At 72.1% G+C, this 113,981-nt stretch carries 102 protein-coding genes, 3 tRNA genes and 4 pseudogenes (2 of these 109 cut by a window edge); 39 read left to right on the top strand and 70 right to left on the bottom strand.

The features are described from left to right. Both metG and P3H78_RS20950 read left to right on the top strand, forming a co-directional pair. A protein-coding gene (gene metG, locus P3H78_RS20955; protein ID WP_276110602.1) for a methionine--tRNA ligase crosses the window boundary here: on the top strand, positions 1-1,213 show its 3' portion. The gene continues 503 nt to the left of window position 1, outside the view; 1,213 of the gene's 1,716 nt are visible here — the last part of the coding sequence; the start codon falls outside the window, past its left edge; the stop codon is at positions 1,211-1,213. A gap of 435 nt (positions 1,214-1,648) precedes the next feature. Further along, the gene (locus P3H78_RS20950; RefSeq protein WP_438828001.1) at positions 1,649-2,104 is read left to right on the top strand and encodes a hypothetical protein; all 456 of its coding nucleotides are present in this window, start codon (positions 1,649-1,651) and stop codon (positions 2,102-2,104) included. Positions 2,105-2,182: 78 nt separating this feature from the next. Here P3H78_RS20950 and P3H78_RS20945 read toward each other — a convergent pair whose 3' ends face one another. Then, the gene (locus tag P3H78_RS20945; protein ID WP_276110601.1) at positions 2,183-2,779 is read right to left on the bottom strand and encodes a TetR/AcrR family transcriptional regulator; all 597 of its coding nucleotides are present in this window, start codon (positions 2,777-2,779) and stop codon (positions 2,183-2,185) included. Between the two features lie 108 nt (positions 2,780-2,887). On the opposite strand from P3H78_RS20945, the gene P3H78_RS20940 reads away from it, so the two are divergent. The 3 genes from P3H78_RS20940 (at position 2,888) to P3H78_RS20930 (ending at position 4,904) form a co-directional block, all read left to right on the top strand. Next, positions 2,888-3,586, top strand: coding sequence for an NADPH-dependent F420 reductase (locus P3H78_RS20940; RefSeq protein ID WP_276110600.1), 699 nt, complete (start codon positions 2,888-2,890; stop codon positions 3,584-3,586). Between the two features lie 100 nt (positions 3,587-3,686). Continuing rightward, positions 3,687-4,214, top strand: a complete 528-nt coding sequence (locus tag P3H78_RS20935) for an NAD(P)H-dependent oxidoreductase (protein ID WP_276110599.1) — start codon at positions 3,687-3,689, stop codon at positions 4,212-4,214. A gap of 96 nt (positions 4,215-4,310) precedes the next feature. Continuing rightward, positions 4,311-4,904, top strand: coding sequence for a TetR/AcrR family transcriptional regulator (locus P3H78_RS20930; protein WP_276110598.1), 594 nt, complete (start codon positions 4,311-4,313; stop codon positions 4,902-4,904). Here the strand turns inward: P3H78_RS20930 and P3H78_RS20925 are convergent. Genes P3H78_RS20925 through P3H78_RS20915 form a run of 3 tightly spaced genes read right to left on the bottom strand, consistent with a single transcriptional unit; the run spans position 4,876 to position 6,231 of the window. Continuing rightward, on the bottom strand, positions 4,876-5,091 hold the full coding sequence (locus P3H78_RS20925; RefSeq protein WP_438828005.1) for a DUF397 domain-containing protein: 216 nt from the start codon (positions 5,089-5,091) through the stop codon (positions 4,876-4,878). The genes P3H78_RS20930 and P3H78_RS20925 overlap by 29 nt on opposite strands. A 52-nt stretch (positions 5,092-5,143) precedes the next feature. Next, positions 5,144-5,353 carry a DUF397 domain-containing protein gene (locus tag P3H78_RS20920; RefSeq protein WP_276110596.1) on the bottom strand — a complete coding sequence of 70 codons (210 nt, stop codon included), beginning with the start codon at positions 5,351-5,353 and terminating at the stop codon, positions 5,144-5,146. Next, positions 5,350-6,231 (bottom strand): helix-turn-helix domain-containing protein, encoded by an 882-nt coding sequence (locus P3H78_RS20915; protein ID WP_276110594.1) that lies wholly within the window; start codon positions 6,229-6,231, stop codon positions 5,350-5,352. The genes P3H78_RS20920 and P3H78_RS20915 overlap by 4 nt, the downstream gene beginning before the upstream one ends. Positions 6,232-6,385: 154 nt before the next feature. Here P3H78_RS20915 and P3H78_RS20910 point away from each other — a divergent pair, with 154 nt between their 5' ends. After that, positions 6,386-6,823, top strand: a complete 438-nt coding sequence (locus P3H78_RS20910) for an ATP-binding protein (protein ID WP_276110592.1) — start codon at positions 6,386-6,388, stop codon at positions 6,821-6,823. A gap of 144 nt (positions 6,824-6,967) precedes the next feature. Continuing rightward, positions 6,968-7,852 carry a hypothetical protein gene (locus P3H78_RS20905; protein ID WP_276110591.1) on the top strand — a complete coding sequence of 295 codons (885 nt, stop codon included), beginning with the start codon at positions 6,968-6,970 and terminating at the stop codon, positions 7,850-7,852. A gap of 23 nt (positions 7,853-7,875) precedes the next feature. On the opposite strand, the gene P3H78_RS20900 is transcribed toward P3H78_RS20905, so the two are convergent. Together P3H78_RS20900 and aspS are read right to left on the bottom strand one after the other, a co-directional pair. Further along, a complete protein-coding gene (locus tag P3H78_RS20900; protein WP_276110590.1) occupies positions 7,876-8,223 on the bottom strand; it encodes a DoxX family protein in 348 nt (115 codons plus the stop codon). A gap of 154 nt (positions 8,224-8,377) precedes the next feature. Then, complete coding sequence (gene aspS, locus P3H78_RS20895) at positions 8,378-10,141, bottom strand: aspartate--tRNA ligase (RefSeq protein WP_276110589.1); 1,764 nt, start codon at positions 10,139-10,141, stop codon at positions 8,378-8,380. Positions 10,142-10,339: 198 nt separating this feature from the next. Here aspS and P3H78_RS20890 point away from each other — a divergent pair, with 198 nt between their 5' ends. Further along, positions 10,340-12,478, top strand: a complete 2,139-nt coding sequence (locus P3H78_RS20890; protein ID WP_276110588.1) for a SpoIIE family protein phosphatase — start codon at positions 10,340-10,342, stop codon at positions 12,476-12,478. 30 nt (positions 12,479-12,508) lie between these two features. On the opposite strand, the gene P3H78_RS20885 is transcribed toward P3H78_RS20890, so the two are convergent. Together P3H78_RS20885 and P3H78_RS20880 are read right to left on the bottom strand one after the other, a co-directional pair. Continuing rightward, positions 12,509-13,555, bottom strand: a complete 1,047-nt coding sequence (locus tag P3H78_RS20885) for an AI-2E family transporter (protein ID WP_276110587.1) — start codon at positions 13,553-13,555, stop codon at positions 12,509-12,511. Between the two features lie 66 nt (positions 13,556-13,621). Further along, entirely contained in the window at positions 13,622-14,350 is a 729-nt protein-coding gene (locus tag P3H78_RS20880) for a hypothetical protein (protein WP_276110586.1), read from the bottom strand. Positions 14,351-14,790: 440 nt separating this feature from the next. On the opposite strand from P3H78_RS20880, the gene P3H78_RS20875 reads away from it, so the two are divergent. Next, positions 14,791-15,099 carry a response regulator transcription factor gene (locus tag P3H78_RS20875; RefSeq protein ID WP_276110585.1) on the top strand — a complete coding sequence of 103 codons (309 nt, stop codon included), beginning with the start codon at positions 14,791-14,793 and terminating at the stop codon, positions 15,097-15,099. An 80-nt stretch (positions 15,100-15,179) separates the two neighbouring features. Here P3H78_RS20875 and P3H78_RS20870 read toward each other — a convergent pair whose 3' ends face one another. The 9 genes from P3H78_RS20870 to P3H78_RS20830 form a co-directional block, all read right to left on the bottom strand. After that, positions 15,180-15,596 (bottom strand): hypothetical protein, encoded by a 417-nt coding sequence (locus P3H78_RS20870; protein ID WP_276110584.1) that lies wholly within the window; start codon positions 15,594-15,596, stop codon positions 15,180-15,182. 341 nt (positions 15,597-15,937) lie between these two features. Continuing rightward, positions 15,938-16,993 carry a hypothetical protein gene (locus P3H78_RS20865; protein WP_276110583.1) on the bottom strand — a complete coding sequence of 352 codons (1,056 nt, stop codon included), beginning with the start codon at positions 16,991-16,993 and terminating at the stop codon, positions 15,938-15,940. 5 nt (positions 16,994-16,998) lie between these two features. Continuing rightward, positions 16,999-18,216, bottom strand: a complete 1,218-nt coding sequence (locus tag P3H78_RS20860) for an FtsX-like permease family protein (protein WP_276110582.1) — start codon at positions 18,214-18,216, stop codon at positions 16,999-17,001. Next, positions 18,213-18,923, bottom strand: coding sequence for an ABC transporter ATP-binding protein (locus P3H78_RS20855; RefSeq protein WP_276110621.1), 711 nt, complete (start codon positions 18,921-18,923; stop codon positions 18,213-18,215). Before P3H78_RS20855 ends, P3H78_RS20860 begins: the two co-directional genes overlap by 4 nt. A 41-nt stretch (positions 18,924-18,964) precedes the next feature. Then, positions 18,965-20,614 (bottom strand): hypothetical protein, encoded by a 1,650-nt coding sequence (locus P3H78_RS20850; RefSeq protein ID WP_276110581.1) that lies wholly within the window; start codon positions 20,612-20,614, stop codon positions 18,965-18,967. 84 nt (positions 20,615-20,698) lie between these two features. Then, complete coding sequence (locus tag P3H78_RS20845) at positions 20,699-21,202, bottom strand: hypothetical protein (RefSeq protein WP_276110580.1); 504 nt, start codon at positions 21,200-21,202, stop codon at positions 20,699-20,701. Between the two features lie 400 nt (positions 21,203-21,602). Then, positions 21,603-22,076 (bottom strand): DUF3515 family protein, encoded by a 474-nt coding sequence (locus tag P3H78_RS20840; RefSeq protein ID WP_276110579.1) that lies wholly within the window; start codon positions 22,074-22,076, stop codon positions 21,603-21,605. Positions 22,077-22,284: 208 nt separating this feature from the next. Beyond that, the gene (locus P3H78_RS20835) at positions 22,285-23,259 is read right to left on the bottom strand and encodes a pirin family protein (RefSeq protein ID WP_276110577.1); all 975 of its coding nucleotides are present in this window, start codon (positions 23,257-23,259) and stop codon (positions 22,285-22,287) included. Between the two features lie 154 nt (positions 23,260-23,413). Next, on the bottom strand, positions 23,414-23,887 hold the full coding sequence (locus P3H78_RS20830) for an SseB family protein (RefSeq protein WP_276110576.1): 474 nt from the start codon (positions 23,885-23,887) through the stop codon (positions 23,414-23,416). A 142-nt stretch (positions 23,888-24,029) separates the two neighbouring features. Here P3H78_RS20830 and P3H78_RS20825 point away from each other — a divergent pair, with 142 nt between their 5' ends. The 3 genes from P3H78_RS20825 (at position 24,030) to P3H78_RS20815 (ending at position 27,687) form a co-directional block, all read left to right on the top strand. After that, positions 24,030-25,856: an acyl-CoA dehydrogenase gene (locus P3H78_RS20825; RefSeq protein WP_276110575.1), complete on the top strand. Its 1,827-nt coding sequence runs from the start codon at positions 24,030-24,032 to the stop codon at positions 25,854-25,856. Positions 25,857-26,010: 154 nt separating this feature from the next. After that, positions 26,011-27,309, top strand: coding sequence for a M18 family aminopeptidase (locus P3H78_RS20820; RefSeq protein ID WP_276110574.1), 1,299 nt, complete (start codon positions 26,011-26,013; stop codon positions 27,307-27,309). A gap of 132 nt (positions 27,310-27,441) precedes the next feature. Beyond that, a complete protein-coding gene (locus P3H78_RS20815; protein ID WP_276110573.1) occupies positions 27,442-27,687 on the top strand; it encodes a DUF6458 family protein in 246 nt (81 codons plus the stop codon). A gap of 96 nt (positions 27,688-27,783) precedes the next feature. Here P3H78_RS20815 and P3H78_RS20810 read toward each other — a convergent pair whose 3' ends face one another. Continuing rightward, positions 27,784-29,613 carry an NHL domain-containing thioredoxin family protein gene (locus P3H78_RS20810; protein WP_276110572.1) on the bottom strand — a complete coding sequence of 610 codons (1,830 nt, stop codon included), beginning with the start codon at positions 29,611-29,613 and terminating at the stop codon, positions 27,784-27,786. Positions 29,614-29,731: 118 nt separating this feature from the next. Between P3H78_RS20810 and P3H78_RS20805 the strand changes: the two genes are divergently transcribed. Next, positions 29,732-30,226, top strand: a complete 495-nt coding sequence (locus tag P3H78_RS20805) for an LURP-one-related/scramblase family protein (RefSeq protein WP_276110571.1) — start codon at positions 29,732-29,734, stop codon at positions 30,224-30,226. 160 nt (positions 30,227-30,386) lie between these two features. Further along, on the top strand, positions 30,387-31,202 hold the full coding sequence (locus P3H78_RS20800; protein ID WP_276110570.1) for an SDR family NAD(P)-dependent oxidoreductase: 816 nt from the start codon (positions 30,387-30,389) through the stop codon (positions 31,200-31,202). A gap of 31 nt (positions 31,203-31,233) precedes the next feature. Here P3H78_RS20800 and P3H78_RS20795 read toward each other — a convergent pair whose 3' ends face one another. After that, positions 31,234-32,028, bottom strand: coding sequence for a carbon-nitrogen family hydrolase (locus P3H78_RS20795; protein WP_276110569.1), 795 nt, complete (start codon positions 32,026-32,028; stop codon positions 31,234-31,236). Between the two features lie 182 nt (positions 32,029-32,210). On the opposite strand from P3H78_RS20795, the gene P3H78_RS20790 reads away from it, so the two are divergent. Next, entirely contained in the window at positions 32,211-33,035 is an 825-nt protein-coding gene (locus P3H78_RS20790) for a maleylpyruvate isomerase family mycothiol-dependent enzyme (RefSeq protein ID WP_276110568.1), read from the top strand. Positions 33,036-33,198: 163 nt separating this feature from the next. Here P3H78_RS20790 and P3H78_RS20785 read toward each other — a convergent pair whose 3' ends face one another. Together P3H78_RS20785 and P3H78_RS20780 are read right to left on the bottom strand one after the other, a co-directional pair. Continuing rightward, complete coding sequence (locus P3H78_RS20785; RefSeq protein ID WP_276110567.1) at positions 33,199-34,512, bottom strand: MFS transporter; 1,314 nt, start codon at positions 34,510-34,512, stop codon at positions 33,199-33,201. Then, positions 34,509-35,159, bottom strand: a complete 651-nt coding sequence (locus P3H78_RS20780) for a GntR family transcriptional regulator (RefSeq protein ID WP_276110566.1) — start codon at positions 35,157-35,159, stop codon at positions 34,509-34,511. Before P3H78_RS20780 ends, P3H78_RS20785 begins: the two co-directional genes overlap by 4 nt. 198 nt (positions 35,160-35,357) lie before the next feature. On the opposite strand from P3H78_RS20780, the gene P3H78_RS20775 reads away from it, so the two are divergent. Further along, positions 35,358-36,260: a D-alanyl-D-alanine carboxypeptidase family protein gene (locus P3H78_RS20775; RefSeq protein WP_276110565.1), complete on the top strand. Its 903-nt coding sequence runs from the start codon at positions 35,358-35,360 to the stop codon at positions 36,258-36,260. A gap of 172 nt (positions 36,261-36,432) precedes the next feature. Here P3H78_RS20775 and P3H78_RS20770 read toward each other — a convergent pair whose 3' ends face one another. Genes P3H78_RS20770 through pdhA (P3H78_RS20760) form a run of 3 tightly spaced genes read right to left on the bottom strand, consistent with a single transcriptional unit; the run spans position 36,433 to position 40,029 of the window. Next, positions 36,433-37,827, bottom strand: a complete 1,395-nt coding sequence (locus P3H78_RS20770; RefSeq protein ID WP_276110564.1) for a dihydrolipoamide acetyltransferase family protein — start codon at positions 37,825-37,827, stop codon at positions 36,433-36,435. A 10-nt stretch (positions 37,828-37,837) separates the two neighbouring features. Then, positions 37,838-38,818, bottom strand: a complete 981-nt coding sequence (locus P3H78_RS20765) for an alpha-ketoacid dehydrogenase subunit beta (RefSeq protein WP_276110563.1) — start codon at positions 38,816-38,818, stop codon at positions 37,838-37,840. A gap of 2 nt (positions 38,819-38,820) precedes the next feature. After that, on the bottom strand, positions 38,821-40,029 hold the full coding sequence (gene pdhA, locus P3H78_RS20760) for a pyruvate dehydrogenase (acetyl-transferring) E1 component subunit alpha (RefSeq protein ID WP_276110562.1): 1,209 nt from the start codon (positions 40,027-40,029) through the stop codon (positions 38,821-38,823). Positions 40,030-40,604: 575 nt separating this feature from the next. Here pdhA (P3H78_RS20760) and P3H78_RS20755 point away from each other — a divergent pair. Beyond that, entirely contained in the window at positions 40,605-41,603 is a 999-nt protein-coding gene (locus tag P3H78_RS20755) for a phosphotransferase (RefSeq protein WP_276110620.1), read from the top strand. Positions 41,604-41,732: 129 nt separating this feature from the next. Here the strand turns inward: P3H78_RS20755 and P3H78_RS20750 are convergent, their stop codons facing one another. Further along, positions 41,733-43,337 (bottom strand): protein kinase domain-containing protein, encoded by a 1,605-nt coding sequence (locus tag P3H78_RS20750; protein WP_276110561.1) that lies wholly within the window; start codon positions 43,335-43,337, stop codon positions 41,733-41,735. A 369-nt stretch (positions 43,338-43,706) separates the two neighbouring features. Between P3H78_RS20750 and P3H78_RS20745 the strand changes: the two genes are divergently transcribed. After that, positions 43,707-45,329 (top strand): protein kinase domain-containing protein, encoded by a 1,623-nt coding sequence (locus P3H78_RS20745; protein WP_276110560.1) that lies wholly within the window; start codon positions 43,707-43,709, stop codon positions 45,327-45,329. 114 nt (positions 45,330-45,443) lie between these two features. Here P3H78_RS20745 and P3H78_RS20740 read toward each other — a convergent pair whose 3' ends face one another. After that, the gene (locus P3H78_RS20740) at positions 45,444-45,983 is read right to left on the bottom strand and encodes a bacterial proteasome activator family protein (RefSeq protein ID WP_276110559.1); all 540 of its coding nucleotides are present in this window, start codon (positions 45,981-45,983) and stop codon (positions 45,444-45,446) included. Positions 45,984-46,215: 232 nt separating this feature from the next. Between P3H78_RS20740 and P3H78_RS20735 the strand changes: the two genes are divergently transcribed. Then, on the top strand, positions 46,216-46,830 hold the full coding sequence (locus P3H78_RS20735; protein ID WP_276110558.1) for a hypothetical protein: 615 nt from the start codon (positions 46,216-46,218) through the stop codon (positions 46,828-46,830). An 11-nt stretch (positions 46,831-46,841) separates the two neighbouring features. Here the strand turns inward: P3H78_RS20735 and P3H78_RS20730 are convergent, their stop codons facing one another. Beyond that, positions 46,842-47,822 carry an NAD(P)H-quinone oxidoreductase gene (locus P3H78_RS20730; RefSeq protein WP_276110557.1) on the bottom strand — a complete coding sequence of 327 codons (981 nt, stop codon included), beginning with the start codon at positions 47,820-47,822 and terminating at the stop codon, positions 46,842-46,844. A 10-nt stretch (positions 47,823-47,832) separates the two neighbouring features. Beyond that, a pseudogene (locus tag P3H78_RS20725) lies at positions 47,833-48,153 on the bottom strand (Ion channel protein); the annotation flags it as partial. 216 nt (positions 48,154-48,369) lie between these two features. On the opposite strand from P3H78_RS20725, the gene P3H78_RS20720 reads away from it, so the two are divergent. Both P3H78_RS20720 and P3H78_RS20715 read left to right on the top strand, forming a co-directional pair. Further along, complete coding sequence (locus tag P3H78_RS20720) at positions 48,370-49,101, top strand: SDR family oxidoreductase (protein WP_276110556.1); 732 nt, start codon at positions 48,370-48,372, stop codon at positions 49,099-49,101. Between the two features lie 310 nt (positions 49,102-49,411). Continuing rightward, entirely contained in the window at positions 49,412-50,380 is a 969-nt protein-coding gene (locus tag P3H78_RS20715) for an alpha/beta hydrolase (protein WP_276110555.1), read from the top strand. Between the two features lie 107 nt (positions 50,381-50,487). Here P3H78_RS20715 and P3H78_RS20710 read toward each other — a convergent pair. The 6 genes and pseudogenes from P3H78_RS20710 to pdhA (P3H78_RS20685) form a co-directional block, all read right to left on the bottom strand. Beyond that, a pseudogene (locus tag P3H78_RS20710) lies at positions 50,488-50,616 on the bottom strand (Ion channel protein); the annotation flags it as partial. Next, positions 50,613-52,103, bottom strand: coding sequence for a molybdopterin molybdotransferase MoeA (locus P3H78_RS20705; RefSeq protein ID WP_438828004.1), 1,491 nt, complete (start codon positions 52,101-52,103; stop codon positions 50,613-50,615). The pseudogene P3H78_RS20710 and the gene P3H78_RS20705, both read right to left, overlap by 4 nt. Positions 52,104-52,468: 365 nt before the next feature. Beyond that, on the bottom strand, positions 52,469-53,518 hold the full coding sequence (locus tag P3H78_RS20700; RefSeq protein WP_276110553.1) for an NTP transferase domain-containing protein: 1,050 nt from the start codon (positions 53,516-53,518) through the stop codon (positions 52,469-52,471). Between the two features lie 54 nt (positions 53,519-53,572). Further along, positions 53,573-54,955, bottom strand: a complete 1,383-nt coding sequence (locus tag P3H78_RS20695; protein WP_276110552.1) for a dihydrolipoamide acetyltransferase family protein — start codon at positions 54,953-54,955, stop codon at positions 53,573-53,575. Beyond that, a complete protein-coding gene (locus P3H78_RS20690) occupies positions 54,955-55,959 on the bottom strand; it encodes an alpha-ketoacid dehydrogenase subunit beta (RefSeq protein ID WP_276110551.1) in 1,005 nt (334 codons plus the stop codon). The genes P3H78_RS20695 and P3H78_RS20690 overlap by 1 nt, the downstream gene beginning before the upstream one ends. Further along, the gene (gene pdhA / locus P3H78_RS20685; RefSeq protein WP_276110550.1) at positions 55,956-57,095 is read right to left on the bottom strand and encodes a pyruvate dehydrogenase (acetyl-transferring) E1 component subunit alpha; all 1,140 of its coding nucleotides are present in this window, start codon (positions 57,093-57,095) and stop codon (positions 55,956-55,958) included. The genes P3H78_RS20690 and pdhA (P3H78_RS20685) overlap by 4 nt, the downstream gene beginning before the upstream one ends. A gap of 190 nt (positions 57,096-57,285) precedes the next feature. Here pdhA (P3H78_RS20685) and P3H78_RS20680 point away from each other — a divergent pair, with 190 nt between their 5' ends. Further along, positions 57,286-57,768: an Lrp/AsnC family transcriptional regulator gene (locus P3H78_RS20680; RefSeq protein WP_276110619.1), complete on the top strand. Its 483-nt coding sequence runs from the start codon at positions 57,286-57,288 to the stop codon at positions 57,766-57,768. A 108-nt stretch (positions 57,769-57,876) separates the two neighbouring features. On the opposite strand, the gene P3H78_RS20675 is transcribed toward P3H78_RS20680, so the two are convergent. Both P3H78_RS20675 and P3H78_RS20670 read right to left on the bottom strand, forming a co-directional pair. Next, a complete protein-coding gene (locus P3H78_RS20675) occupies positions 57,877-58,467 on the bottom strand; it encodes a TetR/AcrR family transcriptional regulator (protein ID WP_276110549.1) in 591 nt (196 codons plus the stop codon). Continuing rightward, positions 58,464-59,978, bottom strand: a complete 1,515-nt coding sequence (locus P3H78_RS20670; protein WP_276110548.1) for a 3-hydroxyacyl-CoA dehydrogenase — start codon at positions 59,976-59,978, stop codon at positions 58,464-58,466. The genes P3H78_RS20675 and P3H78_RS20670 overlap by 4 nt, the downstream gene beginning before the upstream one ends. A gap of 160 nt (positions 59,979-60,138) precedes the next feature. Between P3H78_RS20670 and paaN the strand changes: the two genes are divergently transcribed. Next, positions 60,139-61,830 (top strand): phenylacetic acid degradation protein PaaN, encoded by a 1,692-nt coding sequence (gene paaN / locus P3H78_RS20665; RefSeq protein WP_276110547.1) that lies wholly within the window; start codon positions 60,139-60,141, stop codon positions 61,828-61,830. A gap of 179 nt (positions 61,831-62,009) precedes the next feature. Here paaN and P3H78_RS20660 read toward each other — a convergent pair whose 3' ends face one another. From P3H78_RS20660 to P3H78_RS33325, 3 genes are read right to left on the bottom strand one after another with little or no spacing between them, the layout of a single operon-like run. Next, positions 62,010-62,774, bottom strand: a complete 765-nt coding sequence (locus P3H78_RS20660; RefSeq protein WP_276110546.1) for a TrmH family RNA methyltransferase — start codon at positions 62,772-62,774, stop codon at positions 62,010-62,012. Continuing rightward, the gene (locus tag P3H78_RS20655; protein ID WP_276110544.1) at positions 62,771-63,982 is read right to left on the bottom strand and encodes an HTTM domain-containing protein; all 1,212 of its coding nucleotides are present in this window, start codon (positions 63,980-63,982) and stop codon (positions 62,771-62,773) included. Before P3H78_RS20655 ends, P3H78_RS20660 begins: the two co-directional genes overlap by 4 nt. Further along, positions 63,979-64,602: a DUF5819 family protein gene (locus P3H78_RS33325; protein WP_313884416.1), complete on the bottom strand. Its 624-nt coding sequence runs from the start codon at positions 64,600-64,602 to the stop codon at positions 63,979-63,981. The genes P3H78_RS20655 and P3H78_RS33325 overlap by 4 nt, the downstream gene beginning before the upstream one ends. Positions 64,603-65,718: 1,116 nt before the next feature. Between P3H78_RS33325 and paaA the strand changes: the two genes are divergently transcribed. Genes paaA through P3H78_RS20625 form a run of 5 tightly spaced genes read left to right on the top strand, consistent with a single transcriptional unit; the run spans position 65,719 to position 69,329 of the window. Continuing rightward, on the top strand, positions 65,719-66,723 hold the full coding sequence (gene paaA / locus P3H78_RS20645; RefSeq protein WP_276110542.1) for a 1,2-phenylacetyl-CoA epoxidase subunit PaaA: 1,005 nt from the start codon (positions 65,719-65,721) through the stop codon (positions 66,721-66,723). Then, positions 66,720-67,007 (top strand): 1,2-phenylacetyl-CoA epoxidase subunit PaaB, encoded by a 288-nt coding sequence (gene paaB, locus P3H78_RS20640; protein WP_276110541.1) that lies wholly within the window; start codon positions 66,720-66,722, stop codon positions 67,005-67,007. The genes paaA and paaB overlap by 4 nt, the downstream gene beginning before the upstream one ends. Next, positions 67,004-67,723, top strand: a complete 720-nt coding sequence (paaC, locus tag P3H78_RS20635; protein ID WP_276110540.1) for a 1,2-phenylacetyl-CoA epoxidase subunit PaaC — start codon at positions 67,004-67,006, stop codon at positions 67,721-67,723. The genes paaB and paaC overlap by 4 nt, the downstream gene beginning before the upstream one ends. Further along, positions 67,720-68,265 carry a 1,2-phenylacetyl-CoA epoxidase subunit PaaD gene (paaD, locus tag P3H78_RS20630; protein WP_438828003.1) on the top strand — a complete coding sequence of 182 codons (546 nt, stop codon included), beginning with the start codon at positions 67,720-67,722 and terminating at the stop codon, positions 68,263-68,265. Before paaC ends, paaD begins: the two co-directional genes overlap by 4 nt. Then, on the top strand, positions 68,265-69,329 hold the full coding sequence (locus P3H78_RS20625) for a 2Fe-2S iron-sulfur cluster-binding protein (RefSeq protein ID WP_276110538.1): 1,065 nt from the start codon (positions 68,265-68,267) through the stop codon (positions 69,327-69,329). The genes paaD and P3H78_RS20625 overlap by 1 nt, the downstream gene beginning before the upstream one ends. 94 nt (positions 69,330-69,423) lie before the next feature. Here the strand turns inward: P3H78_RS20625 and P3H78_RS20620 are convergent, their stop codons facing one another. The 4 genes from P3H78_RS20620 to P3H78_RS20605 form a co-directional block, all read right to left on the bottom strand. Beyond that, entirely contained in the window at positions 69,424-69,753 is a 330-nt protein-coding gene (locus P3H78_RS20620) for a rhodanese-like domain-containing protein (protein ID WP_276110618.1), read from the bottom strand. Between the two features lie 239 nt (positions 69,754-69,992). After that, positions 69,993-70,850: a J domain-containing protein gene (locus P3H78_RS20615; RefSeq protein WP_276110537.1), complete on the bottom strand. Its 858-nt coding sequence runs from the start codon at positions 70,848-70,850 to the stop codon at positions 69,993-69,995. A gap of 126 nt (positions 70,851-70,976) precedes the next feature. After that, on the bottom strand, positions 70,977-72,629 hold the full coding sequence (locus P3H78_RS20610) for a DUF2252 domain-containing protein (protein ID WP_438828000.1): 1,653 nt from the start codon (positions 72,627-72,629) through the stop codon (positions 70,977-70,979). A gap of 330 nt (positions 72,630-72,959) precedes the next feature. Further along, positions 72,960-73,043: transfer RNA gene (locus P3H78_RS20605), tRNA-Leu, on the bottom strand. Between the two features lie 645 nt (positions 73,044-73,688). On the opposite strand from P3H78_RS20605, the gene P3H78_RS20600 reads away from it, so the two are divergent. The 6 genes from P3H78_RS20600 (at position 73,689) to pknB (ending at position 81,876) form a co-directional block, all read left to right on the top strand. Next, a complete protein-coding gene (locus P3H78_RS20600) occupies positions 73,689-74,549 on the top strand; it encodes an FHA domain-containing protein (RefSeq protein WP_276110536.1) in 861 nt (286 codons plus the stop codon). Between the two features lie 10 nt (positions 74,550-74,559). Further along, positions 74,560-75,087, top strand: a complete 528-nt coding sequence (locus tag P3H78_RS20595) for an FHA domain-containing protein FhaB/FipA (RefSeq protein WP_276110535.1) — start codon at positions 74,560-74,562, stop codon at positions 75,085-75,087. A gap of 120 nt (positions 75,088-75,207) precedes the next feature. Then, a complete protein-coding gene (locus P3H78_RS20590) occupies positions 75,208-76,746 on the top strand; it encodes a Stp1/IreP family PP2C-type Ser/Thr phosphatase (RefSeq protein ID WP_276110534.1) in 1,539 nt (512 codons plus the stop codon). Between the two features lie 27 nt (positions 76,747-76,773). After that, positions 76,774-78,210, top strand: coding sequence for an FtsW/RodA/SpoVE family cell cycle protein (locus tag P3H78_RS20585; protein WP_276110533.1), 1,437 nt, complete (start codon positions 76,774-76,776; stop codon positions 78,208-78,210). Next, positions 78,207-79,691 carry a peptidoglycan D,D-transpeptidase FtsI family protein gene (locus tag P3H78_RS20580; RefSeq protein ID WP_276110532.1) on the top strand — a complete coding sequence of 495 codons (1,485 nt, stop codon included), beginning with the start codon at positions 78,207-78,209 and terminating at the stop codon, positions 79,689-79,691. The genes P3H78_RS20585 and P3H78_RS20580 overlap by 4 nt, the downstream gene beginning before the upstream one ends. Before the next feature lie 169 nt (positions 79,692-79,860). Then, positions 79,861-81,876, top strand: coding sequence for a Stk1 family PASTA domain-containing Ser/Thr kinase (gene pknB, locus P3H78_RS20575; protein WP_276110531.1), 2,016 nt, complete (start codon positions 79,861-79,863; stop codon positions 81,874-81,876). Between the two features lie 91 nt (positions 81,877-81,967). Here pknB and P3H78_RS20570 read toward each other — a convergent pair whose 3' ends face one another. The 5 genes and pseudogenes from P3H78_RS20570 to P3H78_RS20545 all read right to left on the bottom strand — a co-directional run bounded on the left by P3H78_RS20570 (position 81,968) and on the right by P3H78_RS20545 (position 85,974). After that, positions 81,968-82,741: a class E sortase gene (locus tag P3H78_RS20570; protein WP_438827999.1), complete on the bottom strand. Its 774-nt coding sequence runs from the start codon at positions 82,739-82,741 to the stop codon at positions 81,968-81,970. Positions 82,742-82,755: 14 nt separating this feature from the next. Continuing rightward, positions 82,756-84,063 (bottom strand): class E sortase, encoded by a 1,308-nt coding sequence (locus P3H78_RS20565; RefSeq protein ID WP_276110530.1) that lies wholly within the window; start codon positions 84,061-84,063, stop codon positions 82,756-82,758. Then, positions 84,060-84,698, bottom strand: a complete 639-nt coding sequence (locus P3H78_RS20560) for an aminodeoxychorismate/anthranilate synthase component II (RefSeq protein WP_276110529.1) — start codon at positions 84,696-84,698, stop codon at positions 84,060-84,062. Before P3H78_RS20560 ends, P3H78_RS20565 begins: the two co-directional genes overlap by 4 nt. Further along, positions 84,695-84,903, bottom strand: a pseudogene (locus tag P3H78_RS20555) (hypothetical protein). The gene P3H78_RS20560 and the pseudogene P3H78_RS20555 overlap by 4 nt, the downstream one beginning before the upstream one ends. 288 nt (positions 84,904-85,191) lie before the next feature. After that, entirely contained in the window at positions 85,192-85,974 is a 783-nt protein-coding gene (locus tag P3H78_RS20545; protein ID WP_276110528.1) for a DUF881 domain-containing protein, read from the bottom strand. Positions 85,975-86,115: 141 nt separating this feature from the next. On the opposite strand from P3H78_RS20545, the gene crgA reads away from it, so the two are divergent. Beyond that, on the top strand, positions 86,116-86,370 hold the full coding sequence (gene crgA / locus P3H78_RS20540; RefSeq protein WP_276110527.1) for a cell division protein CrgA: 255 nt from the start codon (positions 86,116-86,118) through the stop codon (positions 86,368-86,370). Between the two features lie 270 nt (positions 86,371-86,640). Here the strand turns inward: crgA and P3H78_RS20535 are convergent, their stop codons facing one another. Both P3H78_RS20535 and P3H78_RS20530 read right to left on the bottom strand, forming a co-directional pair. Then, positions 86,641-87,549: a rhomboid family intramembrane serine protease gene (locus tag P3H78_RS20535; RefSeq protein ID WP_276110526.1), complete on the bottom strand. Its 909-nt coding sequence runs from the start codon at positions 87,547-87,549 to the stop codon at positions 86,641-86,643. A 214-nt stretch (positions 87,550-87,763) separates the two neighbouring features. Next, positions 87,764-88,297 carry a peptidylprolyl isomerase gene (locus P3H78_RS20530; RefSeq protein WP_276110525.1) on the bottom strand — a complete coding sequence of 178 codons (534 nt, stop codon included), beginning with the start codon at positions 88,295-88,297 and terminating at the stop codon, positions 87,764-87,766. Positions 88,298-88,689: 392 nt separating this feature from the next. Here P3H78_RS20530 and P3H78_RS20525 point away from each other — a divergent pair, with 392 nt between their 5' ends. Continuing rightward, positions 88,690-89,412 carry a DUF5324 family protein gene (locus P3H78_RS20525; protein ID WP_276110524.1) on the top strand — a complete coding sequence of 241 codons (723 nt, stop codon included), beginning with the start codon at positions 88,690-88,692 and terminating at the stop codon, positions 89,410-89,412. Positions 89,413-89,620: 208 nt separating this feature from the next. On the opposite strand, the gene P3H78_RS20520 is transcribed toward P3H78_RS20525, so the two are convergent. Continuing rightward, positions 89,621-89,693: transfer RNA gene (locus tag P3H78_RS20520), tRNA-Ala, on the bottom strand. A gap of 180 nt (positions 89,694-89,873) precedes the next feature. On the opposite strand from P3H78_RS20520, the gene P3H78_RS20515 reads away from it, so the two are divergent. Both P3H78_RS20515 and P3H78_RS20510 read left to right on the top strand, forming a co-directional pair. Beyond that, complete coding sequence (locus P3H78_RS20515) at positions 89,874-90,422, top strand: helix-turn-helix domain-containing protein (protein WP_276110523.1); 549 nt, start codon at positions 89,874-89,876, stop codon at positions 90,420-90,422. Positions 90,423-90,548: 126 nt separating this feature from the next. After that, positions 90,549-92,705, top strand: coding sequence for a serine/threonine-protein kinase (locus P3H78_RS20510; RefSeq protein ID WP_276110522.1), 2,157 nt, complete (start codon positions 90,549-90,551; stop codon positions 92,703-92,705). Positions 92,706-92,730: 25 nt separating this feature from the next. On the opposite strand, the gene P3H78_RS20505 is transcribed toward P3H78_RS20510, so the two are convergent. Beyond that, positions 92,731-93,975 (bottom strand): hypothetical protein, encoded by a 1,245-nt coding sequence (locus P3H78_RS20505; RefSeq protein WP_313884415.1) that lies wholly within the window; start codon positions 93,973-93,975, stop codon positions 92,731-92,733. 313 nt (positions 93,976-94,288) lie between these two features. After that, entirely contained in the window at positions 94,289-94,417 is a 129-nt protein-coding gene (locus P3H78_RS20500; protein ID WP_003999697.1) for a DLW-39 family protein, read from the bottom strand. Between the two features lie 338 nt (positions 94,418-94,755). On the opposite strand from P3H78_RS20500, the gene P3H78_RS20495 reads away from it, so the two are divergent. Next, a complete protein-coding gene (locus P3H78_RS20495; RefSeq protein WP_276110520.1) occupies positions 94,756-95,121 on the top strand; it encodes a DUF6344 domain-containing protein in 366 nt (121 codons plus the stop codon). A 251-nt stretch (positions 95,122-95,372) separates the two neighbouring features. On the opposite strand, the gene P3H78_RS20490 is transcribed toward P3H78_RS20495, so the two are convergent. The 17 genes and pseudogenes from P3H78_RS20490 to dnaA form a co-directional block, all read right to left on the bottom strand. After that, positions 95,373-95,579, bottom strand: a complete 207-nt coding sequence (locus P3H78_RS20490; protein WP_276110519.1) for a hypothetical protein — start codon at positions 95,577-95,579, stop codon at positions 95,373-95,375. 852 nt (positions 95,580-96,431) lie between these two features. After that, positions 96,432-96,944 carry a hypothetical protein gene (locus P3H78_RS20485; protein ID WP_276110518.1) on the bottom strand — a complete coding sequence of 171 codons (513 nt, stop codon included), beginning with the start codon at positions 96,942-96,944 and terminating at the stop codon, positions 96,432-96,434. A 62-nt stretch (positions 96,945-97,006) separates the two neighbouring features. Then, a pseudogene (locus tag P3H78_RS20480) lies at positions 97,007-97,999 on the bottom strand (IS481 family transposase); the annotation flags it as partial. Between the two features lie 101 nt (positions 98,000-98,100). After that, the gene (locus P3H78_RS20475) at positions 98,101-98,598 is read right to left on the bottom strand and encodes a hypothetical protein (RefSeq protein WP_276110517.1); all 498 of its coding nucleotides are present in this window, start codon (positions 98,596-98,598) and stop codon (positions 98,101-98,103) included. A gap of 80 nt (positions 98,599-98,678) precedes the next feature. After that, complete coding sequence (locus tag P3H78_RS20470; protein ID WP_276110516.1) at positions 98,679-100,004, bottom strand: hypothetical protein; 1,326 nt, start codon at positions 100,002-100,004, stop codon at positions 98,679-98,681. A 75-nt stretch (positions 100,005-100,079) separates the two neighbouring features. Continuing rightward, on the bottom strand, positions 100,080-100,508 hold the full coding sequence (locus P3H78_RS20465; protein WP_276110515.1) for a hypothetical protein: 429 nt from the start codon (positions 100,506-100,508) through the stop codon (positions 100,080-100,082). 127 nt (positions 100,509-100,635) lie between these two features. Continuing rightward, positions 100,636-100,965 (bottom strand): DUF4333 domain-containing protein, encoded by a 330-nt coding sequence (locus tag P3H78_RS20460; RefSeq protein WP_276110514.1) that lies wholly within the window; start codon positions 100,963-100,965, stop codon positions 100,636-100,638. A gap of 672 nt (positions 100,966-101,637) precedes the next feature. Next, the gene (locus P3H78_RS20455; protein WP_276110513.1) at positions 101,638-102,099 is read right to left on the bottom strand and encodes a LacI family DNA-binding transcriptional regulator; all 462 of its coding nucleotides are present in this window, start codon (positions 102,097-102,099) and stop codon (positions 101,638-101,640) included. Between the two features lie 73 nt (positions 102,100-102,172). Further along, positions 102,173-102,246, bottom strand: a tRNA-Ile gene (locus tag P3H78_RS20450). A gap of 101 nt (positions 102,247-102,347) precedes the next feature. Next, positions 102,348-103,112 carry a DUF3566 domain-containing protein gene (locus P3H78_RS20445; RefSeq protein ID WP_276110512.1) on the bottom strand — a complete coding sequence of 255 codons (765 nt, stop codon included), beginning with the start codon at positions 103,110-103,112 and terminating at the stop codon, positions 102,348-102,350. 18 nt (positions 103,113-103,130) lie between these two features. Next, positions 103,131-105,725, bottom strand: a complete 2,595-nt coding sequence (gyrA, locus tag P3H78_RS20440) for a DNA gyrase subunit A (RefSeq protein WP_276110511.1) — start codon at positions 105,723-105,725, stop codon at positions 103,131-103,133. A 42-nt stretch (positions 105,726-105,767) separates the two neighbouring features. Beyond that, on the bottom strand, positions 105,768-107,849 hold the full coding sequence (gene gyrB, locus P3H78_RS20435) for a DNA topoisomerase (ATP-hydrolyzing) subunit B (protein WP_276110510.1): 2,082 nt from the start codon (positions 107,847-107,849) through the stop codon (positions 105,768-105,770). Between the two features lie 391 nt (positions 107,850-108,240). After that, positions 108,241-108,774: a DciA family protein gene (locus P3H78_RS20430; protein WP_276110509.1), complete on the bottom strand. Its 534-nt coding sequence runs from the start codon at positions 108,772-108,774 to the stop codon at positions 108,241-108,243. Continuing rightward, positions 108,771-109,892 (bottom strand): DNA replication/repair protein RecF, encoded by a 1,122-nt coding sequence (recF, locus tag P3H78_RS20425; RefSeq protein ID WP_276110508.1) that lies wholly within the window; start codon positions 109,890-109,892, stop codon positions 108,771-108,773. The genes P3H78_RS20430 and recF overlap by 4 nt, the downstream gene beginning before the upstream one ends. A gap of 116 nt (positions 109,893-110,008) precedes the next feature. Beyond that, the gene (gene gnd / locus P3H78_RS20420; RefSeq protein WP_276110507.1) at positions 110,009-110,884 is read right to left on the bottom strand and encodes a phosphogluconate dehydrogenase (NAD(+)-dependent, decarboxylating); all 876 of its coding nucleotides are present in this window, start codon (positions 110,882-110,884) and stop codon (positions 110,009-110,011) included. A 210-nt stretch (positions 110,885-111,094) separates the two neighbouring features. Further along, positions 111,095-112,225 carry a DNA polymerase III subunit beta gene (gene dnaN, locus P3H78_RS20415; protein WP_276110506.1) on the bottom strand — a complete coding sequence of 377 codons (1,131 nt, stop codon included), beginning with the start codon at positions 112,223-112,225 and terminating at the stop codon, positions 111,095-111,097. 1,120 nt (positions 112,226-113,345) lie between these two features. Beyond that, a protein-coding gene (gene dnaA, locus P3H78_RS20410; protein WP_276110505.1) for a chromosomal replication initiator protein DnaA crosses the window boundary here: on the bottom strand, positions 113,346-113,981 show its end. Its footprint extends 1,407 nt past the window's final position; 636 of the gene's 2,043 nt are visible here — the last part of the coding sequence; its start codon lies off the right edge, out of view; it ends in the stop codon at positions 113,346-113,348.

Genomic DNA, 113,981 nt, shown 5'->3' with positions numbered 1-113,981 from the left:
GATCGACCCCCGCTCGGCGATCTCCGGCTCCACCGAGCTGGAGGTCCGCGAGACCAAGCACCTCTTCCTCCTCCAGTCCAGGCTCCAGCACGAGGTCGAGGAGTGGGTGGCCCGCCACGAGCAGGACTGGCCGCAGCTCGCGTCCTCGATCGCCCGCAAGTGGCTGACCGAGGGCCTGCACGACCGGGCGATCACCCGCGACCTGGATTGGGGGGTGCCCGTCCCGGCCGACACCTGGCCGGAGCTGGCCGCCGAGGGCAAGGTCTTCTACGTCTGGTTCGACGCCCCGATCGAGTACATCGGCGCGACGAAGGAGTGGGCGGACCGGGACCCGGAGAACCGGGACTGGAAGGCGTGGTGGTACGACGCCGACACCGCCGTCCGCTACACGCAGTTCATGGCGAAGGACAACGTCCCGTTCCACACGGTGATGTTCCCGGCGACCGAGCTGGGCGTGCGCGAGCCGTGGAAGAAGGTCGACTACGTCAAGGCCTTCAACTGGCTGACGTACTACGGCGGCAAGTTCTCCACCTCGCAGAAGCGCGGTGTCTTCACCGACCAGGCGCTGGAGATCCTGCCCGCCGACTACTGGCGCTACTTCCTCATCGCCAACGCCCCCGAGTCGGACGACTCGTCCTTCACCTGGGAGCACTTCACGGCCACGGTCAACAAGGACCTGGCCGACACCCTCGGCAACTTCGTCAACCGCGTGCTGTCCTTCTCCAAGAAGCGCTTCGGCGAGGAGGTCCCGGCGGGCGGCGAGCCCGGCGAGGCGGAGGCCCGCCTCGGCGAGGAGATCGCCCGGCTGCTGGCCGAGTACGAGGCGCAGATGGAGGCGCTCCAGTTCCGCAAGGCGGCGGCCGCGCTGCGTGCCCTGTGGTCGGCCGGCAACTCCTACCTGGAGGAGAAGGCCCCCTGGCTGGAGATCAAGACCGACAAGGACGGCGCGGCGCTCACGCTGCGCACGGCGATGAACCTGATCCACCTGTACGCGGTGGTGTCGGAGCCGTTCATCCCGTCCTCGGCCGCGGCGATGCGGGCGGCGTTCGCCCTGCCGGACGACACGGCCACGTGGACCACCCCGGACGAGGCGCGCAGCCTGACCACCCTCACCCCGGGCATCCCCTTCACGGTGCCCCCGGTCCTGTTCGCGAAGCTCACGGACGACGACCTGGAGGCGTACAAGGAGCGCTTCGGCGGTTCGGGCGCGTAGCGCGCCCCCTCGTCCACACAGAGGCCCGGAAACGACTCGTTTCCGGGCCTCTTCTCCGTGGGCCCCGAACGGTGGGGGCGGATCCGCCCGAGCGGAGTGTCACTGCTGCCCGCACTCCCTGTCCCCGTGACCAGCGACAACAGCACACGCACCGAAACCCGCCCGCGTGTGCTCCGGTGCCGCAGGCGGTCTTTCCCAAGAACCACGAGAGAGAAAGAAATCCCACCAAGCCCCACCCCTCCCGCCCACGGCGCACACTCACTCGCGCGAGTGAACATCACCAACTGAGCTGGATCCGGCACCGGTTGTCTGCCCTACGCTCAGCGCAACACCGAGCAGCAAGCAGCACGGAACGACCCCAGACATGCAACGGCCCTCGCCGGGACGGCAATCCCAGTGCGAGGGCCTGACCACCAAGGAAGACAAGCCTTCCCGATGGATACCCAGAACACTAGCGTGCGCCCGCACGCCCAGTCCCGTATCAGCGGCACAAACCACCCGCACCGGCGCACCCGCGGGCACGCGGACGCCCACCCCGGCGGCGTCACCCACGACAACACCCGCCACACCACCCGCTTCACGGTGATCGGCAACCACCTCGCCCAGCACCCCGAGTTGTCGGGGCTCGCCATCGGGCTGGCGGTGTACATCCAGTCGGTCCCGGCCGGCGCCCCCGTGGACATCAGGACCCTCGCCGCCCGCCTCCCCGAGGGCCCGACCCGGATCGCCGCCGCCCTGCGCGAGCTGGAGGCCCACGGCTACCTGCGCCGCACCCGCGAACCCACCCGCAAGGACTTCGTCTACGGCGAGGACGTCACCATCGCCGACTGGACGATCCCCACCGAGGACCTGCCGCGCTACGAAAGCGGCGGGACCGGCGAGCAGCACTGAGCTCCCTCCCGACGCACTACACCCGGCTGCCGGCACGGACTGCGGCCGGGAGCGGCTTCGGGGACCGGCCATCCCCGACTACGGGCTCAGGGCCCCGAGCACGGCGGACACGGTGCGGTCCGCCCAGCCCTCGTCCGTGGCGCGTCCGGCGAGGTGGTCGGCGTAGAAGGCGCCGAGCAGGGCGGATGCCGACGCGTCCAGGTCGGCCTCCGGGCGGAGCAGCCCCTGTGCGCGGGCCCGGTCCAGCAGGCGCCGGACCGCGGCGCGGCGGGGCTCCACGGCGTGTTCGCGGAGGAGTTCCAGGAGTTCGGGGGTGTGGGCCTCCTCGGCCAGGCAGGTGCCGACGAGGACCATTCCGCTGGTCCGGGCGAGGGTGTCGGCGAAGTCGGCGAGCTGGGCCGCGAGGTCCGCGCGCACATCCCCGGTCTCCGGTGGGACGGAGCAGGGGCGCAGGGTCCTCAGGGCCGCCGCGGCCAGCTCGGTCTTGGTCCTGAAGCGCAGATGGATGGTGGCCTTGCTGACCCCGGCGGCCCGCGCGACGCCGTCCAGGGTCATGCGCACGAAGCCCTGCTCGGAGAGGAGCGTCAGCGCCGCGGCGAGGATCGCCGCCTCCTTGCCCGGACAGCGGGGCCGCCCCGTCGCGCCGCGGCAGTCTCCCGGCCCTGTCCTCTCCATGGACCCAGCATACCCATTTGAAATACCGAACCGCTCGGTTTAGATTTAGCCCACGACGCCGGACGACTCCGTCGGACGTCCCCACTCGCCCGGAAGGGACCCATCCTCATGCGTTACGCAGTCCTCGGTACCGGCGCCGTCGGCCGGACGATCGCCGCCAAGCTCGCCTCCCTCGGCCACGAGGTCGTCATCGGCACCCGTGACCCGGAGACGACCCTCGCCCGCACCGAGCCCGACGGTTACGGCAACCCGCCGTTCGCCGACTGGCAGGCCGCACACGCGGACATCCGCCTGGCGGCCTTCGCCGACGCGGCCGCCGGGGCCGATGCGGTCGTCAACACCACCGCCGGCGCCGGCAGCCTGCCGGCCCTCGAGGCGGCGGGCACCGCGAACCTGGCGGGCAAGGTGCTCATCGACATCGCCAACCCGCTCGACTTCTCCCAGGGGATGCCCCCGTCGCTGAACCCGGTCGGCACCGACAGCCTGGGCGAGCAGATCCAGCGGGCCTTCCCCGAGGTGAAGGTCGTCAAGACGCTCAACACCATGAACTGCGAGATCATGGTCGACCCGTCCCGGGTCGCCGGCGACCACACCGTCTTCGTGTCCGGCGACGACTCCGGCGCCAAGGCGGCCGTCACCGAGCTGCTGGTCTCCTTCGGCTGGCCCGCGAGCAGCGTGATCGACCTGGGCTCCATCGAGACCGCCCGCGGCACGGAGATGCTGCTGCCGATCTGGCTGCGGCTGTGGGGCAGCCTCGGCCACGCCGACTTCAACTTCCACGTCGCAGGCGCCCGCACCGGCGCCTGACCCCCCGCGGACGGGCACCCCTCGCCGCCCCCGACGACGACCTCGTCCCCGGCCGGGGGCCCCACCGCAGCGCCCCGCTCCCCCAGGAGAACACCACCTCATGTCCCGCACCCGCACCCTGGTCGTCGTCGCCCACCCCGACCTGCGCGGCTCCCGTGTCACCGCGCACCTGGCCGACGCGATACGCGACCTGGAGCACGTCACCGTCCACGACATCACCGCCGCGTACCCCGACGGCCGTGTCGACGTCGCCCGCGAGCAGCAGCTGCTGCGCGACCACGACACCGTCGTCTGGCAGTTCCCCTGGCACTGGTACTCCGTGCCGGGGGTGCTCAAGTCCTGGATGGACCAGGTGCTCACCCACGGCTTCGCCTACGGCGCCGGGGGAACCGCGCTCCAGGGCAAGACGCTCCGGCTGGTCACCTCCACCGGCGGCCCCGCCGACTCCTACGCGGCCGGCGGCTACAACCGCTTCACCGTCGCCGAACTGCTGGCCCCCCTGGACGCCACCGCCCACCTCACCGGGATGCGCCTGGCCGAACCACTCGTCCTGTACGGCGCCCGCACCGTCTCCGACGAGGACCTGGCCCTCCACACCAAGCGGTACCGCGAGGTCCTCGCCGCCTGAACCGCGGCGTCCCGGCGTCCACGCCGGCGGGCTCGCCGCACGGCCGGGGATTCCGCACCGAACCACTCGGTGCGGAATCCCGCCTATCCTGTCCGGATGCGTGAGACGGAGACCAGGGGCGCGGGACGGCCGCGATCGGCCGAGAAGGACGCCGCCATCCTCCAGGCGGCACTGGAACTGCTCGCCTCGCACGGCTACACCCGTATGAGCCTCAGCCAGGTCGCCGCCGCCGCCCAGGTCAGCAAGTCCACCATCCACCTGCGCTGGAAGACCAAGGCGGACCTCGTCACCGCCGCGCTCGCCGCCCTGCGCATGGTCGACGCCCCACCGACCAGCGGGGACACCCGGACCGATCTGATCTCGATCCTCGAGGACTTCGCCGCGACCGTGGAACGCGTACGCGGCATGGCGCTCATCGGCACCTGCCTCGCCGAGGAGGCCCACACGCCCGAACTCCTCGCCCTGCTCCGCGAACGCACCGTGACGCCCCGGCGCGCCCTGCTCCACCAGGTCCTGGAAGAGGCCCGCGAGCGCGGCGGGATCCGCTCCGGCGCCGATCTCGACGCAGCGGTCTCCGCCCTCCTCGGCCCCTTCTACGCCGACTACATGGCCGGCCGGACCGGCCGCTCGGGCTGGGCCGAGGACGCCGTGGACCTCGTCCTCACCGGCCTCGCGCCAGCGGACCGGTAGAAACGGCGGCCACGAAGTCCACCCACCCGTCCGCGGAGAGAGCGAGCCGGGGGCCTGCGGCGCTCTTGGAATCCCGGACGTGGACCGTGCGGGGGGTGACGGCGATCTCGACGCAGGAGTCACCTTCGGGGCCGCTGCTGTAGCTGCTCTTGAACCACGCCGGCTCGGAGACATCCCCGGCAGGCATGTCTCGGATCATGCGCCCTCCAGTGCTCGCTTCGATGTGTGCCGTCGGGACGTCAGTGTCCCGCCGCGTACGACAGGAAGGCAGTCCAAGCCTCCGGCGCGAGCACAAGCCGAGGGCCGCCTATGTTCTTGGAGTCACGGACGAGCACTGTGACGGGTGCGGCGGCAACCTCGATGCAGTCATTGCCGTCACCGCTGCTGCTGTAGCTGCTCTTGAACCAGGCCAGTGCAGAGGCGTCGAGGCCGGTGGAGGTGCCGATCATGTCTCTCCAAGCATCCGCTCGATGAAGGCCCGGGACTCGCGCGTCGTGAGGGCCTGGGCCCGGATCATCCCATAGCGCAGTTCGAGGATCCTGAGCTGCTTCGGATCGGACACCGGGCGACCACTGAACGCACCCTCTGAACGCGCCACCGCCGTACCGTCCGGGAATTTCAGCACCTCGATCAGCCCGCCGGTGCCGAAGTGCTCCTCACAGTCCGTCGGCAACACTTGGATAGATACGTTCCGCAACTTGCCGATTTCCAAAAGACGTTCAAGCTGCCGACGCCACACCATTCTGCCTCCGACAGGGCGGCGGAGCGTCACCTCTTCCTGGACAAAACTGAGCGTCGGTGCGGGGGACCTGTCAAAGATCGAACGCCGGGCCATCCGCGCGGCGACCATGCGCTCCGTCTCGCCCTCCGAATAGCCGGGCAGCCATACGTCGAAGAGCGCTCGCATGTGTTCCTCGGCCTGCAGCAGACCGTGGATGTTGTGGTTGCTGTACAGCCCCATCTCGACCGCCTGCGCTTCCATCTGCGCCAGATCCCGCACCCTCTTCGGATACCGGACCCGCGCCACGTCCTCCTTCATGGCCGCCAGTAACCCGCCCGCGCCGAGCACCTCGTCCGCCCTGTCCAGGTACTCGGGCCGGGGGATCCGCCTGCCACCCTCGATCTTGTAGACGAGGTCCTCCCCGTAGCCCACGGCCTCGCCGAAGTCGGCGGCACGCATCCCCACCGCCTCCCGCCGCAGCTTCAGCTGCCGCCCCACCGTGGCGACCACGGCCACGCCCCACTCGTCGTCCGGGTCGACCTCCCACCCCGGCTCGTCCGTCTCGCCCCGGAGCCGCTCCCGCCGCACCTCGCCGTCGACCGGCATACCGCACCCCTCCGTCGTCCCTCCGTGCCGCAACGCCCTTACCCGGACGCCCGGTTCCGACAGCCCGGACAGCAGTGGACAACGTCCGGACAGTGACCGTACGCATCGGCGTCGTCGCTGTTCACGGTAGGCGTGAGCGGCCACGCTCAGTGACGTGAACGAGGAAAACTCCACCCGTCTCCACGGCTCCGTCCGCCACTTCGGCGTCCTGCTGTCGCCCACGCCGCGCGGCGCCCGACTCGCCCGGCTGCTCGCGACCGAGTGGCTGCGCTCCCGGGAGCTGGCGCAGCACATCGTGGACCTGGCCGAGCACGTCGTCGCGGAACTGGCGGCGAACGCGGCGTCCCACGGGCGGGTCACAGGGCGGGACTTCCGTCTCGCTCTGCTGGCCGGAGACGGCACGCTCCGCATCGAGGTGACGGACACCCGCGGCGACGCCCTCCCGTGCGTCCGGCCGCCCGCCCCCGACACGGAGTCCGGGTGCGGCCTGCTCGTGGTCGGGGCCCTGGCCGACCGCTGGGGCGTCGACCTGGGTCCCCGTCCCAGAAAGACCGTGTGGGCCGAACTCGACTTCTCCGCTGGAGGCGACTGACGAGTCGATCACCCTTCCGGGTGAATCACCCCAACTGAGCCCTGGTCTGGCCGTGTTGTGCTCATACGCTCCTCACAAGTCGACTTTGGCATGTGCCACTGGCAATGCCGCTCTCCTGTCTGCCTCACCCTTCCAGGAACCCGCATGGTCAGCTCGTCCCACGAGGCGATGCACCGCATCTTCCAGGACCACCCGGAGCTCTTCTCCCGGGTCTCCGAAGTGCTCGGCATCGAATTCGCCCCGCCCACGTCGGTCACCGTCCTGCCGACCGACCTCACCGAGCCGCGCCCGCTCGAACGCCGCGTGGACACGTTGCTGCGACTGGACAGCGAGGGCTTCGAGCCGCTTCTCCTCGCCGTCGAGGCCCAGGGGAAGAAGGACCCGGCGAAGCCGGCCAGTTGGGCCTACTACGCCTCGTACCTGCTCACGAAGTACCGGCTGCAGCCGATGCTGCTGGTCGTCTGCCAGGATCGTGCGACCGCCGAATGGGCAGCGCGACCGGTGACCTTCGGCCCTCCCCAGTGGCCCCTGCTCACCCTGCGCCCCCTGGTCGCGGGACCGCACAACATGCCTGTGATCACCGATCCGGCCGAGGCCCGCAAGGACCTCGCGCTCGCCACGCTGCCCGCGATCACACACGTCACGGATCCGGACATCGGGGCCATACTCAAGGCAATGACGACCGTCCTGCGGGAGACGCCGCAGGCGCTCGCCGACCCGATCATCGAACTCGTCGCCCAAGGCATGGGAAAGCACCCAGCCGCAGAACTCTGGAGGAAACTGGTGGCCGTGGACCTCTCTTTCTACAAGTCGCCCCTCTCCCAGGAACTCCGAGCCGAGGGCCGAGCCGAAGACAAGGCGGAAAGCAAGGCCGAGGACATCCTCTTCGTCCTGGAGCGGCGCGGCATCGACGTCCCCGACGAAGCACGGGAACGCATCTCCACCTGTGGCGACCTCGACCTCCTGCGCCACTGGCTCGACCGAGCCCTCACCACCACCTCCACCGACGACCTCTTCACGACCGAATAGCCGCGACCCCCGCGCCGCCCGGGTCAGCCCGCGTGGCCGAGGACGAGCGCCCCGATCACCGGGACGGCGTACACCAGGGGGTACGGGATGTGCGCGTAGGCGCGGGCCCGGGCCACGGTGATCGCCGCGCCGGTGAAGTACAGGACCAGCCCGACTCCCGCGAGCAGGCCGATCACCGGGACGAACAGGCCGGCCAGGAGCCCGGCGGCCCCGGCCGTCTTGGCCAGGCCCAGCCACGTCCACCACGACCGCGGCACCCCGTACCCCTCCAGGGCCTGCACGATCCACCGGACCCGCAGCAGCAGGACGGTGCCGGAGAAGCCCGCCATCAGGGCGGCGAGCACGGTGACGACGATGAGGGCGGTGTGCATGGCGGTCTCCTCCGTACGGAGTGCGGGAGCGGCCGGGGCGGCCGCTGCCCCCTTGACGGAGGAGACCCCGAACATGTGACGAGGGGCCCGGGATCGGTGAGATCCCGGGCCCCTCGAAGGCTCCGTGCCGGGCGGGCCCGCGGGGCCCGGACGGCTACTTCGGCTGCGGCTTGCGCACCTGGAGGTGCAGCTCGCGCAGGCGGCTCTCGTCCAGCTCGGTCGGGGCGCCCATCATCAGGTCCTGGGCGTTGCCGTTGAGCGGGAAGGCGATCGTCTCGCGGATGTTCGGCTCGTCGGCGAGGAGCATCACGATGCGGTCGACGCCCGGAGCGATGCCGCCGTGCGGCGGGGCGCCGAAGCGGAAGGCGCGCAGCATGCCCGCGAACTTGTCCTCGACGGTCTCCCGGTCGTAGCCCGCGATCTCGAAGGCCTTCAGCATGATCTCCGGCTCGTGGTTCCGGATCGCGCCGGAGGACAGCTCGACGCCGTTGCAGACGATGTCGTACTGCCAGCCCAGGATGTCCAGCGGGTCCTGGGTCTCCAGGGCCTCCAGACCGCCCTGCGGCATCGAGAACGGGTTGTGCGAGAAGTCGATCGCGCCGGTCTCCTCGTCCTTCTCGTACATCGGGAAGTCGACGATCCAGCAGAAGCGGAAGACGCCCTCCTCGAAGTGGCCGGCCCGCTTGGCGGCCTCCACCCGCACCGCACCCATGATCCTGGAGACCTCGTCGAACGCGCCCGCGCCGAAGAACACCGCGTGGCCGGGGGCCAGCGACAGGCGCTTGGTCAGCTCGGCGACGTCGTCCTCGGTGAGGAACTTCGCGATCGGGCCGGTCAGCGCGCCGTCCTCGCCGACGCGGACCCAGGCCAGGCCCTGCGCGCCCAGCGTGACCGCGAACTCGCCGAGCTGGTCGAAGAACTTGCGCGGCTGGGACGCGACGTCCGGCACCGCCAGGGCACGCACGTGCTTCCCGGCGAACGCCTTGAACGCCGAGCCCTCGAAGACGTCGGTGATGTCGACGAGCTCCAGCTTGGCGCGCAGGTCGGGCTTGTCGGAGCCGTACTTCAGCATCGCCTCGCGGAACGGGACCCGCGGGAACGGCGAGGTGACGTGGCGGCCGTCGCCGAACTCCTCGAAGAGCTCGGTCATCAGCTTCTCGATCGGCTGGAAGACGTCCTCCTGCTCGACGAAGCTCATCTCGACGTCGAGCTGGTAGAACTCGCCGGGGGAGCGGTCCGCGCGGGCGTCCTCGTCGCGGAAGCAGGGCGCGATCTGGAAGTAGCGGTCGAAGCCGGAGATCATCAGCAGCTGCTTGAACTGCTGCGGGGCCTGCGGCAGGGCGTAGAAGCGGCCCGGGTGCACGCGGGAGGGCACCACGTAGTCGCGGGCACCCTCGGGGGAGGTGGCGCTCAGGATCGGCGTCGCCATCTCGTTGAAGCCCATGGCGGACATCTTCTGGCGCATCGAGGAGATCACGGCGGTGCGCAGCATGATGTTGCGGTGCATGCGCTCGCGGCGCAGGTCGAGGAAGCGGTACTCCAGGCGCCGCTCCTCGTTGACCCCGTCCTCGGCGTTGATGGTGAAGGGCAGCGGGGCGGCCTCGCCGAGCACCTCGACCTCGCCGACCTCGACCTCGACCTCGCCGGTGGGCAGGTCCGCGTTCACGTTCTCGGTTCCACGTGAAACAACGGAGCCGTCGACGCGGACGACCGTCTCCTTGGAGAGCTTGTCGAGCGCCTCGTACGCGGCGGTGCCGGGACGGGCGACGAGCTGCGTGATGCCGTGGTGGTCGCGCAGATCGATGAAGAGGATGCCGCCCAGGTCGCGCCGATTGTGCAGCCAGCCGCTCAGCCGGACGTCGGTGCCGACGTCAGAGGCGCGGAGCTCGCCGCAGGTGTGGGACCTGTACCGATGCATCGTCGTTCATCCAGTCTTCGCGATCGGGGTGTCCCCGGGGCCTCTCCCCGGGACGTCCGGGCACGAGGACACGGCCCGGACCTCCCCAGCCTACCGGCCGCCCCAAGATCGCCTCTCCCCCATTCCCGGGGCCCCGGACCTCGTACGCCCGTACGCCATCGGTGGCAGTGTGCGATCTCCTCTTCTTACAGTGGGGCAATGCGCACTGGTGAGCCCCTGCCCGCCGTGGGGGACGTCCTCGCCGCTCTCGCGACCGGCCTGTGGCACTGGGACACCGCCACCGGCCTCGTGGCGGTCGACGCCGAGGCGGCACGGCTGCTCGGGCTGCCCGCCGAGCGGGCCACGCTCACCGAGGCCCAGGCCCGCGCCCGGATCCACCCGGTCGACTGGGTGGAGATCACCGGGGTCGTCCAGCTCGCCGTCGCCGAGGGCACCCTCGCCGAGGTGCGGATCCGGGTGATGGACGAGCGGGGCCGGATCGTCCGCGTGGTGCGCAGCCGCTCCAAGCCCTCCTTCGACCCGGTCAAGAAGGCGTACGAGCTGATCGGCACCCTCCAGGAGGTCACCGAGCCGATCCCGGGGTCCCCGGCCGGGCGCAGCGCGGTCACCGGCGACTGGCGGCGCTCCCGGGAGGCGTTCCTGCTGGACGCGGGCCGGGCGCTGGCCGAGGCCCGGTCCACCACGGAGGTCCTGCGGGTCGCGGCCGGCCTGTCGATGCCGGGCTTCTCGCCGGACGGCCTCGCCGTCTTCGGGGTCGAGGGCGACCGGCTGACGATCATCGGCCACCACGGGCAGCGCCCCGGCGACGAGGACCCCTTCCGGCACATGGCCCTGGAGACGGACTACCCGGCCGCCGAGGCGGTCCGCACCGGCCGGGCCGTCTACCTGTCCTCGCCGGAGCAGTACCGGTCGCGCTACCCGCTCACCTGGCCGCTCGCCGAGCACTTCCACCGGCAGTCCTGGGCGTTCCTGCCGCTGACCGTGCAGGGCCGCCCGATGGGCGCCTGGATGGCCGCCTTCACCTATCCGGTCGCCTTCACCCCCGACGAGCGCTCCGTGCTCACCACGGTCGCCCGGATGCTCGCCCAGGCCCTGTCCCGCGCCGGGACCGCCGAGACCGAGCGGGAGCTCAGCGAGGGGCTCCAGCGCGCCATGCTGCCCACCCTCGGCCCCGGCATCCCCGGCATGGACGTGGCCGCGCGCTACATCCCCACCGGCGGCGGCCTCCAGGTCGGCGGCGACTGGTACGACATGATCCCGCTGCCCGGCGGCACCTCCCGCGCCCGCGCCGGCGGCGGACGGTTCGCCCTGGTCATCGGGGACGTCCAGGGACACGACGTGCGGGCGGCGGGCCTGATGGGCCAGCTGCGGATCGCGCTGCGCGCCTACGCCTCCGAGGGGCACCGCCCGGATGCGGTGCTCTCCCGCGTCTCCCGCTTCCTGCACGGGATCACGACCGACCCGGCCAGCGACGACCTGCGTTTCGCGACGTGCCTGTACGTGGAGGTCGACCCGCGCAACGGGGTGCTCCAGGTGGCCCGCGCCGGGCACCCCGACCCGGTGATCCGGATGCCCGACGGGACGGTGCTGCTGCGGCCGACGGCGGGCGGGCTGCCGCTGGGCATCGATCCGGACGCCGACTACCCGACGACCCGGTTCACGCTGGAGCCGGGCGAGACCCTGATGATCTGCACGGACGGCCTCATCGAGACCGGCGGCCACGACCTGGAGACCGGCTGGCAGCGCATCCGCACCACCCTGGAGCGGCACACCGGCAGCACGGAGGAACTGGCCGACGCGCTCGTCCAGGCCGTGCACGGACCCTCCTCGCACCACACCACCGGGCCGCTCGCCGACCGCCGCGAGGACGACATCGCCGTCCTGCTCCTGGGCCGCCGCTGCGAGGCGCGCGGCGGCACGGTGACCTTCCGGCCCGAGGTGCGCAGGACGCTGCTGACGGTGGCGCAGGCCGAGCCCGAGCGGGTCTCGGTGGCCCGGCAGCAGATGCGGGAGCTGCTGCACGACTGGGCGTCCGGGGAGCAGGTGGACTCGGCGGTGCTGCTGCTGTCGGAGATGCTCACCAACGTCCTCGTGCACACCGACACGGACGCGCTGCTGCTCGCCGAGGTCGCGGGCGAGGAGGGCGAGCGGCGGCTGCGGGTGGAGGTCAGCGACTCCGGCGACGACCTCCCGCACAAGCGCCGGCCGGGGGAGCTGGCCTCGTCGGGCCGCGGCCTGGTCCTGATCGAGCTGCTCGCGGACGCCTGGGGCGTGGACCCCCGCGGCCACGGCAAGACCATCTGGTTCGAGCTGTACGAGCCGGTCACGGGCCCCTGACCCGGACGGCCCGGGCGGCGCCGCGGGTGCTCAGGGGGCCCCGGCCGCCCCGGTCCCGTAGCGCTCGCGCAGTTCGTGGGCGACCCCGAAGGCGGCCGCGGTCAGCGGCACCGCGAGCAGCATCCCGAGGATCCCGGCGACCGACGCGCCCGCGGTGATCGCCAGCATCACGATCGCCGGGTGCATCTGCACCGTCCGGCTCTGGATCACCGGCTGGAGCACGTGCCCCTCCAGTACCTGCACGGCCAGGACCACGCCGAGCGCCCACAGCGCGACGACGAACCCGCGGTCGGCGAGCGCGACCAGCACCGCCAGCGCGCCGGAGATGAAGGCGCCGAGGTAGGGGATGTAGGCACCGACGAAGACCAGGGCGCCCAGGCCCACCGCGCCGGGCACGTGCAGGATCAGCAGGCCGACAGTGATGCAGACGGCGTCGATGAAGGCGATGAGGGTGGTGCCGCGCATGAAGCCCTCGACGGCCCGGAAGGCCCGCCTGGCCATGGCCTCCACGGTGTCGGAGGTGCCGCGCGGGGCGAGGGAGCGCAGGGCGGCGGCCACCCGGTGGGAGTCGCGCAGGAAGAAGAAGACGAGCAGCAGGGCCAGGACGGCCATGGCGAGGCTCTCGCCGACGACGCTGACCCCGCTGATGACGTTGGAGGCGGCCGTCCCGCCGAACTTGCTCAGCAGGTCCCGGGAGTGCCCGGCGAGGTCGTCCAGGGAGGTGCCGGCCGCCCCGAAGTGCGTGGCGATCGACCGCCCTGCGGACTTCAGGGAGGCGATGATCTGGTCCCCGCTGTCGATCAGCGCGGCGACCACGATGTAGACCGCCCCGCCGACCACGGCGACGACGGCGACGCAGGTGAACCCGGCCGCCAGCGACCGGTTCACCCGCATCCGCACCAGCCAGCGGAAGAACGGCCGCAGCAGGGCGGTGCCGAGGAGCGCCAGCAGCACGGGCGTCACGGCGGTGCGGAACTCCACGCAGAGCCGGATGCCGACCCAGACCACCCCGGACACCAGCAGGCCGACGGCGCACCAGGCACCGAGGCGTCGGACGGGCTCGGGCAGCAGGGACACGCCCCCAGCCGACCACGCCGCCTGCGGGCTGTCCTGCACTGCGGCGCGGGCGGGTGACGCGGCGGGTCAGCGGTTGCGCAGCTGCGCCTTCCAGACGTTCAGCGGGCCGGCCAGGATGCTCTGGTCCTGGGCCACCCCGGCGCCGAAGGAGGACACCCGCGGCGTCGCGGTCCACCGGACCATGACCTTGGCCCCCGGGCCCGCGGGGAGCGAGTGGGAGGTGTCACGGCCGGCGAGGCGGATCGCCGCGTTGGTGTTCACCGCGTGCGAGCCGGACTTGAGGGGCCGGTCGTACTTCCCGCCCTTGGTGGCGTAGGTCACCCACACCTGCTCACTGGTGACCGGGATCCCGAAGACCTGCTCGGTGGCGGTGTACGAGACCCGGACCGAGGGCGCCGTGCCCTGGGAGCGGGTCACCCGCACGTCGTTGACGATCGAGACGGCCGGGTTGTAGTGGCGCACGGTGTGCAGCCCGGACATGCCGCCCTTCAGGTCGGCCGCCAGCGCCCGGAGGGCGCCGCGGTCCTGGAGGAACGTCACGAACTGCACCTGCCGCAGCCGCGGCAGCGCGGTGAACGCCTTGAGCGTCTTCGTGGCCTCCGGCGTCCGCTGCGCCTTCAGCCACGCGGTGTAGCCGCCGACGGTCAGCCGGCTCGCCGCGGCCTGTCCGGCGTGGGCGGCCGGCTGCGCCGTGACCGCGTCCGCGGCCACCGCCGTGCCGGACAGCAGGGCGGCCGCCGCCGCACCGGCCGCCGCGGCGGTCCCGAACCTGGTGATCGTGCCCCCGTTGCGCATGACATCCCCTTTTTCGTTTTCCTGTCGGACGGTCGTGGTCAACTGCACTTTATGGGCCCGGAAAGCGTTCCGGTATTGACCGTTTGGGCATGATCCCGCCAGACATTGCACGGTGTGGCGACCTCAATTTTTCCCAAATTCTCTTTACGTGGACGTTTGGAGGATCGTTTACTGGCCCCTGCTCTCCCGGAGACGCCCTGAGCGCACCCGCCGAGAGGCCCAACAGGCCACGTAACAAAGGCAGTTACACAGCACTACGGCAATTCGGCGGCCTGTAGGGTGAACGCTTGTGCGACGCCTTCGGTCGGACCGACCGGGACCACGGCGCCGCCGCACGGACCAGCGCCGAACCCCCGACCGCCACGCCGCACGGAAGGGAACGAACGGGGGCATCCGGCCAAAGCAGTCAGCGAACAATCAACGGGGAAGTGACTACTGCTTTGTCTCACACTGCCGCCATTAGTACGAAGACGGACATACACCGAGGTTTCGCCCGCCCTGCGGAGCGTCCCCCCACGCCGGGAGACCCCCAGGCCATCGCCACGCTCACCTGCCGCGAACGCCAGGTCCTGACCCTCCTCGGCCACGCCGCGGGCAACCGTGAGATCAGCCGCCGCCTCGGCATCGCCGAACGCACCGTCAAGGCCCATCTGACCAACCTCATGGCCAAGATCAAGGTGAGCAGCCGCACCGAGGCCGCGCTCTACTCCTACGCGCACCACCCGCGCCTGGCCCGCTCCTCCTCCTGACAGGCCGAGGGCCCCGCCTGCCGGGGGCTGGCGGGGCCCGTGAAGTCCGGCCGGTCACCGGCCGTCAGGCCGTGACGCGGCTACTTCCAGCACCAGTGGGTGACCGACTTGTAGACGCCGATGGACGGCACCTTGGCGCCCTTCTTCACGGTCACCTTCGCCCTGTTGCGCCGGTCGAGGCCGTACCACGTCTTCGAGGTGCGGTTCCACGCCGAGCGCTGCAGGTCGTCGCTCCAGCGCGGCCACCAGCCCTCGTTGCCGCACTTCTCCCGCGTCCCGATGGGCCGCATCTGGTCCCAGTACTTGCGGTGCGTGTAGTGCGGCTGGTCCCACATGCACATCCACCCGCTCGCACAGGGCCGCGACGCGGCGGCCGGCCCCGGATCCGCCTGCGCGGCCGCGGCCGGGACGAGGGCCAGCAGCGCACCGGCCGCGGCCGTGGCGGCGGCCGCACGCAGACCGCCCCTGTACCCGGTCGCTCCAGCGGAGTGAGACACCGTTCCCAGCATGGGTTCCTCTCCTGACATGACGTCGGTGTGGTGCGTACGGGGGCGGGCGACTCGCCCCGGGGTCCGGCACCCTGCTCCCGCAGGTCCGGCCCGCCCCGTACGACGGCGGTACGCGACGGGCCAACTGCGCCGCTCCCCGGCGGAGTTCGTCACCGCCCGGGCCGGCGGGCCCTCGCCCCGTACCTGTACGGCACGGTATCAATGCATTCGGGCGTCTTCGCCCGTCCCACCGGACCCCACGGCTCCGGATCGGCCCCGACCGCGACGAAAGACCAGGCCGGCGGGGCGATCGTGGTGAGTGGGGCCCTGCCCGAAGGTGCCATGCGCCGTCAGAAGCTGGTGAGCGTGCCCGGCAGGCCGAAGGTCCGCGCGGTGCCCCGGTCCAGGTCCACGACCGTGGCCGTGTCGTCGGACACCAGCAGCCACCCCGAGCGCGTGTGCCGCAGCAGCAGGGAGTTGTCCATGCCCCTGATGTGCACCCGGTGCACCTCCCGTCCCGCGGCGGTGTCGTAAGCGACGAGATCGGTGTCGTCGCCGGTGTTGACGGCCGCCACGAGGGTATTCCCGGACGCCTCGGCGGCGTCGACCCGGCCGCCGTCCACGGTCACCACCGTGGCCGCCCCCGCCCGCCGGCGGGTGAGCGTCGCGCGGGCCGTCCGCCCCGGCGCGGCGGGGGTGCCGACCAGGACCGGCTTCCCGCCGGGGCAGGCCAGTTGCTGCACCTGCACCCCGCCCGCCGTCCCGGCGGCCGTCACCCTGCCGGTGCCCAGGTCGACGACGCTCGCCCTCGCGTCCGCGCCCTCCCCCGAGGTCACGCACAGCGTGTCGGAGCCCGGGTCGGAGGCGGCCAGCGCCACGGCGCCGGGCGCCCTGGCCTCCCGCACCGTCCGCCAGGTGGCCGCGTCGTGCACCAGCACGCTGGTCGAGTCCCCGCCGGCCGTCGCGGTCTGCGCGCCGCCCCCGCCGCTCGAGACCCCGTACACCGCGGCCACGAGCCGGCTGCCGGGCGCGAGCTGCCGGAGCCGGTCGGTGCCGTGCGCCTTCTCCTCCAGCCTCCCCGCCGCGGGGTCCACCTCGAAGAAGCGGTCCGGACGGTTCCCCTTGCGCGGGGTGGTGAGCATCCACCGTCCGTCCGCGAACTGCACGAGCTGCGGGGCGAGTACGTCGTCGTCGCCGTCCTCCGACGGCACCACGGCGAGCGACTGGGCGTGGCGCGCGGCCGGGTCGATGCCGACCACCACCGTGTGCCCGGACACGTTCGCCGTCACGAACGTCTCCGATCCCTTCCAGTCGTGCCCGAGGCTCACCCCGTCCGACCCGGAGCAGCCGGTCAGGGCGACGGAGCAGACGGCGAGCGCCGCGCAGGCGGCGGAGCGGAACTTCATCGGGGTCACCAGTCCTTCATGGCGTCGGTGGGGGACATGCGGGCGGCGCGGCGGGCGGGCAGCACGGCGCCGGCCCCGACGACGGCCACGGTCAGCAGCGCGAGCAGTGCCACGGCCGGGAGCGGGGGCAGCGGCACGGCGTCGGGCACGTACGGGGCCACGTCGCCGACGCCGCGCAGCCCGGCCGCCGCGGCCGCCGTGACGCCGACCGCCAGCACCACCCCGAGGAGGGCGGCGGCCGCGCCCGCCACGGCCATCTCGGCCACCAGCAGCCCGAGCACCGTGCGCGACCGGTACCCGACGGCCTTGAGGATGCCGACCTCCTGGGCGCGCTGGCGGGCCAGCGCGCCGGTGACCGTGACGGCACCGGTGAACGCCAGCAGCCCGAGCACGCCGAGCAGCACCCTCCCGGTCACCTTCACCAGCTCCAGCACGCCCGGCAGGGCCCGGAGCTGCTGTTGCAGGGTGACGGCCGGATAGTCCATCCGCTGCACCGCCCCGAGCACCCCCGGCACATGGGCGGAGCTGTCGGCGACCAGCGTCAGCTGGTCCCAGCCCGAGGTGCGCAGGTACTCGGCGGGGCTCTTCCCGGCGGCCGCGGCCGCCCACCTCACCACGCTCGCGTCGTCCGCGTAGGCGGCGTCGGGTCCCTCGATCTGCCAGCTCGGGTCGTAGGTGCCCACCACCCGCACCCGGTCGCTGACGGTGTCCCCGACGCCCGGGCGCACGAACCGGTGCGCGTCGACGGTCACCGTCCTGCCCACCATCGCGCCGAGGTCCACCCCGTGGGTGGAGGCCGGGAAGACGACCTCCCCCTTGCGCAGCGGGAACAGGTTCTTGCGCACGGCCCTGACCACCGGGGGCGCGAGCGCCGCGCGCACGGTCGTCGCGTACAGCAGGTCGGCGCCCTCGGGGTTGTCGCGGACCGGCATGGACACCTGGAGGCGGTGCTGCACCGACCGGACGTGGGGGATCCGCGCCATCCGCGCCTCCGCCCCCCGGGTCAGCTGGGCCAGGTCCGGGCGGTCCTGCGGCGAGTCCACCGTCACCGACCGGTTCCCGACCGACTCCCCGACCTGGCTCGTGGTCGAGCCCTCGGCTCGGGCGGCGATCCCCAGGGCGCTCAGGCACACGGCCCCCGCGACCGCCACCAGGACGACCAGGCCGACCAGGCGGCGGCGCAGCGCCAGCACGTTCAGCAGTGCCAGACGGAACACGTTCACGAGCGGCCCCTCCCGCGCGAGCCGGCCCGCGACCGGCCCCGGTCCGCGACGGCCGGGCGGCCGCCGTCCAGCCGGTGCACGACGTCGGCGGCGTCGGCGACGGCCTGGTCGTGGGTGACCACCAGGACCCCGTGCCCCTCGTCGGCCAGCTCCCGGAACAGCTCCAGCAGCACGGCCTCGCTCCCGGCGTCCAGGTTGCCCGTCGGCTCGTCCGCCAGCAGCAGCGGCGGCTCGTTGACCAGCGCCCGGGCCAGCGCCACCCGCTGCTGCTCGCCGCCCGACAGCTCGCCGGGGCGGTGCTCGCACCGGTCGCCCAGCCCCACCCGCTCCAGCAGGGCGCGCGCCCGCGCCTCGCCCGCGCGGCGCCGGCCGGCGTAGGCCAGCGCCACGTTGGTCAGCGCGGTGTGCTGGGGCAGCAGGTTGAAGGACTGGAAGACGAAGCCGATGCGGCGCCGGCGCAGATCGGCCAGCGCGTCGTCCGACAGCCCCGTGGTGTCGCGGCCTTCCAGCTCCACCCGCCCGGAGTCGGGCGCGGTCAGCAGTCCCAGGACGTGCAGGAGGGTCGACTTGCCGGATCCCGAGTGTCCGACGAGCGCGGTGACGCAGTCCGGCGCGACGGCCAGGTCGACGTCGGTGAGGACGTCGACCCTCCTGCCGCGCAGCGTGTAGGACGTGCTCACCGCGTGCGCCGCCAGCAGCGTGTTCAACGCGGTCTCGCTCACTTTCCGTTCTCCACGGTGCCCGGCCATCACCGGGCACCGAGCCGTCCGTGCAGGTCCCGGTCCAGCTCCCGCACGGCCACACTGGTCTTCAGGTCGCACCCCGGTTCCCCGTCGGGCCGGTACAGCCCGGGCAGTCCCGGGCAGCCCCGGTGCGCGGCGAACGTCCGGGCCAGCCGCTCCACCAGCGGCCCGCTCGGCCTGCCGCCGAGCAGCATCCACGCCCGTACGATCACGGCCTGGTCGTAGACGCTGGCCTGCGCGCCGGGCTGCTCGGCCCACGGGCGCAGCACGCCCGCCGTCAGCCAGGCCGGGACGTTCTCCGCGTGCCCGGCGGTGTGCAGGCCGGTCACCAGGAGGGCGGCGGCCTGCGCGTCCTCCAGGGTGCCGACGCTCCAGCGGGTGATCCGCGGCGGCGGCACCGGCGTCCCGGCCTGTGCGCAGACCTCGGCCATCCGGGCCCAGTCGGGGGCGTTGTCGCCGTTCACCACGGCCGGGACGGTGCGCGGGTCGGTGCACAGGGCGGCCTCCTGCGGGGTGACCGGGCCGCCGGCGGAATGCCGCAGCGCGGCCAGGCCCAGCAGGGAGGCGCCGTCGCGGGGCCCGTCGGCCGCCCGGGCCTGCCGCTCGGCGGCGGCCAGCAGCCGCGGGTCCCGGGTGTCCCGGCCGCCGAGTTTCACCAGCTGCTGCACGAAGAGCGAGGCGTCCGTCGTGCCGAGGTAGGCGGACGGGTCGCGCACCGTGCCGTCCTCCAGCCGGGCCTGCTCCAGGCGCCGTCTGACCGCGCCGAAGGCGCCGGCGGGGCTGCCGGTGGCGCGCAGGACGTGGACGACGCCGTAGAGCTGGTCGTAGTCGAGGCTGCCGGCGTCGTGGGCGAGCACCTGCTGCCACACGGCGCGGTCGACCCGCGGGGTCCGGCCCGCCGACTGCTGCACCAGCACGTAGTCGTAGGTGTCGTCCAGGAGTTGGGCGCGTGCCCCGCCGGAGCTGCGGGCGAAGCCGGAGGCGTCCGGGGCGGGCAGCGCGCTGAGCGCGGACGGCACGGGTGTGCCGAGCAGGTGCAGGCAGCGGGCGAGCGCGGCGGCCCGGTCCAGCGACGTCCCCGGGCGTGCCCGGGCCGTGAGCCAGCGGACGGTGGCCCGCCGGTGGTCCCCGGGCAGCTCCTTCAGGGTTCCGGTCGCCGACCGGACCTCCAGGGCGGCCCAGGTGGCGCTCAGCCGGGCACCGTCGCCGCCGCCGACCGCGGGGTCCTCGTACCAGCCGCCCGGCGTGCGCAGCTTCTCGACCCGGGCCGCGTCCGGCCGGCCGAGCACCCCGGCGAGGCCCGCGTCACGCAGCGGGACCAGCCAGTAGCGGCCCCACAGTGCGGAGGCCTTGAGCGCGTCCGCGCGCAGGGCGGCGGCCCGCTGCGGCGCTGCGGTGATCCGGCCGGCGCCGCCGGTCTCGGCGAGGGTGCGCAGCGCGTAGGACTGGGCCTCGGTGCTGCCGGGCTCCTCGCGCAGGAACGGGTGGTAGTAGAGACCGTTGGCCTGGCTGACCAGGGTCCCGAAGGCGGCGGGGTCGCGCGGGGCGCCCCGGCCCTCGTGCGCGGTGCAGCCGGAGGCCAGCACCAGGGCGCAGGCCCAGGCGCCCACGGCCCGCCACGCCCCGGCCGGCTTCCTGCCCTTGCTGTCGGACATGCTCGTTTCCCCCGTGATGTGGCGTGGCCCCCCCCACGGGGGCGGGGGCCACGGAGTTCAGCTGAAGCGCTGCTCAGCAGCCGGTCAGGAGGCGCCGGCGGTGACGCACTTCTCGGTGAACTTGATCCGGCTGGAGATCTGCGCCGAACCGCACGACTTGGTGGAGACGTAGACGGTCAGCTTGCTGGGCTTCATCTGGCCGTAGGTGTCCGAGATCCACTTGTTGTGGCCGTAGTTCTTCCAGCGGACCTCACCCTGAGACTTGCTGGTCATCTTCAGCGTCGCCTCGGGGTTCTTGGAGATCTTGATGGACACGCTGACGCCGTGGGCCGCCAGAATGGCGCGGTTCTGCACCCACTGGGCCTTGTCGTGGCCCTTGCCCTTGTAGAGCTTGGTCGACGCCTTCCAGTCGCAGGCGCTGAAGTAGGAGCCGCAGTGCCAGGCGTTGACCTGCATCTTGTGGCCGCCCGGGATGCCCCAGCTGTTGGAGGCGCTGGTGGCGTGGGCGGGCGCGGCCGCGAGCAGCAGCGCACCGGCGGCAGCCGCAGCGGCGCCGCCGGAGGCCAGACGCGACAGGGTCTTGCGCATGAAATTCCTCCCCGTTGTGAAAGCGGAAATCGCTTTTCCTTTTCTGCCCGTGACGGCCTCCACCGAAGGAACCCGCCGCGAACACGCCACGGTTTCTACGCCACCCGTCGACGGCGGCACAACTCGAAAAAGCCTCCGAGGGCACGTGACCTGGCTCACACGGATGATTTCACCTCGGAAACCCGGAATATCCTGCGTCAATTCGGACAACGGACCACAATCGCACACCCCGCGCAATCGCACCTTCGGGCGTCGCCCTCCCGGGCATGGCACCGGAGGGCACTTCGGCAAAAAAAGCCGGGCGGATTTCCTCCGAGGAATTCTCGGAGGAAATCCGCCCGGCTCCGGGAGGGCCCGACCGGCCTTTCGGTCCTGCCGGGTGAGAGGCCCTACGCCCCGTTCAGCACGTCCGGCCCTTGTCGTGGGAAAGGCCACCGAGCGCGGGGGCCAGCCGGCGGAGGACCGCGTCCTTGTCGGAGACCCGCTCGGAGACCGTGATGTCCACCGCCGGGCTGTACCCGTAGGACACCACCGTCTTCACCTTGCCCTTGGTCTTCTCCTCGTTGACCAGCCAGGGCACCCCGCCGGCCGTGAAGCACGACTTCTTCGCGCTCGGCTCGGAGATGTTCCCGCACCGCAGGATCACGTCGCCGTCCCCCCAGACCGCCGTGCCCTTCTGGTCCGAGTCGGTGCGGTCGTGGCCCGCCACCTTCTGCGGCGCCTTCTTCGTCACACTCGTGCAGGCGGGCGCGTCGCCGCCGGGAGCCCCGGAGACGTTGTACGAGCGCGACGAGGTACCGCACGCGGCCAGCCCGAGAGCGGCAGCGGCCACCACGGCGGCCTGCGCCAGGCGCCTGGCAGAGGTCATCATCATGAAAGAAGTCCCTTGTCTCACGCGGTGGTTGGTACGGTCCCCTTGATCAGAGGCACCGGTAAGGACGCACACGGGACCCGCCCCGTTGCTCCCGTCCACCACATGAGCCACCGGCGTCCGGACACTCCCTCGGCACCCGGACGCACGAACGGGGGTGGGCCCCCGTCCGTCACCGGACGGGGGCCCACCCCGGATCAGTGCCGTGTCGTCACCGGATGCCGCTCTCCGTCATCCCGTGCACGGCCGGGATCGTGCCCAGACGGCCCTTCTGGAAGTCCTCGAAGGCCTGCTGGAGCTCGTCGCGGGTGTTCATGACGAACGGGCCGTAGTGCGCCATCGGTTCGCGGATCGGCCGGCCGCCGAGGAGGACGACCTCCAGATCCGGGGTGTGGGAGTCCTGCTGCTCGTCCGCGCGGACGGTCAGCGAGGAGCCCTCGCCGAAGACGGCGGTCTGGCCGAGCCGCACCGGGCGGCGCTCGGCGCCCACGGAACCGCGGCCCGCGAGCACGTATGCCAGCCCGTTGAAGTCCTCGCGCCACGGAAGGGTGATCTCGGCACCCGGGGCGAGCGTCGCGTGGACCATGGCGATCGGGGTGTGGGTGACGCCGGGGCCGGCGTGGCCGTCCAGGTCGCCCGCGATGACGCGCAGCAGCGCGCCCCCGTCGGCGGAGGTGAGCAGCTGCACGCTGCCGCCGCGGATGTCCTGGTAGCGCGGCGGCATCATCTTGTCCCTGGCCGGCAGGTTCACCCAGAGCTGGAGGCCGTGGAAGAGCCCGCCGGACACGACCAGGGACTCCGGCGGCGCCTCGATGTGGAGCAGGCCGGCCCCGGCCGTCATCCACTGGGTGTCGCCGTTGGTGATCGTGCCGCCCCCGCCGTTGCTGTCCTGGTGGTCGAAGACGCCGTCGATGATGTAGGTGACGGTCTCGAAGCCGCGGTGCGGGTGCCAGGGGGTGCCCTTGGGCTCGCCGGGCGCGTAGTCCACCTCGCCCATCTGGTCCATCATGATGAACGGGTCGAGGTGGCGGTAGTTGATCCCGGCGAAGGCCCGGCGCACCGGGAACCCCTCGCCCTCGAACCCGCTCGGCGCGGTCGTCACGGTGAGCACGGGGCGGGCCACGGCGTCGGCCGGGGCGGTCACGCGGGGCAGCGTCAACGGGTTCTCGACGGTCACTGCAGGCATGGTCAGTACCTCCTTGTGCGTCCACTTTAGTTGAGCATTGAACTTCTTGCCACCCAGAACACACGAAAGCCCGGAGGGCATTCCCTCCGGGCTCGCTCGCACCGGGCACCGCCCGGCGGCAGGGTGCGGTCAGCCGTCTGCGCAGCAATGACGTCTAGCCGTACATGCGGCGCATCGCGAATTCAACCATCTGTTCGACCGCCTTCGCGTCGAAGACCATCCGGTGCTCCCCCTCCATGTCCAGCACGAAGCCGTAGCCGGTGGGGAGCAGGTCGATCACCTCGGAGCCGGTGATCACGAAGTACTTGGACTCCTTGCCGGCGTAGCGGCGCAGCTCCTTCAGCGAGGTGAACATCGGGATCACCGGCTGCTGGGTGTTGTGCAGCGCCAGGAACCCCGGGGTGTCGCCGCGCGGGCAGTACACCTTGGAGGTGGCGAAGGTCTGCTGGAAGTCCTCGGCGGGCATCTGGCCCGTGGTGAAGGCGCGCACCGCGTCGACCAGCGACGGCGGGGACGGCTCCGGGTACAGGGGCGCCTGCTGCCCGTATCCGCCGGCACCCCCGGGCATCTGCTGCTGCGGCGGGACGTACCCCTGCTGAGCGCCCGCGTTCTGGTCGTAGCCGTACATGCCCGCAAGCGTACTGAGTCACAGATGCACCGCTCGGGGTTGCTTCTTATTACCGACGGGTAGCATCATCGTAGCTACTTGTTGGTACGTGAACTAGGTGCGAGGAGACAGTGCCTCGCCGAGCGCTAACGGAGCCGTCACCATGGGGCACTACAAGTCCAATCTCCGCGACATCGAGTTCAACCTCTTCGAGGTCCTCGGCCGCGACAAGCTGTACGGCACCGGCCCGTTCGGGGAGATGGACACCGAGACCGCCAAGAGCATCCTCGAGGAGCTGACCCGCCTCGCGGAGAACGAGCTGGCGGAGTCCTTCGCCGACGCCGACCGCAACCCGCCGGTCTTCGACCCGGAGACGAACACCGCACCGGTCCCGGCGTCGTTCAGGAAGAGCTACCAGGCCTTCATGGACTCGGAGTACTGGCGCCTCGGCCTGCCGGAGGAGATCGGCGGCACCACCGCTCCCCCCTCCCTGATCTGGGCGTACGCGGAGCTGGTCCTCGGCGCGAACCCGGCCGTGTGGATGTACTCCTCCGGCCCGGCGTTCGCCCGCATCCTCTTCGAGGAGGGCACCGAGGAGCAGAAGAAGCTCGCCTCGATCGCCGTCGAGAAGACCTGGGGCTCGACCATGGTCCTCACCGAGCCCGACGCGGGCTCGGACGTCGGCGCCGGCCGCACCAAGGCGGTCCAGCAGGAGGACGGCTCCTGGCACATCGAGGGCGTGAAGCGCTTCATCACCTCCGGTGAGCACGACATGGAGGAGAACATCCTCCACTACGTCCTCGCCCGCCCCGAGGGCGCCGGCCCCGGCACCAAGGGCCTGTCCCTCTTCCTCGTGCCGAAGTACCTGTTCGACTGGGAGACCGGCGAGCTGGGCGAGCGCAACGGCGCCTACGCCACCAACGTCGAGCACAAGATGGGCCTGAAGGCCTCCAACACCTGCGAGATGACCTTCGGCGACCGCCACCCGGCCAAGGGCTGGCTGATCGGCGACAAGCACGACGGCATCCGCCAGATGTTCCGCATCATCGAGTTCGCCCGCATGATGGTCGGCACGAAGGCGATCTCCACCCTCTCCACCGGCTACCTCAACGCGCTGGAGTACGCCAAGGAGCGCGTCCAGGGTCCCGACCTGGCGAACTTCATGGACAAGACCGCCCCCAAGGTCACCATCACCCACCACCCCGACGTGCGCCGCTCGCTCATGACGCAGAAGGCGTACGCCGAGGGCATGCGCGCCCTGGTCCTCCAGACCGCGTCCGTGCAGGACACCATCGCGGTCAAGGAGGCGAACGGCGAGGACGCCTCCACCGAGCACGCGCTGAACGACCTGCTCCTGCCCATCGTCAAGGGCTACGGCTCCGAGAAGGGCTACGAGCAGCTCGCCCAGTCGCTGCAGACCTTCGGCGGCTCCGGCTTCCTGCAGGAATACCCGATCGAGCAGTACATCCGCGACGCCAAGATCGACACCCTGTACGAGGGCACCACCGCCATCCAGGGCCAGGACTACTTCTTCCGGAAGATCGTCCGCAACCAGGGCGCCGCGCTGAACTCGCTCGCCGAGGACATCAAGAAGTTCCTGGCGCTCGGCACCGGCGGCGAGGAGCTGGCCGGCGCCCGCGAGCACCTCGCCAAGGCGGCCGTCGAGCTGGAGGCCATCGTCGGCCTGATGCTGACCGACCTCGCGGCCACCGAGCAGGACGTCAAGAACATCTACAAGGTGGGCCTGAACACCACCCGCCTGCTGCTGGCCTCCGGCGACGTGATCGTCGGCTACCTGCTGCTGCGCGGCGCGGCGATCGCCGCCGAGAAGCTCCAGACCGCCTCCAGCCGGGACAAGGCCTTCTACACCGGCAAGATCGCGGCGGCGAAGTTCTTCGCGGCCAACGTCCTGCCGGGCGTGACCCTCGCCCGCACGATCTCCGAGACGGTCGACCTCGACCTGATGGAGCTGGACGAGGCCGCCTTCTAAAACCTTTCCCAAGGCCGCCCGCCCCCGCCCCCGGAACAATCCGGACGGCGGGCGCGGACGACCCCCCGGGACCCCCGGAAACTCCACACCGCCTCCACGAGGGCCCGTTCCCGATCACCGGGAGCGGGCCCTCGCCCGTCGTTAAGGTGAACCCATGAGTGCAAGCCAGTGCTTCGACCGCGGCCACACCGACGACCTCATGTCCTTCCTGGCGGCGAGCCCGTCGCCGTACCACGCCGTGGCGAACGCCGCCGAGCGGCTGGAGAAGGCCGGCTTCCGCCAGGTCGCCGAGACGGACGCCTGGGACGGCACCGCCGGCGGCAAGTACGTGCTGCGCGGCGGAGCGATCGTGGCCTGGTACGTGCCCGAGGGCGCAGCCCCGCACACGCCCTTCCGGATCGTCGGCGCACACACCGACTCCCCCACCCTGCGCGTGAAGCCGCAGCCCGACCTCGGCGCGCACGGCTGGCGCCAGGTCGCCGTGGAGATCTACGGCGGGCCGCTGATGAACTCCTGGCTCGACCGCGACCTGGGCCTGGCCGGCCGGCTGACCCTGCGCGACGGCTCGACCCGGCTGGTCGACGTCGACCGGCCGCTGCTGCGCGTCCCGCAACTGGCCATCCACCTCGACCGCTCGGTGTCCTCCGAGGGCCTCAAGCTCGACAAGCAGCGGCACCTCCAGCCCGTGTGGGGACTCGGAAGCGACGTCGACGAGGGCGACCTCATCTCCTTCCTGGAGGAGGAGGCCGGCCTCCCCGCCGGCGAGGTGGCCGGCTGGGACCTCATGGTGCACTCGGTCGAGCCGCCCGCCTACCTCGGCCGCGACCGCGAACTGCTCGCCGGGCCGCGCATGGACAACCTGCTCTCCGTGCACGCCGGCACCGCGGCCCTCGCCGCCGCCGCGACCTCCGGGCAGGCCCCGACCTCCATCCCGGTGCTGGCCGCCTTCGACCACGAGGAGAACGGCTCCCAGTCCGACACCGGTGCGGACGGGCCCCTGCTCGGAAACGTGCTGGAGCGCTCCGTGTTCGCGCGCGGCGGATCGTACGAGGACCGGGCCCGCGCCTTCGCCGGGACCGTCTGCCTGTCCTCCGACACCGGCCACGCCGTCCACCCCAACTACGCGGAGCGGCACGACCCCACGCACCACCCGCGGGCCGGCGGCGGACCCATCCTCAAGGTCAACGTCAACAACCGCTACGCCACCGACGGTTCGGGCCGCGCCGTCTGGGCGGCCGCCTGCGAGAAGGCCGGCGTTCCCTTCCAGTCCTTCGTCTCCAACAACTCCATGCCGTGCGGCACCACCATCGGCCCGATCACCGCGGCCCGGCACGGCATCCGCACCGTCGACATCGGCGTGGCGATCCTGTCGATGCACAGCGCCCGCGAACTGTGCGCCGCGAACGACCCGTTCCTGCTGGCCAACGCGCTGGTGGCGTTCCTGGAGGACTGAGGGCGGACCGCCGGGGTCCACAAGCGGTCGCAGCCGCATGCCCACCGGAAGTGCGGGTACCCGGAGTTCACCGGAAGGGACCGGAACAGACCGGAACCACCGGACCCGACACCGGACAGGGAGGCGACACTCATGGGCCTCGGCGGCTGCATCATCCTCATCGCCCTGGGAGCCATTCTCACGTTCGCGACCGACTGGCACATGCAGGGCGTCAATCTCGACCTGGTCGGCATCATCTTCATGATCGTCGGTCTGATCGGCGTCGCGACGTTCAGCAGCATCGCCCGGCGCCGCCGCGTGATGGTGCCGCCGGCGACGGTCGTGGAGGAGGAGCGCCACCACCCCCGCGACGGCTACACCGACGGCTACGGCGTCTGACCGACACCCGCAGCGCCGCCGGGCCCCGCAGCCCGGGCACCGGAGTCACTCACCCGGTGCCCGGTCCCCGGCACCCCCGGCCGGGCGGCCGCGCGGTCAGGCGTCCATGCCCGCCAGCACCAGCGGCAGCCGGTTCGCACCGGACCCGGACAGCCGGACCGGGACACCCCAGTCCTGCTGGTGCACATGGCAGGCCGGGTACTCGTTGGCCGGGTCGTCGTCGCACGAGGCGGCCATCGCCGAGACGTGCAGGACGCCCTCGGACACGGCCGGATCGAGTTCCAGCGCCCGCGACAGATCGGTGCCCGCGCCCGCTCCGCCCAGCAGCAGCCCGGGCGGCGTCGAGGAGACGAGCAGCCGGGTGGACGGCCCGTACCGGGTGTCCAGCTTCTGGCCCGCCGGCGCCTGGAAGATCACGTCCAGGCGCAGCGTGCCCGGCGCGACCTCGGTGGCCGCCCGCTGCGTGCGGTGCGCCACCGACGCGACCCGGACCGCCTCCTCGGGCAGCCGCAGCCGCGTCAGCCGGTGCCGCGCCGACTCCACCACCACGATGTCGTCCCCGGCCGTCACCGCGTCACTGGGCTCACGCAGATCGGTGGCCAGGGTCGTCACCTCGCCGGTCGCCGGGTCGTAGCGGCGCAGGGCGTGGTTGTACGTGTCGCTGACCGCGACCGACCCGTCCGGCAGCGCCGTCACGCCCAGCGGATGCTGGAGCAGGGCCTGACCGGCCGCACCGTCCCGGTGCCCGAAGTCGAACAGGCCGGTGCCGACCGCGGTGTGCACGGAACCGTCCGGCTCCACCCAGCGCAGCGCCGACGTCTCGGAGTCGGCGATCCACAGCCGGTCCCCCGTCGCCGCGAGACCGGACGGCTGCGCGAACCACGCTTGTTCGCCCGGCCCGTCCACGAGCCCTTCGTTCGTCGTGCCGGCCGTGACGGAGACGGTCCCGTCGGCCGGGTCGTACGCCCACAGCTGGTGCACGCCCGCCATGGCGATCCACACCCGGCCCCGCCACCAGGCCACGTCCCACGGCGAGGACAGGTCGACCTCGCGGGCCGGCCCTGCCGTCGGGGACCCCTGCCACCACTGCCGCCCGGTCCCGGCGAGCGTCGTGACCTCGCCCGAGGCCGGGTCGAAGCGGCGCAGCGCGTGGTTCACGGTGTCGGCGACGGCCACGGACCCGTCGTCGAGCAGCGCCAGCCCCTGCGGCTCGCTGAACGTCGCGCCCGCCGCGTCTCCGTCGGCGAACCCGCGCGCCCCCGAGCCGATCCGCCGGACGACCGTCTCCCCGTCCTCCGCCAGCTCCACCAGCTGGTGCCGGGTCGTGTCGCTCACCAGGAAGTGCCCGCCCGGCAGTCCCAGCGCCTTGCCGGGGAAGCGCAGCACCGTCGGCTCCGGCTCCGGCGGGACGTACGGCCCGTCACCGCGCGCCAGGGTGCCCTTCGCCGCGTGCTCGGACTCCAGCTCCTCCACCAGCCGCTCGATGGCGTGCGCATGCCCCTCACCGGCGTGCTGGGCGACGACGTACCCCTCCGGATCGATCACCACCAGCGTCGGCCACGCGCGCACCGCGTACTGCTTCCAGGTGGCGAGCTCCGGATCGTCCAGCACGGGGTGCTCCACGCCGTAGCGCTCCACGGCGTCCACCACCGCCCGGTGCTCCGCCTCGTGCGCGAACTTCGGCGAGTGCACCCCGACGACCACCACCGTGTCCCGGTGCTTCTCCTCCAGCTCCCGCAGCTCGTCGAGGACGTGCAGGCAGTTGATGCAGCAGAAGGTCCAGAAATCGACGACAACGCACTTGCCTCGCAGATCCGCGAGCGTCAGATTCCTGCCACCCGTGTTCAGCCAGCCGCCCTCGCCGATCAGCTCGGGAGCACGGACACGGGCTCGGCGGGGGGCGGGCGCGGGGGACTTGTCGCTCATGGATCAAGGGTGCCACCCGGCCCCGACGGGGCGCGCGGCGGCCGCACGCTCCCGGCGGTCTCAGTCCCCCGGCCTACCTCCGGCGTTTCCTGCCGGTCGCCGGGGAAGCGGTGAAGGCATGAGATTCCTCGTACGCGACCGGATCCTCGGCATCGGTGACGACTACTGGATCGAGGACGAGCAGGGCAACAAGGTCTTCCTCGTCGACGGCAAGGCGATGCGGCTGCGGGACACCTTCGAGCTGAAGGACACCCACGGCCGGATCCTGATCGACATCCACCAGAAGATGTTCGCCCTGCGCGACACCATGGTGATCGAGCGGGCCGGGGAGGTTCTGGCGAAGATCCGGCGCAAGCGGCTGTCGCTGCTGCGCAACCACTACCGGGTGACCCTGGTCGACGGCACCGAGCTGGACGTCAGCGGCAAGATCCTGGACCGCGAGTTCGCCGTGGAGTACGACGGCGAACTGCTGGCGGTGATCTCACGCCGCTGGCTGAGCGTGGTGGAGACCTACGGCGTCGACGTCGTCCGCGAGGACGCGGACCCCGCGCTGCTGATCGCGGTCGCGGTGTGCGTCATCCACCTGGCGGAGAAGGAGCGGGACGAGGACTAGGCCGTGCCGCCGGACTCCTGTCGTCGCCCGGAGGACCGGCGGGCGACGGGAGTCCGGTGCCGCGGGCCCGTCCGCCGGGCCCGGCCGGAGGCCGGTGGTGGCGACACCAGGCCCGGCCGTACCTCCCCACCCCCGGCCGGCCGGTGCCACAGTGGCCGGCATGACCCCTCGCAGCACCCTGATCACCGGCGCCACCCAGGGCATGGGCCGTGCGCTCGCCCTCGACCTGGCCCCGCGCGGCGGCACGGTCCTCCTGCACGGCCGGGACCGCGCCCGTCTGGAGGCCGTGGCCGCCGAGGCCCGGGCCTGCGCCGCCCCCGGCACCGAGGTCCGCACCTACCTCGCCGACCTGTCCGACCTGGACCAGGTGCACGCGATGGCGGACCGGATCCGGGCGGCGGAGCCGCGGCTGGACGGCCTGGTCAACAACGCGGTGGCGGGCGGCGGCGCCGAACCGCTGAAGCGGGAGGTGAGCCGCCAGGGCCACGAACTCCGCTTCGCCGTGAACCACCTCGCGCCGTACGCCCTCACCCGCGGCCTGCTGCCCCTGCTCACCGCCTCGGCGCCCGCCCGGGTCGTCAACGTCGCCTCGATGGGGCAGGAGGCCGTGGACTTCGACGACGTCATGCTGGAGCACGACTACGAGGGCCTGCGTGCCTACTGCCGGAGCAAGCTGGCCATGATCATGGCGACCTTCGACCTCGCCGACGAGCTGCGGGGCACCGGCGTCACCGTGAACGCCCTCCACCCGGCCCACCTGATGGACACCCCCGGCGTCCGGGCGTACGGCTTCACCCCCGTCACCGGCACCGGGGAGGGCGTCCGGCCCACGGTGCGCCTGCTCCTCGACCCGGAACTCGCCACCACCACGGGCCGCTACTTCGACCGCTTCACCGAGGCACGCGCCCACGAGCAGGCGTACGACCCCGAAGCCCGCGCGCGCCTGGAGGAGCTGACCCGGCGTCTGACCGGATGACCCCGGGACGGGGGACAGGGGCCCGGGGGGCTCAGCGGCGCGGCGGCTCCAGCCCCAGCACCCGGTCCTTCAGGGCCGGGAACTGCTCGCGGGTCTCCGCGACGCGGGCCGGATCGAGGTCCACCGTGAGGACCTCCTCGCCGGGGCCCGCCTCGGCCAGGACCTCGCCCCAGGGGTCGACCACGATCGAGTGACCGGCCTGCGGAACCCCCGCGTGGGTCCCGGCCGTTCCGCAGGCGAGGACGAACGCCTGGTTCTCCACGGCACGGGCGCGGGCCAGCAGGGTCCAGTGGGCGCGGCGCCGCTCGGGCCAGCCGGCCGGGATCACGAGGGTCTCGGCGCCGGCGTCGACGAGTCCGCGGAAGAGTTCGGGGAAGCGGAGGTCGTAGCAGGTGGCCAGGCCCAGGGTCGTCCACGGCACCCGGGCCGTCACCAGGTCGCCGCCCGCGCCCATCATCACGGCCTCGCCGCGGTCGAAGCCGAAGCGGTGGATCTTGCGGTAGACGGCGGCGAGCCCGCCGGACGGATCGAGCAGGAGGGAGGTGTTGTACAGCGTGCCGTCGGGGTCGCGCTCCGGGATCGAGCCCGCGTGCAGCCACACGCCCGCGTCGGCCGCCGCCTTGGCCATGGCCTCGCGGGTGGGCCCGTCGAGCGGCTCGGCCGCCTGCCCGAAGGACTCGAAGGCGAAGGCACCGGTCGTCCACAGCTCCGGCAGCACGACGAGGTCGGCCCCGGCCTGCTCCCGGACCAGCGCGGCCACGCGCAGCCGCCGCACTTCGACCGATTCGCCCTTGTCTACGGCGATCTGGATCAGGGAGGCGCGCACACTACCACCGTCCTGGCATTCGAGTCGTTCCCACGGGCCTACGATCGTCACACGAAAGCACTGCCGGGGTGCCTCGCAGCAGCGTAACTTAGCGTTTTAGACACCCGCCGACAGCAGCCACCTCCCACTGGCAACGCCACCACCACCTGCCCGTGTACCGACCGCCGAGGGGTCCCGTTCCCGTGAGTCTGCATCCCACCCTCCAGCCCTACGCCGACGCCTGGACCCACTCCGTCGACGCGATATCCGAGCTGGTGCAGCCACTCGCGGAGCCCGAGTGGAACCGGCGGACGCCGTGCCCGGGCTGGTCGGTCCGCGACATCGTCTCGCACGTCATCGGCATGGACTGCGAGATGCTCGGCGACCCGCGCCCCATCCACTCGCTGCCCCGCGACCTGTTCCACGTCGCCAACGAGCACCAGCGCTACGTGGAGATGCAGGTCGACGTCCGCCGCCACCACACGGCGCCGGAGATGACGTCCGAGCTGGAGTACACGGTCATCCGGCGCAACCGGCAGCTGCGCAACGAGTCCCGTGACCCGGGGACCAGGATCCGCGGGCCGCTCGGCGCCGAGCTCACCCTCGAAGAGGCCATGCGGTACCGCGCGTTCGACATCTGGGTGCACGAGCAGGACCTGCGCACGGCGCTGGGCCGTCCCGGGAACCTGGACGCGCCGGGCGCGCTGGTCGCCCGCGACCACCTGCTCGCCGCGCTTCCGGACGTGGTCGCCGGCAGGGCCGACGCCCCGCGCAGCTCGGCGATCGTCTTCGACGTGCACGGCCCGGTCGAGTTCCTGCGCACGGTCCGGGTGGACATCCAGGGCCGCGGCAGCCTGGAGACCGCGCCGGCGCTGGGCCCGGCGGCCGCCTTCACCCTCGACTGGGAGACGTACGTCCGGCTGGCCTGCGGCCGCACCACGCCGGAGGCGGTGGCGGACCGGGTGAAGACGGAGGGCGACCCGGATCTGACGGCGGCGATCCTGCGGAATTTCACGGTGACGCAGTAGGACGGGCGGCACCCGCCCGGGACCGCGGTCCCCGGCGGCCCGGCGGCCCCCGGCAGGACGGGCGGCCGGGGACCGCGGGCGGACGGCGGGACGCGCGGCGCCGCCGGCCGAGCGCCGTGGGCCGGGGTCCGCCCCGCGTGCCGGGGAACGGCCGGACCGTCGGCTACGCCGGGACGTGCACCGTCTCCACCCGGCTGGCCACCAGGCGCTCGCGCTCCCTGCGCGCGGCCCGGTCGCGCAGCCGCAGGATCTGGCTGACGCCCAGCGCCTGGAGCACGAAGACGAACGAGAAGGCGACCGTGTAGTCGTCGCCGGTGGCGTCCAGCAGCACACCGATCGCGAACAGTGTGGTCATCGAGGCGACGAAGCCGCCCATGTTGGTGATGCCGGACGCCGTGCCCTGCCGCTCCGGCGGGTTCGCCGGACGGGCGAAGTCGAAGCCGAGCATCGAGGCCGGACCGCACGCACCGAGTACCGTGCACAGCACGACGAGCAGCCACAGCGGGGCCCGCGGGCCGGGGCAGGCCAGGGTCGCCGCCCATGCGACCGCCGTCGCGGCGACCGTGCCGAGCGCGAGCGGCAGCCGGGCCGCGTGGTGCCGGGCGACGATCTGCCCGTAGACGAGTCCGACGACCATGTTGGACAGCACGACGAGGGTGAGCAGCTCACCGGCGGCGGCCCGGGACAGGCCCTCGGCCTGCACGAGGAACGGCAGGCCCCACAGCAGCAGGAACACCATCGCCGGGAACTGGGTCGTGAAGTGCACCCACAGCCCGAGCCGGGTCCCCGGCTCGCGCCAGGCCGCGGCGATCTGCCGCCGTACGTACGCCGCGCCCTGATGGGGCATCGGCTCCGGCTCGTGGCCCTCGGGGTGGTCCTTGAGGAACAGGAGCAGCAGCACCAGCACGACCGCGCCGGCCAGCGAACTCCCTGCGAAGGCGGCCGTCCAGCCCAGGCCGTGCAGCAGCCGGGCGATCACGAGGGTGGACACCAGGTTCCCGGCCATGCCGACCAGGCCGGCGAGCTGGGCGACCAGCGGCCCGCGCCGGGCGGGGAACCAGCGGGTGCCCAGGCGCAGCACGCTGATGAAGGTCATCGCGTCGCCGCAGCCGAGCAGCGCCCGCGAGGCGAGCGCGGTCGCGTACGAGGGGGAGAAGGCGAAGCCGAGCTGCCCGGCGGTGAAGAGCACGGCGCCGAGGGACAGCACCTTCTTGGTGCCGAGGCGGTCGACGAGCAGGCCGACGGGTATCTGCATGCCCGCGTAGACGAGGAGCTGGAGGATCGAGAAGGTGGACAGCGCCGAGGCGTTCACGTGGAAGCGGGCGGCGGCGTCCAGGCCGGCGACGCCCAGCGAGGTGCGGAAGATGACGGCGACGAAGTAGACCGCGACGCCGATGCTCCACACGGCGACCGCGCGGCGGCCGCCCGGGGGGTCTCCGGGCAGGGACGGCGAGGACGGCACGGTGGCGGCGGTCATCGGACCTCGCCCCGGGCCAGGTGGGAGAACCAGCCGACGTGGCGCCGGACGACGCCGACGGCGGACTCCGCGTCGCCGGAGCGCAGCGCGTCGAGGAGTTCCCGGTGCTCGGCGAGCGTCTTGGCGACCCGGTCGGGGTGGGAGTGCAGCACGGCGACCCCCATCCGCAACTGGCGGTCGCGGAGCTGGTCGTAGAGACGGGAGAGGATCTCGTTGCCGCCGCTGCGGACGATCTCGGCGTGGAAGCAGCGGTCGGTGACGGCGGCGGACGCGAGGTCGCCGGCGGCGGCCTGCTCCTTCTGCCGGGTCAGCAGTTCCTCGAGCCGGGCGACGAGGCCGGGCGGGGCGGGGACGGCCTTGCGGGCCGCGTGCTCCTCCACGAGGAGCCGGGTCTCGACGACGTCGGCGATCTCCTGCGCGGAGACCGGGAGGACCAGTGCTCCCTTTTTCGGGTAGAGCTTGATGAGCCCCTCGACCTCCAGCCGGAGCAGCGCCTCGCGCACCGGGGTGCGCGAGACCCCGGTGGCCTCGGCCAGCTCACCCTCCGTCAGGAGCGTGCCGCCCTCGTAGCTGCGGTCCAGAACCCCTTGTTTCACATGGGAGTAGACACGGTCGGCGGCGGGGGCGTGCTTCACGGCCAGGGTCATGTCCACAGCATAGATACAAGACGTACGCATACCCTCTGCCGTCCAGCATGCGGACCGGGCGACAATCACCCCCAGCACGCGCACAACCTTCTGTGCTAGTTACGAGTCACACCTGCGCGGCTCCACCTCGTGGACATCCCTGTGGACATCCAACTGGGCCGCACCCCAGGGCCATTCGACACAATCGGGGTACCTCACTTGAAAACCCGCATTCAGGGCATCCGTTTCCGCAGAGCCGCCGCCGTCGCCATGACGACCGGGGCCGTGCTCGCCGCCGGAGCCCTCACCGCCGCGCCCGCGCAGGCCGTCACCGCGCCTTCGATCGTGGCCAAGGGCGGCTACGCGATGAACAACAGCACGGGCTCGTCGCTGTTCACCAAGGCGGCGGACGGCCGGCTCTCCACCGGCTCCACCACCAAGATCATGACCGCGAAGGTCGTGCTCGCCCAGTCGAACCTGAATCTCGACCACAAGGTCACGATCCAGAAGGCGTACAGCGACTACGTCGTCAGGAACAACGCCTCCCAGGCGCACCTGATCGTCGGCGACAAGGTCACCGTCCGTCAGCTGCTGTACGGGCTGATGCTGCCCTCGGGCTGCGACGCCGCGTACGCGCTGGCCGACACCTACGGCTCGGGCACGACCCGGGACGCCCGCGTGAAGTCGTTCATCGGCAAGATGAACAGCGCCGCGAAGAGCCTGGGCCTGACGAACACGCACTTCGACTCGTTCGACGGCATCGGCAACGGCAGCAACTACTCGACGCCGCGCGACCTGACGAAGATCGCGAGCAGTGCGATGAAGAGCACCACCTTCCGCACCGTCGTGAAGACCAAGTCGTACACGGCCAAGACCGTCACCAAGACGGGCAGCACCCGCACGATGGCGGCCTGGACGAACACCAACACGCTGCTCAGCAGCTACTCGGGCGCCATCGGCGTGAAGACGGGCTCGGGCCCGGAGGCCAAGTACTGCCTGGTCTTCGCCGCGACCCGCGGCACCAGGACCGTCATCGGCACGGTCCTCGCCTCCTCCTCCATCTCCCAGCGCTCCACCGACGCGACGAAGATCCTCAACTACGGCTTCGCCAAGCTGGGCTGACGCCGCGCCGGCACACGTGACCCGGGCCCGCCGCAGTCGCGGCGGGCCCGTTCCGTGTTCCACCCTCCTGCACGACCGCCGGAAGGGGTCGGGACACGGAGGAGTTCTCCGGACGCACAGGACGGCCGCACCGTGCCGGTGCGGCCGTCCTGTCAGGTCCGGGTGGCGGACGTCACGCCCAGGTGATCAGGCGCTTCGGCTCCTCCAGGATCGCGGCCACGTCGGCCAGGACCTTGGAGCCCAGCTCGCCGTCGACCAGGCGGTGGTCGAAGCTCAGCGCCAGGGTGGTGACCTGACGGGGCTTCACCTTGCCCTTGTGGATCCACGGCTGGAGCTTGATCGCGCCGACCGCGAGGATCGCGGACTCGCCCGGGTTGAGGATGGGCGTACCGGTGTCGACGCCGAAGACGCCGACGTTGGTGATCGTGACCGTGCCGCCCTGCATCGCGGCCGGCGAGGTCCTGCCCTCGCGTGCGGTGGACACCAGCTCGCCCAGGGACTCGGCGAGCTGCGGCAGCGTCTTGGCGTGCGCGTCCTTGATGTTCGGGACGATCAGGCCGCGCGGGGTGGCCGCGGCGATGCCCAGGTTCACGTAGTGCTTGAGGACGATCTCCTGGTTGGCCTCGTCCCAGGCGGCGTTGATGTCCGGGTTGCGCCGGATGGCGACGAGGAGGGCCTTGGCGATCAGCAGCAGGGGGTTCACGCGCAGGCCCGCGAACTCCTTGTCCTGCTTGAGCTCCTCCACCAGCTTCATCGTGCGCGTCACGTCCACCGTCACGAACTCCGTGACGTGCGGGGCCGTGAAGGCCGAGCCGATCATGGCCTGGGCGGTGACCTTGCGGACGCCCTTGACCGGGATGCGGGTCTCGCGCGCACCGTCGTGGGCCACGACCGGCGCCGGGGCGGCGGCGGGGACCTCGGCGGCCGGCGCGGGCGCCGTCTGCGGGGCGGCCGCCGCGTGCACGTCCTCGCGGGTGATGATGCCGTCCGGTCCCGAGGGCACGACCGTGGCGAGGTCGACCCCGAGGTCCTTGGCCAGCTTGCGCACCGGCGGCTTGGCCAGCGGGCGCGGCCGGACCTCCGGCACGGTGGCCGCGCCGTGCCCGTTGAGCTCGGCCTGCACGGCCGCCGCGGCCGGGGCCGCCGCGGTCTCGGCGCTCTTGCGGGGGCGGCGCCGGGTCGAGGACGTGGCGACGCCGTAGCCGACCAGCACCGGCTGGCGGGCCGGCGGCGCGGCCTCCTCGGGCTTCTCCGCGGCCGGGGCCGCGGCGGCCTGGGTCTGGGCGGGGACCTCGGCGGGCGCGCCGCCGGCCACGTCCACCGCGATGATGGACGTGCCCACGTCCACCGTGGTGCCCTCGGGGAAGTGCAGCTCGCGCACCACGCCGTCGTAGGGGATGGGGAGTTCGACGGCCGCCTTGGCCGTCTCCACCTCGCACACCACCTGGCCGTCGGTCACCGTGTCACCGGGCTGGACGTACCACTTGAGGATCTCCGCCTCCGTGAGCCCCTCGCCCACGTCGGGCATCTTGAACTCGCGCACGGACGCTTCCGTCATCGTCGTCACGACCTTCTCCTCAGTACGCCAGCGAGCGGTCGACGGCGTCGAGCACGCGGTCCAGGTTCGGCAGGTACTCCTCCTCCAGCCGGGCCGGCGGGTACGGCGCGTGGTAGCCGCCGACCCGGAGGACCGGGGCCTCGAGGTGGTAGAAGCACCGCTCGGTGATCCGGGCGGCGATCTCCGCGCCGGAGCCGAAGAACACCGGGGCCTCGTGGACGACGACCAGCCGGCGGGTCTTCTCGACCGAGGTCTGGACGGCGTCGAAGTCGATCGGAGAGACCGAGCGCAGGTCCAGGACCTCCAGGGACCTGCCCTCCTCGGCGGCCGCGTCGGCGACCTCCTGGCAGAGCTTCACCATGGGGCCGTAGGCGGCCAGGGTGAGGTCCGTGCCCTCGCGGACGACCTGCGCCCGGTGCAGCGGGCCGGGGATGGCCTCGGTGTTGACCTCGCCCTTGTCCCAGTAGCGCCGCTTGGGCTCGAAGAAGATCACCGGGTCGTCGCTCTGGATGGCCTGCTGCATCATCCAGTAGGCGTCGGACGCGTTCGACGGGGAGACGATCTTCAGGCCCGCCACGTGCGCGAAGAGCGCCTCGGGGGACTCGGAGTGGTGCTCGACGGCACCGATGCCGCCGCCGTACGGGATGCGGACGACGACGGGGAGCTTGACCTTGCCCAGCGAGCGGGCGTGCATCTTCGCCAGCTGCGTGACGATCTGGTCGTACGCCGGGAAGACGAAGCCGTCGAACTGGATCTCCACCACGGGGCGGTAGCCGCGCAGGGCCAGGCCGATCGCGGTGCCGACGATGCCGGACTCCGCGAGCGGGGTGTCGATGACGCGGCTCTCGCCGAAGTCCTTCTGCAGGCCGTCCGTCACCCGGAACACGCCGCCGAGCTTGCCGACGTCCTCGCCCATGATCAGGACCTTGGGGTCGGACTCCAGGGCGCTGCGCAGCGACTCGTTGATCGCCTTGGCCAGAGCCATCTTCTCCGCTGCCATGATCAGACCCCCTCTGCGTCCGCGAACGACGCCTGGTAGGCGGCGAACTGGGCGCGCTCCTCGTCGACGAGCGCGTGCCCGTCCGCGTACACGTTCTCGAAGATGGCGAAGTGGTCCGGGTCGGGCATGGCACGGACCGCCTCGCGCACCCGCTTGCCCAACGCCTCGCTCTCGGCCTCGAGCTCCGCGAAGAATTCCTCGTCCGCGTGGTGTGCGGCCTCCAGGTACCGGCGCAGGCGGAGGATCGGGTCCTTCGCCTCCCAGGCGGCCCGCTCGTCGTCGTGGCGGTAGCGGGTGGGGTCGTCGGACGTGGTGTGGGCGCCCATGCGGTAGGTGAACGCCTCCACCAGGGTGGGGCCCTCGCCGCTGCGGGCGCGCTCCAGCGCCCACTTGGTGACCGCGAGGCAGGCCAGCACGTCGTTGCCGTCGACACGGACGCCGGGGAAGCCGAAGCCCTGCGCGCGCTGGTAGAGCGGGACGCGGGTCTGCTTCTCGGTGGGCTCGGAGATCGCCCACTGGTTGTTCTGGCAGAAGAACACCACGGGGGCGTTGTAGACCGCGGAGAACGTGAAGGACTCGGCCACGTCGCCCTGGCTGGAGGCGCCGTCGCCGAAGTAGGCGATCACCGCGGAGTCGGCGCCGTCCTTGGCGATGCCCATGGCGTAGCCGGTGGCGTGCAGCGTCTGGGAGCCGATGACGATCGTGTAGAGCTGGAAGTTGTTGCTGTTGGGGTCCCAGCCGCCGTTGTTCACTCCGCGGAACATGCCGAGGAGGTTCGTGGGGTCGACCCCGCGGCACCAGGCGACGCCGTGCTCGCGGTAGGTCGGGAAGACGTAGTCGTCCTCGCGGGTGGCGCGGCCGGAGCCGATCTGGGCGGCCTCCTGGCCGAGCAGCGAGGCCCACAGGCCCAGCTCGCCCTGGCGCTGGAGGGCGGTGGCCTCGGCGTCGAAGCGGCGGGTGAGCACCATGTCGCGGTACAGGCCGCGGAGCTCGTCGGGGGTGATGCCGGCGACGTACTTGTCGTACCCGGCGTTCTTGACGCGCTTCCCCTCGGGCGTCAGCAGCTGCACGAGCTCCGGCCCCTCGGCGCCCTTCTTGGCGGTCGCGCGGGCGGTCCGCCCGCCGGTGCCGCCGGCGGCTTTCGAGCCGGTCGCTGCGGCCTTGCTTCCGGCGCTGCGGCGCGATGTCGCGGCAGTGCTCTCCACGGTCACGTGTGCTCCTCCGTCGGTCCGGCCCCCGGGGTTGCCGGTTGGCCTGAGGGTCCCCCTGCTCGTTCAGAGCGTGGGGGAGGCTCGCCTGAATCCGGCCACCGGGCACGGGGTGGGTGCCACTCGGCCGGGAGCAGGCGTGACAGGTGCCCCGGCGAGCGCCCTGCAACAGTCACGTTACCCAGTGCTCCACATTTCTGGGAAACCCCTCTTGACCTGCGTTTTTCCTTTGATTTCCAAGTATTTTTGCTCGGAGATCCAAGTATCTCGCCGGTCGTCGGGACAGCTGCTGGTCACAGCCTTGCAGGGGGCCGGAACACCGGCACGTTATCCCGGCCACCCCGGCGACGGGAAGGGTTTCATCGCGCGGGCGAATGTGCTCCCGTCGGGGGACGGGCCCGTGCGGCGGGTGCGCCGGAGCCGAACCGGGCGGACGAGCGGCGCGCGACACCGAGTGACCGAATGCGACTGACGGCGACTGAGTGTGACAAGGCCCAGTTCACGGCCTCGTCCGGTGCCCTAGCATTCGGCGCGTGCCGCGCCCTTGTGTACCACCCCCTGTACCCCACGCGCCCCCTCTGAGCGCCTTGTTGCATCAGTACGCGGCCGGTAGCGCCCTCACCTGCGAACCGGTCGACCAAGGGCTCCTGAACCGCGGCTACCGCCTCTGCACGACCCGCGGGCGCTACTTCCTGAAGCACCACTTCGATCCGGACACGGCCGACCCCGCGGCGATCGCCCGCCAGCACCGGGCCACCCAGCGCCTCGCCGACCTCGGCGTCCCGGTGGCGCCCCCGCTCACCGGGCGCGACGGGCGCACGGTCGCCGTCGTCGGCGGCCACGCGTACGCGCTGCACCCCTGGATCGACGGCAGGCACCGGCACGGCGGCCAGCTCACCACCGGCCAGTGCACCCGCCTGGGGGCGCTCCTCGGGGCCGTGCACGCCTGTCTGGAGCGCGTGATGCCCCCGAAGGGGCGCACCCGCCCGGCCACGAGCCCCCACCCCGTGGAGAGCGCCGACCCCGCCGACACCTTCGCCCTGATCGACGACCTGCTCGCCCACGTCGGCCGTCGGCGCCCGCCGGACGCCTTCGACGAGCTGGCCCGGCACCGCCTGCGGGAACGGCGGACCCTGCTGGAACGGCACACCCACCGGCGCCCCCCGCCGGGCGGCCCGGTGGGCTGGGTGCACGGCGACTTCCACCCCTTCAACCTGCTCTACCGGGGGGACGCGCCGGCCGCGATCGTCGACTGGGACCGGCTCGGCGTGCAGCCCCGCGCGGAGGAGGCGGTCCGGGCCGCGGTGATCTTCTTCGTCCGGCCCGACGGCACCCTCGACCTGGCGAAGGTCGGGGCGTACGCGCGCGCGTACCGGCGGTCCGCCGGGGTGGCGCCCGCCGAGCTGACCGCGGCGGTGCACCGCGTGTGGTGGGAGCGCCTGAACGACTTCTGGATGCTGCGCTGGCACTACGAGCGGGACGACCGGCGCGCGGACCCGCAGTTCCCGGCCGCCTCGGCGCTGGTGGTGTGGTGGACGCGCGCGTACGACGCGGTGTGCGGGGCGTTCGCCGGGTGACCCGCAGGGCCGTTGCGCCCCGGTGACCGCAGGGGCCCGGTACGCCCCGGCGCCCGGTACGCCACGCGCGCGCGGCCCCCTCCCGGGGTGCCACGCGCGCGTGGAGGCGGATGGTGCGGTGCGGGGCCGTCAGCCGCCCGCGCCGCCGGGGCTGCCCGCCCCCGCGATCGTGCCGCCGACGTCGCCGCCGCTGGACGCCCCGTCGGTCGGGTTGCCGCCGGTGTCCGTCGGCGAGGAGCCGGTGTCGGGGCTGGACGGCTGGCTGGTGGTGGGCTGGTTCGACGGCTGGCCGGTGGGCTGGTCCGGCGTCGACTGGGACGGCGTGCTCGACGGCGTGGACGACGGCGTCCAGTCCGAACCGGTGCCGCCCCCGCCGGTGCCGTTGTCGGTGGACGTGTCCGAGGGCTGGTCGGTCGCCGAGTCGCTCGGCGACGGGCTGGACTGCTGGTCGCCCGTCGACTGGGTGGCGGCCGGCGGCTTGCGGGTGCCGCCCCCGCCTCCACCGCCGCTGCCGCCGGTGTTGTGCAGCGCCAGCGCCACGCCCGCCACGACGGCGATGACCGCGAGCACCGCGAGGATCCACATCTTGCCGCGGCCGCTGCCGCGGTTGCCGTGGCCCTCGAAGCCGCCGTCGTCGCCGTGGCCGTACCCGCCGGGCAGGATCGGCTGCGGGATCTGGGCGGTGCCGGCCCCGGAGTCGGCGGGGTGCATCACGGTCGTCCCCGCGAAGCCTCCCGCCTGGGCGTGCCGGCCCTCGTGCAGCGCCACCGGGCCCGTGTTCCAGGTGCCGGTGTGGCCGCCCTGGTCGTAGAGCATCTGCAGCGCGTACTGGGCCAGCCCGCGCATCTCCTCGGCCGTCTGGAAGCGGTCGTCGGGCTCCTTGGCCAGCGAGCGCATGACAAGACCGTCGAGCTCGGGCGGGCAGGTGCCCTCCGTGGTCTGCGACGGCGGCACCGGCATGTCCTGGACGTGCTGGTAGACCACCGACAGCGGCGTCTCGCCGGTGAACGGGGGCCGCAGCGACAGGAGTTCGTAGAGCAGGCAGCCGGTGGCGTAGAGGTCGGAGCGGTGGTCCACGGCCTTGCCGAGGGCCTGCTCCGGCGACAGGTACTGCGGGGTGCCCATGACCATGCCGGTCTGCGTCATCGTCGTGGACGCCCCGTGCAGGGCGCGGGCGATGCCGAAGTCCATCACCTTCACGGCGCCGTTGTCGGTGATGATGACGTTGGCGGGCTTGATGTCGCGGTGCACGATGCCGTGCTGGTGCGAGTAGGCCAGCGCCTCCAGCACGCCCGAGACGATGATGAGGGCCTGCTCGGGGCCCGGCGCCTCGGCGTTGAGCAGCAGGTCGCGGATGGTGCGGCCCTCGACCAGCTCCATCACGATGTACGGCACGGACTGGCCGCCCACGAAGTCCTCGCCGGAGTCGTACACGGCGACGATCGCGTGGTGGTTGAGGCCGGCCACCGACTGGGCCTCGCGCGTGAAGCGGGCCTTGGAGACGGGGTCCTCGGCGAGGTCGGCGCGCAGCAGCTTGACCGCCACGGTGCGCCCGAGGCGCACGTCCTCGGCCGCGAACACCTCGGCCATGCCGCCCCGGCCGAGTCTGTGGGTCAGCCGGTACCGGCCGTCGCCGACCAGGCCGCCGTTGCCCCACAGCTCAGGCGCGTCCGACATACCGCCGCCAGACGCCTCGGGGTCGGACGGGCCCTGGGCGCGCTGCGTCTGTGCCATCAGTCCTCGCCGTCGTTTCTGCCCGCGGTGCGCGCGGTGTTGTTACGGTCTCCGTCGGCCACGCTACAGGTTCGGCGCAAGCCTCCGGTCCAGGATGCGTGCGGGAACCGGCCCGAGACGGACCGGCCATGAAACCCCGGACCGGCGGCTCGGTGCAAATCCTCTGTACCGGCCGCACGCCTGCTGTAACGCTTCCGCGACGCTTCTTTCGCGTACGGTCACGGAACGGGCACCGAGCTTGACGTGTCGGTGCCCTCGGGCAGACTTGGCCGGGAATAGCACTTTCGATCACCACGATCCGGGACGACGGGCAACCGGACGCGGAAGTCACAGCGGCCGAGGCCGCCGCGCCTATGGGGGACGCTGAAAATGAGCCAGGACGGCAACCGGTACGCGGGGCGGGCGCTGGCCGGCGGCCGGTACCAGCTGCGCGACTTGCTCGGCGAGGGCGGCATGGCGTCGGTGCACCTCGCCTACGACTCCGTGCTCGACCGTCAGGTGGCCGTCAAGACGCTCCACACCGAGCTGGGCCGGGAGCAGGCGTTCCGCGAGCGGTTCCGCCGCGAGGCCCAGGCAGTGGCGAAGCTCACGCACACCAACATCGTCTCGGTCTTCGACACCGGCGAGGACGACCTCGACGGCTCGACGATGCCGTACATCGTCATGGAGTACGTCGAGGGCCGCCCGCTGGGCTCCGTCCTCGACGAGGACGTCCGCACGCAGGGCGCGATGCCCGCCGACAAGGCGCTGAAGATCACCGCGGACGTGCTCGCCGCGCTGGAGATCAGCCACGAGATGGGCCTGGTCCACCGCGACATCAAGCCCGGCAACGTGATGATGACCAAGCGCGGCGTGGTCAAGGTGATGGACTTCGGCATCGCCCGCGCCATGCAGTCCGGCGTCACCTCGATGACGCAGACCGGCATGGTCGTCGGCACCCCGCAGTACCTCTCCCCGGAGCAGGCCCTCGGCCGCGGAGTGGACGCGCGCTCCGACCTGTACTCGGTCGGCATCATGCTCTTCCAGCTGGTGACCGGCCGGCTGCCGTTCGACGCCGACTCTCCGCTGGCCATCGCCTACGCGCACGTCCAGGAGGAGCCGGTCGCGCCCTCCTCGATCAACCGCGCGCTGCCGCCGGCCGTGGACGCGCTGGTGGCCCGCGCGCTGAAGAAGAACCCCAACGAGCGCTTCCCGAGCGCCGAGGCCATGCGCGACGAGTGCCTGCGCGTGGCGGCCTCCTTCCAGGCGGCCCCGCCGAGCATCGTCCCCGGCGCCCAGACCTCCAGCGGCGCGGGCGTGGGGTCCGCGGTCTTCCCCCCGGTCGACCAGTCGGCCCCGACGCCCCACGGCAGCGTCCAGACGCCGTACCAGCCCACTCCCGCCCCGAACCCGTACGCCGCCGGGCCCACCGCGCCGTCCCCGGCCTACGGGTACCCGCAGCAGGGCGGCTACCAGGCGCCGTCCCCCTCGCCGTACGGGCAGCCGACGCCGCCGCCGTACTCCGGGTCGCCGCAGACCGTGCAGTCGGGCGGGGCCTCCGGGGGCGGCGCCGGCCGGGGCGTGGTCGTGGGCTCCGTCGCGGTCGCCGCGATCACGGTCGTCGGCCTGGTGGTGGCCCTGACGATGACCAACAAGGGCGGCTCGGACAACGCGGGCGGCGGCGGCCGGACCAGCGCCTCGTCGTCGCAGGCGGCGGGCTACCGCAGTCCGGACCCGACCAAGACCATCGGCACCAGCGACTGCACGGAGCCGCAGGAGTCGTACAACGACCCCAAGAAGGTCCAGGTCCCGGACTTCCAGTTCAAGTACATCAAGTCCGTGAAGTCGTGCCTCCAGGCCGCGGGCTGGAAGCTCAGGATCAAGTCCGTGGACGAGAACACCTACGGCGACGGCACGGTGATGGACCAGTTCCCCGCGGCCGGCACCGACATCGACCCGAAGAACGCCCCCGAGATCCAGCTCAACGTCTCCACGGGCAACCCGCCGTCCTGATCCGGTGCCCGGGCGGGCCGGTGCCACACCGGACCGCCGACGGGCCGCGGGACGCACCGAGGGCCCGGCAGCCGGGCTGCCGGGCCCTCGCCGTGCTGTCGGCGGCGGACGGGGTTACAGGTACGGTCCGCCCGAGCGGCCGCCGGTGCGGGGGTCGTCGCCGCCCTCGTGGCCGATGCCGGGCGGGAGGGCGCGGCGCATCTGCTCCAACTGGGCCCGCGCGGCCATCTGCTGGGCGAACAGCGTGGTCTGGATCCCGTGGAACAGTCCCTCCAGCCAGCCCACCAGCTGGGCCTGCGCGATGCGCAGTTCGGCGTCGCTGGGCGTCCCCTCGTCCGTGAAGGGCAGCGAGAGCCGCTCCAGTTCCTCGACCAGCTCCGGCGCCAGGCCGTCCTCCAGCTCCTTGACCGAGCTGGCGTGGATCTCCTTCAGCCGGTTCCGGCTCGCCTCGTCCAGCGGCGCCACCCGCACCTCCTCGAGCAGCTGCTTGATCATGCTGCCGATCCGCATGACCTTGGCGGGCTGCTCGACCTGCTCCGTCACCGGGATCTCGCGGGAGTCGTCGTCACCACCGCCACCGAGTGCCATGCCGTCCTGGCCCACGACCAGGATCTGGGGATTCTCCGGCGACCGTTCGTTCCTCGGCATCTCCATGCCGCCATTCTCTCGCACGGGTACGTCTCAGCTCCGTGGTGCCCCCTGCGCACGGTGATCCACCGTGCACCGCGGGGGCGGGTTCGCGCACAGGGGGGCGGGAGCGGGGGTCGAAACGCGGCGGGCGGCCGGCGGCGGCCCTCCGTCGGCGGCTCCCGGCATGCCGGATGTGTTCCGTGATGTGAGTGTGGTTCCAGTGATCCGCCGACGGGCACCAGGAGGGGGAGCCGACGTGACGCCGAGGCCGCGCACCGCCGTCCTGCACACGACGGGACTGCTGATAGCCCTGGGGGCCGCCGCCCTGCCCTGCGGCACCGCCCTCGCCCGCGACCACGGCACCGCGGCCCGGCCCACGGCCGCCGCCCGCGCCCCCGCGCACCCGATACCGCCCGCCCCCTTCGCGTGGCCGCCGCGGCCCGGGTACCGGCCGGACGAGGGCAGCCGGCGCCCGGGACCCCACGCGGACCCCGAGGCGAAGAGCGACGACGGGGTGTGGCCGCACGGGGAGGGCCGCCGGGCCGGGCCCTGGGACGAGCGCGGGGACCGGGGCGGGGACGACGCCCCGGGCCGGGGGAGCCACCAGGACGGGCGGGAGGACGGCGGCGGGACGCGCGGCCCGGGAGACCCGGAGGCCCCGAAGGACACCGCCGCCCCGGCGTCGACCGAGGCGGCGGCGCCCCCCTCCGCGTCGGCTCCGAGCCCCACCGCGCAGCGCCCCCTGGCCCAGGGCGACCCCGCGCGCGTCTCCGGGCCGGTGCTGCGGATCCTGCCCCTGGGCAGCGGGCTGATCCTCATCGGGCTCGGGCTGGGCATCGCCTTCCTCGGCCTCCGGGTGCGCCAGTCCTGAACAGGCAGGGGTCAGGGCGTGACCAGGAGCACCTTGCCGACGTGGTTGCTCTCCTCCAGGACGCGGTGCGCCGCCGCCGCGTCGTTCATCGGCACCTCGCGGTCGACCACGGGCCGGACGTGGCCGGAGTCGATCAGCGGCCAGACGTGCTCACGCACCGCCGCCACGATGGCCGCCTTCTCCCCGAGCGGCCGGGCCCGCAGCGAGGTCGCGCTGATCGCGGCCCGCTTCATCAGCAGGGCCCCGATGTTCAGCTCGCCCTGCGCCCCGCCCTGCATCCCGATGATCGCGAGCCGGCCGTTGACGGCCAGCGCCTGGACGTTCCGGTCGAGGTACTTGGCGCCCATGTTGTCGAGGATCACGTCCGCGCCGGCGCCGCCGGTGGCCTGCTGCACCTCGGCCACGAAGTCCTGCTCGCGGTAGTTGACGAGGATGTCGGCACCCAGTTCGGCGCACCGGTCCAGCTTCTCCTTGGTGCCCGCCGTGACGGCGACCCTGGCGCCGACGGCCTTGGCGAGCTGGATCGCCATCGTGCCGATGCCGCTGGACCCGCCGTGCACGAGCAGCGTCTCCCCCGGCCGCAGGTGGGCGATCATGAAGACGTTGGACCAGACGGTGCAGGTCACCTCCGGCAGGGCCGCAGCCTGCTTCAGGTCCATGCCCTCGGGCACCGGCAGCAGCTGGCCGGCCGGGACGGCGACCTTCTCGGCGTAGCCGCCGCCCGAGAGCAGCGCGCACACCTCGTCGCCGACCGCCCAGCCCGAGACACCGGGCCCGAGCGCGGCGATCCGTCCGGAGCACTCCAGACCGGGGTACGGGGAGGCCCCGGGCGGCGGGTTGTAGAACCCCTGGCGCTGCAGGACGTCGGCCCGGTTGACGGCACCGGCCACCACCTCGACCAGCACCTCGCCCTCGCCGGGCACGGGGTCGGGCACCTCGTCCCACACCAGTGCCTCGGGCCCACCAGGTTCGGCAATCGTGATCGCATGCATGGGGGCGACGCTACTCCGGCAGCGGACGCGGGTGCGGGGCGGCCTGGGCGCCGGGAGTGGCGCGGACGATCGTGATCAGCCGGTCGGTGAGCTGGAGGGTTCCGGCCGACGGATCATGGTGGCCGAGGACCCGGTGCCCCCGCGGGACGCTCACCACCAGATCGTCCGTCTCGCGCGGGCCCGGGCCGGACTCGCCCCGGGTGACGGGCCGTTCGAGCAGGTCGAGGCCGCTGCCCTGCTGGACGAGGTACTCCATGACCACGCCCGCGGCCGGGCTGAGCACCGACAGCCCGAGCAGCCGGACCGCCGCACTCGCGCTGGTGATGACCGACGAATCGAGAATCCACGGCTGTTGGCGGACCCTCCGCCGTACCGGGTCGACCCCGTCCTGCGTGGCCCCCGCCCTCTTCCCCCGGCGATCGACGGCCTTGTCGCCTGAACCGGTACGACAGTCCAGGGCGTAGGAGTGCATCGGCCGGCGTGCGCAGTGCACTGCATCGCCTCAACCTGGACGCATGACCTATCGATGCACGACGAAAGGTGACCAATGAAGTGCGCAGTCATCGGCGGTACCGGTCTGATCGGGTCGCAGGTCGTGAAGAAGCTGAACGCCGCTGGGCACGAGGCAGTCCCGCACTCGCCGTCCACAGGTGTCGACGTGCTCACCGGCCACGGCGTGGCGGAGGCGGTGGCCGGGGCCGACGTCGTCGTCAATCTGACGAATTCCCCGACCTTCGACGATGCCTCTCCCGCCTTCTTCCAGACCTCGATGGACAACCTCCTGGCCGCCGGCCGCAAAGGCGGGGTGGGACACTTCGTCATCCTCTCGATCGTCGGCGCGGACCGGGTGCCCGACCTCGCCTATTACCGCGCCAAGGTCTTACAGGAAGACATCCTCAAGGCGGGGCCCATCCCCTATTCGATCGTCCGCGCCACCCAGTTCATGGAGTTCGTCGACGCCTTCATGTCCTGGTCCACCGAGGGCGACACCGTCCGCCTGCCCACCACCCCACTCCAGCCGATCGCCGCCCGGGACGTCTCCGACACCGTCGCCGAAGTCGCTGCCGGTACACCTCTGAACGCCACCCTCGATGTTGGCGGGCCCGACGTCCATCCCCTCGACGAAATCGGCCGGATCACCCTGAACGCCCGCCCTGACGGCCGCACGGTCGTCACCGACGACACGGCCGGCATGTTCGCCGCCGTCGACGGCGATGTGCTCACCACCAAGGGCGACGCGCGCATCGCCCCCACCCACTACACCGACTGGCTCACCTGACCCGCCCGGCCCACCGCTGGAGACCTGGCCGCATCGGACAACGAACAGGCGGCAGGCAGAGGCGGGAGCCGCGCTCGGAAGCACGGAAGCCGTGCCGCCACCGTGCCGAGCGCCTGGCGCCCGGATCAGGCGGTTCCTCGGAATGCGTCTGCGGAGGGCCGGCAATTACACTGGACGAATATGCCCATCGGGGCTTGAGCAAGGGGCAATGGCCCCGTCGATCGCCCCGCGGACCGGGCGCAGCGCGGTGCTGTGCAACTCCCCGCATTCTTCGTCATACGGCTTCTCGGATTTCCCAGGGAGCATTCCCATGGCTGGTCAAACCGCCTCCATCATCCTCGAGCCCGAGGCACAGGAGCTCGCCGACGCGACCTCGCACCATCCGTTCCTGTACGAGCTGGATCCGACCGCAGCGCGCAAGGTGCTTGACGACCTCCAGGCTGCGCCGATCGACAAGCTGCCGGTCGATGAGGAGTGGGTTTCGGTTCCGGCAGCGGTGGGCGATGTACGGGTACGCATCGTCAAGCCGCAGGGCGCCACCGGAACGCTGCCCGTCGTGCTGTACATGCACGGCGGTGGCTGGGTGCTTGGCAACGCAGGTACCCACGACCGCCTGGTGCGCGAGTTGGCGGTCGGTGCCCGGGCGGCCGTGGCCTTCGTGGAGTACACGCCGTCGCCCGAGGCGCACTACCCAGTGGCCATCGAGCAGGGCTACGCCACCGCCCAGTGGATCGTCCGCGAGGGGGCGTTCCATGGGCTGGATGCACAGCGCATGGCAGTGGCCGGGGAATCGGTCGGCGGGAACATGACCGCCGCACTCGCCCTCATGGCCAAGGAGCGCGGTGACGTCGCGTTCATACAGCAGTCGATGTACTACCCGGTCACGGATGCGGCCATGAACACCGGCTCCTACGACGAATTCGCCAACGGCTACTACCTGAGCCGCAAGCTGATGGAATGGTTCTGGGACGCCTACACGACCGACCCGGACCAGCGCGCGGAGATCACCGCGTCTCCCAACCACGCCACCATCGAGCAGCTCTCCGGCCTGCCGCCCGCCCTGCTGATCGTCGACGAGGCCGACGTGCTGCGCGACGAGGGCGAGGCGTACGCCGCCAAGCTCCGAGCATCGGGCGTTCCGGTGACCACGGTTCGCTACGACGGCACGGTCCACGACTTCATGATGCTCAACTCGCTGAGTCACTCCAAAGCCGCCCGCGGAGCCATCGACCAGGCGACGGCGTTCCTGCGCAACGCCCTGGGAACCACCCAGGACTAGGACGGGCCGCTCCCAGGCCGGCGACGCGGTTGCGGTACATCGTGCAAACCGTTGACTCCAGCGGTTGAGGCGCCGTTCCTCACGGGTGCGTTCGGTGAGGACCGGGGGGCGAGGGCGAGCCGCTTGCACACCTGCCGGATCGGCCGCTCCACCAGCTTCTTCGGGAGTTTCACCCGGTGGGTCACGAGATGCTCGTCCGCCTGGCGGGCGATCGCGTCATGGCCCGGAAGTTTCACGTGAAACACACCCCGATCCCGGCCGCGGCCCAGGGCAGGTCGAGCAGTTCGGCCTCCTGCCCCCGCTGGGCGCCCCCGGGAGGCACGACGGCCAGGGCGTCGGCGACGGCGATCCCGCGCAGCATGGCCGGGCCGTTGTAGCGCAGCGGCACCGCGTGGTCGCCACGCAGCACCACGGGGACGAGCCGCGTGTCGTGCGGATGCCCGTGCACGGTCTCACCGAGCGGCAGCGCGTACGGCTCGGGGACCGGGCGGCCCGCGAGGGTGCGCAGCAGCGGCTCGGCGAGGGTGAGCAGGCCCGAGACGGCAGCCAGCGGATTGCCGGGCAGGCCGACGAGATGACGGCCCTCCGGGGTGCGCGCCAGCAGCATGGGATGGCCGGGACGGACGTCCACGCCGTCCACCAGCAGGTCGGCGCCGATCCGGTGCAGGGTCGGGTGCACGTGGTCCACGGGGCCTGCGGCCGTCCCACCGGTGGTGACGATCAGCTCGGCCCGTGAACCGGTGACCGCCCGGTACAGGGCGTCGGCGTCGTCGCCGATCCTGCGCACCTCGGTGACCTCGGCACCGAGCGCCCGCAGCCACGGGGGGAGCATCGGGCCGAGCGCGTCGCGGATCAGGCCGTCGTGCGGCACGCCCTCCGTGAGCAGTTCGTCGCCCAGGACGAGGACGTCCACGCGGGGACGGGGGACGACCGTGAGGGTGTCGTACCCGGCGGCCGCCGCGAGCCCCAGGACGGCCGGAGTGGCGAGGCTGCCCGCGGGCAGCAGCTGATCACCGCTGCGGCACTCCTGACCGCGGGGGCGGATGTCCTGCCCGTGCCCCACCGCGGGGGTCCCCGCTCCCCGGGCCGGGGCGAGCCCCGGGGGGAGGGTGGCCTGCAGGCGGCCCTGGGCGTCGGTGCGGCCGTGCTCGCTGCGCAGCACGCCGGTCGCGCCCTGGGGGACCCGGGCGCCGGTCGCGATCCGCACCGCCTCGCCGTCGGTGAGCGGCTCGGGCCGCGCATGACCCGCCAGGACGCTCTCGTCCCGCAGGTCCCAGGGAGCGGGACCGGCGACGGCCCAGCCGTCCATGGCCGAGGTGTCGAAGGGGGGCAGGTCGGTGAGGGCGGTGAGGGGCTCGGCCAGCACCAGGCCCAGGGCGGCGTCCAGGGGCACCGCGACGGGGGCCCGGCGGCAGGCGGGGGCGTCTCCGTCCCCGGCGGACTCCCGGGACGCGGTGCGGGCCGCACGGGCGGCGATGCGACGGGCCTCGGGCCACGGGCTGGAATGGTGGGACCGCTGGTGGGAGCGGACGCCATGGGCCTCCGGTGCGGGTGTCCCGGCGGAGGCGGTGCCGTGCACGGGGGCGCCCTGCGCCGGGCCCGGCCGGTCGCCACCGGAACCGCGCCCCGCACCGGCGCCGTCGGGGGCGCGGCCGCAGGAGCCGCAGGCACCCCGGCCGCCGCCCGGGCCACCGCCGTACCGGCCGCCGGTGTCCCGCTCGATGTCGTACGGGCCGTCGTCGGGCCGCTCGACGTCGTACGGGCCGTCGTCGTACGGACCGTCGTCGCAGGGGCCGTTGCCGTGCGGGCGGCCGGCTCCCCGCTCGCCGGCGTGCCGGCCGGTGCCGTAGAGGTCGTCGCCGGAGGCGGTGCCGTCGTGCGGAATGCCGTCGTGCGAGGTGCAGTCGTGCGGGGTGGCGTAGGCGGCCGGGCCCGCGGGGTGGCTCGGTGCGGGGCCATGCCCTCGCCCCGTGGCGTCGTGTGCCGTGCGGTCGTGGCCCGGGAGGGAAGCCGCCTCCCTCACGAGGGCGAGCGCCTCCTCGACGTCGAGGTCGTCGGCGTCCTCCCCGACCCGGACACCGCGGGCGGTCATCCGGCACCCCCGCCCGCGCCAGGGGTCCGGGGGTCCGTACCGGCGGCGTCCTCCTCGGCCCAACGCGCCGCGAGCGCGGCGGCCTTGCGGGCGGCGTCGGCGACCGCTTCGGGACCGCCCCCGGCCCGCGCGGCGGCATAGCCGACGAGGAAGGTGGTCAGGGGTGCGGCCGGGCGGGCCACACCGTGCGCGGCGTCGCGGGCGAGGTCGAGGAGGGCGCCGGTGTCGACGTCCAGGTCGATGCCCAACTCGTCCTTGGCTGCGGAGATCCATTCGTCCAACACGTGTCCATGCTCCCTGATGCGTGCCCTGGCGTCGGCGATGTCGTCCCAGGTGTCGCAGTCGAAGGAGGCCACGGGGTCGGGGACGCGGGTGAGGCGGAGTGCGGCGGTCAGGCAGCGCAGGGGCAGCCCGGTGAGCACACCCTCCGGGGCGGGGCCTCCCGGGTCGGGACGCGTCCCGACGGAGGCGCCCGGGCCGGAGCCGTGCGGGCCGGAGCCGCCCGGGCCGGAGTCGTGGGGCGCCGTGTCACTCGTGGACGCGGCGGCCAGGGCGGCCAGTTCGCGGCGCAGGGCGCGGGTGCGGTAGGCGGCCACGAGCGGCTGGTCGCGACCGTCGGCGTCGGTGAGCACCGCGCCGTCCGCGCGGCCGGAGTCCAGCGCGGCCAGCAGCCGCCGCACCGTGGCCGCGTCGAGGAACGGCAGGTCGGCGGAGAGCACCACGACGGCCTCCGCCGTGACCTGGTGCAGCCCGGCGTCGAGCGCGGCGAGCGGACCGCCGCCGGCGGGTTCCTCGCGCGCCCAGCGCACGGGCCGAGGGGTCGGCCGGGGCTCGGCGACGACGACGGTGAGGCGCGCCCCGGCGCAGGCGCCGAGCACGCGGTCGAGCAGCGGGCGGCCGCCCACGCGGACCGCCGGCTTGTCGGCGCCGCCCAGCCGCCGCGCGGCGCCCCCGGCGAGGACGACGGCGTCGTACGCGCGGCCGGCGGCCGTACCGGCGTCGGGAAGGGCGCCGGTGCCGGCGTCCGGGGGCTCATGGGCGGTCATCCCCCGAGTATGCGTCCCGCCGCGATCACAGGGAACGCGGCGGGACGCCGGGCGTCACACGGTGCGCAGCAGCACCGCCGGCTGCTCCACGCAGTCGGCCACGTAGCGCAGGAAGCCGCCCGCCGTGCCGCCGTCGCACACCCGGTGGTCGAAGGTGAGCGAGAGCTGCACGACCTGCCGCACCGCCAGCTCGCCCTCGTGCACCCACGGCTTGGGGACGATGCGGCCGACGCCGAGCATGGCGGCCTCGGGGTGGTTGATGATCGGCGTCGAGCCGTCGACGCCGAACACGCCGTAGTTGTTCAACGTGAAGGTGCCGCCGGTCAGTTCCGCCGGGGTGAGCGTGCCCGTGCGGGCGGCCTCGGTGAGCCGGGCGAACTCGGCGGTCAGCGACTCGGCATCCCGCGCCTGCGCGTCCCGGACCACCGGGACGACGAGCCCGCGCTCGGTCTGGGCGGCGAAGCCCAGGTGCACCGCGTCGAGCCGGACGATCTCCCTGGCCTCCGTGTCCACGGTGGAGTTGAGCTCCGGGTGGCGGGCCAGGGCGGCGGTGCAGATCCGGGCCATGAGGGCGAGCAGGGAGATCTTCGGGCCACCGGCTGCGTTCATCGCCGCGCGTGCGCGCATCAGTTCCGTGGCGTCGGCGTCCACCCAGCAGGTGGCGTCCGGGATCTCACGCCGGCTGCGGGACAGCTTGTCGGCGACCGCGCCGCGGACGCCCTTCAGCGGGATCCGCGTGCCGGCCGGGGACGTACCGGGCGCGGAGGCCGCGGCAGACGCACCGGTCGCCGCGCCCACCGGGGTGACCGGCGTCCCCGCCGTGCGGGCCGGGGCCTGCGCGCTGCGCAGCGCGCTCTCCACGTCCGCGCGCAGGATCAGCCCGTCGGGTCCGGAGCCGGACAGCCGGCGCAGGTCCACGCCGTGCTCCCGGGCCAGCCTGCGGACGAGTGGGGAGATGACGGGCACGGGCCCGTCGGCGCGCGTCCCGGCCGGGCCCGCGGCGGGCGTGCCGGGGACGGTCGTCACGGCGCTCACCCCGTTGACCGGCCTGCCGGGTCCGCCGGGCGCAAGGGGCGCGGTTCCGGCGGGCGTCGGACGCACCCGGCGGCGGCGGGCGGGCGGTGCGCCCGTGCCGTAACCGACCAGGACGTTGCCGGAGCCCTCGCCCCCGCTCTCCCCGGCGGCGGCCGGTTCGCCGACCGCGACCGTCAGCAGCGGTGCCCCGACGGGGAGTTCGGCGCCCTCCTCCCCGAAGCGGGCGGTGACCACACCGCCGTAGGGGCAGGGCACCTCCACCATGGCCTTGGCCGTCTCGACCTCGACGACCGGCTGGTCGATCGCGACGACGTCGCCCACCTCGACCAGCCAGCGGACGATCTCGGCCTCGGTGAGGCCCTCCCCGAGGTCGGGGAGCCTGAACTCCAGCACCTGTGCCATCAGCTCCCGGCCTCCCACTGCAGGCGCGCCACGGCGTCCAGGATCCGGTCGACGCCGGGCAGGTGGTGCCGCTCCAGCATCGGGGGCGGATAGGGGATGTCGAATCCGGCGACGCGCAGCACCGGGGCCTCCAGGTGGTGGAAGCAGCGCTCGGTGACGCGGGCGGCGATCTCCCCTCCGGGACCGCCGAACGAGCCGGACTCGTGCACGACGACCGCGCGGCCGGTGCGGCGCACGGACGCGCAGACCGTCTCGTCGTCGAAGGGCACCAGGGAGCGCAGGTCGACGACCTCCAGGTCCCAGCCCTCGGCCCGCGCGGCCTCGGCCGCCTCCAGGCAGACGGGCACGGACGGACCGTAGGTGACGAGCGTGGCGCTGCGGCCGGAGCGCCGGACGACCGCGCGGCCGATGGGGTCGACGGCCTGCGGCTCCTCCGGGTTCCAGGTGTCCTTCGACCAGTACAGGCGCTTGGGCTCCAGGAAGACGACGGGGTCGTCGGAGGCGATGGCGGCGCGCAGCAGCCCGTAGGCGTCGGCGACGGTCGCGGGCGTGACGACATGGAGCCCCGGAGTCGCCATGTAGTACGCCTCGGAGGAGTCGCTGTGGTGCTCGACGCCGCCGATGCCGCCGCCGTAGGGCACGCGGACGGTGATGGGCAGGGGCATCCTGCCGCGGGTGCGGTTGCGCATCCGCGCGACATGGCTGACGAGCTGCTCGAACGCCGGGTACGCGAACGCGTCGAACTGCATCTCCACGACCGGGCGCAGCCCGTACATCGCCATGCCGACGGCGGTGCCGAGGATGCCGGCCTCGGCGAGCGGCGTGTCCGTGCAGCGGTCCTCGCCGAACTCGGCGGTGAGTCCGTCGGTGACGCGGAAGACGCCGCCGAGGGTGCCGACGTCCTCGCCCAGGACGTGCACGGCGGGGTCGTCCGCCATCGCGTCGCGCAGTGCGCGCGTGAGGGCCTGGGCCATGGTGGCCGGCTTGAGCGCGACGGTGGTCATCGGGCCGTACCCTCCTCGGACTCGGCGGCCAGCTCGGCCCGCAGCAGCTCCCGCTGCTCGCGCAGCTGGGGCGTGGGCTCGGCGTAGACGTGGTCGAACAGGTCCGTCGGGTCGAGGGCCGGGTCCTGGTTCATCTTCTCGCGCAGCCGCGCGGCCATCGCCTCGGCGTCCTCGCGCGCGGCGCGGATGCCGTCCTCGCCGATCAGCTCACGTGTGGTCAGCTCCCGCTCCAGCAGCGCGATCGGGTCGTGGTCGCGCCAGGCGTCGACCTCGGCGTCGCCGCGGTAGCGGGTGGCGTCGTCGGCGTTGGTGTGCGCCTCCATGCGGTACGTCACCGCTTCGATCAGGGTCGGTCCGCCGCCCTCGCGTGCGTGCCGCACGGCGTCCGTCAGGACCTCGTGGACGGCCGCGGCGTCGTTGCCGTCGACCAGTCGGCCGGGCATGCCGTAGCCCACGGCCTTGTGGGCGAGGGAGGGGGCGGCAGTCTGCTTGGCCAGCGGGACGGAGATGGCGAAGCCGTTGTTCTGGACGAGGAAGACGACCGGCGCCTGCCAGACGGCCGCGAAGTTCAGCGCCTCGTGGAAGTCGCCCTCGCTGGTGCCGCCGTCGCCGACCATGGCCAGCGCGACCACGTCGTCGCCCTTGAGGCGGGCGGCGTGCGCGAGGCCGACGGCGTGCGGGAGCTGGGTGGCGAGCGGGGTGCTCAGCGGGGCCACCCGGTGCTCGTAGGGGTCGTAGCCGGTGTGCCAGTCGCCGCGCAGCAGGGTCAGGGCCTCGACCGGGTCCACCCCGCGCGCCACGACGGCGAGGGTGTCGCGGTAGCTGGGGAACAGCCAGTCGCGCTCCTCCAGGGCGAGCGCGGCGGCGACCTCGCAGGCCTCCTGGCCGGTGCTGGACGGGTAGACGGCGAGACGGCCCTGCTTGGTGAGGGCGGTGGCCTGCGCGTTGTACCGGCGGCCGCGCACGAGCTGCGCGTACAGGCGGCGCAGCAGCTCCGGGTCGGCCTTGGCGGCGGCTTCCGTCCCGAGGACGCGGTACGGCTCCGCGTCGGGCAGCAGCGGCGCGGGGTCGGTACGGGGCTGCCAGGCGGGCGGCGGCGATGGCCGGTACGCGCCTCGCTGCTCCATGACCGTCATGACGGCACCTCCTCGTGGGAGCGGCTACGGGAGGCGTGTCGGCTGTGACCCGCCTCACCTACCGATTGTTCGGTCGTCGGCACATTTTGGCTACAGGCGGCCCCAGGCTGTGGACAAACGGTTCTCCACAGCATGGGATGGACGCACTACGTCCAGCCGGGGAAGGCGGGGGGACATGGCACCTGAACAAATGGCCGACGGCCCGGACGGCATGGCCCTGCCACCGCCCCGTCCGCTGGACGCCATCGACCAGGACATCCTGCAGATGCTCCAGACGGACGGCAGGGCGTCGATACGGTCGGTCGCCGAAACCGTCCACGTCTCGCGCGCCAACGCCTACGCCCGCATCAACCGGCTGGTCGAGGACGGCGTCATCCGCGGGTTCGGTGCCCGCGTGGACCACGAGCGGGCGGGCCACGGCACCTCCGCCTACGTCACCCTGAAAATCGTGCAGAACTCCTGGCGCACGGTGCGCGAGCAGCTCAGGCAGCTGCCCGGCGCCTCGCACATCGCCCTGGTGGGCGGCGACTTCGACGTGCTGCTGCTGGTGCACACGCCGGACAACCGGGCGCTGCGCGAGTTGGTGCTCACCCGTCTTCAGGCCATCCCCGAGGTGCTCAGCTCGCGCACGCTGCTGGTGTTCGAGGAGGAGGACCTGGAACCGCAGGGCTGAGCGGCGCCCGGGGTCTGCGGCGCCCGGGCCGTGTTGCGGCCGCGTTCGGCCCCGGGGCCGACTCTCCGTCCCGGGGCCGGCTGTCGGCCCCGGCTCCGCCGTCCGGCCTCAGGCCTCCGCGCGCAGGCCGCCGAACACCATCTGCACCACCGCGTCGGCCAGCTCGCGCTCGCCGGTGCCGCGCCCGTCGGGCCGGTACCACTCCACGATGGAATTGATCATGCCGAAGACGAGCCGGGTCGCGAGCCGCACCTCCACGTCGCCGCGCACGTCCCCCTCCTCGGCGGCCGCCCTCAGCAGGGCGGCGACCCGGTGGTCGAACTCGCGGCGCCGCTCCAGCGCCCAGCGCTCGGTGCCGGTGTTGCCGCGCACCCGCAGCAGCAGCGTCACGTAGGGCAGCTCGGCGATCAGCACCTCGACCATGCGCCGTACGACGTACTCCAGGCGCCCCGCGGCGTGCCCCACGCGCGCGTGCTCCTCGTCGAGGATCCCGAAGAGCCCGTCCAGCGCCCGGCTGACCGCCCGGCGCAGCAGCTCCTCCTTGCCCGCGACATGGTGGTAGATCGACGACTTGGAGATCCCGGCCGCCTTGGACAGGTGCTCCATGGAGGTGCCGTCGTAGCCTCGCTCGTTGAAGACCCGCACGGCGACGGTGAGCAGCGTCTCCGGCGTGTACGTGTCGCGTCTGGCGGTGGTCATGAGGTGCCCTCCCGCTTGTCGGTGGCGTACGCGTGGCGGTAGAGCGCCAGGGACGGCGCGTAGCGTCCGGACGGGTCGCGCAGGTGCAGGTCGTCGAGGAGGTCGTAGGCCCAGGTGCGGCCGAGCCGCCGGCTCCACTCGAAGGGCCCGAGCGGGTAGTTGACGCCCAGGCGCATCGCGGTGTCGACGTCCTCCTCGGTGGCGACCCCCTTGGCGACGGCGTCGTGCGCCAGGTCGACGATGCGGGCGACCGTGCGGGCCACGATCAGGCCGGGCACGTCGCCGACGACGCTGACGTCCTTGCCGAGCGCCTGGAACAGCCCGACGGCCTCGGCGAGGGTCTGCGGCGCGGTGTCCTGGGAGGCCGACAGGGCGATCCGGCCGGCGCTGCGGTAGTCGAAGGCGAGGTCGAAGTAGACGACGTCCCGGAACTCGGCGGAGGTCTGCCCGTCGGCGAGGACGAGCTGCCCGCCGCCGGGCAGGACCAGGCGGCTGCCGTGGTCCTCGTCCTCCTCGCGGACGGGGATGCCCGCCTCGCGGATCAGCGCCAGCAGCCCGGCCGCGGGTCCGAGGCCGCCCTCCGCGACCACGTACGCCGGGGCCGGCTGCGGTTCGGCGGTGTGCGGTTCGGGAAGCTCGGCACCCTCGGAGTGGTCGTACCAGCCGTGCCCGGTCTTGCGGCCCAGGCGGCCGGACTCGACCAGGCGCCGCTGCGCGAGCGACGGCGTGAAGCGGACGTCCTGGAAGAACGACTGCCACACGGAGTGCGTGACCGACTCGTTGACGTCCTGGCCGATGAGGTCGGTCAGCTCGAAGGCGCCCATCCGGAAGCCCCCGGACTCGCGCAGCACCGCGTCGATGGTGGCGGGATCGGCGCCCTGCGCCTCCAGCACGGCGAACGCCTCGGCGTAGAAGGGCCGGGCGATGCGGTTGACGATGAAGCCGGGGGTGTCCGCGCAGGCGACCGGCGTCTTGCCCCAGGCGCGGGCGGTCTCGTACGCGCGCGTGGCCGACGTGACGTCGGTGGCGAAGCCGGAGACCACCTCCACGAGCGGCAGCAGCGGTGCCGGGTTGAAGAAGTGCAGGCCCACGAGGCGGCCCGGATTGCGCAGCGCGCCGCCGATCGCGGTCACCGACAGCGACGAGGTGTTGGTGGCGAGCAGGCAGTCGTCGTCGACGACGTCCTCCAGCGCCCGGAACAGCTCCTGCTTGGCGTCCAGCCGCTCCAGCACCGCCTCGACGACGAGCGCGCAGTCCGCGAGCCCGGCGAGGTCCGCGGCGGGCAGCAGCCGGGCGCGGGCCGCGTCCCCCTCGGCTTCCGTGAGCCGGCCCTTCGCCACGAGCCGGTCGAGCCGGGCGCCGATCGCGGCGGCCGCCTCCTCGGCCCGTCCGGGCACGGCGTCGTGGAGCCGGACCGGATGGCCCGCCACCAGCGCGACCTGGGCGATGCCCTGGCCCATGGTGCCGGTGCCGACGACGGCCACGGGGCTGCTGAGGTCGAGTGCTGTCATGTGCGCGATCCTCCCGCACGGGGATTTCCACAGATGCGGCAGGCCCCCTTGTCCCGACCGATCGTTCGGTTACTCTAGCCCTGTCCAGTCGTTCCTGCCCATGGTTCTGCCCAGGTCATGAGCTCGAAGAAGAGTTCCTGAGACGAGGAGTTGGTCCCGCATGGCCGCCGAACTGACCGCGCACGAGCTGATCGCACGGCACCGGCCCACTCTCGACCAGGCGCTGGAGGCGATCCGCACGCGCGCGTACTGGTCGCCCCACCCGGAGCACCCGAAGGCCTACGGGGAGCACGGCAGCCTGGACGCGGCCGCGGGCAAGGCGGCCTTCGACGCCCTGCTGGGCTCCCGCCTCGACCTCGGCCAGCCCGGCACGGACGACTGGGTCGGCGGCGAGGTCTCCCCGTACGGCATCGACCTCGGCGTGACGTACCCGCACGCCGACCTCGACGTGCTGCTGCCCGCCATGCGGGCCGGTCAGCGGGCCTGGCGCGACGCCGGCCCGGAGGCACGCGCCGTGGTGTGCCTGGAGATCCTCAAGCGGATCAGCGACCGGACCCACGAGTTCGCCCACGCCGTCATGCACACCTCCGGACAGGCGTACATGATGGCGTTCCAGGCAGGCGGCCCGCACGCCCAGGACCGCGGTCTGGAGGCGGTGGCCTACGCGTACGTGGAGCAGGCCCGCACCCCGGACACCGCCGAGTGGACCAAGCCCCAGGGCAAGCGGGACCCGCTGGCCCTCACCAAGCAGTTCACCGCCGTCCCGCGCGGCATCGGCCTGGTCATCGGCTGCAACACCTTCCCGACGTGGAACGGCTTCCCGGGCCTCTTCGCCTCCCTCGCCACCGGCAACGCGGTCCTGGTCAAGCCGCACCCGCACGCGGTGCTGCCGCTCGCGCTCACGGTCCGCGTCGCCCGCGAGGTGCTCGCCGAGGCCGGATTCGACGCGAACCTGGTGGCGCTGGCCGCCGAGCGTCCCGGCGAGGGCATCGCCAAGACCCTGGCCACCCGCCCCGAGATCCGGATCATCGACTACACGGGTTCCACGGCCTTCGGCGACTGGCTGGAGGCCCACGCCCGCCAGGCCCAGGTGTACACGGAGAAGGCCGGCGTCAACACGGTTGTCGTCGAGTCGGCCGGCGACTACAAGGGCATGCTCTCCAACCTGGCCTTCTCGCTGTCGCTGTACAGCGGCCAGATGTGCACCACCCCGCAGAACCTGCTGGTGCCCCGCGACGGCATCCGCACCGACCAGGGCCACAAGTCCTTCGACGAGTTCGCCGCCGACCTCGCCCAGGCCGTCGACGGCCTCCTCGGCGACGACGCCCGGGCGAACGCCCTGCTCGGCGCGATCGTCAACCCGGACGTGAAGTCCCGCCTGGAGGCCGCGGCCGGCCTCGGCGAGGTCGCCCTCGCCTCCCGCGAGATCGCCAACCCGGACTTCCCCGGCGCGGTGGTCCGCACGCCGGTGATCGTCAAGCTGGACGGCGCCAAGCCGGACGACGAGGCCGCCTACATGAGCGAGTGCTTCGGCCCCGTCTCCTTCCTCGTCGCCGTCGACTCGGCGGCGGACGCGGTGGAGCTGCTGCGCCGCACCGTCCGCGAGAAGGGCGCCATGACGGTGGGCGCCTACACCACCGACGACGAGGTCGAGCAGGCGGTGCAGGAGGTGTGCCTGGAGGAGGCCGCCCAGCTCTCCCTCAACCTCACCGGCGGGGTGTACGTCAACCAGACGGCCGCCTTCTCCGACTTCCACGGCTCGGGCGGCAACCCGGCGGCCAACGCGGCCCTGTGCGACGGAGCGTTCGTCGCCAACCGCTTCCGCGTGGTGGAGGTCCGCCGGGAGGCGTAGGGCCTGCGCCCGGGAGTCGTCCGGCCGGTCCGGGGGCGCCCGGGCGGTGTCCTGCGGGCCCGGCACGGCGTGGGCTCCTGCGGGCCGGCGGTCTCGGGGGCCGCCGGCCCGCAGGATCGGGGACGGCGGGACCGGAGGCGGGCCGCGACCGGACTGCCGGTCGCCGGGGCCGCCGGACGTCAGTCCCGGACCGGCGCGTGCGGCGCGCCCCCCGTCGCGCTCCAGTGGTACAGCGTCATCGCCACACTGGTGGCGAGGTTGTAGCTGGAGACCTGGGGGCGCATCGGCAGCGCCACCAGATGGTCGGTGCGCGCCCGCAGCGCGTCGGACAGTCCACTGCGCTCGGAGCCGAAGGCGAGCACCGCGTCGTCCGGCAGCTCCAGGCCGCGGATGTCCTCGCCCTCCGGGTCGAGGGCGAAGAGCGGCCCGGGCGGCAGCCCGTCCGCGTCCAGCCGCTCGACGGCGGTCGCGAAGTGCAGCCCCGCCCCGCCGCGCACCACCGTGGGATGCCAGGGGTCGAGGGTTCCCGTGGTCACCACCCCGGTCGCCCCGAAACCGGCCGCGAGCCGGATGACGGCCCCCGCGTTGCCCAGGTTGCGCGGCTGGGCCAGGACCACCACCGGCGCACTGCGAGGGGTGCGGGCCAGCGTCCGCAGCTGGTCCTCCCGGTCGGGGCGGACGGCGAGGGCGGCCACGGCGGTGGGGTGCGGGCGCGGCACCAGCGCCGCGTAGGTCTCCTGGGGCACCTCGGCCAGCAGTGCGTCCAGCCGGTCCCGCACGTCCGGGGCCAGTTCACCGGCCAGGTCGAGCGCCGCACGCCGGTCGGCGGTGACCGCGACCGGCACCTCCGCGCCGAAGCGCAGCGCGTGCTTGAGGGCGTGGAAGCCGTCCAGCAGGACGGACGAGCCGGCGATCCGGCGCCACAGCCGCAGAGGGTCGGTCATACCGGGAAGCCTACGTGGGCGGGCTCGCTCTCCTCCGGGGAGCGCGGGGCCCTCCGCCCGGGCCGCCCGGCGCCCGGCAGCAGCCGTCCTCGCGCGCGTGCGGCCCAGCCGCCGAGCCGTTCCAGGAACGAGGTCGGCAGGAACACCGCGTCGCTCGCGATCATCGCCAGCGAGAAGAAGGGCAGCCCCAGCACGACCGCGATCACCGCGTGCTCGGCCATCATCAGCGCCAGCAGGACGTTCTTGACCCGCCGGTTGAAGAGGGTGAAGGGGAAGGCGACCTGCACCAGGACCGTCCCGTAGGTCACGAGCACGACCATGGTGCCGCTGGCCGAGAGCGCGTCGGCGAGGGCCGGCCAGGGCGAGAAGTAGTCGAGGTGGAGCGGGTAGTAGACGGCGGTCCCGTCCTGCCAGCGCGAGCCCTGGATCTTGTACCAGCCGGCCGTCGCGTAGATCAGACACGCCTCGGCCATGATCACCAACAGGGCGCCGTTGTGCACGGTGTCGGCGACGACGTCGAGCAGCCTGCGCGCCTGGGCCGTCCGGTCGCGCCGCCCCACCGCCCACCACAGGGCCTGCGCCCCCCACACGCCCCACAGCAGCGCGGGGACGAGCCACTCGCCCTGCATCCGCCCGGCGGCGGTCACCCCGGCCGGCACCAGGCCGAGCACCACCCACAGGGCGACGCCCGTCCGGTCCGTCGTCCGCTCCCCGCGCGCGCGTGCCGCGGCCTGCCGGGCCGCCCGCCGGGCGTCCAGCGACCACACCCTGCCGCAGCGGGTGAAGACCAGGTAGAGCGACATCAGGTGCAGCACGTTGTCGCCGCCGTCCCCGACGAACACGCTGCGGTTCTGCAGGGACACCACGCCGACCATGAAGAGCACGGACAGGGTGCGGGTGCGCCAGCCCAGCAGGAGCAGCAGGCTCGACAGGACGGCCAGGGCGTAGCAGGTCTCGAACCAGAACTCCCCGCGGAACCACAGCAGCGCCGAGAAGGCCCCGTTGTCGGCGGTGAGCTGCTGCGCGAGACCCCAGCTCCAGGGGCCGTCGGGTCCGTAGAGCTCCTGCCGGTGCGGGAACTCGCGGATCAGGAACAGCAGCCAGGTCGCCGCGAAGCCGATCCGGACGACGGCCGTCTGACGGGGTCCGAGGGCCTCGCCGGTGACCCGGGCGATCCCGCGCGAGGCGCTCTGTGCGAAACCGTTCACCGGACGCCTCCCCCGGCCTCGTCGGCGGGCACGACCCACCAGGGCAGAAGCCGGTACGCGGGCCTGTCCGGCGCCTTCTCCCCGCTCCACCCCGGCGGCGGCACGTCGGCGGTGCGGATGCGGACCTGCACGCGCTGGATCACGCCCGCCGCACCGGCGGGGTGCATCCGGCCGAGGCGCAGCACGACGATGCGGCGCAGGTACTGCTCGGCCAGTGCGCCGCGCAGGCCGGCCGGGCGGTTGCCGCCGTCGTGCGAGGCGCCGTAGTAGTCGAGTGCCCGGCGCAGCTCGTTCTGCTGGGTGTGGCTGGGCAGCAGGTTGCCGTCGATGGCACGGCCGTCCTGCGCGGACAGGTCGTACCAGCCGGTGGTGCGCACGTCGCCGTCGGGCGTGCCGACGTCAGCGCGCGCCAGCACGGCGATGTTCTGCTGGAGGGGGTTCGGCGCGAACAGCTTCCAGTTCTGCTCGAACTCCGGGTAGATCCAGTCGTCGACGGCCTTGCCGTGCTGCTTCGTCACGGTGTTGGCCGGCGCGACGTGCAGGAACACCATCCCGATGTGCACACACGCGGTCACCGCGACGGCCGCCAGCGCGAGCGCCGCGACGACCTGGTACCGCACCGGAAGCGCAGCGATCCCGGCACGGGTTTCGGTGGGGTCCCCGGCGGCGGGCTCGACGGGAGTGCGGGCGGGGGGCGCGAAAGGACCGGGGCCGGGGCCGCCGGGTTCGCGGGCCGGGGTGCCGTCCCCGACAGGAGGCAGGACGCCGTCCCCGGCGGGGAGAGGGGCGCCGGCCCCGGCAGGAGGGGAGCCGTTTCCTGGGGAAGATGCGGTGCCGTCCGCGGCAGGAGGGGCGCCGTCCGCGGCAGGAGGGGAGCCGTTTCCTGGGGAAGATGCGGTGCCGTCCGCGGCAGGAGGGGCGCCGTCCGCGGCAGGAGGGGCGCCGTCCCCGGGGAAAGACGCGGTGCCGTCCCCGGCCGGAGGCGGGGAGCCCTCCTCGGCGGGAGGCCGGGCACCGTGCGCGGCGGGCCGCGGCGCCGGGACGCGCGCGGGAGCGGCCTCGTCGCCGTGGGCGGCGTCCGGCTCCGACGGCGAGGGGAGCGGGGCGTTGCCGCGGGGCGCGGTGCCCTCCGGTCCTGCGCCGGGCTCGGGCGCCGCCGTGTGCGGTGCGCCCGGACCGCGCCGCCCGTCCGGGGCGCTCGAGTCCTCGTCGTTCGCGTCCATCCCGCCCCGTCCCCGATCCCCGTCCGCTTCTTCGGCGTTCTCCGGCTTTCTCCGGCCTCCCGGGCCCGGCCGCCGCGCGCATCGCCCGCCGGTGCCGCACCGGAACGGTACTCATGCCCGCCCACCGGGCACACCCCCGGCCTGCCGTGGCCCGGCACACGGCCACCGCCGACGCCCGCCGCCTCCTGCCCGCCGTCCGTCACCGGCACGCGGCGCCACCGCCTGCCCCACCCGCACCCGACCGGCCGTCACCCGGGTGCCACGGCCGGGGGAGCCGGCAGGCACGGACGGCGCGGGCCGCGAGGCGGCGCGGAGCGCGCCAAGGGCGGGCGCCGCACGGCCTGGGCCGTGGTCCGCACGCCGCGCACGCCACCTCACGAGGTTTGTCCACAGCGGGTGGGCGTGGTTGTCCACAGCGGTTGACACCCTATGGCGCCGCGCCCCACCATGGAATCCGCCGGACCGAACGATCGGTCGGGACGACAGGGAAGAGCCGAGGTCGAGGGGGACCGCATGGCGACAGCAGCCGCGCACCGGACGGCCCAGGCGCAGGACGCCTCGGGCGGCGCCGCCGACACCGGCGCCCACCAACACGCCTTCGACGCCGCGGTGGCCGCCGAAGAGCGCATCGAGCCGCGGGACTGGATGCCCGACGCCTACCGCGCCACGCTGGTCCGGCAGATCGCCCAGCACGCCCACTCCGAGATCATCGGCATGCAGCCGGAGGCCAACTGGATCACCCGGGCGCCCTCGCTGCGCCGCAAGGCCATCCTGATGGCCAAGGTCCAGGACGAGGCGGGCCACGGGCTGTATCTGTACAGCGCCGCCGAGACCCTCGGCGTGGGCCGCGACGAGCTGCTGGACAAGCTGCACAGCGGCAGCCAGAAGTACTCCTCGATCTTCAACTACCCCACCCTCACCTGGGCGGACGTCGGCGCGATCGGCTGGCTGGTGGACGGCGCCGCGATCACCAACCAGGTGCCGCTGTGCCGGTGCTCCTACGGCCCGTACGCCCGCGCGATGGTCCGGGTCTGCAAGGAGGAGTCCTTCCACCAGCGTCAGGGGTACGAGCTGCTGCTCGCCCTCAGCCGCGGCACCGCCGAGCAGCACGCGATGGCCCAGGACGCCGTCGACCGCTGGTGGTGGCCGTCCCTGATGATGTTCGGCCCGCCCGACGACGCCTCACGGCACTCGGCCCAGTCCATGGCCTGGAAGATCAAACGCCATTCCAATGACGAGCTGCGCCAGCGCTTCGTCGACATCTGCGTCCCCCAGGCCGAGAGCCTCGGCCTGACCCTGCCGGACCCGGACCTCAGGTGGAACGAGGAGCGTGGCCACCACGACTTCGGCGCCATCGACTGGACGGAGTTCCACGAGGTCCTCAAGGGCAACGGCCCGTGCAACGAACAGCGCATCACCCAGCGCCGGAGGGCCCATGAAGAGGGCGCCTGGGTACGGGAGGCGGCCGCCGCCCACGCGGCCAAGCACAGCGGTGAGACAGGAGTGAAGCAGGCATGACGAACCCCGACTGGCCCCTGTGGGAGGTCTTCGTGCGCTCGCGGCGCGGCCTGTCCCACACCCACGCCGGCAGCCTGCACGCACCGGACGCCGAGCTGGCCCTGCGCAATGCACGGGACCTGTACACCCGGCGCGGCGAGGGCGTCTCGATCTGGGTCGTGCCCTCCGCCGCGATCACCGCGTCGTCGCCGGACGAGAAGGACCCCTTCTTCGAACCGGCCGCCGACAAGCCCTACCGCCACCCGACCTTCTACGAGATCCCGGAAGGGGTGAAGCACCTGTGACCACCACCGTCACGGCGACGGCCGCCCTCGCCCTGGGCGACGACGCGCTGGTGCTCTCGCACCGCCTGGGGGAGTGGGCCGGCCACGCGCCGGTCCTGGAGGAGGAGGTCGCCCTCGCCAACATCGCGCTGGACCTGCTGGGCCAGGCCCGCGTCCTGCTGTCGACGGCCGGCGACGAGGACGAGCTGGCCTACCTCCGCGAGGAGCGCGCCTTCACCAACCTCCAGCTCGTGGAACAGCCGAACGGCGACTTCGCCCACACCATCGCCCGCCAGCTGTACTTCTCCACCTACCAGCACCTCCTCTACGCCCGTCTCGCCGTGACGGACGGCGAGTTCGCCCCGCTCGCGGCGAAGGCCGTGAAGGAGGTCGCCTACCACCGCGACCACGCCGAGCAGTGGACGCTGCGCCTCGGCGACGGCACCGGCCTCAGCCACGAGCGGATGCAGCGGGCCTGCGACGCGCTGTGGCGGTTCACCGGTGAGATGTTCCTGCCCGTGGAGGGCCTCGCCGTGGACGGGGAGCAACTGCGCTCCGCCTGGCTGGAGTCCGTGAGCGGCGTGCTGCGCCGGGCCACCCTCACTGTGCCCGAGGGCCCGCAGAGCGGTGCGTGGACGGCGGGCGCCGGCCGGCAGGGCCTGCACACCGAGCCGTTCGGCCGGATGCTCGCCGAGATGCAGCACCTGCACCGCAGCCACCCGGGGGCGTCATGGTGACCACCACGACCCCGCTGGAGGCGGAGCTGCTGCGCCTCGCGGGCTCGGTGCCCGACCCCGAACTGCCCGTCCTCACCCTCGCCGAGCTGGGCGTGGTCCGCGCGGTGCACCTGCACGGCGCGGACACCGTCGAGGTCGAGCTGACCCCGACCTACACCGGCTGTCCGGCGGTCGAGGCGATGTCGGCGGACATCGAGCGGCTGCTGCGCGAGCACGGCATGCGCGAGGTCACCGTCCGCACGGTGCTGTCCCCCGCCTGGTCCACTAACGACATCACCGGCGAAGGCCGCCGCAAACTGCGGGAGTTCGGCATAGCGCCGCCGCGGGTCCTCGCGCAGGAGGGCCCGGTGGCCGTCGCCCTCGGCCCGACCCGCACCGCGACCGGTCTCCCGTCCCCCGCGGATCCGGCGGCGCCCCTCACCTGCCCGCACTGCGGCTCGGCCGACACCGAACTGCTCAGCCGCTTCTCCTCCACGGCGTGCAAGGCGCTGCGGCGCTGCCTGTCCTGCCGCGAACCCTTCGACCACTTCAAGGAGGTGTGATGGCCCGCTTCCACGCGCTGCAGGTGATCGCGGCCGACCGGCTCACCGACGACTCCGTGGCCCTCACCTTCGCGGTGCCTCCGGAGCTGCGCGAGGAGTTCCGGCACGCCCCGGGTCAGCACCTCGCACTGCGGCGGACGGCCGACGGGGCGGAGGTGCGGCGGACGTACTCGATCTGCTCGCCGGCGCCGGATCCCGGTGGTGAGGGACCGCGCAGCCTGCGGGTCGGCGTGCGGCTGGTGGAGGGCGGTGCGTTCTCCACGTACGCGCTCAAGGAGATGGGCGTCGGGGACGAGGTGGAGGTGATGACCCCGGCGGGCCGCTTCACGCTGGAGCCCGCGCCCGGCCGGTACGCGGCGGTCGTCGGCGGCAGCGGCATCACGCCGGTGCTGTCCATCGTCTCGACCCTGCTGGCCCGCGAGCCCGGCGCCCGCTTCTGCCTGATCCGCAGCGACCGCACCGCGGCGTCGACGATGTTCCTGGAGGAGGTCGCCGACCTGAAGGACCGCTTCCCGGACCGCTTCCAGCTGGTGACGGTGCTCTCCCGGGAGGAGCAGCAGGCGGGCCTGCCCTCCGGCCGCCTCGACGAGGAGCGCCTGACGGGGCTGCTCCCGGCGCTGCTGGCGGTGCCGGAGGTGGACGGGTGGTTCCTGTGCGGGCCGTTCGGCCTGGTGCAGGGCGCCGAGCGGGCGCTGCGGGGCCTGGGCGTGGCCCGGACCCGGATCCACGAGGAGATCTTCCACGTGGACGCGGGCACGGCCGCCGGACCGGTGACCGCTGCCCCCGCCCACAGCTCGGTGACCGTCCGGCTCGACGGCCGCGGCGGGACCTGGCCGGTCCAGGACGGCGAGACCCTGCTGGAGACGGTCCTGCGCAACCGGCCCGACGCGCCCTACGCCTGCAAGGGCGGCGTGTGCGGCACCTGCCGGGCGTTCCTGGTGGACGGCGAGGTCCGGATGGAGCGCAATTTCGCCCTGGAGCCGGAGGAGACGGAGGCGGGATACGTCCTCGCCTGCCAGTCCCACCCCGCCACGGAGAAGGTCGAGCTGGACTTCGACCGCTGACCCGGACCGCCCCGGCTCCCCCGGGCTCCGCAGTGGCGTCGGCGCCGGAACCCACCTCCGCGCCGGCGCGGGAGCCGGCCGTGGCAGGGGTGGGTCAGACGACCTGGCCGGGCCGGCCGTCGTCCGTCACGACGGGCCGGCCGGCGGCCGCCCAGACCTGCATGCCGCCGCCGACGTTGACCGCGTCCAGACCCTGCTGGACCAGGTACATGGTGACCTGCGCCGAGCGGCCGCCCGAGCGGCAGATGACGTGGACGCGCCCGTCCTGCGGGGCCGCCTCGGTCAGCTCGCCGTAGCGGGCGACGAAGTCGCTGATCGGGATGTGCAGGGCCCCTTCGGCGTGGCCCGCCTGCCACTCGTCGTCCTCGCGGACGTCCAGCAGGAAGTCGCCGTCCTTGAGGTCCGTGACCTCGACCGTGGGCACACCAGCTCCAAGATGCATGACCCCGACGCTACCGGAAGGGGAAACGGTCCGGCCGCGGCGGAGGGCGCCCCCCAGCAGGCTCGGGACCCCCGGGCGGCCGCGACGCGGGCCGCCCCGGTGGCAGCGCGGCGCCACCGGAGGCACCCGGCGCCACAGCGCGCCTCAGGCGCCTCGCCCCCAGGACCTCCGGTGACCCAGGACCTCCGGTGCCCCAGGGCCTCCGAGGCCCGCGGGGTCTCTCAGGAGGGGCCGGAGCTGCCGAGCAGGTCCGCCAGTTCCGTCTCCCGGGCCTGCACGTCGCCGCGGAGCTGCTCGGCGATCTCGGCGAGCAGGCGGTCGGGGTCGTCGGGGGCCAGGCGGAGCATCGAGGCGATGGCGCTCTCCTCCAGCTCCCTGGCGACCGTCGTGAGCAGTTCCTTGCGCTGGGAGAGCCACTCGAGGCGGGCGTAGAGCTCCTCGGCGCGGCTCGGACCGGGCTCCTCCGGCTTCGGGCCCGCCGCCCACTCCTCGGCCAGCTCCCGCAGCTCCTTCTCGTCCCCGCGCGCATAGGCGGCGTTGACGCGGGTGATGAACTCCTCGCGCCGCTTGCGCTCCGCCTCCTGCTGCGCCAGGTCGGGATGCGCCTTGCGGGCCAGCTCGCGGTAGAGCCGGCGGGCCTCCTCGCTGGGCCGCACCCGCTGCGGGGGCCGCACCGGCTGGTCCGTGAGCATCGCGGCGGCCTCGGGGAACAGGCCGTCCCCGTCCATCCAGCCGTGGAACAGGTCCTCCACGCCCGGCATCGGCATCACCCGGGCCCGCGCCTCCTCGGCCCGGCGCCGGTCCTCGGGGTCGCCGGTGGCCGCCGCCCGGGCCTCGGCGATCTCCGCCTCCAGCTCCTCGAGGCGGGTGTAGAGGGGGCCGAGTCTCTGGTGGTGCAGCCGGGCGAAGTTCTCGACCTCCACCCGGAAGGTCTCCACCGCGATCTCGTACTCGATGAGCGCCTGCTCGGCGGCCCGTACGGCACGCTCCAGCCGCTCCTCGGGCCGCGCCGCACCGTCCTGGGACGTCGCCCGGTCCGACCCGGCGACGTCACCCTGTTCCGCTTCCGGGGTCGTCACCCGCCCAGCCTAGGCCACGACGCCCGCGGACCCGCGCATGCCGGGGAACCCGCATCCCGCCGGCGGGGTTCCGGCGCCTCCGCCCCGCCCCGCCGCGGGGAGCGCCGTGCGGGTGTCATGCGGGTGTCAGACCCCCATCTCCGCCGCCAGCCGTCCGGTCCGCACGGCCTTCACCAGCTCCGCGTGGTCCGCCTCGGTCCGGTCGGCGTAGGCGACGGCGAAGTCGGCGACGGCCTCGTCCAGTTCCTCGTTCTTGCCGCAGTAGCCGGCGACCAGGCGGGGGTCGGCGCTGTGCGAGTGCGCGCGTGCGAGGAGGGCGCCGGTCATCCGGCCGTAGTCGTCCATCTGGTCGGCGGCGAGGGCCGCGGGGTCGACACTGCCCTTGCGGTTGCGGAACTGCCGTACCTGGTAGGGCCGTCCGTCGACCGTCGTCCAGCCGAGCAGGATGTCGCTCACCACCTGCATGCGCTTCTGGCCGAGCACGACCCGCCGCCCCTCGTGCGCGGCGCCCTCGTACCCGGCGCCGCCGTGCGCGGCGCCCTGCGACCCGGCACCGCCCTGCGCGGCATGGTCGTGCACCGTGCCGTCGAGGGCCGCACCGTCGTGCGCGGTGACCGCGTGGGCCGCCTCCTGCTGGTCGGTGAAGCCGGCCGCCCGCAGGTGCGGCAGCAGCGCGGAGGGCCGCGCCTCCTTCACCTGGAGGACCAGGGGCTCGCCGCGGTGGTCGAGGAGCAGCACCACGTAGGACCGCGTGCCCACACTGCCCGTGCCGACGACCCGGAAGGCCACGTCATGGACCGCGTGCCGGGCCAGCAGCGGCAGCCGGTCCGCGGACAGCGTGGTCAGGTACTGCTCCAGCGACGCGGCCACCGACGCGGCCTCCGCGTCCGGCACCCGGCGCAGCACCGGCGGGGCGTCCACGAAGCGGCGCCCGCCGTCCTCGGTGCGCTCGGTGGACCTGGCGGCGAAGCGCCCGCTGGTGTTGGCACGCGCCTTCTCCGATACCCGCTCCAGAGTGCCGAGCAGGTCGTGGGCGTCGGTGTGGGAGACCAGTTCCTCGTCCGCGATGGCGTTCCACGCGTCCAGGACGGGGAGCTTGGCCAGCAGCCGCATGGTGCGGCGGTAGGCGCCCACCGCGTCGCGGGCGGCGGCCCGGCACCCGTCCTCGTCGCAGCCGGCCTCCCGTCCGGCGAGCACGAGGGAGGCGGCCAGCCGCTTGAGGTCCCACTCCCAGGGGCCGTGGACGGTCTCGTCGAAGTCGTTCAGGTCGATGACGAGGCCGCCGCGGGCATCGCCGTACAGGCCGAAGTTGGCCGCGTGGGCGTCCCCGCATATCTGCGCGCGGATGCGGGTCATGGGGGTGCGGGCCAGATCGTGGGCCATGAGCCCGGCGGCCCCGCGCAGGAAGGCGAACGGCGTGGCCGCCATCCGGCCCACCCGGATCGGCGTCAGCTCGGGGATGCGGCCGAGGTTGGACTCCTCCACCGCGGTCACCGCGTCCGGCCGGGCGGCGTCCACCTCGAACCGGGCGTGCGCCGAGCGCGGCACCCGGCTCCGCAGCGCCTTCCCCTCCTGCTTGGGCGTCCTCCCGTCCCGACCGGCCGCTCCCCGCTCGGGCCGCCGCGCGAACCCACGCACCACCGGCACCCGCCGAGCCCGCTCGCCGCCGTCGGAGCCCGGCCCGCGCCCGCCGCCGCGGCCGCCCGGCTCCCGCTCGCCGTCCCCCGCCCCCCGCGCTCCGGTCACCGCCGCGCCCGCACCCGCACCGACCTCGGCCACCGCGACCGCCTCCCCCGCTCACGCACGCACATCGACTTGATCGAGCCGACCGTACAACCGGCCGCAGCATCGCGTCAGACCCTGTGGACAACCGTGCGCCCGGTGCCCGTCCCCCCGCCCCGCACCCGTGTCCGCGCCCGACGGCCCCTGAGAGCTTCCTCACACGCCCCGTCCCCGAGCCGGCCCTCCCACCCCCCGCGGAGGCAGGTCCACCGGCTCCCGAGACCCACCTCACACGAGGCGAAGGCCACACCCGCACCGGCCCGCACACGGAACACCCCGGAACACGAAGAAGCCCCGCAGGTCCGAGACCTACGGGGCTTCCAGCTGTGCGCGAGGGGGGAGTTGAACCCCCACGCCCTTGCGGGCACTGGAACCTGAATCCAGCGCGTCTGCCTATTCCGCCACCCGCGCATTGGGTGTGTCCTCCGGTCCGGCCCTTTCGGCCCGGCGCCTTCCGACATCGAGAACATTAGCACGCCGGACAGGGCGGGTTCACATCCCTTACCTGCGCAGGCCCCCTCCCCACCGGGCCCGGCGGGGAGGGCCCGACAGGGACCGGGCGGGGCCGGCCAGAACCGGTGCAGACCGGCCGCGACCGGCGGCGACGGCCGCCCCGGCCTGCGCACCCGGCCTGCGCACCCGGCCCGCGCTTCGGCCGCTCTCCGCACCCCGCCGGACCCACCCCAGGAGGCTCCGGTTCCGTATCGACGTGTGACTGTTCACGTATCAACCTCGTACCGGTACCGCCCGTCTCCCAGGGAGCAGGGGCGGGTCCACAGCCGGGTGCGGGACACTGGTCTGCGGCCGCCTCTACGATCCTGGGCAGAAGTACGCGTAGGAGGTACCTCCCGAGGAGTTCGGAGAGGAGCTCTGCGGGGAACTTCGCAGACAGTCCCGCGGGGAATCCCGCTGGGTGTCGACACCCGTCGACGGAGCCGACAGGGGGAACCAGCCGATTTACCGGCGCGTGGATACGATCAGTAAGCAGTACCAGGTAGGCAGTACCCAGCACGACGGCAAGACCCGCAAGGACGGCGACGACGGAGGAGGTGCCCCATGGGAGTCCTGAAGAAGTTCGAGCAGCGCCTCGAAGGTCTGGTCAACGGCACCTTCGCCAAGGTGTTCAAGTCCGAGGTCCAGCCCGTGGAGATCGCGGGTGCGCTCCAGCGCGAGTGCGACAACAACGCGACCATCTGGAACCGGGACCGGACCGTCGTCCCCAACGACTTCATCGTGGAGCTCAGCACCCCGGACTTCGAGCGGCTGAGCCCCTACTCCGGCCAGCTCGGCGACGAGCTCGCCGGCATGGTGCGCGACTACGCCAAGCAGCAGCGCTACACCTTCATGGGACCGATCAAGGTCCACCTGGAGAAGGCGGACGACCTGGACACTGGCCTGTACCGGGTCCGCAGCCGCACGCTCGCCTCCTCCAGCAACCAGCAGGCGCCCTCCTCCCCGCCCGCCGCGTCCGGACGGGGCGGTGCCCAGGGCGGGTACGGCTACCCGCCGTCCGCGGGCTCCTCGGGAGCACCGCCGATGCCGTCCGCGCCGCCGTCCGGCGGCCGGACCGGCGGGTACGGTTATCCGCCGGCCGCCGCACAGCGGCCCGCGTCCCCGCCGCCCTCGGGCGGCGACCGCACCCGCCACTGGATCGAGATCAACGGCAACCGCCATCAGATCTCCCGCCCGACGCTGGTGCTGGGTCGCAGCACCGAAGCCGACGTGCGGATCGACGACCCCGGCGTATCGCGCCGGCACTGTGAGATCCGGACCGGAACGCCCTCGACGATCCAGGATCTCGGGTCCACCAACGGCATCGTGGTGGACGGGCAGCACACCACCCGCGCTACGCTCCGCGACGGCTCGCGGATCGTCGTGGGCAGCACCACCGTTATCTATAGGCAAGCCGAAGGGTGAACCGGGGGCAATGTCAGAACTGACCCTCACGGTCATGCGGCTGGGTTTCCTGGCCGTTCTGTGGCTGTTCGTGATCGTGGCCGTGCAGGTCATCCGCAGCGACCTGTTCGGTACGCGCGTCACCCAGCGGGGAGCCCGCCGGGAGGCGGCGCGGCCCCAGCAGGCCGCCGCACGCCAGCAGTCCGCCGCGCCGCCGCCGCAACGCGGCCAGCAGGGCGGGCAGGGCGGACGCCGTGGCCGCAACGCCCCCACCAAGCTCGTGGTGTCCGAGGGCACGCTCACCGGCACCACGGTCGCGCTGCAGGGCCAGACGATCAGCCTGGGCCGTGCGCACGACTCCACGATCGTGCTGGACGACGACTACGCCTCCAGCCGTCATGCCAGGATCTACCCGGACCGCGACGGCCAGTGGATCGTCGAGGACCTCGGATCCACCAACGGCACGTACCTGGACCGAAACCGGTTGACGACCCCCACACCGATCCCGTTGGGTGCGCCGATCCGCATCGGCAAGACCGTCATCGAGCTGCGGAAGTAGTAAGACAATGAGCGAGCGGAGCGAGCACGCAGTGGCGGCCGGCACCCCGGGCCGCGGCGCGCTCCCGACCGGAGGGTGGGCACCGTGCGGATGTACCCGGAGCCGACGGGCGAGGTGCGCATGAGTCTGTCACTGCGCTTCGCCGCCGGATCGCACAAAGGCATGATCCGCGAGGGCAACGAGGACTCCGGCTACGCCGGTCCCCGCCTGCTCGCGATCGCCGACGGGATGGGCGGCCAGGCCGCCGGCGAGGTCGCCTCCTCCGAGGTGATCTCCACCATCGTCGCGCTCGACGACGACGTCCCCGGCTCCGACATCCTCACCTCGCTCGGCGCGGCCGTGCAGCGCGCCAACGACCAGCTGCGCGCGATGGTCGAGGAGGACCCCCAGCTGGAGGGCATGGGCACCACGCTCACCGCCCTGCTGTGGACCGGACAGCGGCTCGGCATGGTGCACGTCGGCGACTCGCGCGCGTATCTGCTGCGCGACGGCGTGCTCACGCAGATCACGCAGGACCACACCTGGGTGCAGCGCCTCGTCGACGAGGGGCGCATCACCGAGGAGGAGGCCACCACGCACCCGCAGCGCGCCCTCCTCATGCGCGCGCTCGGCAGCGGCGAGCACGTCGAGCCCGACCTCTCCATCCGCGAGGTCCGCGCCGGCGACCGCTACCTGATCTGCTCCGACGGACTGTCCGGGGTCGTCTCCCACCAGACGATGGAGGAGGCCCTCGCCAGCTACCAGGGCCCCCAGGAGACCGTGCAGGAGCTGATCCAGCTCGCGCTGCGCGGCGGCGGCCCGGACAACATCACGGTCATCGTCGCCGACGTCCTCGACCTGGACACCGGCGACACCCTGGCCGGGCAGCTGTCGGACACCCCGGTCGTGGTCGGCGCCGTCGCCGAGAACCAGCACCACCTGCACGACAACGGGATCATGCAGACCCCGGCCGGCCGCGCCTCGGGCCTCGGCCGCCAGGTGCCCGGACAGGGTGGCGGCGGCGAGTTCGGCCCGCCCGGCTCCGGCGACACCACCGGCTACGTCCCCGAGGGCAGCTTCGGCGACTACACCGACGACGACTTCGTCAAGCCCCGCAGGGGCCGCAGGTGGCTGAAGAGATCCTTCTACAGCGTGCTCGCGCTCGCGGTGATCGGCGGCGGTCTGTACGGCGGCTACCGCTGGACGCAGACGCAGTACTTCGTCGGCGCCAACGACACGCACGTCGCGCTGTACCAGGGCATCAGCCAGGACCTGGCGTGGGTGAAGCTGTCGAAGGTGGAGAAGGACCACCCCGAGATCGAACTCAAGTACCTGCCGCCCTATCAGCAGAAGCAGGTCAAGGCGACGATCGCGCAGGGCGGCCTCGTGCCCGCCCAGAAGAAGATCGACGAGCTGTCGGTGCAGGCATCCGCGTGCAAGAAGGAGACCGAGCACCGCACCGCCGAGAGCAACGCCAAGGCCCGGGGCAAGACCGGCGGCACCACGGGAACCACCCGTACCGCCTTCACGTCCAAGGCGACACCGGCACCGACCTCGTCGGCGTCGAAGACACCGTCGTCCCCGTCTCCGTCCACGTCCGCGACCGCGCCCACTCCCAGCCCCGGCCCCACTCTCTCGGAGGAAGAGCAGAAGGTCGTCTCGCTGTGCGGTAAGCAGTAGGCAAGCCGTGAGAGGCCCTGTCACACGATGAGCAGTACTACCAACTCCTCGACGCACCACACGTCCACCATCGGCGCCATCGGCGCGCCGAGCCGGCGCAACACCGAGCTCGCGCTCCTGGTGTTCGCCGTCGTGATCCCGGTGTTCGCCTACGCCAACGTGGGCCTGGCCATCAACAACCAAGTGCCCTCGGGCCTGTTGAGCTACGGCCTCGGCCTCGGTCTGCTGGCCGGCGTCGCCCACGTCGTCGTGCGGAAGTTCGCCCCGTACGCGGACCCGCTGCTGCTGCCGCTGGCCACGCTGCTGAACGGGCTCGGCCTCGTCATCATCTGGCGGCTGGACCAGTCGAAGCTGCTGCAGTCCATCAAGCAGGCCGGCTCGGCGGCGCCGCGGCAGCTGATGTACACGGCGCTGGGCATCGCGCTGTTCATCGCGGTGCTGATCTTCCTCAAGGACCACCGCGTCCTGCAGCGCTACACCTACATCTCCATGGTGGGCGCGCTGGTCCTGCTGCTGCTCCCGCTGGTCCCGGGCCTCGGCGCGAACATCTACGGCGCCAAGATCTGGATCCACATCGGCAGCTTCTCCATCCAGCCCGGTGAGTTCGCGAAGATCGTGCTGGCGATCTTCTTCGCCGGCTACCTGATGGTGAAGCGGGATGCTCTGGCCCTGGCCAGCCGCCGTTTCATGGGCCTCTACCTGCCGCGCGGCCGCGACCTCGGCCCGATCCTGGTGGTCTGGTTCATCTCGATCCTGATCCTGGTCTTCGAGACCGACCTCGGTACGTCGCTGCTCTTCTTCGGCATGTTCGTGATCATGCTGTACGTCGCCACCGAGCGGACCAGCTGGATCGTCTTCGGTCTGCTGATGTCCGGCATCGGCGCCGTCGGCGTGGCCTCCTTCGAACCGCACGTCCAGCAGCGCGTCCAGGCGTGGCTCGACCCGATGAAGGAGTACACCCTCAGCCAGCAGGGCGTGGGCGGCCACTCCGAGCAGGCCATGCAGGCGCTGTGGGCGTTCGGCTCCGGCGGCACCCTCGGCAGCGGGCTGGGCCAGGGCCACTCCGACCTGATCCGCTTCGCCGCCAACTCGGACTTCATCCTCGCCACCTTCGGCGAGGAGCTGGGCCTGGCGGGCATCATGGCGCTGCTGCTGATCTACGGGCTGATCGTGGAGCGCGGCGTGCGCACCGCCCTCGCCGCCCGCGACCCCTTCGGCAAGCTGCTCGCGATCGGCCTCTCGGGCGCCTTCGCCCTCCAGGTCTTCGTCGTCGCCGGCGGTGTGATGGGGCTCATCCCGCTGACCGGTATGACGATGCCGTTCGTGGCCTACGGTGGTTCGTCCGTGATCGCCAACTGGGCCCTCGTCGGCATCCTGATCCGGATCAGCGACACCGCGCGCCGCCCGGCCCCCGCTCCCGCCTCCAACCCCGACGCCGAGATGACGCAGGTGGTCCGCCCGTGAACAAGCCCCTGCGACGCATCGCGATCTTCTGCGGCCTGCTCGTCCTCACGCTGCTCATGCGCGACAACTGGCTGCAGTACCTCAAGGCCGACAGCCTGAAGAACGACAACAAGAACCGCCGGGTGACCATCGCGCGGTACTCCACCCCGCGCGGCGACATCATCGTCGGCGGCAACCCGATCACCGGGTCCACCGAGACCAAGCGCAACGGCCTCAACGACCTGAAGTACAAGCGCACGTACAAGGACGGGCCCATGTGGGCGCCCGTCACCGGCTACGCCTCGCAGGCCTTCGGCGCCAACCAGCTGGAGTCCCTCGACGACGGCATCCTCACCGGCAACGACGACCGCCTCTTCTTCCGCAACACCCTGGACATGGTCACGGGCAAGCCGAAGCAGGGCGGCAACGTGGTGACCACGCTGAACCCGGCCGCGCAGAAGGCGGCGTTCGACGGGCTGCGGCACAGCGGCGGCAAGGGCGCCGCGGTGGCGCTGGACCCCTCCACCGGCAAGATCCTGGCCCTGGCGTCCTACCCGTCCTACGACCCGTCGTCGTTCGCCGGCGCGTCCAGCTCCGACGCCGACGCCTGGAAGAAGCTCCAGAAGGCGGACGACTCCGCCGACCCGATGCTGAACCGGGCGCTGCGCGAGACGTACCCGCCGGGCTCCACCTTCAAGGTGGTCACCGCGGCCGCGGCGCTGGAGAACGGCCTGTACGGCTCGGCGGACCAGCAGACGAACTCGCCGCTGCCGTACACCCTGCCGGACACCCGGACCGAGCTGAAGAACGAGGGGAACATCCCCTGCAAGAACGCGACCATGCGGGTCGCCCTGCAGTACTCCTGCAACACCGTCTTCGGCAAGATCGGCGCCGACCTCGGCAAGGACAAGATGCTCGCGGAGGCCAAGAAGTTCGGCTTCGACTCCGAGCAGTTCACGCCGGTGCGCTCGGCCGCCTCGAACTTCCCCAAGGAGATGAACCGGCCGTCGACCGCGCTCAGCTCCATCGGCCAGTTCGAGACCGCCGCCACCCCGCTGCAGATGGCCATGGTCGCCTCCGCCGTCGCCAACGACGGCAAGCTGATGAAGCCGTACATGGTCGACAAGCTCCAGTCGCCGAACCTGGACACCCTGGAGCAGACCGACCCGCAGGAGCTGAGCCGGCCGCTGTCCTCGCAGAACGCGCAGGTCCTCCAGTCGATGATGGAGACCGTCGTCAAGGACGGCACCGGCAAGAACGCACAGATCCCGAACGCCACCGTGGGCGGCAAGACCGGTACCGCCCAGCACGGCGTCGCGAACAGCGCGAACCCGTACGCGTGGTTCATCTCCTACGCCAAGATGCCCGACGGCAGCTCGCCGGTCGCGGTGGCCGTCGTGGTCGAGGACGAGAACGCCAACCGCGACGACATCTCCGGCGGCGGTCTCGCGGCGCCCATCGCCAAGAACGTGATGGAGGCGGTCATCAACTCCAAGAAGTGACTCCTGTCACGTCCCCTTCACATCGGTGCACGTTGCGATACCGGTCCTGTATCGGGTGACGGGCTTGGCCAGGTCACACAGAACGAGCCGGGTACGGTAGGCCCGGACGGCAGCCTCGGGCGGCGCACGGATGTCACCCGGGACCGACGGAGAGGGCTGGTAGGTAGCTATGGAAGAGCCGCGTCGCCTCGGCGGCCGGTACGAGCTGGGCCACGTGCTCGGCCGTGGTGGCATGGCGGAGGTCTACCTCGCGCACGACACCCGGCTCGGCCGCGCGGTGGCGGTGAAGACACTGCGCGTGGACCTCGCGCGTGATCCGTCCTTCCAGGCCCGGTTCCGCCGGGAGGCCCAGTCGGCCGCCTCGCTCAACCATCCCGCGATCGTCGCGGTCTACGACACGGGCGAGGACTACATCGACGGGGTCTCGATCCCGTACATCGTCATGGAGTACGTGGAGGGCTCGACACTGCGCGAGCTGCTGCACTCCGGGCGCAAGCTTCTGCCCGAGCGGGCCATGGAAATGACCATCGGCATCCTCCAGGGCCTGGAGTACGCCCACCGCAACGGCATCGTGCACCGGGACATCAAGCCGGCGAACGTCATGCTGACGCGCAACGGCCAGGTCAAGGTGATGGACTTCGGCATCGCCCGCGCCATGGGCGACTCCGGCATGACCATGACGCAGACGGCGGCCGTCATCGGCACGGCGCAGTACCTGTCCCCGGAGCAGGCCAAGGGTGAGCAGGTCGACGCCCGCTCGGACCTGTACTCGACGGGCTGCCTGCTCTACGAGCTGCTGACGGTCCGGCCGCCCTTCGTCGGCGACTCCCCGGTCGCCGTCGCCTACCAGCACGTCCGGGAGGAGCCGCAGTCACCGAGCGTCTTCGACCCCGAGATCACGCCCGAGATGGACGCGATCGTGCTGAAGGCGCTGGTGAAGGACCCGGACTACCGCTACCAGTCCGCCGACGAGATGCGCGCCGACATCGAGGCCTGCCTCGACGGCCAGCCCGTGGGCGCCACGGCAGCGATGAGCGCGGTCGGCTACGGCGGCTACAGGGACGACCAGGCCACCACGGCGCTGCGCTCGGACGCGGGCCCCGCGGGCGCCACGACGATGCTGCCGCCCATGAACCCGGACGACGGCGGCTACGGCTACGAGGACCGCCCCGACCGGCGTCGCCAGCAGAAGAAGTCCAACACGTCGACGATCCTCCTGGTCGTCGCGGGTGTGCTGGTCCTGATCGGCGCCATCCTGATCGGCAACTACGCCTTCAGCGGCGGCGTGGGCAATGACCAGGTCACCGTGCCGAACTTCGTCGACCAGACCCGGCAGGACTCCCGCACCATGGCGGACAACGTCGGTCTGAAACTGAGCTTCACGCCCAAGACCTGCGACAACGAGCCCAAGGGCAAGGTCTGCTCGCAGGACCCGGACAAGAACACCAAGGTCAAGAAGGGCACCGTCGTCAACCTCGTGGTGTCGACGGGTGCGCCGAAGGTGGCCGTGCCCAGCGTGGTCGGGCTCAGCCTCGACGACGCCAAGGCGAAGCTCCAGGGCAACGACTACCAGTTCAAGGTCGAGACCAAGTTCCGGGAGTCCAGCGAGACCCCGAACAGCGTCCTGGAGCAGGACCCGGTGAACGGCAAGGAGATCCAGAAGGGCTCCACGGTCACCCTCGTCGTCGCCAAGGCGGCCGAGAAGGCCACCGTCCCGGACGTCACCGGCCAGAGCTGCGACGCCGCGAAGCAGCAGATGCAGGGCAGCAACCTCACCGGCAACTGCACCGAGGTCGACACCAGCGACCCCAACCAGGTCGGCAAGGTCATCCAGACCTCCCCGGCGGCGGGCACGCAGGCCGACAAGGGCTCGACGGTGACCATCCAGATCGGCAAGCAGGCCCAGCAGCCGCAGAAGACGCCGGTCCCGAACGTCGTCGGCCAGACCGTGGGGCAGGCCAAGCAGACCCTGGCCGCGGCCGGCTTCACCAACATCCAGTTCGCGGGCGGCCAGGACCCGGGCGACGGCGCCCTCGTCATCAAGCAGGACCCGAACGCGAACCAGCAGGTCGACAACCCGGGCGGCACGCCCGTCACCCTCACCGCCTTCGGCGGCGGAGGTGGCCCGGGAGGCAACAACGGCGGTCCCGGAGGCGGGAACGGCAACGGCGGCATCTTCGGCTGACGCCCCGCCCGGCCCCACGGCCCGCACGCACGAGGCCCCGGTCCCCCTCCCGGTGAGGGGGACCGGGGCCTCGTCGTGGTCCTGCCGGGGCCTAGCGCAGTTCCCGCGGCGGTGTCCGGGACGCGTCCACCTTCACCGTGCGGACCAGCTCGCCCCAGACCACGTAGCGGAAGCGGCTCGTGTAGACCGGGGTGCAGGTGGTCAGGGTGATGTAGTGGCCGGGCTTCCGCACGCCCGACTCCCTGGGGACGGCCGACAGCACGCCGACGTCGTACTTCGAGGTCTCGGGCAGGATCGCGTAGACCTTGTAGACATACCAGGTGTCACGGGTCTCGAAGACGACCGGATCACCCTGGTGCACCTTGTCGATGTTGTGGAACTTCGCGCCGTGGCCGTCGCGGTGCGCGGCCAGGGCGAAGTTGCCGTCCTTGCCGGTCATCGGCAGGGCCGCCTTGACGGGGTCCTGGTAGTAGCCGGCCACGCCGTCGTCGAGGACGCCGGTGGAGGTGCCCTTGCGGACCAGGACCACCCCGTTCTTCATCGACGGCACGTGCAGGAAGCCGATGCCCTCCCCGGTGTCCAGCGCGCCGGGCCCGCGGGGGGCGGAGTGGGCCCAGTCGTCGCGGACCTTGTCCCCCTGCCGGTCCGCCTTCCGGTCGGCGAGGACGTTGGTCCACCACAGGGAGTAGACGACGAAGAGGCCGAGGACCAGCCCGGTCGTGATGAGGAGTTCGCCGAAGACGCTGACCGCGAAGGCCAGCCGGCCGCGGCGGCGGGGTGCGGGCTCCGGGCCGGGGCCGGACGCGTCACCGCGTCCGTCGCCGCCGTCGGTGTGCCCCGCGGTGTCGTCGGTGGTCGCTGCCACTGTGCATCTGCCCTTTAACTGACGAGCGCATCCGGCTTGCCCTTGCTGCGCGGCCGTTCCTCGACCATCCTGCCCCAGACGATCAGCCGGTACTTGCTGGTGAACTCGGGGGTGCAGGTGGTCAGCGTGATGTAGCGGCCGGGCCCGGTGAAGCCGGACCCCTGGGGCACCGGGTCCAGCACGCTGGTGTTGGAGGGCGACGTCACCGGCAGCATCGACGCCATCTTGTAGACGTAGTAGGTGTCCTGCGTCTCCACCACGATCGGGTCGCCCGGGGTGAGCCGGTTGATGTAGCGGAAGGGCTCGCCGTGCGTGTTGCGGTGCCCGGCGAGCCCGAAGTTGCCCGCCTTCGCGTCGGGCATCGCGGTGTTCAGGTCGCCCTTGCCGTAGTGCCCGACCATGCCCTTGTCGAGGACCCGCGTCTTGCTGGTGCCCTCGGCGATCGGCACCACGACGTCCAGCTTGGGGATGTGCAGGATGGCGAAGCCCTGCCCCGGCTCGAAGCTCCCCGGGTTCCGCTTGCCGCTCGCCCAGTCGTCCTGGAGCTGGTGCGCCTCGCTGCCGGCCTCGGCGTGCGCCCGGATGTTGGTCCACCACAGCTGGTAGGTGACGAACAGCAGCATCACCACACCGGTGGTGATGAACACCTCGCCGACGACCCGGCTGGCGAGCACGCCCGGACCCGGCTTGAGGGCACGTGCCCGGCGCCGCGCCTCGACCCGGGACACCGGCGCCGGCGCCGCGCCCGCCGGCTTGTCCTCCTGCGCCGCCGCCCCGGCCGGGCCGCCGTGGCGCCCACGACGGCCCTTGGTCGCCTTTCTGCGGGCCGCACGGCCGCCCGGCGCGGCTCCGGCGGCTCCGGCACGGGAAGCGGCGCGAGAGGCCACCCGGGAGCCCGTGGCGCCGCTCATGGGCTCCTCGGGCACCCGGAGCGCCATCGTCTCGTCGTCGGCCGGCGGGAGGTACGCCGTGGCGTCCCCGGGCTCCTGCTCGCCGTAGGCCCCCTGCGCCGGGATCGCCCCGGCCGCGGGATGCGTCGGTTGCTGCTGCGGGTACGTCCCGTACGGCTCCTGGGAGGCCTGCCGCCCGTACGGCTCCTGCGGCGGGTGCCCGCCGTGCGTCCCGTGCGCGTCCTGCTGCCCCGGTACCGGGTACGCGCCCTGCGGTTCCTGCGACGCCTGTGCCCGGTACGGGTCCTGCGCCGCGTAGGGATCGTGCGGCGGGCCCGGCACCGTGTTCTGCCACCCCCCGAACGCGCCCGACTCCCCGTACGACGGCCCGTACGAGGTGTCGGTCTCGCGCTCGGGGCGCAGCGCGGTCACGCCGTGGCCCTGCCCACCACCGGGGCCAGCCCCGCCGACCTCGCCACGGCGCCCTGGTCGCCGCACTCCGCCAGCCAGTTGGCCAGCATCCGGTGCCCGTACTCGGTGAGGACCGACTCGGGATGGAACTGCACGCCCTCGACGGGGAGCTCGCGGTGCCGCAGGCCCATGATGATGCCGTCGTGGGTGCGCGCGGTGACCTCCAGCTCGGCCGGCACCGTGCCCGGCTCGGCCGCCAGGGAGTGGTAGCGGGTCGCGGTGAAGGGCGAGGGCAGGCCCGCGAACACGCCGCGGCCCTCGTGCTCGACCGGCGAGGTCTTGCCGTGCAGCAGCTCCGGCGCCCGGTCCACGACCCCGCCGTACGCCACCTGCATCGACTGCATGCCCAGGCAGACGCCGAAGACCGGGACCCCGGTGGCGGCGCAGTGGCGGACCATGTCGACGCAGACGCCGGCCTGCTCGGGGGCGCCGGGCCCGGGCGAGAGCAGCACGCCGTCGAACCCGTCCTGGGCGTGGGACGTCGAGACCTCGTCGTTGCGCAGCACCTCGCACTCGGCGCCCAGCTGGTACAGGTACTGGACCAGGTTGAAGACGAAGCTGTCGTAGTTGTCGACGACGAGAATCCGCGCGCTCACTGGTGGTCCACCGTCACATCGTTGAAGGGAAGCAGCGGTTCGGCCCAGGGAAAGACGTACTGGAACAGCACGTAGACCACGGCCAGGGCCAGGACCAGCGAGATCAGCGCCCTCACCCATGCGTTCCCCGGCAGATGCCGCCAGATCCAGCCGTACATGCCGTCCCTTCCGTCTCCCACGGCACCTGAATCACGCCGTACGCCACCAGACTAACGGCGCGACGCCCCCGGTTTCCCGGCCTCCAGCGGCTGCTCGGAGTCCGGACGGGCCCGGAGGCGCACACCCGGACGTACGTGGCTCAGGGTCGATCACCTCAACGTCCCGGGGAGCGGTTTTGTGGCGCCCTTTGTCGATCCGATACGCGAACCGGGGAACGGGTGACCGCAGGCCGCGACGTCACCCGAACGCATCTCCGGGAAGGTGGATGTTCCACGTGAAACCGAGCCAGTGCCCGGGGGCGGCGGGTCCGGGGCGGCGGCCGGGGCCGGCCGGTCTACGGGACGGGCTTGGCGTAGTGCAGGTCCACGGTGCCGGAGTAGCCGGGGAGCGTGGCCGTCCCGTCCTCGGTGACCCTCCAGCCGAGGCCGTAGACGTTGACGTAGACCATGTAGTTCTGGATCGCCGGGGAGTCCGCGAGGGTCTGCTGGAGGCGGCTCGGGTCACCGATGGCGGTGATCCTGTAGGGCGGCGAGTAGACGCGGCCCTGGAGGATCAGGGTGTTGCCCACGCAGCGCACCGCGCTGGTGGAGATCAGCCGCTGGTCCATGACCTTGATGCCTTGGGCGCCCCCCTTCCACAGCGCGTTGACCACGGCCTGCAGGTCCTGCTGGTGGATGACCAGGTAGTCGGGCTGCGGCTCGGGGTAGCCGGGGAGCTTGGCGGTGGCGTTCGGCGGGGCGTCGTTGAGCGTGACCGTGACCGCCCGGCCCGTGACCGGTTGGGTGCCCGCGCTCCTCTCCAGCCCGCTGAGCTTGTCGTCCTGGGCCCGGCTGCTGCCGTCGTCGCGCTCGGCGAAGGACTCGACGTCGTTGCGCAGGGCGGCGTTGGACTCGTCCAGGCCCTTGTTCTTGCGGCTGCGCTCCTGGATCAGGTCGGACAGCTTCAGCAGCGAGGTGTCCGTGCGGATGTTGGTGCCCTTGGCCGTGTTGAAACTCGTGACGAAGATCAGCCCGGCGAGCGCGAAGACGGCCACAGTGAGAAAGCGCACCGGCCGCGGACGGCGGCGGTCGCGCTCGGGGGTGGAATCCGTCCCCGGGGAGTCGGCAGAATTGCTCAACGTACCCTTATCTCCTTCGACGCCGCGGAAGCACTACGCTAACGGACGCCCGGGGGAGTACTCAGAGTCCCCTTGTACGCTGCCCCGGAGCCGCCCCAGTTCCCTGCGCGGCCACGCAGCGCATCGACAGGAGAGACCCTCGTGCCGAAGTCACGTATCCGCAAGAAGGCCGACTTCACGCCGCCGCCGGCGAAGCAGGCTGCGAACATCAAGCTGGACAGCCGCGGCTGGGTCGCGCCCGTCATGCTGGCCATGTTCCTCATCGGTCTGGCCTGGATCGTCGTCTTCTACGTGACCAGCGGCTCGCTGCCCATCGACGCCCTGGACAACTGGAACATCGTCGTGGGCTTCGGCTTCATCGCCGCCGGCTTCGCCGTGTCCACCCAGTGGAAGTAGACCCGTCGTCCGGGTGAACCCAGCTCTCCCCAGGGCTATCCAGTGAGTTATCCACAGCCCGGCAACTATTTCCACAAACCCCTGGGGAAAAGAACGACGATCTGTGGATAACCAGTCCGCCATTGACACCGGTACGACTGTCGGACCACCATCGGGACGCATCAGTGCCCCCTGCCTGACCTGCAGAAACTCATCTGGGCGACAGGGGGCACATCTGTACCCGCACGCTATGCACAAGATCCGCCACCCGTTGTGGACAACGGTTCGGTCTCAGCCGATCTGAGCGGTCCTGACCAGCATCATCACCACGACGACCAGCAGCACCACCGCGCACGTGCCGTACTGCACGAGGGCGCGCTTCTCCCGTGGGGCGTGGACCATCGCGTAGCCCACCACGATCCCGGCGACGAGCCCGCCGATGTGGGCCTGCCAGGCGATGTTCCCCCAGCCGAAGGTGAAGATCAGGTTGATCACCAGCAGCGCGATGATCGGCCGCAGGTCGTAGTTCAGCCGGCGCATCAGCACCGCGGTCGCCCCGAAGAGCCCGAAGATCGCGCCCGAGGCGCCGAGCGACGCCTGGCTCGGGGAGGCCAGCAGATAGGTGAGCGCGCCGCCCGCCAGGCCCGAGACGAAGTAGAGCGCCAGATAGCGCGCCCGGCCGAGGGCCGCCTCCAGCGGGCCGCCGAGCCACCACAGACTCAGCATGTTGAAGCCGATGTGCCACACCGCCTGGTGCGCGAACATCGAGGTCACCAGGCGGTACCACTCGCCCTGTGCGACACCGGACTGCGCCGTGTACGGAGGCGGGGGCCACGATCCGATGAGCACCAGGTGGTCGAGCAGCCCGGAGTCGATCTGGACCGCGATGAACACCGCGAGGTTGATCCCGATCAGGATCTTGGTGACCAGCCGGGGGTCGGAGGTCAGGGTGCCGCCCGCGAGCGTGCGGGGGCGGCTCGCGGCGGGGGTGTGGCCCGTGCCCGAGCCGCTGCGGACGCAGTCCGTGCACTGGAAGCCCACGGAGGCGTCGACCATGCACTCCGGGCAGATCGGCCGGTCGCAGCGGGTGCAGCGGATGCCGGTCTCGCGGTCCGGGTGCCGGTAGCAGGTGGGCAGGTCCTGGGCGGGCTGACGGCCCTGGTCCGCCGGGCCCTGCGGGCTGCCTGGTGCCTGGTCCATGGGGTCCTCTCGACTCGTCGGGGGCGGAGTGCCGCGGTCCGCCGCGGCAACGCACCGCCCCGCTCATCCTTACGGACGAGCGGGGCGAATGGTTCCCTCGCGCGGCCGCCCGCAGGCACCGCACAGCGGTGCGTCCGCACGGCGGCAGGTTCGGGCGTCCGGGCGTCCGGGCGGTCCCCGGTCCTCGCGGACGCGTGCCCCGCCCGGCTCCCGCTCAGCCCTTGCGGGTCTCGACGACGACCGACTCGATGACGACGTCGTCCAGCGGCCGGTCGGTGCGCGGGTTGGTCGGCGCCGCCGCGATCGCGTCGACGACCTTCCGGCCGGCCGGGTCGACGACCTCGCCGAAGATGGTGTGCTTGCGGTTCAGCCAGGCCGTCGGGGAGACCGTGACGAAGAACTGCGAGCCGTTGGTGCCCGGGCCGGCGTTGGCCATGGCCAGCAGGTAGGGCCTGTCGAAGGCGAGGTCGGGGTGGAACTCGTCCTCGAACTGGTAGCCGGGGCCCCCGGTGCCGTTGCCCAGCGGGTCACCGCCCTGGATCATGAAACCGCTGATCACCCGGTGGAAGACCGTGCCGTCGTAGAGCTTCGCCATGGACTTCTCGCCGGTCGCGGGGTTGGTCCACTCACGCTCGCCGCGGGCGAGCTCGACGAAGTTCCGGACCGTCCGGGGGGCGTGGTTCGGCAGCAGCCGGACTTCGATGTCACCGACGTTGGTCTTCAGGGTGGCGTAGAGGTGCTCTGCCACGATCTGCCTTCCGTTGACGTGCTGGGGTCCCCGATCCTCGCACGGCGCGCCCCCCGCGTCGCCCGTCGACCGCTTACGGGGGCACTTCTGCCGGAACCGCTTGCGAAATCCGCGTCGCCCCTCCCGGAGACGGAGCACCGCGCGGCGATCCGTGGCATTGTCGACGGCAAGCTCTCGTTGACCACACTTTCGCCCCTTATGACACCCGATCGTCTCCGGCACCCGCGCGCCTTCCTCCCGGCCCAGGCCGGGAGAGGGAGAGTCACGGGGGTACCCGGGTGGCACCCGTGACCCGGATGCCCGTCGTCACATGCCTCCGGGCACGCCGACAGGCATGATCCGTAAAAGGGTGGAAAGTCGAATTACCGTACGCCACCGAGGAGGAGGAACCCGTGACCCGCATCGACAGCGTGCGCGCCGCGACCGGCTCGGCGAAGGACAGCGTGCTGCACGCCGCGGACGTGGTGGCGCCCTACGCCGACACAGCCATGGACCGGGCCGCGCACTACGCAAACGAGGCCCGCGTCCGGCTCGCACCCAAGGTGTCGCTGGCCGCCGACCAGGCCCGGGTCCAGTACGACGCCCTCGTCGCACCCCGGCTGGAGCAGGCGCGCACGCAGGCACTGGCCCATGTCCCGCCCAAGGTCGACCAGGCCGCACACGAAGCGGCCGCCCGCACCCGCAAGGCCGCCCGGCAGGCCGCCGAGTACTCACGTCCACGCATCGAGCAGGCGGTGGCCGCGGCCACACCCGTCGCCGACGAGGCGGCCGCCCGCAGCGCCGCCGCGGCCGGTGCCGCGGTGGCCGCGCTGCGCGGCCGGCTCACCGCCGACGAGCTGCGCAAGCTGGCCCGCAAGCACGACCGGCGGGCCCGCGCCGGCCGCGCAGCGAAGGTGCTCGTGGTGCTGGGCGTCGTCGCGGGCGGCGCGTTCGCGGCCTGGAAGTGGTGGGACAAGCAGGCCAACCCGGACTGGCTGGTCGAGCCGCCCGCGGCGACCGAGGTGCCCGAGTCCGGCCGGCTGACCTCCGTGGACGGCAGCGGCCAGTCCGTACTCGACCCCGAGGTCGAGGCCAAGGAGGCCGAGGAGGGCGTGGACCGCGACGACCGCGGCTGACCCGCCCACCGCCGTACCCGCCTCCCCCGGCGGCCCCACGGCACGGCTCCCCCCGCGCTCCGCTCCCCGCGGAGCCGGGGGAGCTTCTCGTGCCGTGCTCGCCGGGACCGCCGCCACGCAGGCCGGCACCGGCGCCGCACGCGTCGGCCTCCGCATGCAGAAAACCCCTCCGCCCTGCTTTTCCGCAGGTCGGAGGGGTTTCTTGCTGTGGAGCCTAGGGGAGTCGAACCCCTGACATCTGCCATGCAAAGACAGCGCTCTACCAACTGAGCTAAGGCCCCTGGAAGGAGCATCCGGCCGGAGAAACCACGTCCCGGTCGGGTGCCGCAGACCAGAGTACCGGGTCACCCCCCACATCTCGCAAAAGGATTGGACTCCCCGTGGCCGACCACGCTCCGTAAGATGCTCCGCGTGGTTCGCTACCGCGAACCGCGTTCCAGGGGAAGCGATGGGGAGACGCAATGGACGCCGCACAGCAGGAAGCCACCGCCAGAGCGCGGGAACTGCAGCGGAACTGGTACGGGGAGCCGCTGGGGGCGCTCTTCCGCAAGCTGATAGACGACCTCGGGCTCAACCAGGCCCGGCTGGCGGGAGTCCTGGGACTCTCCGCGCCGATGCTCTCGCAGCTGATGAGCGGCCAGCGCGCGAAGATCGGCAACCCGGCGGTCGTCCAGCGGGTCCAACTCCTGCAGGAACTGGCCGGGCAGGTGGCGGACGGCAGCGTGAGCGCCGCCGAGGCCACCGACCGCATGGACGAGATCAAGAGGTCGCAGGGGGGCTCGGTGCTCAACAACACCACGCACACGACGACCAGTTCGGGTGCACCCACGGTCAAGCGGGTGGTCCGCGAGATCCAGTCGCTGCTGCGTTCCGTCGCGGCCGCCGGGGACATCATCGACGCGGCGGACACGCTCTCCGCCACCCACCCCGAACTGGCCGACTTCCTCCGTGTGTACGGGGCCGGCCGCACCTCCGACGCCGTCGCGCACTACCAGTCCCACCAGAGCTGACGTCCCACGACCCGGGCGGCGCACGGGGGTTCGGCAGCCGGTCCGGCCGCGCGGTGGGCGGCACACGCGGGCAGCGCAGCGGGACGCCCGGAGGGGCGACCGCAGGGGGAGGAGCGACGCACGGCCATGGGTGAGGTCTTCGCCGGACGGTACGAACTGGTCGACCCGATCGGGCGCGGCGGCGCCGGCGCGGTGTGGCGCGCCTGGGACCACCGCCGCCGCCGGTACGTGGCCGCCAAGGTCCTGCAGCAGCGCGACGCGCACTCCCTGCTGCGCTTCGTCCGCGAACAGGCGCTGCGGATCGACCATCCGCACGTGCTCGCACCGGCGAGCTGGGCCGCGGACGACGACAAGGTCCTGTTCACCATGGACCTGGTGGCGGGCGGCTCGCTGGTCCACCTCGTCGGCGACTACGGCCCGCTGCCCCCGCCGTTCGTGTGCACCCTGCTCGACCAGTTGCTCTCCGGGCTGGCCGCGGTGCACGCGGAGGACGTCGTGCACCGCGACGTCAAACCGGCGAACGTGCTGCTGGAGGCAACCGGGACGGGACGGCCGAGACTGCGCCTGTCCGACTTCGGCATCGCCATGCGGCTGGGGGAGCCCCGGCTGACCGAGGCCGACCTGGTGGTGGGGACGCCCGGCTACCTGGCGCCCGAGCAGATGAGGGGAGCCGAACCCGACTTCCCCGCCGACCTGTTCGCGGTCGGTCTGGTCGCCCTGTACCTGCTGCAGGGCGCCCGGCCGGACGCCAAGGCGCTCGTGGAGTTCTTCGCCGAGCACGGGACGCCGGGTGCCCCGCAGGGTGTCCCGGAGCCGTTGTGGCAGGTCGTGGCCGCGCTGCTGCAACCGGATCCGCTCGCCCGCTTCCGCACGGCCACCGGGGCGCGCAAGGCGCTCGCCGCGGCCGCCGAGCTCCTCCCCGAGCCCGGCCCCGACGACGAGCTGATCGAGGTCTTCGACCAACTCGGCCCGCTGCCACCGGGATTCGCCGCCGAGGGCCCGCTGCACCACAGCCCCCACGTGGCGCGCACGCACACAGCGGGGCGCGTCCCGCGGGCGGGGGACGCCGAGGGGACGGCCGCCGCCGGGGAACCGGACGGCGGAGACACCGACGGCGCGGTCGCCGCCGGGGACGTCTCCGGACCCGGTCCCGCCGACCCCCGGTCCGCCGAGTCCGCGCGGCACGGCGCCGTACCGCCGGGGGCTCCGCCGTCGGGTCGTCCGGTGCCGCCGGGGGCCGTCCCGCCGGTCGGTCCCGGGGCGCCGGGGGCCGTGTCCCTCGAGGCAGCGGGCCGAGGGTCCGGGTCCGGGCAGCCGGGGGTCCGTCACGGCGGCGCGGACCGGTCCGGGCCGGAAGGAGCCGCACCCCCTGCTGAGCCCGGCTCCCCCGGGCGGCGCCCCGACCCACGGACGTCCACCGACGCCCCGGGCCGGGCCACCGGCCTCGGTCCACAAGCACGCGACGGCTCCCGGCCGCACGCGGTCGGCACGCAGCCCTCCGCCGGGCCGCGGTCCGCCACGGGGACGCAGTCCTCGGCCGGAGCAGGGCCCACCGCTGAGGCCGGGTCCACAGCCGGAACGCAGTCCTCCGCCGGGCCGCGGTCCTCCGCCGACGCGGGGGCCGCGCATGCGGCGGGGCCCACCGCCGAGGGGCACCCCTCCCCTGGATCGGCCCCCTCGGCCGGGACTCGGCCTCCCACCGGCACGGACTCCTCGACCGGGACTCAGCCTCCCCCCGGGGCGGGGCCCGCCACCGGACCGCAGGCCCGCCCCCACCCGCTTCCCCTCCCACCCGCCGAGGGCTCGCCCCATCCGCCGTCCGCGGCCCCCGCCCGGCCCGCCTCCATGTCGGACACCGGAAGCTTCCCGGTCCCGCCCCCCACGACGACCGGCAGGCCGGCCCACTCCCCCCGCCCGGACACCGGCACCCCTCCCACCTCACCCGGGGCCGTGGGCCACTTCGGCCCCAACTCCCCCTCCCAGCACGCCTCCCCGTCCGACCCGACCCACGTCCTGCCCGCCTCCCGGCAGCACACGACCCCGTACCCGCCCCCGGCCGCCGCGGCGCAGCGTCCCGACCCGGCCACGGCGTCGTACACCAGCGAGGTCCCGCAGACCCCGCCCCCGGCGTCGTCCCCGGTTCCCGCGCCGGCGCGCGGCGCCTCCCGGCACCGGGCCGCACGCCCCGGCCGGCCCGGGCCCCCCGCGAAGGCCGCGGTCCCCCTGCTGCTGCTCGCCCTGGTCTGCTACGCCGTCGGGTTCTGGGCCCTGGCCCACCTGTGAGCGGACCGGCCCGTGGACGTCGCTCCTACCAGGCACCGGCCCGGCGCCGGGCGGTCACCGTCCACACCCCGAGGACCAGCAGGACGACCGTGCCCGCGCCGATCCCGCCGACGGCCAGTGCGCGCAGGGCGGCGCCACCGGCCGTCCCGTCCGGCGAGGCCGCCGCGCGGTCCCGGTCGGTGACCTCGAAGAGACCGCCCGGCTCCGACCGCCCCGCGTACCCGGGCCCGGACGAGGCCGCGCCCGCCGTGCGGACGCGCAGGGTCAGCCCGAAGGGACCGTCCCCGAACTCCGCGGCGGTCTGCGCCGAGAGGTGCACCACCAGGTAGTACGGTCCGGCGAACCGCATCGCCTTCACCTGGTCCGCGAATCCGTACCGGTTGGCGTAGGCGACGGGCGGCAGGGGTTCGAGGGCCGCCTCGGTCTGCCGTCCGGTGTAGCCTGCGGTGCCCTCCGTCGCGTAGCCCCGCACGGGGTTGTAGAGGGACAGGGTCAGCGCACCCGTCACATAGCCGCTTCCGGCACCCGAACTTCCCAGCTCCGCCGTGGTGTTCAGTTGCTGTCCCCAGTCGACGGGCACCCGGTAGAAGAGGGTCTGGCCGGGCCTGATGCGGTCCCGCCAGACCCCCGGTCCGACCGGGCTCGCCCCGGCGAAGCCCGCGCCGCCGTGCCGGTCCACGACCGGGCCGGTGACGGGTGCGGGGGACGCCGAGTCCCAGGTCCCGGGCGCCCGGGTCGCCCCCGTACGCCGCAGCGGGGGCTCCGACGCCACCCCCAGTTCCAGGGGCCAGGTGCCCGGCGACGAGTCCTGGGCGTCGACGCGTTCGACGACGACGTAGTAGGTGCCGGCGCCCCGGCACAGCGTGCCGCCGGGGGCGACCTCGCGGGCGCCCCACGCGGCGATCGGATGCGGGCTGCGGCTCGCCCCGAAACGGGTGGCCTGGAAGGAGCAGGAGGTGCCGCCGGCGTCCTGCACGGAGATCCGCAGGCCGTCCGTGGCGGCCACCGAGGCGCCCGCCGGGGGGACCGCCGTGGCGGAGACGTACGCGGTCGAGGTGGCGTCGAGGTCGAGGCGGTAGTACAGCCTGCCATGGCGGGGCAGGGCGCTGCGGTACGTGGAGCCGGGCTCGAGCCGCGCGGCGTCCGTGGTCGAGGCCGCGCCGGTGACGGAGGGGGAGCCGTCGGCCCAGGCGTAGCCGCCGGGGGAGGCGTCGGCGGCGGACGGCCCGGGCAGCAGCGCCACCAGGCTCAGCACCGCCGCGGCCCCCACGGCCGCCCGCCCGGCACCGCGGACCCGGCGGGCACCCCGCGCGCGGAGGGAGCCGCTCCCCGCCCCCGTCCGCCGCCCCGCCGCCGTATGCCCCACCATGCCGCGCCACCCCTCGTCGCCGCTCCGGACCCCGCCCATCCTGCCCCGGGTGCCGCTGCGCCATCCGCGTAATCCGTACGCCCGTCCGAAACGCCCGGCTCACGGACGCCGGGCGCTACCCCGGGTGCGCGGCCTCCGCAACACGAGGCCCCGGACAGCACAAAACCCCGACCGCTACGGCGGTCGGGGCCTGTTCGGTATCGGGTGTGGGTGCTCAGGAACCCGTGGGCACGGAGTCGGTCGCCTCCGTCCACAGATCCTGCTCGGCGCGATCCGCCTGGATCTGGCGGTACACGAGGAGCCCGCCGATGGCGGCCAGTGCGACCAGGAGAAGCTTCTTCACCGCGCGACCTCGTCTTTCGTTGACGTAGGGGACCTCTGGCGCCCGACTATACACACCGACCGATATCGATCGGTGACCTGTGTCCGCCATCAACTGCCGCCCCCGGAAACGCAGTAGGAACGGATCACATCGCTCCGATCGGAGGGTGATCACACCCCCACGGACAGTGATATTTGGCCGCATTCGCCCCCGGTTCGAAGCTTTTCTCCACTCCTGCGTCCATCCGAGTGGTGTTCATCCGAAGATCGCGGCGCCACGAGCGTCGGTCCACCACTTCGCGGTCCCGATACACATCATGAGGAAAGTACGCAAATCGCCCAACCCGAAAGTGAGGGGTTATGGACCAGAACAAGGTCATGAAGCTGTGGACCGCCATCGTCACCGCCTTCCTCGCCCTGTGCACCGCGCTGGGGATCGCCAGCACCACCACCGCCGCCACGACGGCCGCTGCGGCACCGCAGCCCCGGCCCAAGACGGCGCCGAAGAGCACCGCGAACATCCCGGCGCAGACGACGCCACTCCGGTCCCGGGTCAATGCCAGGTCCCTGCCCCCCACGATCAAGCAACGCATCCGGGCCGAGGCCCACGGCAGGACACCCACCTGCCGCCACCGCCAGCTCGACGAAGCGGCAGCCCTCGCGACGGACCCCGACTGCGCCCCGGCCGAACCGCCGGCCCGGCCGACCATCCCCCTCCAGCGCTGACAGGGCCGGCACCGCACCCGGTGCCCCATCCGCATCCCTGACGTAACGGCGAGATTTGCGTACCGCTCCGCACGTCACACCGAAGATCCCCGGTCGCACCGACCGGGGATCTTCCCGTATGCCCGGCCGCACACGGGCGAGGCCCCCGGCCGGAAGGGCCGGGGGCCTCGCGCACGCCGGTCGGGGACCACCCGTGAGAGCCGTGGAGGGGACCACGCCGGGAGGCCGCACCGACCGGTGCAGTCCATGGATCAGAACGCGACGTTGAAACCCGCGCCGTGGACCTGGCCGACGGAACCCAGAACCTCGTTCTGGACCGCGCCGATCTGGGCGGTGACGTCCGAGCTGCTGAGCGCCAGGGGGCCGACGTAGCCGCCGACCTCAGGGCTCAGGCCACCGGAGACGGCGTCGAGGTCGGCCTCGGAGAGGGCGGCGGTGTGGATCTGCTGAGCGGACATGATGTTTCCCTTCGCACGACGTTCGGGCGAGCGGCGCCGCTGGGGGACGAAAGGCGGGCGCCACCACCGCAGGCGGGCGACGCCCCCCGTCGGGACGCTCGCACGAACCCCCGCGGCGCAAGGGATCAAAGCACGGAGCGCACCCACCCTCCAATCAACCGCCTTGCCGTCCGGCGCAGTTGGTGAAGCGCGACCTCTCATCGGTGCAGAACCGCACACACCACGGGGTCAGCTTCTCCACATGTTGCGCGACACTCCGACACGACGGGTCTTGCCGACGAGATCCGGAACAAGACGTTCCGCACCAAAGGAACACCCCACGACGCCCTCCCTGGCCGAACACACCCCCCTCTTACCGGCTTGCGCACGCCGTGTGCAGATTCCCCGGAAGCCACCCCACCGCGCGTATCGGCAACACAGAGCTACAGGAAGACCGCACAGCGCGCACGGCACCGGACTCCGCAGCCGGCCCGCACCAGCCTGCATCGGGCCGTCGTGCGGGCCGTGTGGGACGGGATCACCGACCGGCCGCTCGCGGGCCTGTGAGCGGCGGGTCGCCTGCGCAACCCCGCAGAAACGGCCGACGGGGCCACGACGGTCGATGCCACCCATGAACGCCGAAGACCCCCAGCCGTAATCGACTGGGGGTCTTCGTACTGGTGGGGCTCACAGGATTTGAACCTGTGGCCTCATCCTTATCAGCACGGGTCGGAGACCGACTGATACAGGTCTTTTTGCAAGTCAGAGCCAGTATGCCGGACATACAAGTGATCGTTTGTTCTGGGAGGCGAATTCACTTGAGTGCACAGAACAGGGCGGCCGCGGTCGCCGACGGTGGCGCGGCCGATGACCTCACAGCTTGCCGAAGACGACTCCCCGCCAGATCCAGCCGGACTTGAGGACGGTGTCGCGCAGCGGCTCACGCATCTGGGTGCTGTCGAAAGTGAAGGTCTCCGTCGCCGCAAGGCGACCGTCAGCATTACGCCCGACGGTCCACCGACGACTGACCGTCCGGCTCGGCCCACGCGAGTACTGCGCCGTCACCTGAAGTCGTGCCGGACTTCCCACCCGGCTCAGCTCCCTCTGCTCCTCAAGCGCACGCACCTCGCGCACCTCAGGATCCAGGCGCATCCGGATCCGCACGGCATGACTGATCTCGGACCGGACGAAGACCTGCTGCCAGGCGGGCTCCGTCAACCGCCACTCCGCCACCAGGTCGCACTGCTCCCCGGCGCTGTAGCGGACGACGTACGGAACCTCGGGCTGGTTGAGGCCGAGCAGAGTCGCCCGCAGCTCCTCCCGCGGGACCGGCGACACCCCTTCTGCCGGATGCCGCGTGCCAGTCAGCTTGTCGAAGAGTCCCATGGGGCCAACCTACGAAGGACGGGTCCGGCGGCACAAGATTCGCCGAGTCCACAGAAGCGCTGGGTGTATTGACCCGCAGCGTTGTTCACACGGCTGATCGGTGGCTGTCCGCCGAGTGCGGTGTGGCAGCGGTGGTGGTTGTAGGCGTGGAGGAAGTCTGCCAGGGCGGCGGTGCGTTGGGTGTTGTTGGTGTAGGGCCGTAGGTAGGCCCATTCGTCGAGCAGGGTGCGGTGGAAGCGTTCGACCTTGCCGTTGGTCTGCGGCCGGTAGGGCCGGGTGCGCTTGTGGGCGATCCCGGCCGCTGCCAGGACATCGCGCCAGTCGTGGGAGCGCTAGCAGGAGCCGTTGTCGGTCAGCACCCGCTCGACGGTGATCCCGGCCTGGGCGAAGAAGGCGTGGGCCCTTTGCCAGAAGCCGGTGGCCGTCTCCTTCTTCTCGTCGGTGAGGATCTCGCTGTAGGCGAGGCGGGAGTGGTCGTCGACAGCGGTGTGCAGGTAGCTGTAGCCGAGGTTGGGGCGGCCGTGGACGGTGCGGGGCCGGGCTGCGTCGCGGTGCGCGGAGCTGTTCCGGACCCCCTGTGCCCTGCCGTGGGCCTTGTGTCCGCCGCCGTCGGGGATGTTGCCCAGCTTCTTGATGTCGACGTGGATCAGCTCGCCGGGCCGGTCGCGTTCGTGGCGGCGGATGACACGGCCCGTGGGCCGGTCCAGGTGGGCCAGCCGGTTAAGGCCGTGCCGGGTCAGGAGCCGGTGGGTGGTCGAGGCGGGCAGGCCCAGGATGGGACCGATGCGGGCCGGGCCAAGCTTGCGGGCCTGCCGCAGCCGGCAGACGCCGGCCTCCACGGCCGCAGGGGTGCGGTGCGGTGTTGTTCGGGGTTGGCTGGAGCGGTCGACAAGGCCAGCCTCGCCTTCGGCTCGCCAGCGGCGGATCCACTTGTGGGCTGTGGGGCGGGAGATGCCCATCTCGGCGGCTACATGAGCGACCGGGCGGCCGGCGCGGACACGTTCGACCAGCAGCCGCCTGCCGTGAACGGTCAGCCGGGCATTACGGTGGGACACGAAGACCTCCGTGCGGTGCAGCCCTAGACAGCTTCACCACACCGGAGGTCTTCGCCATGATCAAGCCCGGTCAGTGTCAACAACGCTCGTGGTCAATACAGCTAAGGCGTCGCGCCCTCGCTCGGGCGGATGGTGCGCACCAAATTCCGGAAATCGTCGAGCAGGCCGGGATGCTGCGATGTGGTGGAGGTGAGCGTCAGACGGATCACGACCCGCCTGCGCGGATCGTCGACATCGACCATGGAGATGTACACCTGTGACTGAACGAGGTCATGACGGTTTCCACCGACGACTATGGAGAGGGCCAGCGTCTGTGTGAGACCAGGCGCATCTGCGGAACCGGTCTCGCGGCGGTCAATGACCATGTGTGACGTGACGGACCCTCCCAGGTGAGCCACCGACTCGTCAGCAATCTCGGGCAGCGTGACCGTGTCAGGCCGATATGCGCCATCAATGGTGATGTTGGCGGTGAAGCCGGCGTCCGCCGGCGGATGGACCGCGACAAACGCTGCACCGGGTGCCCCTACTTCATCCGGAGGCGCGGATTGCCAGCCTCGTGGTACGTCGAAGTAGATCGGGATCGGCAGGGCCGTCGGCATCGTGAGGTTTCCTTCCTCCGAAGACGCATTCGGGGCGGTAGGCCAGCTGAACGCTGGTTCAGAGTACGGTGCTGTTCGAGTCAGAACACACTGGTGACCGCGTGCCCGAACGAACTCGCCCCATGGCCCAAGGCATCGGCCAGCTCTCCTGCCGTGTGAGCAACCTTCTCCGGGTCGACGCTGAAATCGAAGCCGAGTTCGCCACCGAGGGCGGGGGACAGACCCACCTTGGTGTTGAAATCCCAGACGCCTTCGTTGTTCTTTTCATAGCCCCAGCTCGCCTCGGCACCGGGGCCGACCCAACCCTCGGCTGAGAAGCCCGCCGAGATTCCTCCAACGTCCGCGCCGACCTCACCGCCGCCCTTGGCTCCCGCGAAGGCCTCGCCACTCACATGCACGCCCTCTTTATCAACCGTCGCGTCGGCTTTAGCGTCGCTGCCCACTGTTCCCTCGATCTTGCCGGAAACACCGACCGGACCGACATCGGCACCACCTCCGGCCGAACCTTCAGCTCCAGCAAAGACGCTCGCATCTCCGTTCGCGCCATCTTTGGAAAAACTGCCACTGGCAGAGCCCTTGGCGCCCGCGTAGGCCTCAGCCTTCCTGTCCAGTTTCCACGCCCCCCTGGTGAAGGAGCCCTCGGTGCTCGCGCTTCCCAGGTCGGCATGCGCCTCCACCTCGCCGAGATTGCCGGATCCGAAGTCCGGCGCCTCCGCGTCCGCTCCAACATCGGGGCCGGACGTCTCGGTCTTGCCCTTGTACTTCCACCCATCGAGCCTGGTCTGGGCCGCCTCGCGCTTGGCCTCCGCCTCATAGGTCTTGATCTCACCATGAGCGTGGCTGTTGAAGCCGGTGAGCGTGCCGTCCCTCTCGTCGGAGTCGATCACCACCCGAGTGAGGGCATTCTCGACTTCAGCATCGGTGTCACTCATGTCCTTCACGAGCCGATCGATCTCCGCCTGCCAGGAGGCGACAGCCTTGCCCACAGAGTGCTGGAAGTCGGGATCGTGGTGCAGGGCGTTGCGCTCGCCCTCGCTCAGCTTGGTGGTGTCGTAGGAGACCACGCCTCCTTCCGAGACCGCCATGCCCGCCTTGATGGCGTCCTTCCGGGCAGATTCCAAATTTCTGCGAAGATTCACGAAGTCCGTGTGCGCCTCACGCAGCAGTGAGGCCACCCCCCTGGCCTCCACCTGCGCAGCCTGGAACTGCTTCAGCGTGACGTTGAACCGTCCGCTCGCCGCGTCCGCGCTCAAGCCTGACCAGCCAGGACCCAGGGTGATTCCGTGGACGTCTCGCCGGTACGCGGTCTCCTGCTTGTGAAACTCCTTCGCCATCCCGTCCCAGTGGTCTGCGGCAGTCGTGAGCGCAGAAAGGTCGGTCGTCAGGATCTCGTGGAACGTCGGCATTGGTCCCCCGTGGTCATTGCTAGATGTCTGCGAGCCACGCCCATGTCCCTGGATCGAGCCGCGCACGCTGCCCGGTCAGAACCCGTCGAACACCGAGACCGAATTCGCGTTCGTCCCGACCTGGAAGTCGGTGGTCTGCAAGGTGGTGTTGGCGTTGCGCAGCGCTGCCTTGTCCGAGCCGAGCCTGTTCATCAGGTTCTTCACCTGCTCGCCCCAAGCCGCATGTGCCTTCTTCAACGCCCCAGAGGTGTGCCATCCGTCCCTGAAGGCCTTTACCGCCGCGGCAGTATCCGTGTCTGCGTAGTCTCCCGCCTTGCGGGTGTCAGGCTCAATGTGCTGCTCGATAGCATTGGCCGCGGCCTGCTTCTGAGCCGGTGTGGAAGCGAGCTTCTTCTGACCGTTCAGTCCCGGTGATGCGGCTGATCCTCCAACGTCGCCCGGTACCTGGTTCAGACGCATCCCGACCGGCTGGGCCGCCGCGCTTCTCGAATCCGTCCCTGCCATGCGTCTTTCCTCCCGTACTTGCCGGTGCCCGGCGCCAGCGAGGTAAGCGTGCAACTGTCCGCTCGCACCCGTACTGCCTTCAGCCCTTCAAGAAGGGGTCGTCTGGCCCAACTCTGCCTTCAGGAGGCTAATGCTGGGAGGACGAAGCCTTGTCGTCAGCCTTGAAGTCATAGTTGATGCGGTCTCCTCTGACAGAGGTGACCTTGACCGTCACACCCAAGGTGCTGCCGTCGTCTGCAGTGAGGGTGCAGCGCGAGGTGGTGCCGACCTTACCGACGAGATCCTCGGGACAGGAGACATGCGGCCTCGGTTGCCCCGTGGCTGCGGCGAGCTTTTCGGACAGCGTGGTGGAAAGCTTGCCCGCCGACAGCTTCGGCGGCGTGGACTTCTTGACCTCGACGGAGGCCGAGCAGCCAAGGAGTAGCGTGCTGCCAGCGGCAAGGGCGAGTATCGACATGCCAGTGGCCGTCCGGGCTTTGAACATCATGCACTCCGGTTCAGCTGGTCAGGACGAGAGAACCCGAAGAGCATACTCGGCAGGGTGGTGTGGAGATCACCTCGTCGATCTCACGGATCCGCGCCGGTGGCGGGGCAGGTAGGAAGCCTGGCGGCCGATCATCGCGGTGCACCAACACTGTGTCTCTCTGGAAGCTGCCGCCGGACAGCTTCCCACCTGACCGCGTGGCAGTTGCCGGTCTTCACGAGGGGCGGGCCGGTTCCCTGCGCATTACTCTCACGCGCTCTCCGAGGAGAGAGACAAGGACGGCCACCGCCGAGGCCGCCCGCATTATGAGCCGCGCTTTCAACGCTCCAACCCAGTCCCCCGCCAGCCCAGCCACGAGCCGGTGCCCCATCTCGACGGTGACTGAGGGTAGCGGGGCGAGAAGGAGCCGTCGATGTGGCCCATCCGCTCATCCATGAGAACCCGCTCGGTGCGCAGGCTCGCCATGCGCGTGCGGTGCATCCGGCGGAGCCCGCGCGGCGTGAGCCCGGCAACAATCGGCACCCACAGGACGTCGCGCGGCTCGCCGCGCCTCGACCTCGCACGAGGGTGCCCGGCATCGCTGGTCCGGCCAGGATCGACACCGAGATGCCACGGCCCGTACACACCCCTTCCTCACCAGCCCTCTCAGGCCTTGGTATGCCCCCGTGGCCGCCAGATGGAAGAGGCGCGATCTGAAGGCGCTGCGGCGCCAGTGGGCCGCCGTCTCCTCCGCGGTCCGGCTGTTATGTAACCGAGGTCGGACATGGCCTGCGTGACGTGGACGCGGGTCTCCTCCACCACCTCGGCATGGCTGAGGACGTTCGACACAGTCCCGGTGTTCACGCCGGCGAGCTTCGCGGCGGCCTTCAGCGTCGGCCCGCCACCCCAGTCCCAGCGCCGGATGGTGCCGAATGTTCCGTACTTGAGCGGCCCGATCCGGTAGGCGCCTCGGAAGTAGCCGTCCCGTTTCTCCCCGTAGCCGCGCCTGATGCACGAGTATTTTTTGATCTTCGGCAGGCCGGCCCGTGCCGGCCCGTCTGGTATCCGGGCGACGATCATGCTGACAAGCGCCCAAGGGAACCGCTCCGCACCGACGCGGACCGCCACCCCTCCATGCGCCCAGCAACGAAAAAAGCGCCTCCCACCAAGGGAGACGCTCTTTCGGAACCAGGTTCAGAAGTGGGGCTAACAGGATTTGAACCTGTGGCCTCATCCTTATCAGGGATGCGCTCTAACCAACTGAGCTATAGCCCCGCCGCGCTCTGCGGGGGTGTGTCCCGCGCGCTGACTCCTGAAGATTAGCGCACGACATGCGCAGTCCCAAAATCGGTTGTCCGGGCCGCTGCCCGGGTGTCTCACTCGTCCTCGGCCAGGGTCAGTTCGACGCCGCCGACGAAGCCCGCGGAGATGTTGTAGATGAAGGCGCCGAGCGTCGCGAGGGCCGTGGCGAGGACGACGTCGATGACCGCGATGATCGACGTGAACATCAGGACGTTCGGCAGGGAGAGGAAGGACTGCAGGTCGAAGCCGTTCGACTCGTTGGAGCCGGTGGCCTCGGAGATCGTCCCGCCGACCGTGGAGAACACGCCCATGGCGTCCATGACCATCCAGAGCACGGCCGCGGCGACGACCGTGCAGATGCCCAGCGCGATGGAGAGCAGGAAGCTGACCTTCATGACCGACCACGGGTCGGCCTTGGCCACCCGGAGCCGGGCCTTGCGGGTGCGCGGTGCCGTGCGGACGTCCGTGCGGGGGCGGCGGGCGGAGGACGCCGACGCCGCCGGGTAGGCCTGCGGCGGGTGGTACGGGCCGGCCGGCTGCTGCGGACGGCGCTCGCCCGGCAGCGGGGAGGCGGCGCCCACCGGGGCGGAGCCCTGGTGGGAAGGAGTCGCCTGCGCGCCACCGGCGGGCTGCGCCTGCTGGGCCTGCGGACCTCGGGTGTCCGTCACCGTTCCCCCCTGGGACGTGTCGGGTGCGGGCGACTCCGTCGCGGACGGCTCGATCGCCTTCAGATTGGTGGTGTGCGAGTCCGCCGCCCGCGCGGCGGAGCCACGGCCGCCGCCGTCCGATTCCCTGCCGGGGGAATGACCGGCCGACCCGGCGCCCGTGGCTCCGCTCACGATGACTCTCTCCTCGTGCTACTCGTCCGAGGGCGCCTCACCCTCGTCCGTGCCGATGATCGCGACACCTTCCGCGGACTCGTCCACGGCCACGTCGCCGTCGACTTCCTCCGCCTCGCGCCCCGCCTCGGCGTTGCGTGCGATACCGACGACGGCATCGCGCTTGCCCAGGTTGATCAGTTGGACGCCCATGGTGTCACGGCCCGTCTCCCTGACCCCGCTGACTCGCGTACGAATCACACCGCCCGAGAGCGTGATCGCGAGGATCTCGTCCGTCTCCTCGACGACCAGCGCACCCACGAGCGACCCGCGGTCCTCGACGATCTTGGCGGCCTTGATTCCCAGGCCGCCGCGACCCTGGACGCGGTACTCGTCGACACGGGTGCGCTTGGCGTACCCGCCGTCGGTGGCAGTGAACACGAACGTACCGGGTCGAACAACATTCATCGAGAGCAGCTCGTCGCTCTCGCGGAAGCTCATGCCCTTGACGCCCGAGGTCGCACGGCCCATCGGTCGCAGGGTGTCGTCCGAGGCCGTGAACCTGATCGACTGTGCCTTCTTGCTGATCAGAAGGAGATCGTCGTCGGCCGAGACCAGTTCGGCACCGATCAGCTCGTCGTCCGAACCGTCCTCGCGCTCGCGCAGGTTGATCGCGATCACACCGCCGGAACGCGGCGAATCGTAATCCTTCAGAGGCGTCTTCTTGACCAGACCGGCCTTGGTGGCGAGCACCAGGTAGGGGGCCGCGTTGTAGTCCCGGATCGCGAGGATCTCGGCGATCGCCTCGTCCGGCTGGAAGGCGAGCAGGTTCGCCACGTGCTGACCGCGCGCGTCCCGGCCGGCGTCCGGCAGCTCGTAGGCCTTCGCCCGGTACACCCGGCCCTTGTTGGTGAAGAACAGCAGCCAGTGGTGCGTGGTGGACACGAAGAAGTGGTCGACGATGTCGTCCTCCTTCAGCTTCGCGCCGCGCACACCCTTGCCGCCGCGCTTCTGGGCGCGGTAGTCGTCGGTCTTGGTCCGCTTGATGTAGCCGCCGCGGGTGACCGTGACGACGATGTCCTCCTCGGCGATGAGGTCCTCGATGGACATGTCGCCGTCGTAGGGCACCAGCATCGTCTTGCGGTCGTCGCCGTACTTCTCGACGATCGCGGCCAGCTCCTCGCTGACGATCCCGCGCTGGCGGACCGGCGAGGCGAGGATCTCGTTGTACTCGTTGATCTTCGCCTGGAGCTCGTCGTGCTCCTGGACGATCTTCTGCCGCTCCAGGGCGGCCAGCCGGCGCAGCTGCATCTCGAGGATGGCGTTGGCCTGGATCTCGTCGATCTCCAGGAGCCCCATCAGGCCGCCGCGCGCGATCTCGACGGTGTCGCTGCGCCGGATCAGCGCGATGACCTCGTCGATGGCGTCCAGGGCCTTCAGCAGGCCGCGCAGGATGTGCGCCCGCTCCTCGGCCTTGCGCAGCCGGAACCGCGTCCGGCGCACGACGACCTCGATCTGGTGCGTCACCCAGTGGCGGATGAACGCGTCCAGGGACAGGGTCCGCGGCACGCCGTCGACCAGGGCCAGCATGTTGGCGCCGAAGTTGGTCTGCAGGTCGGTGTGCTTGTACAGGTTGTTCAGGACGACCTTGGCGACCGCGTCCCGCTTGAGGACGATCACCAGGCGCTGGCCCGTCCGGGAGGACGTCTCGTCGCGGACGTCCGCGATGCCGCCGACCCTGCCGTCCTTGACGAGGTCGGCGATCTTCTGCGCCAGGTTGTCCGGGTTCACCTGGTACGGCAGCTCGGTGACCACCAGGCACTGCCGGTTCTGGATCTCCTCGACCTCGACGACCGCGCGCATGGTGATGGAGCCGCGGCCGGTGCGGTAGGCCTCCTCGATGCCCTTGCGGCCCACCACCAGGGCGCCGGTCGGGAAGTCGGGGCCCTTGATGCGCTCGATGAGGGCTTCCAGCAGGTCCTCGTGCGAGGCCTCCGGGTTCTCCAGGTACCACTGGGCGCCGGACGCGACCTCGCGCAGGTTGTGCGGCGGGATGTTGGTCGCCATGCCGACCGCGATACCGGCCGAGCCGTTGATCAGCAGGTTCGGGAAGCGGGCGGGCAGGACGGTCGGCTCCTGGGAGCGGCCGTCGTAGTTGTCCGTGAAGTCGACGGTCTCCTCGTCGATGTCGCGGACCATCTCCATCGACAGCGGCGCCATCTTGCACTCGGTGTAGCGCATGGCCGCCGCCGGGTCGTTGCCCGGCGAGCCGAAGTTGCCGTTGGAGTCCACCAGCGGCATCCGCATCGCCCACGGCTGCGCCAGGCGGACCAGCGCGTCGTAGATGGAGGAGTCGCCGTGCGGGTGGTAGTTGCCCATGACGTCGCCGACGACGCGGGCGCACTTGTAGAAGCCGCGCTCGGGGCGGTAGCCGCCGTCGTACATGGCGTACAGCACGCGGCGGTGGACGGGCTTGAGGCCGTCCCGGACGTCCGGCAGCGCACGCGACACGATGACGGACATCGCGTAGTCGAGGTACGAGCGCTGCATCTCCGTCTCGAGCCCGACGGGCTCGACGCGCATCGCGAGTTCGCCGCCCTCTTCAGGGGTGACGGGAGTGTTCTCGTCGGCCATTGCTGGTGAAGTTCCTTCCTGGTGCGGTCAGCTGAGACCGACTCAGATGTCGAGGAAGCGGACGTCCTTGGCGTTGCGCTGGATGAACTGGCGGCGTGCCTCGACGTCCTCGCCCATCAGGACCGAGAACAGGTCGTCGGCCTGCGCGGCGTCGTCGAGGGTGACCTGGCCGAGCACGCGGTGCTCCTGATCCATGGTGGTCACGCGCAGCTCCTCGGCGTTCATCTCGCCGAGGCCCTTGAAGCGCTGGATGGAGTCCTCGCGGACGCGCTTGCCGCGCTGGCGGCCCATCTCGATCAGCGCGTCGCGCTCGCGGTCGGAGTACGCGTACTCGGCGTCGTCCTTGCCCCACTTGAGCTTGTAGAGCGGGGGACGGGACAGGAACACGTGCCCGGCCTCGACCAGCGGCCGCATGAAGCGGAACAGGAAGGTGAGCAGCAGGGTGTTGATGTGCTGGCCGTCGACGTCGGCGTCCGCCATCAGGATGATCTTGTGATAGCGGAGCTTCTCGATGTCGAAGTCCTCGTGGACCCCCGTGCCGAACGCGGAGATCAGCGCCTGGATCTCCTGGTTCTGCAGGATCTTGTCGATGCGCGCCTTCTCCACGTTGAGGATCTTGCCGCGGATCGGGAGGATCGCCTGGTACTCCGGGTTGCGGCCGGACTTGGCCGAGCCGCCGGCGGAGTCTCCCTCGACGATGAAGATCTCGCACTTGGTGGGGTCGTTGGACTGGCAGTCGGAGAGCTTGCCCGGCAGGGACGCCGTCTCCAGCAGGCCCTTGCGGCGGGTCAGGTCGCGGGCCTTGCGGGCCGCCACGCGCGCGGTGGCCGCCTGGATGCCCTTGCGGATGATGTCCGCGGCCTCGACCGGGTTGCGGTCCAGCCAGTCGTTCAGGTGCTCGTAGACGGCCCGCTGGACGAAGGTCTTCGCCTCCGTGTTGCCCAGCTTGGTCTTGGTCTGGCCCTCGAACTGCGGCTCGCTCAGCTTGACCGAGATGATCGCGGTCAGACCCTCGCGGATGTCGTCGCCGGTGAGGTTGTCGTCCTTGTCGCGCAGCAGCTTCTTGTCGCGCGCGTACTTGTTGATCAGCGAGGTCAGCGCGGCCCGGAAGCCCTCCTCGTGGGTGCCGCCCTCGTGGGTGTGGATGATGTTCGCGAAGGAGTACACGCCCTCGCTGTAGCCGCCGTTCCACTGCATGGCGACCTCGAGGGACAGGCTCTTGTCCTTGTCCTCGGCCTCCAGGTCGATCACCGTGGGGTGCACGACCTCCCCCTTGCGGGAGTTGAGGTACTTCACGAAGTCGACGATGCCGCCCTCGTAGTGGTACGTGACCGCCTTGACCTCGGCCTTCTCGTCGGCACCCGCCTCGTCCGCGCCGGCGGTGGCCTTCGCCGACTCGCGTTCGTCGGTGAGCCGGATCGTCAGGCCCTTGTTGAGGAACGCCATCTCCTGGAAGCGCCGGGAGAGCGTCTCGAAGGAGTACTCCGTGGTCTCGAAGATCTCCGGGTCAGCCCAGAAGGTGACCGACGTGCCGGTCTGCTCGGTGGCCTCGTGCTGCACCAGCGGGGCGGTGGGGACGCCCATCTTGTAGTCCTGCGTCCAGCGGTGGCCGTCCGTGCGCACCTCGACCGAGACCCGGGAGGACAGCGCGTTCACCACGGAGACGCCGACGCCGTGCAGACCGCCGGAGACCGCGTAGCCGCCGCCGCCGAACTTGCCGCCCGCGTGCAGCACGGTCAGGACCACCTCGAGGGCCGGCTTGCCCTCGGAGGGGACGATGCCCACGGGGATGCCGCGGCCGTTGTCGACGACGCGGACGGCGCCGTCGGCCAGGATCGTCACGTCGATGGTGTCCGCGTGGCCGGCCAGCGCCTCGTCGACGGAGTTGTCCACCACCTCGTAGACGAGGTGGTGGAGGCCGCGCTCACCGGTGGAGCCGATGTACATGCCCGGTCGCTTGCGGACCGCGTCCAGCCCCTCGAGGACGGTGATGGCGCTGGCGTCGTACGAGGCCGTGACCTCACCGCTCGAGGAGACGGCCCCGCTCTCGCCGGCGTCGGTGGACGGGATGTTCTCGTTGGGGTTGCCGGAATCGGCCACGAAGCGCCCTTTCTGGCACAGCACGAGCCGGGCTCCTGGAGGTGCCCCCTCTGAGGGAGGGTTGTCGGAGCGGCTGCGGCATGTTGCGTTGGTGAGCCTTGAACAGCGTTGCTCAGCTTGTCCCGGACGGTCCCCACGTTTGGGGCGGGATCGGCTTCCAGTCTACCGGTAGCGCCGACAGTGATGGGGGTTTGCCGGTACCTGAGTCCGCATGTGCCGCCCTGAATCGGTCTCGCCCGGGTCCCGATATACGGATGGGGGCTCCAAGAGGCTCACAGCGGCACTCAGCGCTTCGAGACGTCAACCCTTCGCTACTCAGGGGTCAGGTCGGTGCCCGCGGGTGCGCGCGCGGGTGCGCGGAAGCCCCGTCCGGCCCTGCCGGACGGGGCTTCCGCACCACTTGATGTGACGTCTGTCACCCGTAGGTGTCACCGGGGCCGGTGCTGCCCGGAGCACGCAGCGGGCCGTACCGGCGGGCCGGTCCACCGGGGCCGAGCACCTTGATCAGGCGGACCGCGCCGTGGCCGAGATCCTCGTTGAGCCGGGCGACGAGGGTGGGGGCGAGCAGCCGGAGGTTCGTCGCCCAGGCGGTGGAGTCGCAGCGCACGGTCAGCACGCGCTCGTCCTCGTCGTACCTCTCCGGGACGCAGTGCTTGGCCACGTCCGCGCCGACGATCTCCGGCCAGCGCCCCATCACCCCGCCCACCGCGGCCGGGGTCTCCCAGCCGCGCTCGGTGATCAGCCGGTTGATCGCCGAGCCGAGGGCCATGGGGTCGCGGCCGTCGGACCTGGCCCCGGAGCGCAGGCCGCCGCGCCGCGCCTGCTTCTTCTGCTGGGCCGCGTCCCCGCGCGCACGGGCCGCCTCCTTCGCCGCCCGCAGCGCCACTCGCGCGAGATCGACGCCGGACGGCTCGGTTCCCGGGCGGGGGGCCGGTTCGTCCGCGGTCATGCGCGCTCCACCGTCCCGTCGGCCACGGCGTAGCGGGTGCCCGCCAGGACGTGCGGTACGTCGTCGTCCACCGCCGCGGTCACCAGCACCTGCTCGCCGGGCGCGACCAGCTCGGCCAGCCGCTCGCGCCGCCGGGCGTCCAGCTCGGCGAAGACGTCGTCGAGGATCAGCACCGGCTCGTTGCCCTCGGCGCGCAGCAGGTCGTACGAGGCCAGGCGCAGCGCCAGGGCGTAGGACCAGGACTCGCCGTGCGAGGCGTACCCCTTGGCGGGCAGCCGGCCGAGATTCAGCAGGAGGTCGTCGCGGTGCGGCCCGACCAGGGTGACGCCGCGCTCGATCTCCTGCTTGCGGGCGTCGGCGAGGGCGGCCGCCAGTTGGTCCTGGAGCGCCTCACGGGTGTGGGCGTCGCCGGGTGCGGACGGCCTGTACTCCAGCGCGACGGGGCCGCCGCCGGGGGCGAGCTGCTCGTACGCCTTGTCGGCCAGCGGCTGGAGCGCGGCGACCAGGTCCAGGCGCCGGGCGAGCAGTTCGGCGCCCGCCTGCGCGAGGTGCTGGTCCCACACGTCGAGGGTGGACAGGTCCATGGAGCGGCCGCCGTGCCGGCGGGCCAGCGCGGCCGACTTCAGCAGGGTGTTGCGCTGCTTGAGGACACGCTCGTAGTCGGAGCGGACGCCCGCCATGCGCGGGGAGCGGGCGGTGACGAGCTCGTCGAGGAAGCGGCGCCGCTCCCCGGGGTCGCCCTTGATCAGGGCGAGGTCCTCCGGCGCGAACAGCACGGTCCGTACGATGCCGAGCACGTCACGGGGCCTGACCTGCGAGGAGCGGTTGATGCGGGCGCGGTTGGCGCGGCCCGGGTTGAGCTCCAGCTCGACCAGCTGCTGCCGCTCGCCCTGCCGGACCTGGGCCCGGACGACGGCGCGCTCGGCGCCCATGCGGACCAGGGGGGCGTCGGAGGCGACACGGTGGCTGCCGAGGGTGGCGAGGTAGCCGACGGCCTCGACGAGGTTCGTCTTGCCCTGGCCGTTGGGCCCGACGAATGCGGTGACGCCCGCGTCGAGCGGGATCTCGGCCCGGGGGTACGAGCGGAAGTCCGCCAGCGACAGATGCGTGACGTGCATGGTCGGTTCGCCGACCTCCCCTGCCTGTGGTGCTCCGGTTGTCCCGGTCGTGTCCACGGCCTGTGGACAACCGGTTCACGTCCAGGGGTGCCCGGGCGGGCACCCCCGGGTGTGGACTACTTCTTCTCCACCGCGTGGCCGCCGAACTGGTTGCGCAGCGCGGCGATCATCTTCATCTGCGGCGAGTCCTCCTGGCGGGAGGCGAACCGCGCGAAGAGCGAGGCCGTGATCGCCGGCAGCGGCACGGCGTTGTCGATGGCGGCCTCGACGGTCCACCGGCCCTCGCCGGAGTCCTCGGCGAAGCCCCGCAGCTCGCCCAGGTGCTCGTCCTCGTCGAGGGCGTTGACCGCGAGGTCGAGCAGCCAGGAACGGATGACGGTGCCCTCCTGCCAGGAGCGGAAGACCTCGCGGACGTTCTCCACGGAGTCGACCTTCTCCAGCAGCTCCCAGCCCTCGGCGTAGGCCTGCATCATCGCGTACTCGATGCCGTTGTGGACCATCTTCGCGAAGTGGCCCGCACCGACCCGGCCCGCGTGCACGGCCCCGAAGTCGCCCTCGGGCTTCAGCGCGTCGAACACCGGCTGCACCAGGGCGACGTGCTCCTTGTCGCCGCCGTACATCAGGGCGTAGCCGTTCTCCAGGCCCCAGACGCCGCCGGAGACACCGCAGTCGACGAAGCCGATGCCCTTGGCGGCCAGCTCCTCGGCGTGCTTCTCGTCGTCCGTCCAGCGGGAGTTGCCGCCGTCGACGACCACGTCGCCGGGCTCCAGCAGCTCGCCGAGGCGGTCGACCGTGGCCTGGGTGGCCTCGCCCGCGGGGACCATCACCCAGACCACGCGCGGGCCCTCGAGCTTGCCCACGAGCTCCTCGAGGCTGTGGACGTCCGCGAGGTCGGGGTTGCGGTCGTATCCGACGACGGTGTGGCCCGCGCGGCGTATCCGCTCGCGCATGTTGCCGCCCATCTTGCCGAGGCCGACGAGACCGAGCTCCATCAGTTGCGTTCCTTAGGTTGCACGACGTGGCGATCCGGCACCGGGGTGCCTGCGTCCGAGCCTAATCCCGGACTCTGGCGCACATCCGTGGGCATACGCGCTCATGCGCACGCCCCGCCCCGGCGGCGCCCGGCGTGATCCACAGGACGGGCCCCGCAGTCCACAGCCTGTGGGGACCGCGGACCGCCGCGGCCCGTGCGGTGCCCGGCGTCAGCCGCTCAGGCGGACCGGCATGATCAGGTACTTGTACGCGTCGTCGGCCTCCGCGTCCACGGCCGGCTTGCCGCTCAGCAGCGCGGGCTTGGTGGAGGTCGTGAAGGACAGCTGGGCCACCGGGGAGTCGATGGCGCTCAGGCCGTCCAGCAGGAACGTCGGGTTGAACGCGATGGAGATGTCGTCGCCGTCGAGCTGGGCGTCGACCCGCTCCACAGCCTGTGCGTCGTCGCTGGAGCCGGCCTCAAGGATGAGCACGCCCTGCTCGAAGGAGAGCCGCACCGGGGTGTTGCGCTCGGCGACCAGGGCCACGCGCTTGACGGCCTCCACGAAGGGGGCGGTCTCGATGGTCGCGACCGAGTTGAACTCCGTCGGGAACAGGGTGCGGTACTTCGGGAGGTCACCCTCGAGGAGCCGCGTGGTGGTGCGGCGCCCGGCGCCCTCGAAGCCGATCAGGCCCTCGCCCGCTCCGGAGCCGGAGAGCGCCAGGATGACGCTGTCACCGCTGGTCAGCGCCTTGGCGGTGTCCAGCAGGGTCTTGGCGGGCACCAGGGCGACCGCGGATGCCTCCGGGTTCTCGGGCTTCCACAGGAACTCGCGGACCGCGAAGCGGTAGCGGTCGGTGGAGGCCAGCGTCACGGTGTCGCCCTCGATCTCGATGCGCACACCGGTGAGGACGGGCAGCGTGTCGTCGCGGCCGGCGGCGATCGCGACCTGCTGCACGGCGGACGCGAAGACCTCGCCGGGGACGGTGCCCGTCGCGTTCGGCATCTGGGGCAGGGCCGGGTACTCCTCCACCGGCAGGGTGTGGAGGGTGAAGCGGGACGAACCGCAGACCACGGTCGCCCGGACGCCGTCCGTGGAGATCTCCACCGGGCGGTTGGGCAGGGCGCGGCAGATGTCGGCGAGCAGGCGGCCGGAGACCAGGACCGTGCCCTCCTCCTCGACCTCGGTCTCGACCGAGACGCGGGCGGAGACCTCGTAGTCGAAGCTGGAGAGGCTCAGCTGGCCGTCCTCGGCCTTCAGCAGCAGGCCGGCGAGGACAGGCGCCGGCGGACGGGCCGGGAGGCTGCGTGCCGCCCAGGCCACTGCCTCCGCGAGTACGTCGCGTTCCACCCGGATCTTCACCGTAAGCCGCCTCCTGCTGTTGCTGCTGAGTCCTCCGACTCGGCGTCACCACCCACTCCGACGGGAAGGACACCGGGGACCAGTCTGACGCACTGCGCTGACAGCAGGTGCCGGTCGGGGTCAAGTCGCTCCGGGGCGCGGTCGGGCTGCCGACATCGAGTTGTGCACAGGACCCACTTCGAAACGGATTCCACGCTCTCTCTAGTCGGGAGTAGTAGTAGGGCCTGTGGATACCGTGGATAACCACGTTTGCCCAGCTCAGCGCGGAAATTTTGTCCACGGGCCCTGTGGGTGGAGGCGGTGGACAACCGGGCGTCTCTGTGGAGAACGGGAAGTTCTGCACACCTCGCCCACAGCCCGGGGGCAGTTCTCCCCAGCTGCGTCCCCAGGTTTACCCGCGTTTCCCACACCCCAATCCGGCACCTTCGTGTGACGGCTTTCACTCGGTGCGGTGATCCGGTGCGTCGCGTTGCCGAACAGTGGACAGCCGTGTGGAGAAGCTGCCGATCACTGGGGACAACGCGCCACATCCTGTGGGAAGCCCGTGGACAACTTCGTGCACAGCCTGTGGATCATGTCGTCGTCCACAGTCTGTGGAGATCCTTCGTCCACGATTCCACAGGCAGCTGAGCTGGGGCGATGGCATACCGGGCGCACAACCTGTGGATGCGGTCTGGACAACTCCGCGGTCCCCAGCGTGTGGACGGGAAAAAGTAGCCGAATCTGTGGAGGGAGACCGTAACCCGGCGTCGATTCGAACAGGGGGCAACGGCGTCGTGATCCGGCACCGGCCGGCGGATCCCCTCCGCGAGGCGTTGTCGAGGGCTGCGGGGCGTTGTCGAGGCGCGGGACGCGGGGGGTGCTCACGCGATGGGCCGGGGCGGCGGAGCAGGCATGGGGCGACCTGAGGGGCGCTCCGAGAGGCGACCTGGGAGATGACCGGGGGCACCGGGCCCTGGTCCGCCTCGTCCTCCTGCGCGGGGGCGGCCCCGGGCGACCCGGGACCGACCCGGAGACGGCCGAGGGCGCCCGGGAGGAGATCCCGGGCGCCCTCGGCCGTCGTCGCACGGCCCTGTGCGGCTGTGCGGCCCGTGCGCCGTACGGCGGCCCGAGCCGGCCGTCAGCCGTTCTTGATGCGGTTGGTCAGCTCCGTGACCTGGTTGTAGATGGAGCGCCGCTCCGCCATCAGCGCGCGGATCTTGCGGTCCGCGTGCATCACGGTCGTGTGGTCGCGGCCGCCGAACTGCGCGCCGATCTTCGGCAGCGAGAGGTCGGTCAGCTCCCGGCACAGGTACATCGCGATCTGGCGCGCGGTGACCAGCGCGCGGCCGCGCGAGGTCCCGCACAGGTCCTCCACGGTCAGGCCGAAGTAGTCGGCCGTGGCCGCCATGATCGCGGGCGCGGTGATCTCGGGTGCGGAGTCCTCGCCGCCGGGGATCAGGTCCTTCAGGACGATCTCCGTCAGCCCCAGGTCCACCGGCTGCCGGTTGAGCGAGGCGAAGGCCGTCACCCGGATCAGCGCGCCCTCCAGCTCGCGGATGTTCCGCGAGATCCGCGAGGCGATGAACTCCAGGACCTCCGGGGGTGCGTTGAGCTGCTCCTGGACCGCCTTCTTGCGCAGGATCGCGATACGGGTCTCCAGCTCGGGCGGCTGGACGTCGGTGATCAGACCCCACTCGAAGCGGTTGCGCAGCCGGTCCTCCAGGGTCACCAGCTGCTTGGGCGGCCGGTCGCTGGACAGCACGATCTGCTTGTT

It is taken from the genome of Streptomyces tropicalis (assembly GCF_029269835.1).
GTDB lineage: Bacteria > Actinomycetota > Actinomycetes > Streptomycetales > Streptomycetaceae > Streptomyces > Streptomyces tropicalis.
This window is presented reverse-complemented; position numbering and strand designations above follow the sequence as displayed.

Coding starts and splice junctions, on each gene's coding strand:
- P3H78_RS20430 (WP_276110509.1), bottom strand. CDS start 108,774: ATGACCGCGGACGAACCGGCCCCCCGCCCGGGAACCGAGCCGTCCGGC.
- P3H78_RS20510 (WP_276110522.1), top strand. CDS start 90,549: ATGGGTGAGGTCTTCGCCGGACGGTACGAACTGGTCGACCCGATCGGG.
- P3H78_RS20625 (WP_276110538.1), top strand. CDS start 68,265: ATGGCCCGCTTCCACGCGCTGCAGGTGATCGCGGCCGACCGGCTCACC.
- P3H78_RS20945 (WP_276110601.1), bottom strand. CDS start 2,779: ATGGAGAGGACAGGGCCGGGAGACTGCCGCGGCGCGACGGGGCGGCCC.
- P3H78_RS20515 (WP_276110523.1), top strand. CDS start 89,874: ATGGACGCCGCACAGCAGGAAGCCACCGCCAGAGCGCGGGAACTGCAG.
- P3H78_RS20815 (WP_276110573.1), top strand. CDS start 27,442: ATGGGCCTCGGCGGCTGCATCATCCTCATCGCCCTGGGAGCCATTCTC.
- P3H78_RS20695 (WP_276110552.1), bottom strand. CDS start 54,955: ATGGCACAGGTGCTGGAGTTCAGGCTCCCCGACCTCGGGGAGGGCCTC.
- P3H78_RS20850 (WP_276110581.1), bottom strand. CDS start 20,614: ATGTCCGACAGCAAGGGCAGGAAGCCGGCCGGGGCGTGGCGGGCCGTG.
- P3H78_RS20765 (WP_276110563.1), bottom strand. CDS start 38,818: ATGGCAGCGGAGAAGATGGCTCTGGCCAAGGCGATCAACGAGTCGCTG.
- P3H78_RS20535 (WP_276110526.1), bottom strand. CDS start 87,549: ATGGACCAGGCACCAGGCAGCCCGCAGGGCCCGGCGGACCAGGGCCGT.
- P3H78_RS20745 (WP_276110560.1), top strand. CDS start 43,707: ATGAGCCAGGACGGCAACCGGTACGCGGGGCGGGCGCTGGCCGGCGGC.
- P3H78_RS20715 (WP_276110555.1), top strand. CDS start 49,412: ATGGCTGGTCAAACCGCCTCCATCATCCTCGAGCCCGAGGCACAGGAG.
- P3H78_RS20460 (WP_276110514.1), bottom strand. CDS start 100,965: ATGTCGATACTCGCCCTTGCCGCTGGCAGCACGCTACTCCTTGGCTGC.
- P3H78_RS20865 (WP_276110583.1), bottom strand. CDS start 16,993: ATGAAGTTCCGCTCCGCCGCCTGCGCGGCGCTCGCCGTCTGCTCCGTC.
- paaN (WP_276110547.1), top strand. CDS start 60,139: ATGGCCGCCGAACTGACCGCGCACGAGCTGATCGCACGGCACCGGCCC.
- P3H78_RS20830 (WP_276110576.1), bottom strand. CDS start 23,887: ATGTACGGCTACGACCAGAACGCGGGCGCTCAGCAGGGGTACGTCCCG.
- pdhA (WP_276110550.1), bottom strand. CDS start 57,095: ATGACGGTCATGGAGCAGCGAGGCGCGTACCGGCCATCGCCGCCGCCC.
- P3H78_RS20880 (WP_276110586.1), bottom strand. CDS start 14,350: ATGCGCAACGGGGGCACGATCACCAGGTTCGGGACCGCCGCGGCGGCC.
- paaA (WP_276110542.1), top strand. CDS start 65,719: ATGGCGACAGCAGCCGCGCACCGGACGGCCCAGGCGCAGGACGCCTCG.
- P3H78_RS20675 (WP_276110549.1), bottom strand. CDS start 58,467: ATGACCACCGCCAGACGCGACACGTACACGCCGGAGACGCTGCTCACC.
- P3H78_RS20900 (WP_276110590.1), bottom strand. CDS start 8,223: ATGCACACCGCCCTCATCGTCGTCACCGTGCTCGCCGCCCTGATGGCG.
- gyrA (WP_276110511.1), bottom strand. CDS start 105,725: ATGGCCGACGAGAACACTCCCGTCACCCCTGAAGAGGGCGGCGAACTC.
- aspS (WP_276110589.1), bottom strand. CDS start 10,141: ATGCATCGGTACAGGTCCCACACCTGCGGCGAGCTCCGCGCCTCTGAC.
- P3H78_RS20595 (WP_276110535.1), top strand. CDS start 74,560: ATGTCAGAACTGACCCTCACGGTCATGCGGCTGGGTTTCCTGGCCGTT.
- P3H78_RS20820 (WP_276110574.1), top strand. CDS start 26,011: ATGAGTGCAAGCCAGTGCTTCGACCGCGGCCACACCGACGACCTCATG.
- P3H78_RS20845 (WP_276110580.1), bottom strand. CDS start 21,202: ATGCGCAAGACCCTGTCGCGTCTGGCCTCCGGCGGCGCCGCTGCGGCT.
- P3H78_RS20690 (WP_276110551.1), bottom strand. CDS start 55,959: ATGACCACCGTCGCGCTCAAGCCGGCCACCATGGCCCAGGCCCTCACG.
- P3H78_RS20475 (WP_276110517.1), bottom strand. CDS start 98,598: ATGCCGACGGCCCTGCCGATCCCGATCTACTTCGACGTACCACGAGGC.
- P3H78_RS20915 (WP_276110594.1), bottom strand. CDS start 6,231: ATGCCGGTCGACGGCGAGGTGCGGCGGGAGCGGCTCCGGGGCGAGACG.
- P3H78_RS20590 (WP_276110534.1), top strand. CDS start 75,208: ATGAGTCTGTCACTGCGCTTCGCCGCCGGATCGCACAAAGGCATGATC.
- pknB (WP_276110531.1), top strand. CDS start 79,861: ATGGAAGAGCCGCGTCGCCTCGGCGGCCGGTACGAGCTGGGCCACGTG.
- P3H78_RS20805 (WP_276110571.1), top strand. CDS start 29,732: ATGAGATTCCTCGTACGCGACCGGATCCTCGGCATCGGTGACGACTAC.
- P3H78_RS20905 (WP_276110591.1), top strand. CDS start 6,968: ATGGTCAGCTCGTCCCACGAGGCGATGCACCGCATCTTCCAGGACCAC.
- P3H78_RS20485 (WP_276110518.1), bottom strand. CDS start 96,944: ATGGGACTCTTCGACAAGCTGACTGGCACGCGGCATCCGGCAGAAGGG.
- paaB (WP_276110541.1), top strand. CDS start 66,720: ATGACGAACCCCGACTGGCCCCTGTGGGAGGTCTTCGTGCGCTCGCGG.
- P3H78_RS20490 (WP_276110519.1), bottom strand. CDS start 95,579: ATGTCCGCTCAGCAGATCCACACCGCCGCCCTCTCCGAGGCCGACCTC.
- P3H78_RS20600 (WP_276110536.1), top strand. CDS start 73,689: ATGGGAGTCCTGAAGAAGTTCGAGCAGCGCCTCGAAGGTCTGGTCAAC.
- P3H78_RS20930 (WP_276110598.1), top strand. CDS start 4,311: ATGCGTGAGACGGAGACCAGGGGCGCGGGACGGCCGCGATCGGCCGAG.
- P3H78_RS20495 (WP_276110520.1), top strand. CDS start 94,756: ATGGACCAGAACAAGGTCATGAAGCTGTGGACCGCCATCGTCACCGCC.
- P3H78_RS20925 (WP_438828005.1), bottom strand. CDS start 5,091: ATGCCTGCCGGGGATGTCTCCGAGCCGGCGTGGTTCAAGAGCAGCTAC.
- P3H78_RS20720 (WP_276110556.1), top strand. CDS start 48,370: ATGAAGTGCGCAGTCATCGGCGGTACCGGTCTGATCGGGTCGCAGGTC.
- recF (WP_276110508.1), bottom strand. CDS start 109,892: ATGCACGTCACGCATCTGTCGCTGGCGGACTTCCGCTCGTACCCCCGG.
- P3H78_RS20750 (WP_276110561.1), bottom strand. CDS start 43,337: ATGGCACAGACGCAGCGCGCCCAGGGCCCGTCCGACCCCGAGGCGTCT.
- P3H78_RS20810 (WP_276110572.1), bottom strand. CDS start 29,613: ATGAGCGACAAGTCCCCCGCGCCCGCCCCCCGCCGAGCCCGTGTCCGT.
- P3H78_RS20585 (WP_276110533.1), top strand. CDS start 76,774: ATGAGCAGTACTACCAACTCCTCGACGCACCACACGTCCACCATCGGC.
- P3H78_RS20470 (WP_276110516.1), bottom strand. CDS start 100,004: ATGCCGACGTTCCACGAGATCCTGACGACCGACCTTTCTGCGCTCACG.
- P3H78_RS20670 (WP_276110548.1), bottom strand. CDS start 59,978: ATGACAGCACTCGACCTCAGCAGCCCCGTGGCCGTCGTCGGCACCGGC.
- P3H78_RS20730 (WP_276110557.1), bottom strand. CDS start 47,822: ATGCATGCGATCACGATTGCCGAACCTGGTGGGCCCGAGGCACTGGTG.
- P3H78_RS20680 (WP_276110619.1), top strand. CDS start 57,286: ATGGCCGACGGCCCGGACGGCATGGCCCTGCCACCGCCCCGTCCGCTG.
- P3H78_RS20700 (WP_276110553.1), bottom strand. CDS start 53,518: ATGACCGCCCATGAGCCCCCGGACGCCGGCACCGGCGCCCTTCCCGAC.
- P3H78_RS20660 (WP_276110546.1), bottom strand. CDS start 62,774: ATGACCGACCCTCTGCGGCTGTGGCGCCGGATCGCCGGCTCGTCCGTC.
- P3H78_RS20950 (WP_438828001.1), top strand. CDS start 1,649: ATGGATACCCAGAACACTAGCGTGCGCCCGCACGCCCAGTCCCGTATC.
- P3H78_RS20825 (WP_276110575.1), top strand. CDS start 24,030: ATGGGGCACTACAAGTCCAATCTCCGCGACATCGAGTTCAACCTCTTC.
- P3H78_RS20940 (WP_276110600.1), top strand. CDS start 2,888: ATGCGTTACGCAGTCCTCGGTACCGGCGCCGTCGGCCGGACGATCGCC.
- P3H78_RS20840 (WP_276110579.1), bottom strand. CDS start 22,076: ATGATGATGACCTCTGCCAGGCGCCTGGCGCAGGCCGCCGTGGTGGCC.
- P3H78_RS20780 (WP_276110566.1), bottom strand. CDS start 35,159: ATGACCCTGGCCGTGAAGCACGCCCCCGCCGCCGACCGTGTCTACTCC.
- P3H78_RS20740 (WP_276110559.1), bottom strand. CDS start 45,983: ATGGAGATGCCGAGGAACGAACGGTCGCCGGAGAATCCCCAGATCCTG.
- P3H78_RS20935 (WP_276110599.1), top strand. CDS start 3,687: ATGTCCCGCACCCGCACCCTGGTCGTCGTCGCCCACCCCGACCTGCGC.
- P3H78_RS20835 (WP_276110577.1), bottom strand. CDS start 23,259: ATGCCTGCAGTGACCGTCGAGAACCCGTTGACGCTGCCCCGCGTGACC.
- P3H78_RS20785 (WP_276110567.1), bottom strand. CDS start 34,512: ATGACCGCCGCCACCGTGCCGTCCTCGCCGTCCCTGCCCGGAGACCCC.
- P3H78_RS20465 (WP_276110515.1), bottom strand. CDS start 100,508: ATGGCAGGGACGGATTCGAGAAGCGCGGCGGCCCAGCCGGTCGGGATG.
- P3H78_RS20920 (WP_276110596.1), bottom strand. CDS start 5,353: ATGATCGGCACCTCCACCGGCCTCGACGCCTCTGCACTGGCCTGGTTC.
- P3H78_RS20890 (WP_276110588.1), top strand. CDS start 10,340: ATGCGCACTGGTGAGCCCCTGCCCGCCGTGGGGGACGTCCTCGCCGCT.
- gnd (WP_276110507.1), bottom strand. CDS start 110,884: ATGGAGCTCGGTCTCGTCGGCCTCGGCAAGATGGGCGGCAACATGCGC.
- P3H78_RS20800 (WP_276110570.1), top strand. CDS start 30,387: ATGACCCCTCGCAGCACCCTGATCACCGGCGCCACCCAGGGCATGGGC.